This window comes from Mesorhizobium sp. WSM4816, from assembly GCF_055811535.1.
The window spans coordinates 1-115,343 of record NZ_JBVVQR010000007.1 but is presented as its reverse complement, the minus strand read 5'-3'; the positions used below and the strand labels follow the sequence as shown (position 1 = coordinate 115,343).

Sequence of the window (115,343 nt, the reverse complement as noted above, 5' to 3'; positions counted from 1 at the left end):
GAAGCCGGGGCGCGGATCGCGGCCGGGCTTTTCCAGTTCCGCCAGGATATCGCGCACCGTCGGCAGGCCGAACCGCTCATCGACGAAGACACGCGGATCGAGCGCCTTGAGAGCGGCACTGTCGCCCATCAGCGAGCGGAGGTCGCGTCCACAGGCCGCAACGATTTTTTTCGCCACGCCATAGGCTTCCGGATGCACGGCCGAGGCATCGAGCGGTTCGGTGCCGTTGGCAATGCGCAGGAAGCCGGCGCATTGCTCGAAGGCCCGGGGTCCAAGGCGCGAGACCTTCAACAGGTCACGTCGGCTGGCGAAGGGACCCGCCGCGTCACGGTGCGCAATGATCGCCTCGGCCAGCGATGCGCCAAGACCCGAAACCCGCGCCAAAAGCGGCGCCGAGGCGGTGTTGAGGTCGACGCCGACGGCATTGACCGCGTCCTCGACCACCGCTTCCAGCGAGCGGCCGAGCCGGTACTGGTCGACGTCGTGCTGATATTGGCCGACGCCAATCGACTTCGGCTCGATCTTGACCAGTTCGGCCAGCGGATCCTGCAGCCGCCGCGCGATCGACACCGCGCCGCGCAGCGACACGTCGAGGCCGGGGAATTCCGCCGCTGCCGTTGCCGAGGCGGAATAGACCGAGGCGCCCGCCTCGCTGACGATCACCTTGAGCGGCTTCGGCCCGGACTCGGCAGGCATGTCGGCCAGCATGTCGGCGACCAGCCTTTCCGTCTCGCGGCTGCCGGTGCCGTTGCCGATGGAAATCAACTCGACCTTGTGCAGGCGGATGAGCTTTGCCAGTTCGGCCTGCGTGCCGCGCACGTCATTCCTTGGCGGAAACGGATAGACCGTCGTCGTCGCCAGCAGCTTGCCGGTGCCGTCCACCACCGCCACCTTGACGCCGGTGCGGATGCCGGGGTCGAGCCCCATCGTGGCGCGCGAGCCGGCCGGGGCAGCGAGCAGCAAGTCGTTCAGATTGCGGGCGAAGACATGGATCGCCTCCTCCTCGGCCCGCTCGCGCAGATCCCGCATCAAATCGAGCGTCAGATGCAGCGACAGCTTTACGCGCCAGGTCCAGCCCGCCACCTCCATCAGCCAGCGGTCGCCCGGCAACTGGCGGCCGATGGCGTAGGCATCGGCGATCATCCGCTCGACCGGCTTCACCGGCGACGCGTCGTCGGCATCGACTTCGATATCAAGCGACAGCACCTCTTCATTGCGGCCGCGCAGCATCGCCAGGGCGCGATGGCTCGGCACATTGGCCCAGCGCTCGACATGGTCGAAATAGTCGGAGAATTTCGCGCCGGCTTCCTGCTTGCCGTCGACGACGCGCGACCGCATGAAGGCGCGTTCCTTCATGTAGCTCCGCAGCCTGCCGACCAGATCGGCATTCTCCGCGAACTGCTCGGACAGAATGTCGCGCGCGCCCTCGAGCGCCGCCTTGGCGTCGGCCACCTCTTCAGTGATGTAGGCCAGCGCCAGTTCGCTGGGCGCCGCGGCGCGATCGGCAAGGATGGCCTCGGCCAGCGGTCCCAGCCCGCGCTCGCGCGCGATCTCGGCCTTGGTCCGGCGCTTCGGCTTGTAGGGCAGATAGATGTCTTCGAGTTCCGCCTTGGTGGCGGCCGCCGCGATCTTGGTTTCAAGCTCTTCGGTCAGCTTGCCCTGCTCGCGGATCGAACCGAGAATGGTGTCGCGGCGCGCATCTAGCTCGCGCAGATAGGCTAGGCGCTCGGCCAGCAGGCGCAGCTGCGTGTCGTCCAGACCGCCGGTGACCTCCTTGCGGTAGCGCGCCACGAACGGCACCGTCGCGCCTTCGTCCAGCAGTCCGATCGCCGCCGCGGCCTGTTCGGGCCGGGCCGTGATCTCGGCTGCGATGATTGCTGCGATGCGCTCGGATGCCATGTCGTTCCTGCTGTCCTGTCGAAAAGAGCGGCGACCATAGGCGCAGAGCGTCGCCCCGCCAACCTCGCTCTTTTCGACCGATCAAGAGTTCCACAGGAAAGCACGTTGGAAATTCGCATGGCAGAATGCGCCCACGCCTGGATTTGCCCGTGCCCTTCAAGACGTGCGCGCTGCCCCTCATTGCCCTGCCGGGCATTTCTCCCCGTATAGTGACGGGGAGAAAGACGCCTTCGCAAAGGGTTTCGCCAACGACCAGCGTTGCAAAAAATAGCGCCGCGGTGCGGCCAGCCCCCTTCTCCCCGTCACTATACGGGGAGAAGGTGCCGGCAGGCGGATGAGGGGCAGCGCTGACATTGCCAGTCGGATACGATTGCCCTGCTAGACCATCCGGCTCAGCGCATCGAAGAAGGTGACCATATCGACATCGAGCGGCTCGTCGACCGGCTCAGGCTGCGACGACATCTTGGCGATAACCACCTCCGCCTTGGGATCGACGTAGAGCCACTGGCCGTGGATGCCGATACCGTAAAAAGCGCCGCTGGCCGCGCCGGTCTGGTACCATTTGTTGCGGTAGCGGCCTTGCGGGAAGAGGAACGCCATCGCGCCACGCTGCCAGGCGTCCGTGTCTCCGCCTGTGCTGACAGTGTCGCGCACCCAGGCTTCCGGCACGATGCGGCGGCCATGGGCGATGCCGCCCTGCCGCATCATCTCGCCGACCCGGGCCAGATCGCGCGGCGTCACCGAAATGCCGCCGGCCGTGCGCGCAGTGCCGGCCATATCGACTGTCACCGAGGCTTCGCTCATTGCACCAAGCGGCAGCCACAATTTCTTGTGCATCAACTCGGCGAAGCGCTGGCCGGACGCGCGCTCGAGCAGGATGCCGAGCAGGTCGGAATTGGGCGAGCGGTAGCGGAACGTCCGGCCATGCGGCTCGGCAAGGCGCTGCAGCGTCAGGATGAAGTCGGCCAGGCTTTCCATGCCGCCGCCCGGATTCCACAGCGTCGCGCGGCGATAGCGGGCAAAGGCGCTTTCCGGATCGAGATAGGCTTCTTCGAAGTCGAGGCTGACGCTCATGTCGAGCACATGCCGCACGCTGGCATCGCCATAGGCCGAGCCGGCAGCTTCCGGCAGATAGCGGGTCACCGGCGCCTGCGGATCGAAAACCCCCTCGCCCTCCAATATGCCGGCCAGAATGGCGGTCAGCGACTTGCTGATCGAGAAGATGATGTGGCGCGCGCCGAACTCCATATGCGGTGCGAACCAGTCGCCGACGAATTTGCCGGCTTTCGTGATCGTCAGCGCGTCGGTGTCGGAGCGCGCGAGAAAGGCCGCAACGGTCTCGGCGCCGCCGGTCAGCGCGATTTTTTCGTCAAGCAGCCCATCAAGGTCCTGTGCCGGCGCCTCACTGCCGCTTGACGCTGCAGCGACACGTGCGCTCGGCACCAACTCGCCGACATTCTGGAACGACCACCGGCTGAACGGGCTTTCGCGCCAGTTGCCGAGCAGCACCTTGTTGCGGGCAAAGCCATGTCTGGTCCCGAACGCGGTCTTGCCGGTCATGGCGTGTTCCTCAACGCGGCGGCGATCGCGTGGACGGCTTTCATCGTCGCCACCGAAAAGGCGATGCTGGTGAAATCCGCGTAGCTCGAAAGCTTCACCACGACCATTCTCGTGTTCCAGTCGATATGGATCAGCTGCCCGAACACGCCCCGGCACATCAGCGCGCGCGAACGCGGGTCCTCGATCCAGAACTGGTTGCGGTAGCTGCCTTGCGGCAGGCTGGGATTGAAGTCCGGTCCATGCCTGCCGGTGCGCGTCGCCTCGATCCAGTCGGCCGGCACGACGCCGCCGCCATTGTCGAGGATCAGCTGGCCGAAACGGCCATAGTCGCGCAGCGTGGCGTTGAAGCCGCCATCGGCGATGGCGTAGCCGGCACTGTCGACGGTGAAGCAGGCGCTTTCATCCGCGCCGAGCTTCTGCCAGAGTTCTTCCGAAACCAGTTGCGCCAGCCGCTTGCCGGTCACCCGTTCCATGATGAAGGCGAGCACGTCGGTCTCTATCGAACGATATTCGAACGCAGCGCCATGCGGCCGGCTTGTCTTCTTGAGCCGCAGCATCAATTCGAACATATGCGATGGCCACTCGAAGGCCGGGTCGCTGTCCGGCGGCAGCGGTTTCCAGCCGCTGGCGACATCGACCTGACCGATACCGGAATAGCGGTCGGTGTATTCCTCGGAAAAACGCACGCCGGACGTCATGTCGAGCACATGCTGCACGCTGGCGCCGGCCCAGCCGGTAGCTTCCAGCTCCGGCAGATAGGTCGTCACCGGCATGGCGGGATCGATCAGGCCGCGCCCGGCGAGTATGCCGAACACCGAGCCCGTGACCGACTTGGCCATCGACTGCGACAAATGCAGCGTGCGCTCGGTCATGCCGTTGCAATAGCGCTCATAGGCGATCTTGCCATCCTTGAGCACGAGGAACCCATCCGTATAGGTCTCGTCCAGCAGCCCGGCCAGCGTCGAAGGCTGCCCCGTGCTGCCGCCCACCGGCAGCGCGTCGAGATCGACGTCGGCGCGCTCGAGCCGGCGGCGATGGCCATTGCCGCGCCAGACTTCGACGGTCGGCAGGATTTCGCGGATGTGCTGGAACGCCCACCGGTTCCAGGGTCCCCTATCCCAGACGAGCTTCGGCGGCACCATCTTGGGCGGTGAGCCCTGCATGATCGGCGGCCGCGGATCGGAGTTGCGGTAAGACTGCATGAGAATTTCCCTGCCGCCGCATGCCGCTCTTCGGTTCACTTGGATGAGGAGCGGTCTGCACAGCGGACGAAAAAGCCCCCGAATGGGCCTTTCGAGTGACGAACGCCCGACGCCATGGCGAAGGGCAGTGCCGGCAGGCCAGGTGAGGGGCGGCGCGAACGCTGCGAATTCAGCGCTACCCCTCATCGGCCCTTGACCCGCCTTCTTCCCGCTCGCGCGGAAAAAGGCGGAGTGCCGCTATTTCTGAACGTCCGTCCAGATGCGCGTGTAGAGTTGCTGCACATCGGGCGAGCAAGGGGTGAGGAACTCGCCCGCTTTCTCCAGTTCTGGCGGTACCACCAGTTCGGGCGCATCCTTCATGTCGGCTGGCATGAATGTCTTCGAGCCCTTGACGCCATTGGCATATTTGGCGAAGGCGGAGATCATGGCGGCGTTCTCGGGATCCATAATGAAGTTCATGAACAGCTTGGCGTTGTCAACATTCTTGGCATCCTTGAGGATGGCAACACTGTCCATGAAAAAGGGGAAGCCCTCCTTCGGGTAGCCGAACTTGATGTCGGGGTTCTTGATGCGCGAGCGCATGATGGCGCCGTTCCAGTAGTAGACGGCCGAATAGTCGCCGGCCGGTAGCTTCTCGGTCACGCTATAATCCATGGCCAGCCACTTCGGCTTGGCCTCCACCAGCTTGTCGCGCACTTTCTTGAGCAGTTCCTTGTCGTCCGTGCACCAGTCGCCGCCCAGATACTTGATGGTGGCGAACAGCACGTCGTTCATTTCCGGCGCGACATTGATCTTGCCAACCAGTTCCTTCGGCGGATCGAGAAAGATGGCCGAGGTGTTGAGGTCGCCGTCATAGATCTTTGTGTTGACGCCGATACCGGTCAGGCCCCACTGCCACGGAACCGTATAATGACGGCCCGGATCCCAGGGAACGTTCACCCAGCGCTCGTCGACATTCTTGAAGTTCTCCATCTGGTCGGGCCGGGCCTCAAGCAGAAGCCCTTCCTTCACCCAGATCGGCACGTAGTTGGCCGACGGCACCACAATGTCGAAGCCATGACCACCGGCGCGTACCTTTGCTAGCGCGGTGTCGTTGGAGTCGTAGTCGGTGATCGTCACCTTGACCTTATAGGTATCCTCGAACTTCTTGATCATCTCGGGGCTGGTGTAGTCGCCCCAGTTAAAGATGTTGAGTTCGCCTTCCGCATAAGCGCTGCCCGCAAAGGCAAACATTGCGAATACCGCCGTGGCAGCCGTGGTCTTCCATTTCATTGCTATTCTCCCGTTTTGGCAATCGTTGGTCATGGCTTGCGCCGGTTGACGAAGTAGAACACGGTTACGAGCACCACCGACAGCGCCAGGAATACCGTGGCGATCGCATTGATTTCCGGGCTCGTTTCGCGCCGCAACTGGCCGAGCATGTAGGTGGGCAGCGTATCCTGGCCGCCGGACTTGACGAATTCGGTGATGACCACATCGTCGAGCGAAATGACGAAGGCGAGCATGAAGCCCGCGATGATGGCCGGCCTCAAGAGCGGCAGCGTCACGAAACGGAAGGCTTTCCAGGGCGTGGCGTATAGGTCAGCGGCTGCGCGCTCCAGCGTCAGGTCCATGCTGTCCAGCCGCGCCCGGATCGGCAGGTAAGCGAACGGGATGCAGAAGGCGGTGTGCGCGGCGATCAGGTAACCGAGTCCTGAGTAACCGGTCCAGACCTTGATGCGCGAGAACACGATCAGGAGCGCGACGCCGGTGACTATCTCCGGCACCATCAGCGGCTGGTTGATGAAGGCGTATTTGAAGGTAAGGCCGGGATAGGGCCGCGTGCGGGTCGTGGCCAGCGCAGCCATGGTGGCGGCGATCGTCGACAGCGCGGCGGCCGAGACCGCCAGCACGAGCGAGCGGACGGAGGCGTCCTGCACGGCCGAATTGTGCCAGGCCGAAATAAACCAGCGCAGTGAGACGCCGTCCCAGCGCGAAAGCGAATCCGCCGTGTTGAACGAATAGGTGACGAGCGCCGCGATCGGCAGATAGAGCGCGAAGAAGGTCAGAAGCGCCATGAACCCGAAGCCGGGTTGCGCCTGGATGTCGAACGGACGCTTAGCCATGGGCGCCCTGCGACCCGGATGCGTTGCGCACGTAGAACAGGAGCGCGATCATCACCAGCACCATGAGCGTAATTGAGATGGCCGCGCCAAGCGGCCAGTTACGGCCCGCGCCGAACTGCAGTTCGATCAGGTTGCCGAGCATCATGTTCTTGCCGCCGCCCAGCACCCGCGGAATGACATAGGCGCCAAGCGAGGGAATGAAGACCAGTATCGAGCCGGCTATGACGCCGGGCTTGATCAATGGGAAGATGATGCGGCGCAGAACCTGCCAGCGACCGGCGTAGAGGTCATATCCGGCCTCGACCAGCCGGAAGTCGAGCTTCTCCATCGAGGCGTAGATCGGCAGCACCATCAGAGGCAGGTAGATATAGATCATGCCGAACAAGATGGCGGCGTCGGTATTCATGATCTGCAGCGGTTGCTTGATGATGCCGAGCGCCATCAGCGCCGTGTTGACCAGCCCTTCGTTGCGGATCACCTGCTGCATAGCGAAGGTGCGGATCAGGAGATTCGTCCAGAACGGAATGGTGACGAGGAAAACCCAGACCTCGCGCGTCTTCGGCGGTCGCGTGGCGATGAAATAGGCTGTGGGGAAGCCGAAGAACAACGTCAGCACGGTGGTGTAGAACGACAGGCTTATCGAACGCCAGAAGATCGACAAATGCGCATCGGCGAAGGCCAGAGTGTCGTCGAAGATGTCACGCTGCATCAACACCGACAGCCAGCCGTCGGTAGAAAATTTCCACACCACGTCGCCATAGGGCCCCGGCGTCAGGAAGGAATAGATCACGACGATCAGCAGTGGTCCGCTCGCGGCGAGAAAGATGATGATCAGCGCCGGCGCCGACAGCAGCCAGCGATCGCGGATCTCTCGGCGCTCGGCCTCCTCAGCGACTTGTTCCGCGCTCGCCATCAGTCCCTCAGCACTTGCGCGGCGTCGTTGCCGATCGAGATGCCGACCTTGTCGCCCCGCTCGAAACCGCAGCCGGCGCTGCGCGTGTTCTGCTGGCGCACGGTGAAGCTCTCGCTGCTGTCCAGGCGAACATGGATGTGGGTGTCGGTGCCGAAATAGACGATGTTTTCGACCGTGCCCGATACGTCGCCCTTGCCGCTGGTCAGCTTGGCATGTTCGGGCCTGACCACCACGGTTGCATTGTCCTTCGGCTGGAAGCCTTCAGCCACGGTGGCGTCGATGGTCGCGCCGGATTTGAGCGTTGCGCGTGCCTTGCCGTTGCCCATTCCTGATATGGCCGCCGTCAGGAAATTGGTTTCGCCGATAAAGTCGGCGACGAAACGCTCCGCCGGCTTGTCATAGATATCCCAGGGCGTGCCGACCTGCAGGATCTTGCCCGCCGACATCACCGCGATGCGGTCCGACATGGTCAGCGCTTCTTCCTGGTCGTGAGTGACGAAGATGAAGGTGATGCCGGTCTCGTGCTGCAGCCGCTTCAGCTCGATCTGCATCTCCTTGCGCAGCTTGAAGTCGAGCGCCGACAGCGGCTCGTCGAGCAGCAGCACTTTCGGCTGCGGCGCCAGTGCCCGCGCCAGCGCCACGCGCTGCTGCTGGCCGCCGGAAATCTGGCTGGTGCGGCGGTTGCTCAGCGCCTCCATCTTGACCAGCTTCAGCATCTCGGCGACCCGCGCCTTCACTTCGGCCTTGGGCTTGCCGAGCATTTCGAGGCCGAAGCCGATATTCTCGGCCACCGTCATATGCGGGAACAGCGCATAGTTCTGGAACACGGTATTGACCGGCCGCTTGAACGGCGGCAGCGGCGCGATGTCCTGGCCATGCAGCAGGATCTCGCCGGCACTGGGGAAATCGAAGCCGGCGATCAGCCGCAAAAGCGTCGTCTTCCCGCAGCCGGACGGACCAAGCAGCGTGAAGAATTCATTTTCGCGGATCGACACCGAAACCGTGTCGAGGGCGGCGACCTGTGACTCCCCGCTACCGAAGACCTTGCGGACGCCACGAACTTCAATTGCACTTTTACCCGGTTGTTCCGGCACGATTACCCCATTCTTGTGTCCGCTCTTCTGGCGGATCCAGTTCCCACTCGATTGTCAGCACACGGCGCATGGCTTGGCAAGCACACATCTGAATGTCGATCATACATCTGAACGTCGATTTAGGACGCAATTCCCGTGCCACCGTCAGGCCTGGTAGGTGATCTTGCCGCCGCAGATCGTCGTCACCGGCCGCACCGTATGCAGCGCTTCCGGCGCGGTCGCCTCGATGTCGCCTGAGAGCACCACCAGATCGGCCATAAAGCCTGGCTTCAGGCGGCCCTTGCGGTGCTCCATGAACTCGGCATAGGCGCCTTCCACCGTGTAGCCCGCTAGTGATTCATGCAGCGAAAAGCTCTGGTCGGGATCGCCCTCTGCCCAAGGTTTGCGCAGCACCGCCGCCTGAATGCCCAGGATCGGATCGATCGGCGACACCGGCCAGTCGGAAGCGAAGACGACATGCGTGCCCGCCTGCTTCAGCGTCCGCCAGGCATAGCTCAGCGGCCATCTTTCGCGGCCGATGCGCGAAAGCGTCGGCTCCAGCGGGAAGTCCATGGCGCCGGGCGGGTGCGGCGGCTGCATCGAGGCGATGACGCCAAGCTCTGCGAAGCGCGGTATGTCGGCGGCAGTGACCACCTCGATATGCTCGACCCGGTGCCGGCTGTCGCGCCTGCCGTTCTTCCGCCGCGCCGCCTCATAACCATCGAGGACCGCGCGCACCGCGCAATCGCCGATCGAATGCACGGCGACCTGCAGCCCGCGCCGGTCGGCCTCCCCCGCCACCTCGGCGAGATGCTCCGGCGTAAACAGCGGCTCACCGCGCCAGCCCGGCCGGTCGGCATAGTCGTCGACCATCACCGCGGTCCAGCCTTCCAGCACGCCGTCGTAAAACATCTTGACCATGCCGGACGACAGCCATTCCGATTGGTAGGAGTTGGCCATGCTCGATGCCTTTTCCAGCCTGTCGAGCGTCATGAAGTTCTTGAAATGAAAAGGTATCTTGGTGCGGCAGAGCAGTCGCCCTTCCTGTTCCAGCCCGGCTAGCAGCTCTAGCTGGTAAAGATTGCCGTCCATGTTCTGGATCGAGGTGATGCCGTGGCGGGCGCACCATTCCAACCCGCGATGCATCAGGTCACGATCGGCCGCGACTTCGGCGGCGGAAGGGTACGGCTCGGGCTCTCCGCCTGTCGCAATGCCGAGCCGCACTCGGTTCTGCCCCGAAAGCTCGAGGATTGGCCCGAACGCCTCCCCCTCGCGCAATTCGCCCGCCGCCAGGCCATCCGCTCCCATGACGATCTCGTTGCCGGGACCGAGTTGCTTGCCGTGCAGGACGCCAGCCAGCTCCAGCGCCTTGGTGTTGGCCCACATCGTGTGATGATCGGAAGCCGACATGGCGAACGGCCGGTCGGCGATGATGCGGTCGAGATGATGGCGGGTGACCGGCTCTTCCTTGGAAAGGATGGTGTAGTCGACGCCGGCCCCAAGCAGCAATTTGGCGTTCGGCCGTGCCGCCGCATAGGCGCGGATCGCGTCGCTCAGTGCATCGAAGCCATGCACGCCCTGAAGGTGCAGATTGTCGAGTTCGGCCGCGCCGCCGAAAAGATGCATATGCGCTTCGATAAAGCCCGGCACCATCGACCGGCCTTGCGCATCGATAATCTTCGTGGCCGGCCCTTTCAGCACCTCAATCGTCCGGCGATCCCCAACCGCGAGGATGTTGCCGTCCTTTATCGCCACCGCCTCGGCCGTCGGATTGCCTTCGTCCATGGTCAGCACACGGGCATTCATGACGATCAGGTCGGCATTTGAACTCATGATTACCCGCGGTTCGGTTGCGCTACCGACAGGCTAGACGAGTAGCTGCCGTGCCAGCAAGCCATGGCTGGTTGGCCCAGCGCCTTGTGAAAGGCAGTGCAAGACGGCTAGGGTCGCCGCATCTCACCACGGAACAATTTCATGAAGACTGTTTTTTCGCCCCTCCATGCCGGCCATTCCGGCAATGTCGAATTGATCGCCGGCGCCATCGTGCCGGCCTTCGAGAAGCCCTCGCGCGCCGAGTTCATCAAGGCGAGGGTGGAGAGCGAAAAACTCGGCCCCGTGTTGCCGCCCCAGAGTCATGACCTCGCAGCCGCCAAGCAGGTGCATACCAGCGACTACATCGATTTCCTGCCGACCGTATGGCCGCTCTGGGAAGCGTCGGGACGGACTGGCACGGCCCTCCCCTTCACCTGGCCGACGCGCGGCCTGCGCGGCGATGTGCGCCCCCAGATCATCGATGCGCTGCTTGGCTTTTACTCCTTCGACGGCGGCGCCGGCTTCGTCAAAGGCACCTGGGAGGCGATCAAGTCGTCCTACGATGTGGCGCTGACCGCAGCCGCCCTGGTCGAGGGCGGCGAGAGATCAGCCTTCGCGCTCTGCCGCCCGCCCGGCCATCACGCCGGCGCTGCCTTCATGGGCGGCTATTGCTACATCAACAACGCCGCGGTTGCCGCGCAATGGTTCCGCGACCAGGGCGCCAGGCGTGTCTCGATCCTCGATGTCGATTACCATCACGGCAACGGCACGCAGGAGATCTTCTACAGCCGCGGCGACGTGCAGGTGCTGAACCTGCATGGCGACCCGATGACCGAATATCCGTTCTTCCTTGGCCATGCCGACGAGCGCGGCACTGGGCCCGGCGAAGGCTTCAATGTCAACTACCCCATGCCGTTCGGCACCACATGGGATGCCTGGAATGCTTCGCTGGAGGACGCCTGCGCAAAACTTGCAGCTTACGCCCCCGAGATCGTTGTCGTCTCGCTCGGCGTCGACACGTTCGAGAAGGACCCGATCAGCAGGTTCAAGCTGAAAAGCGCCGACTATCCCAGGATTGGCCGTCGCATCGCCAAGCTCGGCCTGCCGACGCTGTTCGTCATGGAAGGCGGCTACGCCGTCGAGGAAATCGGCATCAATGCGGTCGGCGTGCTGACCGGATTCGAAGATCGGTAATGCATGTCGCCCAAAGGGCTGCCCAGGCGTTAGACCCGAGAGAGCGCAGCGGTGATGGCAGCTACGCCACTTGGCCGCCGATCCTCTGGAACGCGTCGCTTCCCGGGCCCTCCCAATTCGACAAGTGGTTGACGGGAAACAGCGGATCGATCGTCATTGTCTGCTCTCCGGCGCGTAATGGAGGATGACAACACCTGACTTGAGCGTCCTCGTCTCGAGATGCTTCAGGGGTATCCGATTCGGGCCGCCCTTGAAGAGCGGCGTGCCTCTCCCGAGAATGACGGGGTTGATCCCGAGGTGATACTCGTCGATCAGGCCATGCTCCATCAGGGTCGCCGTGAGGTTGGCGCTGCCGAACACGAAGATGTCTCCGCCGTCCCTGGTCTTCAGCCTGGAGATTTCTTCCGCGACATTGCCGTTGAAGAGCTTCGTGTTGTTCCAGTCGGCGCTTTTCAGCGTGCGCGAGAAGACCACCTTCTCGATCTTGTTCATGAAATCTGCGATCCAGCCTTGCTCGGACGGCCAATAGGCCGCCATGAGCTCGTAGGTCACGCGGCCGAAGATCAGCGTGTCGGCCTTTTCCTGGGTCTTATGAATGTAGTCCTCGAGTTCTTCTTCGAAGACGAACCAGCTGATGTCCCTGTCCGGACCTTCGAAGAAGCCGTCGACGCTCACCATGTCCCATATGATCAGTTTTCTCATAGAACCCTCCTCTTCGTGTATCCCTTTGTGAATTCTCGGCCTATCCCGTGAAGCGGAAGCGCATGTTGGTGATCTGCCCCGCTTCCGAGAGCTCGGTCTTCTCCAGCCTGACCGCTCCAGCCCGACCGGCTATGCCGTCTGACTGAAGCGGCGGATGCCGTCGCCATTGAGGACGGGCGACATGGAGGAGGACCTCGTCCACAAGCCCTGATTCGGGCCGACGGGAAATCGCAGCATTTCAGCGGGATGCGACGAAGCGTTCCAGTTTGCCGAGAGTTTGCAGTCCCAGTTCCACGGCACCGAAGCCCTTCGCCTCCTGGAACTCGGCAGCCGTGCTGAATACCATGCCCAGCGTCACCTTCGTTGCCCCGTCCTGATCCTCGAACGAGGCCCAGGCGTCGGCATGTTTCGGCCCGTTCTCGCCCCAATGCAGCGTATAGCCGATCCTCTCCTCGGGCCGGACCTCGTTATAGAGATGGTGGTTCGGGAAAACCGTGCCGTCAGACGCGATCATGTCGAATACCCACTCGCCGCCCGCTCGCAAGTCGATCCTCTTCGTTCGACAGGAGAAGCCTTCCGGCCCCCACCATTGCGGCAGCGTTTCAGGGTTCATCCACGCGCCCCAGACGGTGGACCGCGGCGCCTGAATCACCCGCTGCAGCACCATGGTTCGTTCGGCCGCGCCCGCGAGGTTGTCCAGGCCGGCACCGAAGCCCGCCCGGTAGCCTGCTTCCATGTCCTGCGCCAGCGAGGAAAGTTGCACCGTCACGACTAGCCGGCTGCGCTCGTGCGTGCCTGAGAGATCTGCCGTCACCAGCGCTGCTGATTGCGTCACGCCTTCGCACGAGACCACCTCGTAGTTCACACTGCACAGCGCTGGCTGCAACACCAGCCAGCCGCACTCGCAGCGGATGTCCGGCTGGCCCTCTGCCTTGCAGAGCGAGATCTCGCGACCACCCACCCTGGTGTCGGCCTCCAAAAACTCCACGGTGACCGAGGGCGATGGCGCAGCCCAGATCGCCCGCGCGGCTGGGGCCGTCCAAGCCTCCCACAGCACGGCCAATGGCGCGGCCACGTTCCGTTCGAAGGTCAGCGTCGCAAAACGGCCCTTCCTATCATCGGGCACCGCACGGGTCGCACTGTTTGTAGCGAGGTTCTGTGTCATTCTGCGCGCTCCTTCTTCATCACATTCATCACAAATGCGTCCAACCGGTCGAGCCGAGCTTCCCAGATGGCCCGCTGTTCATCGAGCCATGTTCGCGCTGGATCCAGAGCCTCGGGTACGATGGCGCAGGTGCGTATGCGCCCGTCCTTGGACGTGGTGATCAACCCTGCCTCCTCCAGCACGGAAAGGTGCCGCATCACCGTGGGCAGCCGCAGTCCCGTGGGCCCAGCCAGATCCGTTACCCGCGCAGGTGTTTCGGCGAGCCGGGTCAGGATCGACCGGCGGGTCGGATCAGCGAGCGCGTGGAAGAGCAGCGAGAGATCAAGATCATGCTTAGCCATATCGCTAACTATCGCCCAATTTGCCGGTGGCGCAAGCGAAAACTTCGTCAAGTCGCTAAGTATTTTTTGCCCAATGCGCCGATTTCTGGAAGCAGGCGGCCGAAGCGCCTCACGCCGCCTGCAAGAATGGCCGCTGACCTGTCGCAGCCACGGCTATCTTGTTGTTGGACCATGATCTTCTTTGAAAAGGCGTTCGCCCTTTGCGAGGTCTTGCTCTACTTCTAGGGACGGCATGAGGGCACCGATTCTGGAAGAACGCAGCATTTGAAGTCGGGGAAGCATCCATGATCGACGACGAGCCGGACAGCGAACGCGTCTCGGCGCTGGCGCCGTTCCGACACGGCATTTTCCGCGCCGTATGGTCCGCCAGTCTGGTTTCGAATTTCGGTGGCTTGATCCAGGGCGTCGGCGCCGCCTGGATGATGACCACGATCGCCACCTCGTCCTATCAGGTTGCGCTGGTCCAGGCTTCGACCACCTTGCCGATCATGCTGTTTGCGCTCGTTGCCGGGGCCATCGCCGACAGCTTCAACCGGCGCAAGGTCATGCTGATTGCCCAGATCTTCATGTTGGTCGTCTCGGTTCTGCTGACCGTGTTCACCTATCTTGGCTTGATGACGCCGTGGACGCTGCTCGCCTTCGCCTTCCTGATCAACAGCGGCACGGCGCTTTACAACCCGTCATGGCAAGCTTCTGTCGGCGACATGGTGCCGCGCGCCAAGCTGCCGGCTGCCGTCGCGCTCAATTCGTTGGGCTTCAACCTAACGCGCAGCGTCGGCCCGGCGATCGGCGGCATCATCGTCGCCGCCGCAGGTACCGCAGCGGCCTTTGCCGCCAACGCATTGAGCTATGTCGGGCTGATCATCGTGCTGGCTCGCTGGAAGCCGGAATTGCCGGCCTCGACACTGCCGCGCGAGACGCTGGGCGCGGCGATGGGTGCTGGCCTGCGCTACGTCGCCATGTCGCCCAATATCGGCAAGGTGCTGGTAAGGGGTGCGGCTTTCGGCTTCAGCGCCGGCGCGGTCCTGGCGCTGCTGCCGCTGGTGGCGCGCAATGTCGTCAAGGGCGATGCCTTGACCTACGGCATCATGCTCGGTGCTTTCGGCATCGGCGCCGTCGGCGGCGCGCTGATCAGCGTCAGGCTGAGGCAGATTCTGTCAAGCGAGACGATGGTGCGCATGGCATTCGCCGGCTTCGCGCTCTGCGCCTTCAATGCCGCCGTCAGCGACCAGGCCTGGCAAACGTCGCTCGGGCTGCTCATCGGCGGCGCCTGCTGGGTGGTCGCGCTGGCGCATTTCAACGTCACGGTGCAGATGTCGACGCCGCGCTGGGTGGTCGGCCGGGTGCTCTCGGTCTATCAGACGGCGACTTTCGGCGGCATCGCCCTCGGCAGCTGGATTTGGGGCGTCGTCGCTGATTCGCATGGCGCCGAGTTCGCGCTGATCGCGGCCGCCGTCGCGATGCTGGCGGGCGGCGCGATCGGCCTCTTGCTGCCTTTGCCGCAGCAGGCGGTGCTCAACCTCGATCCGCTGAACCGTTTCAAGGAGCCGCATCTTGCACTCGACCTGAAACTGCGCAGCGGGCCGATCGCCATCATGATCGAGTACATCATCCGCGAGGAGGACGTGCCGGAATTCCTGGCCACCATGGCCGAACGCGGCCGCATCCGCCGCCGTGACGGCGCCCGCAACTGGACGCTGGCGCGCGATCTCGAAAATCCCGCAATATGGATCGAGCACTATCACACGCCGACATGGCTCGAATACATCCGCCACAACAAGCGGGCCACCCATGCCGACGCCGTTGTCGGCGAGCGCGTGCGGGCGCTGCACAGCGGCGACGAGCCGCCGCGCGTGCGCCGCATGATCGAGCGTCCGACAACCGCCGGCACGACAATCGTCATGCCGAAAGGACCAATCGAGCATTAATGCATGTCGCGCAAACGACCACAACCTTAAGTTGCGCGCAGAGGCGGACGTGGTTGCCTGAAGCATTGCGAAGCTATTTGACCTTGATGACAACCTTGCCCTTGGTCCGGCCCTGCTCGATGTAGGCCAAGGCGTCATTGGTCTGCTCAAACGGAAAGACCCGATCTACGACCGGGCGGATGACGCCCGTTTCGATGAGCGACGTTATCTTTGTCAACTGCCCGCCATTGGCCGCCATGAACAGGAACGAGTATCGGACACCTGCGCGTTTCGCCCGCCGCCTGATGCCTGCGCTCAGAACGCGCATGACCAGGTTCAACACCCAACTCAGCCCCTTCTCCCTGGCAAACCCGGGATCGGGCGGACCGGAGATCGAAACGGCGACGCCACCTAGCTTCAACACACGCAGGGACTTTTCGAGGGTCTTGTTGTCCTGGCTATTCAGGACGACATCGTAGCCCGAAAGGACTTTCTCGAAGTCATCCTTCTTGTAGTTCACGATGACATCGGCGCCCAGCTTCCTGACCATATCCGTGTTCGAGGAGCTTGTTGTCGTGGCGACCGTCGCGCCGAGGTGCTTTGCCAATTGGATGGCGAATGTTCCCACTCCGCCGGAGCCGGCCTGAATAAAAACCTTCTGTCCTTTCTTCAGGCTCGCTCTTTCGACCAGCGCCTGCCAGGCAGTCAGCCCCACCAGGGGAATCGACGCAGCCTCTTCCATGCTGAGGTTTTTTGGCTTCAGGGCCACGTCCGCATCATTAATGGCGATGTACTCGGCGAAAGCCCCGATCCGACCGTCGCGCGCTCGCGCATAGACCTCGTCGCCCGGTTTGAACTGTCGGACCTTCGAGCCGACGCGAATGACCGTTCCGGCCACGTCATGGCCTGCGACGAAAGGCCGGCGGTAGGGCAGGATGAGCTTGAATTCTCCGTCCCTGATCTTGGAGTCCAGCAGATTGACGCTGGCGGCATGGATCTGCACCAGCACGTCATTCTGCCCTGCTTCCGGCTCTGGAACCTCTCCAAGCCGGAGGCGAGCTTTCTTTGCATATCGATCGACGAAGAAGGCCTTCATGGCAGCTTTCCTAAATTGAGGAGACCAGGAGCGCCCGATCGACATCTCCGGTGCCTCGCCCTATTGCATTATGGTCACCTAATGATAATATGGTCATAATGCAATAGCTGATCGAAGGAGAAAAACATGCGCTACGAGAAAGGCAGGAGGGAAGCATCGCGGCAGCGGATCATGGATGTGGCGACCGAACGGTTTCGCTCCGACGGCATCGCTGCATCAGGTATCGCCGGCATCATGGGCGAGGCGGGACTGACCAATGGAGCGTTCTATCCGCATTTTCCATCCAAGGCGGCGCTCGTGCGTGAGAGCGTGGCGGCGGCCCTGGAGGTTCAGGCGACCCAGATTCAGGAGGCGGTGGCTGCCGGTGGTCTGCCAATGGCCATCGACGCGTATCTGTCGGCGGAACACCGAGACAATCCAGGCCACGGTTGCGCTTCAGCCGCGCTGTTGCCCGAAATTGCGCGTGAGCCGGTCGAGACGCGCCAGGTTTACGCCGAGCACCTGCTCAAGCTCGTACGCCCGGTGGCGGCCGAACTGACACCCGACGCCCGCGACCCCGAAGATGTCGCGTTCGGCGTCTTCGCGACCCTGATCGGCACGCTTGAGCTGTCGCGCGCGGTGAACGGGACCGAACTGTCCGATCGCATCCTTGCGGCTGGCGCGGCAGCGGCGAAGGCGCTGCTCCAGCCCCGCGACAACGACAAGCCGGAAGAAAGGAAACCATCATGAACGTGCATCAGCTGTCGCGACCTGCCGCGATCATCAAGCACGAGGACGTGCCGACAAAAACGGTCGACGTCGGCGGCACGAAATTCGCCTACCGCGAGCTCGGCCCCAAGTCAGGGGTACCGGTAATCTTCCTTACCCATCTGAGTGCAGTTCTCGACAATTGGGATCCTCGGGTCGTCGATGGCATTGCCGCAAAACGGCGAGTTGTCACCTTCGATAACCGTGGCGTTGGCGCATCAGGCGGGTCCACTCCCAACACGGTAGAGGCGATGGCCCGCGACGCGATCGCCTTCATCCAGGCCCTCGGCTTCGAGCAGGTCGACCTGCTCGGCCTGTCTCTTGGCGGCTTCATCGCCCAGGCGATTGTTCAGCTCGAGCCTGATCTGGTTCGCAAGATCATCCTCGCGGGAACCGGCCCAGCCGGTGGTACCGGCATCGACAGGGTGACATCAGTCACCATCTTCGACATGATCCGCGCCGCGCTGACCATCAAGGACCCAAAGAACTATCTCTTCTTCACCCAAAGCCCGAACGGCAAGAAGGCGGCGCGCGCGTTTCTGCAGCGCCTGAAGGAACGGACCAATGACCGCGACAAGCCCATCGCCCTCGGCGCTTTCAGCCAGCAGCTCAAGGCGGTCCGTGCCTTTGGCCTTGAGCGCCCTGCCGACCTGTCGCGTATCCGGCACCCGGTCCTCGTGGTGAACGGCGATCACGACAGAATGGTGCCCACCAGCAATTCCGTCGACCTGGCACGGCGCTTTCCCAATGCCGAGCTGGTCCTGTACGAGGACGGCGGGCATACGGCCATTTTCCAGTATCACGGCGCCTTCGCGGAAAAGGCCCTGGACTTCCTCGAGGCCTGATCCGGCCGTGCCGGTGTGGCCAGTTTGTGGGCAAATGACGCTTCGATCCATGCGCTAACCTGACGGGCAACACCGTACACTAGATCGGGGAAGCCCTGAGGAAGGAAGCGCACGCAAGCTAATTCGCCGAATCTGCGTTGCTTCGACAACGGACCTTCAGTCTGTTCCCGTAAAGCCAAGTGACACCCGTGCGTCAGGATGCGGCGCGCAGGCTCGTACGGACGCGCCGCCTGCTTGTGGCGCGGGACTTCTCCGCCACGACACCGGTGATCTCGACCACGCCGTTCTCATGCGGTTTGGCGTTTGTGACCTTGTGGAGACGCTCATAGGGCAACAGTTCCTTGACCCGGGCGTCGAGCACCGCGACTTCGGCTCGCAGGTCCTCGCATTCCTGCCTCTGGACATCGAGCTGTATCTGTTCGGATGCCTGCTGCAGGGAAAGCTGCGAAAAATTCGCGCTCACGGTCGAGAGGTGCATCTTGTCGTTTTCGTTCTCCTTTCTGAGAACCGACAACCTTTCCTCCGCAATTTGCTTTTCGGCGACAGCGTCGCTCCATTGAGCCTTGAGATTGGCGATCTCGCTCGCGGCTTGATTGTTCTCGTTCGAGACGACTTCAAATCGTGATTGGAGGTTGCGAATTTCAGAACGCAGGCCGCCGATCTCAGCGAAACTACGCGCACGCTCGGCTTCCCTGTCACCTTCCATGATACGGGCCGCTTCCGTCATTTCCGACAGCTTCGCTTGCGCGATATCGAGCGATTTCTGCAGCCGCATCTCCTCTTGTTCGCTCTTGCCGAGCGCAGACAGCAGTTCCGAAAGTCGCGCCGCGTCACTGGCATGAATCGTCGAGAGCTCGTCCAGCCGGTGCCGCGCCTCAGCTTCCCGCTTCAGCGCCTTGTCGAAGTCGATCGACAGGCTGACATGCTTTTCCCGCAATATCTCGTTCTCGCGCGCACATCGGCTGGCCTCGGCCGTTCTGGCCGAAAGCGTTTTGACGAGGTCGCCGAACTCCGCTTCGCGTTCTGCGCTCGCATTGCCTGCCACGACGAGTTCCAGCTTTGCTGCAGCAAGCGCACTGCGAAGTGCCTCCTTGTCCTCGGCCAGGCTTATCTCGCGCTGCTGCAGGGCCTCGACGGCGCTTTCGCGCTCGCGCTGCTTTCTGGTCGCATCGTGGAACTGCTCCGATAGCACTCTTTGCTGCGTGGTCAAGCTGCCATTTGCCAGTTCCAGTTCGTTGGCGCGAAGAATGTCCCCGTGAAGCAGCTTCAGGAATTCGCCTGTCAGGTGATGCGAGGTCGCGATCTCCGACAGTTTCGTGTTGATCTCCTGCAGATACTCGCGCGCATCGTCAAACAGCCCCTCAACGGCATCTAGCGCAGCCAGGCGGGTTTGTGTGTGGGAGGTCAGCCGCCGTGCGATCTCGGGAGCGTCGGCATCGTCCTCGGGCTGAGAGTTGTCATTCCTTGCCGCGAGATTCTCATCCGGAACGCTGTCCAACGGCGATTGGTCGTCCAGGTTGAGACACTCATCGAACGCATCCGCCAAATCGGCTTCGAGTTCCTTGAATGCCTTGTCCACCGTCTCGGCACGCTTGATCAGACTTCTGATTTTCATGACTGAACATCCCCTACTGTAACGCCATCTGGGGTCTCGATCCTCGCCTCCCGGACACGGGTTACCCCTCCCCCTGATCGCGCGGTGGCGCATGAGGCGAGCCCACGCTAGGGACAGGCTTGGCCACTGTCCTCGTCTGTTTGCATGATGCAGACCTTGTAACTGCCCTGATTGCCGCCGGCTTTCGGGCAAACAACCACCGTCGGAACGTCCGCCGGAGGCCTTGCACCGACAGCAACTGACCGTACGTCAGCGATCATCGTCGTGCCGCTATCGGGAGAGGACGCGAATGCGGCTCTGAAACTCACCCCGATCGACATAGCATCCCCGCAGATGTCTCAGCCCCGTATTTGGGTTGAACGATTGGCGGCCGTGAAGCACCCGGCGATTATCGAAGACCGCCATTTCGCCGGCCTTGAGGCGGTAGGCTATTTGAAAACGCGAGCTGCGGATCATCATCATCAGCTTGCGATAAGCCGCATAGAAGGGGGTGCATATCTCGGAGGGAAGGTCGATGACATCGACAAGATGGGCGTTGAACCGCAACTCTGTCACGTCTCCATTGCGTCGAGTTACGATCACAGGAAACCGACCGCGCAGATCGTAGTTTTCGTCGTGAAAACGATAGGGGATATCGACCTCGCACAAGAGACGGTATGCTTCCGGATCTTCCGCCTGTAATGCGGCCACAACCGCAAACCCGTCGGCAAAGACCGATCCACCGCCCTCAGCTTCATTCGCGATACAATGCAGGAATTGATAGCCGGGCGGCACCTCCTGGTTCGCGAGATCGGTGTGTAACGGCAAGGCGACAGGGGTGTAGGCCAAGTTGTTCGGGTTCGGCATCGACACGACTTCGAACATAGTGCCGAAATTTGTCTGGCGCAGGAAACCTACCCGCTCGGCCGCACGCCGCCCGGCGTCGGGATCATCGCCAAGCCCCTCGACGATGGAGAGCCCGTATGCAGCCGTCGCCCTCAGCCAGGCAAGCAGATCGGCATCGCTTTGAAAAAGGCCCCCGGCAGAGTAGCGCGGTATGGTTTCAAGATCGATCGAGCCGTCCCAGAGTTTCGGAGCGATCTCGGCCGGATCGTCCCGCTTTCTGCCTGGGAGGTAGGATTCAAAGAAATGGCCCGGGATTTCCTCCTCAGCCAGGCCGTTCGGCCAGACAATGCTCACAGCGCCGCGTCTGTCCTGGACGTTGAGGGGTCTGAGCGAGGCGTCAACGCTGGTCAGGTCGAATATTCGTTCTTGGGTCTGTGGGTGAAACGCCGATGGCGCATTATCCTTTAGCCAAAGCCAGGGATAGCAGACTGTTTCGCCTGACGAGAACGTCACGGCAAGCTCGGTCTCCCGGGCTTCCACGAAAAGCATGGTATTCATGATTGTGTCTCTCTGAACACGAAATTAAATCTTCAGATTGGATCGGGCCCGCAAGCCATCAACCCAGAGGTGGTGGCCACCACAAGCTCGGCTTCCCATAACGATGGGATCCGGGATTTCTGTTCGGTTCTTCGAGCACTCGATCTCCAGGTGAAACCTGGCTCCAGCTGAAATCTGGTGCACACAGCGATGGTAGCGGTCATTTGCCGGCGGTGTCCAGCTAAATGCAATGGGACCGCCATCCCCCTCTGGGCTGCCCTCGCCGACAACCTAGCTTCACTGCGGCGATAAAACCATCATCATGTCGGGAACCGCGTTGACGTATACGTCAACCCGAAGCTATATGCGCCGGCGACCTTGATCGCGAAATGCGCAAGATGGCGACTTCGGCCGGACCGAAGTGCCCCAGACCGAAGTGCCCCAGACCGAAGTGCAATGGGGTGCGACAAACGCAACGAGACGAGGAGAACGGCCATGGGCGTTCAGGAAATTGCCGACAAGATCAGCGCGCGCGTGGCGAGTGCCGGGTTCGATCGTTCCGTGAAATTCGACACCGGAGGCGACGGCGTCATCGTCATCGACGGCGCTGCTGTATCGACCACCGACGCGCCGGCCGACTGCACGATAAAGCTTTCGCTCGACGATCTGGAATCGCTGATATCAGGCGATCTCAACCCGACCATGGCGTTCATGTCCGGCAAGATAAAGGTCGAAGGCGACATGAGCGTCGCCATGGCGCTGAGCCAGTTGATCGGCTGACCCATTCCAATCCTGGATCGGAAACAAGCCGCCGCCCGATGGCAGCGGCTTGTTTCCGATCCGTCAGGCAGCGAGCGACAGCCGCTGTGCCTTCAGCTTGCGCCCGGCCGCCTTCAGCGTGCCCTGCGCGCCGGCGAGCACGCCTTCCACCAGCTCCAGCGCCAGCAGGCGGTGCCGCTCATAAGGTCCCGGCATGGCCAGCGAGCCGGTTTTATCGGCCGAGAACCCGAAGCGCTCGTAATAGGGCGCATCGCCGACCAGCAGGATCGCCGCATGGCCGAAGCGCGCCGCTTCAGTGATTGCAAGGCGCATCAGCGCCGAGCCGATGCCGGCATTCTTGATTGTCGGATCGACGGCGAGCGGGCCAAGCAGAAGGGCGGACCTACCGCCCTCGCCCAGCACGACATCCCACAGCCGCACGGTGCCGGTGACAGCGCCCGACGCGTCGCGTGCGACAAAAGCAAGGCCTTCCGAAGGCCGGCGGCCGCGCCGCAGCTTTTCCGACGATTTTCTCCGGCGCTTCGGCCCCATGGCGCGATCGAGCAAGGCCTCGCGCGCCGGGACGTCGGCAGCGGTTTCGGCGGTGATGACGAAAGCGCCGGCAATCTCCCCCCTAGAGGGGGAGATGTCGCCGAAGCCGACAGAGGGGGGCGCCGCGCGTGCAGCGTCGGCGCCACGCAGTCCAAGAGAGGTCGCGACAGCTGAGGCGACCCCCTCTGGCCGCTTTGCGGCCATCTCCACCTCAAGGGGGGAGATTTGCCGGCTCACAGCGCCATCAACAATGAAATCCACAATTTCCATTTCCGCGATCCTTCACGAGCGGATTGTTCCACAGGCGAGCCCGGGCGGGCGACAGGCGCCCACCTCGGGATGATCTGACCGGCTCTTGCGAGCCGTCAGATCACGTAGGATCGGAGAGGCTCGAAGCCGTTGAAGGCGACCGAGGCGTAGGTCGTCGTGTAGGCGCCGGTGCCCTCGATCAGCACCTCGTCGCCGATGGTCAGCGACAGGGGCAGCGGATACGGCGTCTTCTCGTACATCACGTCGGCCGAATCGCAGGTCGGGCCGGCGAGCACGCACGGCGCGGTCTCGGTGCCGTCATGCGCGGTGACGATCGGGTAGCGGATCGCCTCGTCCATCGTCTCGGCGAGACCGCCGAACTTGCCGATGTCGAGGAAGACCCAGCGGACATTGTCGTTGTCGGCCTTCTTCGAGATCAGCACGACTTCCGACTTGATGACGCCGGCATTGCCGACCATGCCGCGGCCCGGTTCGATGATGGTCTCGGGAATCGCGTTGCCGAAATGCTTGCGCAGCGCCGAGAAGATCGCCTGGCCATAGGCCTGTGCCACCGGCACGTCCCTGAGGTAACGGGTCGGGAAACCGCCGCCCATATTGACCATCTTGAGCACAATGCCTTCGTCAGCGAGCGTAGCGAACACCTTTTTGGCGTCGCCGAGCGCGCGGTCCCAGGCGGTCAGGTCGGTCTGCTGCGAGCCGACATGGAACGACACGCCATAGGCGTCCAGCCCGAGCGCCCTCGCATGGCGCAGCACGTTGACCGCCATCGCCGGCACGCAGCCGAACTTGCGCGACAGCGGCCATTCGGCGCCTTCGCCGTCGGTCAGCACGCGGCAGAACACACGGGCGCCGGGTGCAACGCGGGCGATCTTCTCGACCTCCTCGACGCAGTCCACCGCGAACAGCCGGATGCCGAGTTGATAGGCGCGCTGGATGTCGCGCTCCTTCTTGATGGTGTTGCCGAAGGAGATGCGGTCCGCCGGCGCGCCGGCGTCCATCGCCATCTCGACTTCGGCAACGGAAGCAGTGTCGAAGGACGAGCCCATCGCAGCAAGCAGGCGCAGGATTTCCGGCGCCGGATTTGCTTTCACCGCATAGTAGATTTTCGAATCGGGAAGCGCCTTCTCGAAGGCGCGGAAATTGTCGCGCACGACATCGAGATCGACGACGAGGCAAGGGCCGTTCGGACGTCGGGTGGCGAGGAAGTCAAGGATGCGCTGGGTAGCCATCGGGGTCTCTCCATAGCGCCTTTCGGCGCGCACAAAGGCTGCGGACGCGGGTCATCGACCTCGCGAACACGCGGTGGACAAAGGCGGGACGTCAGTCCATGGAACCAGCCGGTGGAGACCCCGGAACCATGAAGCGCCGTCTCGCGGCGGTGAACCTTGGCCTTGCCCGGCCTCGGTTCGCTTTGTCTGCCTTGGCTTGGATTGGGAGAACCCGTTCCGCACTGCCGGCAATGAAGGTGTGCCTCTTCAGTAACCCCGGTCTTTGGACGACCGGCAGAACACCAGAAAGGCCCGCACCGTCGTTGCTTCAAGGTGTCCTCGGTCTGGCGGTTGGCCGCTAAACCGACTGGAGGGGTTAGCTCCAGTTACCTTACCGATATCCCTCACCATTTTGAGGATCGGCGGACACCCACAGGCACGTGCGACTTTGGGCAAGCGCGATATAAGGTCGATGGATTTCACAATCAATAAAAATCGTACGCCAGGTTGTAAAATTCCTGGCGTCGAACAATGTTGCAACAACTGTATCCGGGTATCGAACGCATGGCAGGCACTCGCGGCCCTCTGAACGCTTTTCTCGACCTCGATGGTATACCTGTATCCAATGCGCAGTCCGGCCCGCTTGCCGGCCTGCGACTGGCCGTCAAGGATATTTACGACGTCGCCGGCTACCGCACCGGCTGCGGCAATCCGCAAAAATACCAGCAGGCTTCACCCGCCTCGGCGACGGCGCCGGCCGTCCAGGCGCTGCTTGATTCGGGCGCGCGCTTCGTCGGCAAGACGCAGACCGACGAACTGGCCTTCTCGCTGATGGGGCTGAACGCGCATTTCCCGTCGCCGGTCAATCCGGCAGCACCTGATCGCGTCACCGGCGGCTCGTCCTCCGGTTCCGCCGCCGGGGTCGCCGGCGGGCTGGCCGACATCGCCGCCGGATCCGATACCGGCGGCTCGATTCGCGCCCCGGCAAGCTTTTGTGGGCTGATCGGCCTGAGGACCACGCATGGCCGCATCTCGCTAGAAGGCGCCATGCCGCTGGCCCCTTCACTTGATACGTTCGGCTGGTTCGCCAGGGACACGGCCACCTATGACAAGGTCGGCGCGGTGCTGCTCGGCGACGATCCGCACAACCAAGAATTGCAGTGCCCCCTGGCGCTGGATGCGCTGGACGGGCTCGTGCTCGGCCCGCGGGAAGCTAACGAGTATCGCGCCATGGTCCGCGCTGTCGCATCGGTGCTGGGCGCACCGCGTACCGTTGCCCCGCTGTCGCATTCCACCGACGATATCTATTGGTGCTTCCGCAAGCTGCAGGGGTACGAGGCGTGGCAAAATCATGGTGCCTGGATCGCCGGCGGCGATCGGATGCTCGGCCCCGGCGTTAAGGAGCGCTTCGAGCATGGCGCAGCCATCGACGCGGCAACCGCGCAATTCGAAACGGAACGTCGCGTTTCGTTTCGTCTTGAGCTTGCCGACCTGCTTGGCGAGGACGGCGTCCTTGTGCTGCCGACCGCTCCGGGTGCCGCGCCGCTCAAGGCCGCCTCATTCGACGATTTGCAGACCTATCGCGAACGCGCGCTGAGACTGTTGTGTCTTTCCGGTCTGTCCGGCTTTCCGCAGATCACCCTGCCGCTGGGCCTGGTCGACGGCGCCCCCTTCGGCCTCTCGCTGCTCGGACCCAAAAACAGCGACCGGCAGCTGATGGCGCTTGTCGCGCGCATCCTTTCAGCCCAGCAAAGGAGCGCATGACATGGATACGCTGACCCGCATGCGCGCCTTCATCGACGTCGTCGAGGCCGAAGGATTTTCGGCAGCGGCGCGCAAGATCGGCCGCTCCAAGGCGCTGCTGTCGAAATATGTGCGCGAGCTGGAGGACGAGCTCGGCGCGCTGCTGCTCAACCGCACCACCCGGCAGTTCTCGCTGACCGAGGCCGGCCACACCTATTACCGCCGCGCCTCGGAAATCGTCCGCGAGGTCGACAGCCTCGCCGATGCGGTGCGCGAATCCTCCGGCGACGTGCGCGGCAGGATCAAGCTGTCGGCGCCGCGCACCTTTGCCGATGCGCCGATCGGCCAATCGCTGATCGACTTCGCCAAGCAGCATCCCGACATCGTGCTCGACATTCATCTCGACGACCGCTTCGTCGATCTGGTCGAGGAAGGTTTCGATCTCGCCGTGCGCATTTCGCGGCTGGAAAGCTCCTCGCTGATCGCCAGGCGGCTGGCGCCGTTCTCGGTGCGGCTGTGCGCATCTCCCGAGCTGATCGCCAGGCACGGCATGCCGACGCGGCCGCAGGACCTTGGCCGCATGCCCTGCATCATCGACACCAATGGCCGCTGGCTGACCAACTGGCCGTTCAAGGGCGACAGCGGCGACACGGTGACCGTTTCGGTCTCCGGTCCGATCGAGGTCAACAGTCCGATGGCGGCAAGAGCCGCCGCCGTGGCGGGATTGGGATTTTCCATCCTGCCGGATTTCATCGCCGCGCCCGACATCGAAAGTGGCCGGCTGGTGAGCACACTGGATGACCGCATCCTGCCGGGTGGCGGCATTTTCGCCGTCTATCCGCACCGGCGCTATTTGCCTGCGAAAGTTCGCGTCTTTGTCGATTTCCTGGTGCAGTGGTTCAAGACGATTGACAATGCATGAGCTTTTGGCCGCCCGGGGTCCCATTTTCGCCCGCTTTCTGGTAACTCTCGACAGTCACCGAAGTCGATGGAATCACCACCCAGAATGAACCTGAAGCGGCAAGCAATCATGATGGCTTCGGCCATGGCGGCGACTTTTGCCACGGTCGGGCCAGCCGACGTGCATCCCCACGTCTTCGCCGAGGCTCGCCTCGAAGTGATCCTCAGCCCGGATCACCAAAGCGTGAAGGCCTTGCGTCATGTCTGGCGCTTCGACGATTTGTTTTCGAGCACGGTGATGATGGAGTTCGACAAGAATTCCGACCTGAAGCTTGACGACAAGGAGTTGAAGGAAGTCGCTGACACCGTCCACGCTTCGCTGGCGGAATTCAATTACTTCCAGCTCGTCACCGTCGACGGCAAGGATGAGGCGATGAGCCCGCCGCCGCAGCTGATGGCGAATTTCGACAACGACCAGCTCATTATCCTGTTTGAATCCGAACCCAAGGCGCCAACCAGGCTGGCCGGCAAGATCGATATCGGCGTCTATGACCCGACCTTCTACACGGCGATCGATTTCACCGAGGATGCCAATATGCAGGTCGCCGACTTGCCGTCGACATGCACGAGCAAGGTCGTTCGTCCGAACCCCGACGAGGCGATCGCCGCGAACCAGAAGAACCTGACGGACGCCTTCTTCAATGATCCGACAGGCACCGATATGAGCAAGATATTTGCGACCAAGCTTGAACTGAACTGTCAGCCAAAAGGATAATCCGGTGACGAAATCGTCCCTGCGTTTGGCTTTCGGCCTTTTGGCCGCCGCCCTTGTCATGACGCACATCCTCGGCTCAGCCCACGCCCAGAGCTCGCTCGGCATCGGCACCAATGACGGGATGGCTCCCACCACCGGCCCGTTCGCCCAGATCCTAATGTGGATCAATCTGCGTCAGCAGGAATTCTACCGCGCGCTTGCCGGTGCGATGAAGGCGATGCGTGAGGACGGCAGCAAACTGTGGCTGCTTATCGGCCTGTCCTTCGCCTACGGTATTTTCCATGCCGCCGGCCCCGGTCACGGTAAGGCGGTGATCTCATCCTACATGGTCGCGAACGAAGTCGCGCTCAGGCGCGGCATCATGCTGTCCTTCGTCTCGGCCCTGTTGCAGGCGGTGACGGCGATCCTGGTGATGATGCTCGCCTACTTCGTCCTGCGCGGCACCACCATATCGATGACCGACGCGGCATGGTTCCTCGAAGTCACGAGTTTTGTCTTTGTCACCCTGTTCGGCGCCTGGCTTTTGTGGCGCAAGGCCGGCCCTGCCATCCTTCGCCTGTTCGGTGCGAACCCTGCCTATAGTCTTTCGGCGGCCCACGCCGGCCATTCGCAAACGGGCCATCCTGCACATGCGCATTCGGTGCATGCGCTTCACGCACATGGCCATGACGGCCACGATAACCAGGATCATGGCGCACACGACCATCACCATGACCATGGCGGACACGATGACCATGGCGGGCACCATCACCATGCGGCGGGCGAAGTCTGCGAGACGTGCGGACATTCACACGCGCCCGACCCGGCGCTGCTTTCCGGCGACCGCTTCGACTGGCGCACTGCCTGGTCTGCGGTGGCCGCGGTCGGTATCCGGCCGTGTTCGGGCGCGCTGATCGTGCTGAGCTTTGCCATGCTCAACGGGCTGTGGTTCGGCGGCATCCTGTCGGTGCTGGCGATGGCACTCGGCACCGCGATCACCGTCTCGATCCTGGCGACGCTGGCGGTGACGGCCAAGAACTGGGCGGTGTATTTCGCTGGCGACGGCCGCATGGGCAACCGCATCCATTCAATCGTCGAGATCGGCGGCGCAGCCTTCGTCTTTTTGTTTGGGTTACTGTTGTTGTCGGCGAGCCTGACGGCTGGCGGATGAAGCAGTCCCTTCACCCTTACCGGGCGTCGGCGCTGCCCCTCACCCTTACCCTCTCCCCGTAAAAAACGGGGAGAGGATGCCGGCAGGCAGGCGAGGGGCAGCGCCGAGGTCGACAATTGGCGTAGTGCCGGAAGGCGGCAGCCCACCATGACCTGAATATCAACGCAAGTTAGAACTTCCCGCCCAACTCGTCCTCTATATGGGCGCGGATGATGTCGTCGAAGCTGGTTTCGGCGGCAAAGCCAAGCTCCCTCGACCGCCGCGCCTCGAACCGTGTCGGCCAGCCCTTGACGATCGCCCAGATCGTATCGTCGGGCTCCTCGCGGATCAGTTTCACCGCCTTGGCGCCGGCAATGCGTTCCAGGGCCTCGATCTGCTCGCCGACCGTGACGGCGACGCCGGGCATCGTCAGATTGCGGCGCGGCCCGACGGCGTCGCCATCGATCGCTGCTGCGTGGATCAGAAAATTCACCGCCGAGCGCGGGCTGGCGTGGGTGTGCACGACGGAGCGCGGCACCGGCAATATTGCTTCCTGGCCGCTCAACGGCTCGCGGATGATGCCGGAGAAAAAGCCTGAAGCCGCCTTGTTGGGCTTGCCCGGCCTGACGCAGATGGTCGGCAGCCTGATGCCGATGCCATCGAAAAAGCCGCGCCGCGTATAATCGGCGAGCAATGCTTCGCCCATCAGCTTCTGCGTGCCGTAGGAGGTCAACGGCGTCGGGTGGAATTCGTCTGATATAATGTCCGGAAACGGTGCGCCGAACACGGCGATCGACGACGTGAAGACGACGCGCGGCGCAAACCCCGCCAGTCTTACGGCATCGAACAGCGCCCTTGTGCCGTCGAGATTGACGCGATAGCCGAGATCGAAATTGGCCTCCGCCTCGCCCGACACGACGCCGGCGAGATGAAAGATCACGTCTGGGCGCGACGCGACCAGCCGTTCCATCGCGCTCGCCGCGGCGAGATCGCCTGTATGGATGGTGACGTCGACGCCATCCAGTGTCGGCGCCTGCGGCGGCACGATGTCGTGAAGGTCGAGCGCGGCGACCTTCCGGCCGCTGAGCGTTCCATCCTTCGCCAGCCGGGCGACGAGCTTGCGGCCGACCATGCCTGCCGCGCCGGTAATCAAAACACGCATATCAATGATCCTTTTTGCGCTGGCTGCGGCCACGCAACCAAAACACGACGAAAATGGCCACCATGAAGACAGCGGCAATAATAGCGGCAAGAATGGTCGACACGCGGCCGACCGCCAGCATCACGGTTGGCAAATAGTAGGCGGCGATGCCGAACAGCAGCAGCACCCAGAGTGCGCCGATCGCCGCATTGCGCGTGTCACGATCCATCACGCGGCCCTGACACGGCGGGGATTCATCAACTTCGTTACCAATGCCTTGGAACTCCTGGGATCAGTGATAGTGGCGATGATGCGGAGGCGCATCATGCGCGTGGTCGTGCTCGCCATCGTGCTTATCATCGGCGCAATGGCCGAATTCCGGTTCTACGGTGGCGTGGGCAATGCCATGCGCGGCGAGCCGCGTCTTGATGGCGCTGACCGCTTTGTGGGCATCGACGCCATCGTTGAGGCAAGCATGCAAGGTCGCCATGTTGCTTGACCCGTCAAGCGACCAGACATGCATGTGATGCACCTCGCGCACGCCGTTCACCGTCCCTTCTATGTCCCTGGCGATCAGGTCGCGATCGAGGCTCGCCGGCACGCCTTCGAGCAGGACATGGGCCGCTTCACGCATCAGCGACCAGGCGGTGGACAGGATCAGCAGCGAGACAAGGACGGACAGGATCGGATCGATAGGCGTCCAGCCGGTCGCCAGGATTATCAGCGCAGCGATGATCGCCGCCGCCGAGCCAAGCAGATCGCCGAGCACATGCAGGATAGCGCCGCGCATGTTCAGGCTGTCGCGGTCGCCGCCATGCAGCACGAAGAAGCAGCCGATATTGACCAGCAGGCCGGCGATCGCAACGACCAGCATCGGCCCGCCGAGCACGGGCGCAGGCGTCAGCAGGCGTTCCCAGGCCTCATAGATGATCCAGAGCGCAATGGCGAAGATGGCGATGCCGTTGGTATAGGCGACCAGCGTCTTGACCCGGCCGAAACCGTAGGTGAGGCGAACGGTGGCCGGCCGGCCAGCCAGATGAAAAGCATACCAGGCAAGGCCGAGCGCGATACTGTCGGCAAGCATGTGGCCGGCATCCGCCAGCAGCGCCAGCGATCCCGTCAAGAGACCACCAAGCGCCTCTACGATCATGAAGCCGGCGGTCAGGCAGGCGGCGATCAGCACGCGTTTCTTGTCGGTCGAGCCGTGCACATGACCGGCGCCGTGGCTGTGACCATGCCCTTGCGAACCATGCGCCATCTGCGAACTCCTGTCAGAGCTGATCCATCCCAGCAGAATCGGGAGGGAGGCTCTGTGTTCTTGTTTGACCATGATCTTTGCCCGAAAACTCGGCCTTCACTTTTCGGGATCGTGGTCCTGGATCATGGTCAGGCGCCGAACTCGGCGCGGAAATCCTCGAGCCGTCGCTTCTGCTGGCGGTCGCCGTCGAAATTGCCCGGATCGAGCCATGCCTCATAGGCTCTGCGCAGTGCCGGCCACTCCTTGTCAATGATCGAGTACCACGCGGTATCGCGGTTTTCGCCCTTGACCACAAGATGCTGGCGGAAAATGCCCTCGAACTTGAAGCCGAAACGCTCCGCCGCGCGCTTCGACGGCTCGTTGCGGTTGTTGCATTTCCATTCGTAGCGGCGATAGCCAAGCTCGTCGAAGATGTATTTCATGAACAGGAATTGCGCTTCCGTCGCCGCCGGCTTGCGCGAGATCAGCGGACCCCAATAGATGTTGCCGATCTCGATCACGCCATAGGCAGGGTCGATGCGCATCAGCGTCTGGCGTCCGGCGACCTTGCCGCTGGCCTTGTCGATGACGGTGAAGAACAGTGGGTCCTCGCTGGCTTCGGCCTTGTCCAGCCACGGCTGGAAGGCGGCGCGGGTCTGCGGCGGATAATCGGGCAGCCAAGCGAAGCGGCCGTCGACATCAGGCACCGACGACGCCTCGAACAGGCCGTCGCCATGGTTTTCGGAACTCAGCGGCTCAAGCCTGACAGTGCGCCCCTCCAGCACCTTGCGCTCCGGCCGCGGGCGCGGTTGCCAATTCTTGAGATTTTCCGACACCCAAAGCTCCAATCTGTTTGACTTTTGCGAAAGGACGCTCACAAAAACGCTCGCTCGGTGAAAGAACCACAGGGACGGGAAAAATGCTCCACACGATTTCGGCCTTCAATCGTCTCGGCGAGGAAAACGCCTTTGCGGTGCTGGCTCGTGCCACCGCGCTCGCCCATCAGGGCCGCGATATCGTCAATCTCGGCATCGGCCAGCCCGACTTCAAGACGCCGCAGCACATCGTCGAGGCCGCGATCAAGGCGCTGCGTGACGGCCACCACGGCTATACCCCGGCCAACGGCCTGCTGGCGACACGCGAAGCGGTGGTGCGCCGCACGCTGACCACAACCGGCGTCGAGGTGTCGCCCGAGGCGGTGATGATCCTGCCCGGCGGCAAGCCGACCATGTTCGCCACTATCCTGATGTTCGGCGAACCGGGCGCCGAGATCCTCTATCCCGATCCCGGCTTTCCCATCTATCGCTCGATGATCGAGTTCACCGGTGCTGCTCCGATACCGGTGCCGATGCGCGAGGAGAACGGCTTTGCCTTCTCGGCGCAGGAGACGCTGGCGCTGATCACGCCGAAGACCAGGCTGCTCATCCTCAACTCGCCGGCCAACCCGACCGGCGGGGTCACCCCGCGCGCCGAGATCGAGAAGCTGGTCAAGGGGCTGGAAGCGCACCCGAACGTCGCCATCCTCTCCGACGAGATCTACGACGTGATGACCTATGACGGCGAGACGCACTTCTCGCTGCTCAATTTCCCCGAAATCCGCGACCGACTGATCGTGCTCAACGGCTGGTCGAAGACCTGGGCGATGACCGGCTGGCGCATGGGCTGGTCGATCTGGCCGAACGGCGACAAGGGCGCCCACCTCTACGACAAGGTGCGCAAGCTGGCGGTCAATTGCTGGTCCTGCGTCAATGCGCCGAGCCAGTATGCCGGCATTGCGGCCATCGACGGTCCGCAGGACGACGTCGACAAGATGATGCGCGCCTTCGACCGCCGCAGGAACGTCGTGGTCGAAGGCTTGAACGCCTTACCAGGCGTTTCCTGCATCACGCCGAAAGGCGCTTTCTATGCCTTCCCTAATGTCTCAAAAACTGGTTGGAAGGCCAAGAAACTCGCCTCGGCTTTGCTTGAGGATGCCGGCGTGGCGCTGATCGGCGGACCTGATTTCGGCGTTCTCGGTGAAGGCTATATCAGGCTGTCCTACGCCAATTCCGAAGAGAACATCCTGCGCGCGCTGGAACGGATCAAGGCGTTTCTGGGCAAGTGAGGGCGGGTACGCGACCGACGAAAGGAGATGTCAGATGTTCTATGCCATCCTTGCCTATCACGTGGAAGAAGTGATCACGGCGCTGACGCCGGAGGAGGACGCGGCGCTGATGGCCGACCTGCTCAATATCCACGAACGGCTTTACCGGGATGGCAGCCTCGGCCCGGCGGCGCGGCTCGGGGCGACCCAAGACGCGTGCACCTTGCGCGGGCCGGGCGCCGGAATGGTCATTGACGGACCCTTCGCCGAGACCAAGGAGCAATTGTTGGGACTATACGTCGTCGACTGCGCCACGCGCGACGCCGCGATCGCGATCGCGCGCGACTTTCGCCGTGTCAATCCGACGGCCGTCTACGAAATCCGCCCTATTTCGTTGTATCTTCCGGGCGTGCCGCTTTCGGTGACGCAGTCCTAAAGCGCATCGCGTTTGAAGGATGCGACGCGCTTTAGTTCTTGTTTTATGCATGTCGTTATCGCAAAACCGCTGCGCACTTTTGCGCGACATGCATTAGCCAAAATTGAACGCCGTCCGCCCGGCGTTCGCCGGCCTTTCATCGTGCCACTGGCACGATGAATTCGCTGACGCGAACCGGCCGCTCACCCTCGCCCGACATACGGCATCTTCGTCGCCATCACGGTCATGAACAGCACGTTGGCGTCGAGCGGCAGGCTGGCCATATGGAGGACGGCATTGGCAACCTGCTGGACATCCATCACCGCTTCGGCGGCGATGGAGCCATTGGCTTGCGGTACTCCGACCGTCATCGCCTGCGCCATGTCGGTCAAGGCGTTGCCGATGTCGATCTGGCCGCAGGCGATGTCATAAGGCCGGCCGTCCAGGGCCAGCGTCTTGGTCAGCCCGGTAATGGCGTGCTTGGTCGCGGTGTAGGGCACTGAACCCGGACGCGGTGCGTAGGCAGACACCGAGCCGTTGTTGATGATGCGGCCGCCCATCGGCTGTTGCCTGCGCATGGCGCCGAAGGCGGCGCGGGCGCACAGGAACGAGCCGGTGAGATTGACCCCGACAATTTCGTCCCACACCTCGACGGGGATCTCGTCGATCAATGTCGACTTGTAGCCCGTGCCGGCATTGTTGAAGAGCAGGTCGACACGACCGAAAGCCGCCGCCACCGTCTCGAACAGATCGTCGACCTGGTCGGCCTTGCTGATGTCGCAGGCGACCGCCAGCGCCTTGGCTTGTGTCGATCCGGCATCAGCGATTGCCTTGTTCAGCACCGGCTTGCGGCGTCCGCAGAACACCGTATTCCAGCCGGCCCTGAGCAGCGCCGTGGCGACGGCTTTGCCGATGCCGGTGCCGGCGCCAGTGACGATGGCTGTTTTGTAGTCTGTCATAACTGTCCTCCTATAGCGCCGCATGCCCGCAAGGACGCTATAGCACCATGATTTTGAGCAATTTTGAATTTGCGCGTGATCGCTTCCAAAAATCGATTCCGATTTCGGCTCATGCGCTAACCGGCTGCGACAAAAAGGGCGGCCATTGGCGGCCGCCCTGATCTGAACCGGCTGGGAGGAGGAAAGCCGATCCGACTGCTTAAAATCATGCGCTTCCTGGGTAAACGAGACATTAACGCGAAAGCACGCCGGATTGCCGCTCTCCGCGGCCCTGAAGCCTACCAGCGCGAATTGGCGGTTGCCTTGCCCGATCCCGACACCTCTGGCGCCGGCACTTTTGCCGCCGACACCGTCGCCTCGACATGGTCGAGCAGTGCATCGGGCAAGCTGAGGCGGCCGGCGAGCAGATCGAGATAGCCGCGTTCGGCACGTGTATTCGGATCGATGGCGAGGCGCGAGGCGGTGTAGAGCTCGAGCTTCTGGGCGTCGGTTTGGGCGCCGGCGACCAGCGTATCCAGGTCGAGCGGCCTTTCCAATTCCGACAACAGGAATTTCTCCGCGTCGGAGTCGATGCCCGCGAGACTGAGCTTGCCGGCGATCTTTTGCCGTTCGTCATCATCGATATGGCCGTCGGCCTTCGCCGCCGAAATCATCGCGCGCACCAGCGTCAGCGTGAATTCGTCCTCGCCTTGCGGCGCTTGCGAGGGATGAAAGCTGGTGTCGGCGGGCGGCGGCAGCAATTCCGGTTCACCGGCAACTTGCGTTTCAGCCGGCGCCTTGCCGTTCTTGTAGTTCTGGTAGGCCTTGTAGGCGAGGCCGCCGACCACGGCCAGGCCGCCGAGCTTCACCGCCGTGCCGGCGACCTGACGGCCAGCGCCGGTTCCGAGCAGCACCGCGGCCAGCGCGCCAGCGGCCAGCGGATTGTCCTTGGCCATCTGCACCGCCTGACCCCCTTTGTCGCGCACGGTCGACCCGGTTCCGGGAATTTGCGAGCCGAGCAGATCGTTGAGGAGCTTCTTGGGATCGAACATCAGTGCCTCCAGAATTGGCCGGCCGAAAGCGCCGGGCAGGTTTTCGGACGTTGAACAGGTAGGCCCCGCATATGGACATTACAATGACGGATGGGCGCTTTGCCGGTGATGGCACACAAGAGATGATCTCAGGATCTGCCTTGTCCAACGCGTTGGGCCGAAGATCGGAATCGATTTTCGGAAGGCACGATTTATGGATTCAAAATGTTAGAGCGTACTTTGTGCGTCCAAGCGGACGCACGTCGCTTTAACGTCCGATGTGCGGAGCCCTGCCTTGCGCTTGCGCCAGCTCGACCTGGCGTTGACGCTCGGCGTAGCGGGCGCGATCCTCGTCGGAACGGGCATCGTAGCAATGCGGGCATGAGATGCCGGCGGCGTATTTCGACGACAGCAGGTCCCGCCCGGTCAGCGGATGCCGGCAGGCGCGGCAAAGTTCGGCCTCACCCTCGACCAGGCCGTGCGACACCGAGACGCGTTCGTCGAAGACGAAGCACTCGCCCTGCCAGAGGCTTTGCTCGGCGGGCACCTCTTCGAGATATTTCAGGATACCGCCCTTGAGATGGAACACATCCTCGAAGCCGAGCGACTTCACATAGGCCGTTGCCTTCTCGCAGCGTATGCCGCCGGTGCAGAACATGGCCACCTTGCGGCCGACGAGTTCGGCCCGATGCTGCTCGACCCAGGTCGGGAATTCGCGAAAGCTCGTTGTCGCGGGGTCGACCGCTCCCTTGAACGTGCCGATCGATACCTCGTATGCGTTGCGCGTGTCGATGACGATCGTGTCCACATCCGATATCAGCGCGTTCCAGTCGGCCGGTGCGACGTAGGTGCCGGCGCTTGCCGCCGGATCGAGATCCCCAACACCCATGGTGACGATCTCGCGCTTCAGCCGCACCTTCATGCGGTGAAACGGCATCTGCGCGGCGCTGCTGTACTTGACCTCGAGACCGGCGAGACCTTCGATGGATTCGAGATGATCGATGAGCGCGGCAATGTCAGCTTCGCTGCCGGCGACCGTGCCGTTGATGCCCTCATGCGCCAGCAGCAGCGTGCCCTTGATACCGCGTCCGCAGCAAAAGGCGGCGAGCGGCGTGCGCAACGCCTCAAAGTCGTCGAGCCGGGCAAACCTGTAGAGCGCGGCAACGCGCAGGGGTTGATTGGGCAGTGTCATCGCCGAAGCCACTAAACGCTCATGAAAGCCGATTCAAGGCCGGCGCGCGGAGCAGCCTCTCCTTGGTGGCCTTGACGGCCGGTCTGACGGACTTGCCGGCAGCGCGTGACATAGCGACACGCTTCGCTCCGTGGACAGAAAACCGGCCTTCTGCTACCCGATTGTACGGATCAATACCGGAGAGACGACAAATGCCCAGCAAGACCGAAAAGCTCCTGTCGCTCCTCAACGGCCAACCGGTTATCCCGGTGCTCAAGATCGCCAATCTCGCTGATGCCGTGCCGCTGGCGCGCGCGCTGGCGCGCGGCGGCCTGCCGGCGATCGAGATCACGCTGCGGACCGCTGATGCGCTCAAGGCGATCCGGCTCGTGGCAAGCGAGGTCGAGGACGCCATCGTCGGCGCCGGCACCATTCTGGACGCCCGCCAGTTCGACGAGGCGGCGGCAGCCGGATCGAAGTTCATCGTCAGCCCCGGCATCACCCGCGAGCTTCTGGCGGTGGCGAAGGACAGCGACGTTCCGTTGCTGCCCGGCGCCATCACGCCCGGTGAGATCATGGCCGCCCGCGAGGCAGGCCTGCGCTTCCTGAAATTCTTCCCGGCAGAACAGTCGGGCGGCATCGCCTCGCTCAAGGCATTCGCCTCGCCGCTCGCCGATGTCCAATTCTGCCCGACCGGCGGCATCACCGACAAGAACGCCAGCGACTATCTGAGCCTGCCCAACGTCATCTGCGTCGGCGGCTCCTGGGTGGCGCCGGACGATTTGGTCAAGGCCGGCAAATGGGACGAAATCGAAGCCCTGGCGCGCGCCGCGAGCAAGCTCGGGCGATAGTTCGTCTGCACAGAGGATTTGGTTCTTTGACTAAGCCTGAAGGAGGCGTGATGGTTCCCGCCGACCGATCTCCTCCTGCCAATCTCGAGGCTTTGCGATTAGCCATAAGCCACCACGTCTTCGTCATCCCAGGGCAAGCAAGGAGCGAAGCGACGCGGCGCAGACCCTGGGATCCATTCCCTGACATCAGCCGAAGAATGCAACGGCCCAGAACGGCGCCTGCATCCGCAACGGTGGCAGTTACCCTTCCAGGCACGATCTACATCGGCGTCACCAACGATCTCGGCCGCCGCATGCCGGAGCACAAATCCGGCGAAGGCTCGCGCTTCACCAGCCGCTACGGCGTGCGGCGCCTGGTCGTGACGCCATCCAGCGCGAAAAATCGCTGAAGCGTTGGGCGCGCCACTGGAAGATCGAGCTGATCGAGAAGACCAATCCAGAATGGTTTGAGCTTTCGCGGAACGGAGTGGCAGCGTTCGGTTCTGAACCGTTGCATTCTTCGGCTGGCGTAACGGCATGGATCCCAGGGTCTGCGCCGCGTCGCTTCGCTCCTTGCTTCGCCCTGGGATGACGAAGTGGAAGGATGGTTCGGCCAATCCTAGACATGCATAAAAAAAGCCGCGCGGGTTACCGGCGCGGCTTTTTTATTGGTTGGTCGATCCGCTACTCGGTCCTGAAGCGGGCGACCGACAGGAACTTGACGGCATTGCCGGTGAACCGGTTGGCATCGGCCAACTGATCGTCCGCCTGGAAGCCCACGGTATAGACTTCGGTTGGGGGCGTGTGCACGATATTGTAGGCGTAGCGCTGCGCCGTCGTCGCGCTGGAGACGGTGGCGACATTCTCGCCGCTGTTCAACGCCCAGCGCGCCGCCGTCGGCTCTGCGGCGACTACCACGGACTTGGGACCAGGCTTCAGGTCACGGGCGGTTGCCCTGGCTGCCTTGCGGGTGGTCTTCACACCCGTGCCGATCGCCGCGGCCGGATCGGAGCCAGCCGGGCGAGCAAAGACAGCCTCACGCGGCGATGCGGCATTGCCCTTCGCCAGCTCACCGAGGACCGCGCTTGGCTGGGAGAGCGAAGCGACCTGGTATTCGTCGGTTGCGCTGACCCGTTCGAGGACGGCTTTGACCGCGTCAGACTGGACTGCGGCAGACTGGACCTGGTCAGGTTGGGCCAATTCGGGCTGGGCCAGATCGGGCCGAGCCGACGGCAGCACCGAGAACACATCGGTAGCGGTCTTGCCGTGCCCGGCGGTATCCGCCAGCGCCAGAAGCACAGCCTTGTCCTGCGGTGCAAGGTCGGCCGCTGCAAGGTCGGCCGGCAACGAGTGATTGGGGCGCCAGGTCGGCAACGGAATGTTGTTGGCGGCAACCTGCGCAGCATCGGCGACAACGGACGGTTGGTCCATGCCGAAGGGAGCGCTCGCCGGCGCTTGCGCGGTCGTCACCGCCTGTTCGGTGGTGGCGGTGGCATCCGCCACGCCGAACGGAACGTTTTCGGGCGGCTGAGCGACATCGGCCTTCGGACGCGGGGCGAAATCGGGCAGCGGCACGCTGCGCGCCGGCAGCGCCGCGATGATCGTTTCCGGCGTGTCCTCCTCCGGTTCCGGAGCAGGCGCATCGGCGATTTGCGGAATCTCGGCGCGCTTCGCATCCTCAGGCGACACGATGGCAATGCCCGGAAGCTTGCTGTTCCTGGCGGCCGGCGCCGGCTTGGCGTTCGCCAGCTTCACGCTCGCCGCCTTCACATTGGTTGACTTCGGCGTTGGCGCGGCCACCACATCGGCGCTGTCATCGGCCTCGTCTTCACCGCCGCCGAAGAAAGCCGCCAGCAGACCGCCGGATCTTTTGGCACCGCCACCTGCGCTGGCCAGTTCGATGGCGGGAGCGCCGGCGCCCTTGCGCGCCTTGTACGAGGCGAGCGCCTGTGAATAGCCGGGCAACGGCTTGCCGTCGCTCGGCACATGCAGCGTCTTGCCGTTGGGGAACACGCGCGCCAGTTCCTGGCGGCTGATGCCAGGCCAGTGCCGCACATTGCCGACATCCATGTGGACAAAGGGCGAGCCGGACCTCGGATAATACCCGACGCCGCCACCCTGCATCCGCAGACCGATGTCGCGCAGTTTCTTCAGCGGCACCCCGGGAATGTAGAAGTCCATGGCCTTGCCGAGCGTATGCTGGCTTTTCTTGGCAACGCCCCTGCTGCGGCTGCGCAGCATCGAGTTCGTCGACGACGAGCGATAACCGCACACGACCTGGATATAGTCGCGGGCGCCGCTCTGCCTATAAGCCTCCCAGACCAAGTCGAGCAGGCGCGGATCCATCTTGGTCGGCTCGTTGCGGCGCCAGTCGCGCAGGATGACGTTGATCTTTTTCAGACCCGCCTGATCGTAGCGGCCGCCGCGCTTGAAGACGATCTCCGCCTTCTCTTTGGTGTGCAGGTTGTAGAGTTTCAGCGAACGTGTCTGGGCGCTGGCGCCGGTCGCAGCCGCTGTAAGGAAGCCAAAGGCGAGAATCACCGCTGCCAGCCATCTCGGCCAGGCGCTCATGTGATAGTGCCGCCCGTTTGTGTGTCGTTCGACTTTGTTCAAATCAAAAGGCCTTGCAGGCTGCCGTTTGTCCCCGGATTTGACCAACGGATGCGGTGGTGTTCACATCCGAATATCGATCCTAATGGTTAATCATCGCTTATTGAAGCCGAAATGCGGTAACACCGTGGCGATATCCCGTCAAAAATATTGCACGGGGTTTCTTGGTAAACTGCTGGTTTAGATCATGTTTCTGGCTTTGCCTGAACACGATCTGTTACCAGACGCCTCAATGCGTGAATACTGCCGCAAGCGCGTCGCCCGACCGCGTCACGCCCGATTCGCGACTGTCGATTGTCCTGATGCCAGGTTGGCAAGCTGGTCCGGGTTGCCTGTCAGGAAGCAAGCCGGTCGATACGGCCCGTTTCCGGATCGATGCCATATTCCTTGAGCTTCCTGTAAAGCGTCGAGCGGCCGATGCCGAGACGGCGGGCAACTTCGCTCATCTGGCCGTTATAATGGTCGATGGCGAGCTTGATCATTTCGAGTTCGACATCGGCCAGCTCCCGCACATTGCCGCGTTCGTCCAGCGCCCGCAGCGTGCCGAAGCGGGGCTGCTGCCTGGCAGGCGGATCGAGCTCTGTCACAGCGATGCCATTATTGGCGCCCTCGCCCAGCGGCTCGGTGACCAAAGGCAACGCGGGCAACCAGTCATGCGCATCGAGGTTGACGGTGCCCTCGACCTGCGCCCGGATCTGCGGAAACTCCTCCTCGGTCAGCACATCGCCTTCACAAAGCACTGAGGCCCGGAAGACGGCGTTTTCCAGCTGGCGGATGTTTCCCGGCCAGTCGTAGGCCTGCAGCATGGCGAGCGCCGCAGCTGAAATGCCGTGCAGGCGATGACGTGGACCGCTGGGCGCGACCTTGTCCAGAAAATGCTCGACCAAATACGGAATGTCGTCGCGACGGTCGCGCAGCGGCGGCACGAAGATCGGATACACGTTCAGGCGGTAGAACAGATCCTCGCGGAACTTGCCGTCCTTGACCTGCTGCAGAAGATTGCGGTGTGTCGCCGAGATCAGCCTGATGTCGACCCTGACGGTCGAACGCCCGCCGACCGGATCGACCTCACCGTCCTGCACGGCGCGCAGCAGCTTGACCTGCACGTCGAGCGGCAGGTCGCCGATCTCGTCGAGGAAGAGCGTGCCCGAATGCGCCTCGACGAACTTGCCGGTGTGTTTTTCGGTGGCGCCGGTGAACGAGCCCTTCTCGTGGCCGAACAGGATCGATTCGACCAGATTGTCGGGGATGGCGCCGCAATTGACGGTGACGAACGGTTTTGAACGGCGATCGCCGCTGCCCTGGATGGCGCGCGCCACCAGCTCCTTGCCGACCCCGGATTCGCCTTCGATAAGAATCGGGATGTTGGACGCGGCCGCCTTCTGGCCGAGACGGATCACCCGGTCCATCGCCGGGCTGTGCGTGATCATGTCCTTGAAGGTCAGATGGCCGCCGCGCCGCCGCGACGTGCGCTTCACTTCCCCCTCGACCGCCTCGACTTTGAGCGCGTTGCCGATCGATGCCTGCAGCCTGTCGGGAGATGCCGGCTTGACGACGAAATCGAAAGCACCGTGACGCATGGCCGAAACGACGGTTTCGATGCCACCCTGGGCGGTTTGCACGATGACCGGAACCTGGATGCCGCGCTCACGCATCGCCTTCAGCACGCCGATGCCGTCGAGGCCCGGCATGACGAGGTCGAGGATAACCACCGACACGTCGCGCGCTTTGGGCCCGTCGAGCGCATCGAGACCGGCCTCGCCGCCATCCGTGATGATCGCGCTGTGGCCGAATTTCGTCACCGCCGCCTCAAGCAGCCTGCGCTGCACGGGATCGTCATCGACTATGAGTATGGAACCTGTCATGACTGGTTCAACGATGCTCGCCCAATATGCCCACCCCACTGTGCCCACCCAATGGGGAACCCTATGGATCATCCTGGCACAGGGTTCTAAATAAGATTTCAAAAAACCCGGTGAACGAATTGCTTAGGATTTGACCGGCTTTCTCATCCCCTTGATTCTTTGGCCCTTTGACAAACTGGAAAGTGTCGGCAATGAGCATGGTTTTTAGTCGGCAGCTTGCGGCGGCGGCGTCCGGTCAGGGCGCGGCGGAGCTTGGTGATCTGCCGGAATGGGATCTCGCCGATCTCTATTCGGGCATGGACGCCCCCGAGCTGAAACGCGACATCGCCAAGGCGCTCGCTGATGCCATCAGCTTCGAGAGACGCTGGAAAGGCACGCTCGCCGCCGAGGCGGAGCGTGCCGACAGCGGCAGGCTGGGCGAGGCGCTTGCCGCCTATGAGGCGCTGGAGGAACTGATTGGCCGGATCGTCTCCTATGCCGGACTGATCTACGCCGGCAACACCGCGGATCCGCAGCGCGCCAAGCTCTATGGCGACATTCAGGAGAAGATGACCGACGCCAGCGCGCATCTTCTGTTTTTCGCGCTCGAACTGAATCTTGTCGACGATGCCGCGATCGAAACCGCGCTTGCTGCCGATCCTGCCTTCGCTCACTACCGGCCGTGGGTGCTTGATCTGCGCATGGACAAACCCTACCAGCTCGAAGACCGGGTCGAGCAGCTTCTCCACGAGAAGTCGATTACCGGACGCGGCGCCTGGAACCGCTTGTTCGACGAGACGATGACCGATCTGCGCTTCGACATCGATGGCGAAGAGCTGACCCTGGAGCCGGCGCTGAACCGCCTCCAGCACGCCGATGGCGAGGTGCGCCGCCGGGCTTCTGAAGCGCTGGCCGCAACCTTCCGCAAGAATCTGCGCACGTTCACGCTGATCACCAACACGCTGGCCAAGGACAAGGAGATTTCCGACCGCTGGCGCGGCTTCGCCGACATCGCCGATTCGCGTCATCTCGCCAACCGCGTCGAGCGCAGCGTGGTGGATGCGCTGGCCTCAGCCGTTCGTGACGCTTACCCGCGCCTATCACACCGCTACTACGCGATGAAGGCGCGCTGGCTCGGCATGGAAGTGATGAGCCACTGGGACCGCAACGCGCCGTTGCCGGAAACCCCGCAAGCGATCATCGGCTGGGACGAGGCCAAGAACACGGTGCTTTCCGCCTATCAGCGCTTTTCACCTGACATGGCGGAGATTGCCCGGGTTTTCTTCGACCGCAACTGGATCGACGCGCCGGTAAGGCCTGGCAAGTCGCCGGGCGCCTTCGCGCATCCGACCGTGCCGTCGGCGCATCCCTATGTCCTGCTCAACTACATGGGCAAGCCGCGCGACGTGATGACGCTGGCGCATGAGCTTGGCCACGGCGTGCATCAGGTGCTCGCCGCAAGCCAGGGCGCGCTGATGGCCTCGACGCCGCTGACACTGGCCGAGACGGCGTCCGTCTTCGGCGAGATGCTGACGTTCCGCTCGCTGCTGGACCAGACCACCGACAAGCGCGAGCGCAAGGCCATGCTTGCCCAGAAAGTCGAGGACATGATCAACACGGTCGTGCGCCAGATCGCTTTCTACGAGTTCGAGCGCAAGGTGCATGCCGAGCGCAAAAACGGCGAGTTGACATCGGACAGACTCGGCCAGTTCTGGCTGGAGGTGCAGGCGGAAAGCCTCGGGCCGGCGATCAAGCTGCGCGAGGGTTACGAGGTCTTCTGGAGCTATATTCCACACTTCATCCATTCGCCTTTCTACGTCTACGCCTATGCGTTCGGCGACTGCCTGGTGAATTCGCTCTATGCGGTCTATCAGAATGCAGAGCGTGGCTTTCAGGACAAATATTTTGCCATGCTGCGCGCCGGCGGCACCAAGCATCATTCCGAGCTCCTGGCTCCCTTCGGTCTTGATGCCACCGATCCTGCTTTCTGGCAGATCGGACTTGGCGTGATCGGCGGGCTGATCGACGAGCTCGAAGCTTTGGACAATTGACGCACAGCGCTGAACAGCCAGGTTCGACAGAACAGTTTAGCCGCAGTGCATATTGAGGCCATTCTATTCTTGCGCTAAATACCTGTTCTTAAATAACTCTCCGTGGAATTTTTCCGTTAGCTTTCCGGAAGCTGTATGATAGCGTCCCGCCTCAAGCTCAGTCGGCGCGGCCAAATCTTCGGCCGGTCACGGCGCTTCGACGATTGCGACAGCGCCGTTGGCCATGGCAGGAAAGCCGGTCGCCGACAGCGCGATTTAAGCCGGCTGTTCCACGAGCAGCGGAGCCACCATTGAATGGTCCTTGTGCCAAGGTCCCAGGCCACGGCAGATGGATCGGACTGGAGAGAGACAATGGGCACTTTTTTCTACATGCTCCTGGCGTTCCTGGTAGGTGTGTTGGCTGGCTGGTTCATCTGGGGACGCCCGCGTGGCGATCTCGACAGCCTGCGCGGTGACATGGGCCGCACCCGCAGCGAGCGCGACAGGCTGCGCGCCGACGCCGACCGCCTGACCCGTGAGCTGGAAGTATGCCGCGGCGCCCGCGCCGACCTGGAGCACCAGTTGGGCGAGGCGCAAGGCACCAAGACCGGTGCGACAAAGGCAGCAATCCCGGCACCGCCGGCATTGATGGCGACATCCGCGCCGGCCAACACGACGCCCGCCAAGACGACGCCCGCTAAGGCGACGCCGGCCAAGACCGGGCCGGCAAGGTCCGGGCCGGCAAAGACCACGTCCAAGAAACCGGCGGCCGTGAAGGCGGCAGCCGCGCCGAAGGGCAGTGCATCGAAAACGAGTGCGTCGAAAGCGAGCGCGTCGCAGGCAAGTGAGTCGCAGGCAAGTGCGCCAAAACCTCCCGCATCGAAAACCAGTGATGCACCAAAGAGCGCTGCGCCAGCGGCAAAGAAAGCCGCGACAACAAAGGCGGCGGTGGGCAAAGCCAGCAATCTGCGCCGCCTGATCGGCATCGGTCCGGCCAACGAGCGATTGCTCCACGGGCTCGGAGTGACGACCTATGCGCAAATCGCCGCCTGGACGGCCGCCGACGTCAAGCGGATCGAGGAGACGTTGAACTTCGACGGCCGCATCGAGCGTGAGCGCTGGATCGAGCAGGCGAAACTGCTTGCCGCCGGCGATGAGGAGGAATTCGCGCGCCGCTTCCCGAACGCGGGGACCGGGAGCAACACCTGAATTGCCTGCCGGCATCGAGCACATAAGGGACCGGCGACGCCCGCGAGGTGCCGCCGGTTTGCTTTTGCACTAGCTGCGTTTGCGTCTTGAGACGCCGGTCTCTCGATTGCGCGCGATCGAGCCGCCATATAGAGCGATAGCTGGCGTCATCGATCGCAGCATCCGAGTCCCATGCCCCTGCCCTCTGCAATTTTTCGAAATGACGAGCGCGCTCATCAGCTCGTCTTCGACCAGCCGGCCGACATCATCGTGGCGCATGAGGCAGAGGATTTCCTGCCGGCGCTGGACATTGCGCAGGCCGCGCATGACGCCGGCAAATGGCTGGCCGGCTATTTCTCCTACGAGGCCGGCTACCTGCTCGAACCGAAGCTCGTTCCGCTGCTGCCGGGCGGACGCCGCGCCCCGCTTGTCTGCCTGGGGATCTTCGACGCGCCTGTCGAACTGCCGGTTGTGCCCGGCAACGCGCCGTTGACCAACGGCCCGATCTTCAACGCCAGGGCCGCCTGGACTTCGGAAGACTACGCAAAACGCTTTGCCCGACTCCACAATCACATTCGCAAGGGTGATTGCTATCAGGGCAATCTGACCTTTCCGGTTCATGCGCAATGGTCGGGCGATCCGCTGGCCGCCTTCGACGCGCTGACGGAGCGCCAGCCGGTGAAATACGGCGCGCTGATCGCGCTCGGCGATCCGGTCGTCTTGTCGCGTTCGCCGGAACTGTTCTTCGAGATCGACGCCGCAGGCATGATCGAAACGCATCCGATGAAGGGCACCGCCCCGCGCGGCGCGACCAAGGCGGAGGATAAGCGGCTGAAGACGTTCTTGCTCAATGACGAGAAGAACCAGGCTGAAAACCGGATGATCGTCGATCTCCTGCGCAACGACATTTCGCTGATCAGCGAAGTCGGCACGCTGGAGGTGCCGGAGCTTTTCCGCATCGAGAGCTACCCGACCGTCCACCAGATGGTGAGCCGCGTGCGGGCCAAGTTGTTGCCCGACCTCACCATCCGCCGGATATTCGCTGCGCTGTTTCCATGCGGATCGATCACCGGCGCCCCGAAAATCCGCGCCATGGAAATCCTGCACGATCTGGAAGCCACGCCGCGCGACGTCTATTGCGGCGCGATCGGCTGGATCGCGCCCGGCGGCACGATGCGCTTTTCGGTGGCCATCCGCACCATATCGCTCTTTTCCAGCGGCGAGGCCGTCTACAATGTCGGCGGCGGCGTCGTCTTCGATTCGACGGCCGAGGAGGAGTATCAGGAGTGCCTGCTGAAAGCGCGCTACGCGACGGGAACACCGCCGATTTCGAGCTGATCGAAACCATGCGCTGGCAGCCGGGCCAGGGCTTCCTCCGTTTCGACCGCCATTTGGCACGCCTTTATGGCTCGGCGGCCGAACTGGGTTTTGCCTGCGATCCGCAGAAGGTCGGCGAGATGCTCAGGAACGCCGTCGACCGGCCGGACATAGCCTTGCGTACACGCCTGGTCCTGTCGCGCAGCGGCAAGGTGACGGTCTCGGCGCTGCCTTATGAGCCGCACGCGGCCGACAAGGTCTGGAGGCTGCAACTGGCGCGGGTGCGGCTTCAATCAAGCGACACGCTGCTGCGCCACAAGACGAGCCGCCGGGACATCTATCAGCGGGCGCGCGCCGAATATCTGATCAGCCGGGCCGACGAGGTTCTCTTGGCCAACGAGCGCGGCGAACTCTGTGAGGGCACGATCACCAATCTGTTTGCCGATTTCGGCGACGGCGTGCTGGCAACGCCGCGGCTCGATTGCGGCTTGCTGCCTGGCGTGTTGCGCGGCGAATTGCTGGACGAAGGCCGCGCCCGCGAAGCAATCTACAGCCTGGACGATCTGAAGTCGGCCAAAGCGCTGTTCGTCGGCAATTCACTGCGCGGACTGATCCCGGCGCGGCTGGGCTGAAACGCAATCGAAGCGATACAACCTGTGATTGCGAATCGCTTGTCTCCCCTTGAGTTGTAAAAGATGCGTCCGGCCCGAGAAGAATGGGCCGGACGCGTGGCAGCCGCTTGGGAGGAGCGACTATTCGCCTTCGTGGGTCTGACCGGAGCCGCCGACGGAAACGATGTTGAAGGGCTTGCCTCCGACTGCAATGTCGCCGGTTTTCTCGAACGACGTCGCGTCAACGACATGCAGCACGCCTTGCAGGGGATCAGTGACCACGACCTTGTCGCCGGCGACCGCGACACGCGGCCTCGGATCGCTCCAGTGACCGTCCATCGAATAGGGGTCGGTCAGCTTGAGCGAGTTTGCGATCTCCCCCTTCACCACGTCGAGTTGGTGAAGCTGGCCGTCCTCGGTGAAGACGTAGGCGAATTTTGCACGAACGGGGTCGATCGCGAAATGCACGCGGCGCGTCGGAAGGTCGATCAGCCGGAATGCGTCGCTCTCGATGGTCGGATCGATCAGCACCACCTTGTCGTCGCCGTAGTTGCCGAGGAGATATTGCAGGCCTCTGCCGCCGATCAGCGTCGTCGTTTTGCCATCCGGCAGGCTGTCGGCATAGGGCAGATGACGGATCGCCGGGCTGCTGTCGCCATGGCTGACGACAAGCAGGCCGGTCGCGCAGGCGAAAGCCAGGATATTGCCGGAAGACGCCTCACCGTGGAGGTCTGGGCAGGCGTGGATGCCGCCGATCGGCGCGCCGGCTTTGTCAGCGACCCTGATCCCGACCGGGAGTTCGTCCGGCTTCTCCCGGTTCGGCTCCGAAAGGAGGACATGGGAGCCATAGGCGACTGCGACGCCATGCTGCGGCGCGTCGGTCTTCACTTCCCTGAAATCCGGCTTGCCTTCCAGGACGGATTTTTCGGAGATGATGCGGGCGACACCTTCGCCGTCGAAGAAAACGGCGAAGTCTCCGTCATGCTCGACGAAATGCGACGGCTTCTTGCCTGTGATCTCGACGCCGGCAAGTTTTGGCGCTTCGACGTCGATGTCGCCGTGCTCGCCGTGGTCCTCGAAGGAAATGCCGCTCGCGATCCCGGCAACGACGCCGGCCGAGCCCTGCACGGCAAACACGGTCCTGCCGCTTTCGCTGCGATGGAGCGACGCCGGCCCTTTGATCTCGAACGTGTCGAGCTTTTCGCCATCGACCGCATCGATTACGGCCACCATCGGGTCCGCGTGGTCCGAGATGAAGAGGCGCCATGCGGTCACCTCCTCGGCATGGCCAGCACTTGTTGATAGGGACACAAGCAGCGCGATGGCCGTGGCTGACGCCCAATTTGTCTTCACGGTATCCTCCTTGAATGTTATTACATAACTCGTTGTGATCGATGAAGAGGCGGATTGCTCCGCCTTTCCATCACAGGGCTGGCGGTCAGCTCCCGAGGATCGCGCCTTTGATCGTCGTGATGTTGTGCCGCATCATCTCGAGATAGGTCGCAGCCGGACCGTTCTTGTCCGACAGGGCGTCGGAGTAGAGCTCACCGCCGACTTTCAGGCCCGTCTCGCTGGCGATCTGCTCGATCAGGCGCGGATTGGTGACGTTCTCCACGAAGATTGCCGAAGCCCTGTCTTGCCTGATCTGTTTGATCAGGGCCGCGACGTCGGAGGCTGAAGCCTCGGATTCGGTGGAGACGCCCTCCGGTGCCAGGAATTTTATGCCGTATTCGTGTTCGAAATAGCCATAGGCGTCGTGGGAGGTGATGATCGTGCGCTTGTCCTCGGGTATCTCAGCTACGGCAGCCTTGATCTCCGCTTCCAGTGCCTCGAGCTGCTGGCCGTATGATTCGGCATTGGCCCGATAAGTGTCGCAGCCGGCTGCATCGGCGGCACAGAAGGCGTCGGCGATGTTCTTCACATAGAGTTCGGCATTGTGCACGGACTGCCATGCATGGGGATCGGACTCGCCGTGGTGATGGTGCCCTTCCTCATGGCCCTCTTCCGCCGCGGCGTGTTTTTCCCCGCCCTCGGCGGCTTGATCCTGATCGTGGTGACCTTCTTCCTCGGTCTTGCGCAACACCTCGCCACCTTTGGTCAATTCCACGATCGGCGCCTTGGTGGCGCTCGCCTCGACGAGACGCTGGAGGAAACCCTCGAACTGGAGGCCGTTGACCAGCACCACGTCGGCCGAACCGACGGTTGCCGCGTCGGCCGGCTTTGGTTCGTAGACATGGGCGTCGCCATTCGGGCCGACCAGCGTGACGATGTCGACACGATCGCCGCCGACATTCTTGGCGAAATCGGCGATGATCGAGAAACTGGCGACAACCCTGAGGTTCTCGGCAGCGGCCACCGACGGAGCGATTGGCATCGTTGTTATAGCGCCTATCACGGCGGCGAGTTTTAGCGTCGTGGACATTCGACCGACTCCTTTGTTCAAGCGGTTCGGGGGGGAGATGCGCCGGACGCGTCGCGAGCAGCCGCGCGCCCCGGCAGAGATAAAAGGGAATGTGGATCGTGCCCGCCGACAAATGATCGTCGTCCTGCACGATCCCATCGAGGCGCGCTGTTGTGGCCCAGCGTCAGGATTTGAAGCGTCAGGTCTTGAAAGATCACACACGCAGCCATTCGATCCATCTCCGCGGGAGCCATCGAAGTCAGCCCCGCTCTTGACGATCCGTTATGTTATGTTATCACGCTCGTCAATCCAAAATGTTATACTATAACTGACGCCCGCCATTGTGCTCGAAACTGCCTGGAATACGAGGGAACAGCGGATGCCTGGACGCAACCAGCAGCTGGTACTCGACGCGCTGACGCGCTCCGAGAGGCCGATGGGGGCCTATGAACTGCTTGGACTTCTTCGCCAGGAAGGGCTCCGCTCACCGCTACAGATCTATCGCGCTCTGGATGGGCTCGTCGAGCAGGGCCTGGTTCACCGGATCGAGAGCCTGAGCGCGTTTGCGCTCTGCGTCCACGGCGAATGCGGCAGCTATGGGCGCGCCGCCTTTGCAATCTGCGCGAATTGCGGTCGGGCAAGTGAGGTTCATGACCCGGCATTGGAGCGGGTGCTGCGCCGGATTGCCCGACGGCAGGGCTTCCAAACCAACTCGGCCACGGTGGAGCTTTCGGGTCTATGCGAGGCTTGCGCGCATTGAACAGACGCCGGCCTTCCGTCTACGGGCGATCCAATCGGCTCGCGCCTGACCCAGCTGAAATCCGCAATCCAACATCCGGAGACGACCATGCCGCTTGAAGCCTCCCAGAAAATACCCGTCACGGTTCTTACCGGCTACCTCGGCGCCGGCAAGACGACGCTGCTCAACCGCATCCTGTCCGAACAGCACGGCAAGCGTTACGCCGTGATCGTCAACGAGTTCGGCGAGATTGGCATCGACAACGACCTCATCGTCGATACCGACGAAGAAGTCTTCGAGATGAACAACGGCTGCATCTGCTGCACGGTGCGCGGCGACCTGATCCGGATCATTGAGAGTTTGATGCAGCGCAGGGACCGTTTCGACGCCATCCTGATCGAGACGACCGGCCTTGCCGATCCCGCCCCCGTCGCCCAGACCTTCTTCGTCGACGACGATGTGAGGCAGAAGACGACACTCGACGCGATCATCACCGTCGCCGATGCCAAGCATCTCCTCGGCGAACTGGATCATGCGCATGAGGCGCAGGAGCAACTCGCCTTCGCCGATATCGTCATACTGAACAAGACCGACCTGGTGGCGCCGACCGAACTCAAGGCAGTGGAGGCGCGCATTCGCAGGATCAACCCGACGGCTGCGATCAAGCATTCCATACGTTGCAACGTTCCACTCGACGAGGTTCTGGATCGCGGCGCGTTCGATCTGAACCGTGTCCTTGAAGTCGAGCCGGACTTTCTCGACGCGGGCCACGACCATGTGCATGACGATCACGTCACCAGCTTCTCTCTCGCCACCGAAGCTTCGATCGATCCGCGCAAGTTCTTGCCGTGGATCCAGATGATCACACAGAAATTCGGCATCGACATGCTGCGCATGAAGGGCATCCTGGAGTTCAAGGGCGATGAACACCGCTTTGTCGTTCAGGCCGTCCACATGCTGCTCGAAGGCGACCATCAGCACCCCTGGAAAGAGGGGGAGAAGCGCGTCAGCCGCCTGGTATTTATCGGCCGCAACCTGCCCAAAGACCTGATCGAAGACGGCTTCCTCAAATGCCGCGCCGAAATGGACTCCCTGGTGGCGCTGAATGCATAGGGGCAAGGCCGACGACAGCGCGCGTCCTTTATCCCGTTGCCGAGCGCCTTCGTCTTCGGGACGGGATTGGATATGAACCGTCTCGCGAACCCACTCGCCCCGCGCGGCCTTGCCCTTCCGGAGAAGACCAGACAGATCAAGCTCTGGGTTCGCAGGGCTTGCGGGCTCGATGACGATGTCGTCGTGTCCGTCACGGAGCTGGCATGCCGCAAAAATGGCTGTCCCGACATCGAAACGGTGATCGGCATAATGCGTCCCGGCGAGAAAATCGAGACGATCCGGGTCAAAAAAGCAATCGCCGACGTGACCTCGCACGATCTGCCGCGAGGGTGAATGGATCGGGATATGCGCAGGGTGTCGGCCTCTTGGCCAAAGCTCTGGCGCGTACCGAATGTCACCGGCATGGGACCGAGATCGGGAACCGTCGACGAGAGCTGGTGCTCGCCACATCTTTCGCCGCGCCATTGCTGCGGCCGACTTCGCCCAACTCGACTACAAGGGCCAACTCGGGGAATGACGGCCGGCCGTCAGCGGCTGGTCGTCCCCCTTAACCACATGACGAATGCGGCGTAGCTCGCGGCTTTTCGCTGGTTTATGACAATGATCTGTGGTTGTAGCGCGTGGCGGTCGGGCAAAAAAGTGCTCCGCTTTGCGTCTGTTTGCCCGGCTTTTCAGCCTGTCTGAGGGAGTAATCGATAAAATGGCGAATGAAAACTGGCCCGTTTACGGTGAGATCACCGGCCCTGTCGTGATGATCGGCTTCGGCTCGATCGGACGGGGAACGCTGCCGCTGATCGAGCGCCATTTCAAGTTCGACAAGTCGCGCATGACGGTCATCGACCCACGCGATACCGATCGCAAGCTGCTCGACGAGCGCGACATCACCTTCATGCAGGATGCGGTGACCAGCAAGAACTACAAGAAGCTTTTGACGCCGCTGCTGACCAAAGGCGGTGGCCAGGGCTTTTGCGTCAACCTGTCTGTCGACACCGGCTCCGTGGACTTGATGCGGCTCTGTCGCAAGCTGGGTGTGCTTTACATCGACACCGTCGTCGAGCCATGGCTCGGCTTCTATTTCGACACCAAGGCCGACACTGGCAGCCGCACCAATTATGCGCTGCGCGAATCCATGATCGAAGAAAAGCGCGCGCACCCCGGCGGGGCGACCGCAATCTCCACCTGCGGCGCCAACCCAGGCATGGTCTCGTGGTTCGTCAAGCAGGCGCTGGTCAACCTCGCCACCGATCTTGGCCTCGAATTCTCGGAGCCCGCGCAGCACGATCGCGAAGCTTGGGCCAGGCTGATGAAGAAGGCCGGCGTCAAGGGTATCCACATCGCCGAGCGCGACACACAGCGCACCAAGAAGCCGAAGCCGATGAACGTGTTCTGGAATACCTGGTCGGTCGAAGGCTTCATCTCGGAAGGGCTTCAACCTGCCGAGCTCGGCTGGGGCACGCATGAGACGTGGATGCCGAAGAACGGCAAGAAGCACAAGCATGGCTCGAAGGCCGCAATCTATCTGGAGCAGCCGGGCGCCAACACGCGTGTGCGCAGTTGGTGCCCGACGCCGGGCCCGCAATATGGCTTCCTGGTGACCCACAACGAGTCGATCTCGATCGCCGACTTTTTCACCCTGCGCGGCAAGAAGGGCAAGGTTCAATATCGCCCGACCTGCCACTACGCCTACCATCCCTGCAACGACGCCGTGCTGTCGCTGCACGAGATGTTCGGTGCCGCCGGCAAGGCACAACCGGTGCATCACGTGCTCGATGAAAACGAACTGGTCGACGGTGTCGACGAACTCGGCGTGCTGCTCTACGGCCACGACAAGAACGCCTATTGGTACGGCTCGCAGCTGTCGCTGGCGGAAGCGCGCAAGCTGGCGCCTTATCAGAACGCCACGGGCATGCAGGTCACGTCGGCAGTGCTGGCGGGCATGGTCTGGGCGCTGGAAAATCCCGAGGCCGGCATCGTCGAGGCGGACGAGATGGACTACAGGCGCTGCCTGGAAGTGCAGTCGCCCTATCTCGGGCCGATCAAGGGCTACTACACCGACTGGACGCCGCTCGACAACCGCCCTGGGCTGTTCCCGGAAGACCTCGACAAAAACGACCCATGGCAATTCCGCAACATCCTCGTTCGATAGTTCAGCATCCCTGTTCGATAGCAATGTCTCACTGCCTTGCAATCGTCTGGAAATCGGGCGATTGAAGGATGGCGGCCTGGAGCGACGTGCATCCATTTGGACGCACAAAGTACGCTCTGGCGGTTTGAGTGTACGCATCGTGCTTTCCGAAAAATCGCATCGATTTTCGGGCCAATGCGAGAGGAGAGGATCTTGATGATGACGATTGCGCGCAAATTGCTTTCGGCCGGCATTGTCGCGGCCGCTGCCGCCTTGGCGGCGTGCACCACCGCCGGCCCGGGCGGGCCGCCATCGGCCTCGCGGAGTCCGGTCGAAGGCTCATGGATCGACGCGCAGGGCACGGGCCTGTCGACCTTCGCCGGCGGCAGCTTCAAGACCGTCGCCACCGACACCGGCCAGAAGCTTGCCGACGGCAGCTACGCCATGACCGGCGGCACTTCGGTCCAAATCCAGGGCACTTCGCTGATTCGCCAGACGCCGATCAGCTTCAACTGCTTGTTGATCTCCACCTCGCAGCTTAATTGCACCAGCGTGAGCGGGCAGAACTTTGTGCTGACGCGACGCACCTGAGCCCATACTGAACTGCATTTGCAAAGGACGGCGGCTTGAGGCCGCCGTCTTTTTGTGCCGGCAAAGCTGGGCCCGATTCCACTTGCATCGACCAAAACGCGATGTGAACATGGGCGAGAAGCCGGCTGTTTCGTTCCAGTCGAGCGAGGGCGTTAAACAGGTCATCCGGGAGACGAAGATGAAGAAGATCGCCGCCATTGCCGCCCTTTCGGCGTCTACGCTTGGCCTGTCGACCGGCATGTCCTTTGCCGACTACACTCTGAACATCCTGCACATCAACGACTGGCACAGCCGCATCGAAAGCAACAACAAATATGAATCGACCTGCTCGGCCGAAGAGGAGACCAAGGGCGAGTGCACCGGCGGCGCGGCGCGGCTGATCACCGCGATCGCCCACCAGCGCAAGAAGCTGGAAGGCCAGAACGTGCTACTGCTCAGCGCCGGCGACAATTTCCAGGGTTCGCTGTTCTACACGACCTACAAGGGCAAGACCGAAGGCGAATTCCTCAACCAGATGAAATTCGACGCCATGGCAGTCGGCAATCACGAGTTCGACGATGGCGAGGCGGCGCTGGCGCCGTTCCTGGATATGATCAAGTTTCCGGTGCTCGGCGCCAATGTGAAGGCCAACGCGCAATCCAAGCTCGGTGACCGCGTGAAACCGTCTGTTGTGATCGAGGTCGGCGGCCAGAAGATCGGCGTCGTCGGCGCGGTCACCAACGACACGCCGGAGCTCGCTTCGCCAGGCCCCAACGTCACGATCGAGGACGACGTCAAGTTGATCACGTCAGAGATCGAGAGGCTGAAGGGAGAAGGCGTCAACAAGATCATCGCGGTCACCCATATTGGTTACAAGCGCGAGCGTGACGTCATCGCCAAGATCCCGGGTGTCGACGTGGTGGTTGGCGGCCACAGCCATTCGCTGCTGTCCAACACCGACCCCAAGGCTGAAGGCCCCTACCCGACGATGGTCGACAATCCGGACGGCTACAAGGTGCCGGTCGTCCAGGCGGCGTCCTATTCGAAATATCTCGGCGAGTTCAAGGTCGTGTTCGACGACAACGGTGTCGTCAAGCAGGCCAGCGGCGACCCGATCTCCCTCGACAAATCGATCACGCCAGACCCCGCCGTGCTTGCCCGCATCAAGGAGCTCGGCGCGCCGATCGAGGCGTTGAAGAACCAGGAGGTCGCCGAAACCACCAAGGCGATCGACGGCAGCCGTGAGAACTGCCGGACCCGCGAGTGCGAGATGGGCAATCTTGTCTCCGATGCCGTCCTCGACCGCGTCAAGGACCAGGGTGTCGAGATCGTCATCACGAATGGCGGCGGTCTGCGCGCTTCGATCGACCAGGGCACCGTCACCATGGGCGAGGTGCTGAACGTGCTGCCGTTCCAGAACACAGTGGCGACCTTCCAGATTTCCGGCAAGGATCTGATTGCCGGGCTGGAGAACGGTCTCAGCCAGATCGAGGACGGCGCCGGCCGCTTCCCGCAGGTTGCCGGCCTGAAGTATTCATTCGACAAATCGGCCGCCGCGAATCCCGGGCGCGTCAAGTCGGTCGAGGTCATGCAAGGCGGCGGGTGGACGCCGATCAATCCGGACAAGGATTACCTGGTCGCCACCAACAACTATGTGCGCCAGGGTGGCGACGGCTACAAGGTGTTCGCCGACAAGGCCAAGAACGCCTACGATTACGGTCCGGGCCTCGAACAGGTGGTCGCCGATTATCTCGGCGCGCATCGGCCCTATACGCCGAAGCTCGAGGGCCGCATCACCGAGGTCACGGCCGCCGCCGCGGCGGAACCGGCCCAGCAACCGGCGCAGGATTCAGCCCAGGAATCGGCGAAGCCGGCCGAGGCTCCCGCTCCGGCCGAGCCCGCAAAACCGGCAGAAACGGCTCCAGCCGCGACTGCGGAGCCGGCGATGCCCGAACCGCCGGCCGGTTCGGACGATATTGCCACGACACCGCCAGCCGTGCCGACGGAACCCGCCCGGGCAGCGCCGGCACCAGCGGAGGCTGCGCCTGCCGAGCCGGCGAAGCCGGCCGAAAGCAGCCATGTGATCGTTGCCGGCGACACCTATTGGGATTTGGCGGAAGAGGCCTATGGCGATGGCGCCAGGTGGAAAACGATCTCCGACGCCAACCAGGACTACGAGCCGCGCCGCCTTCCCGTGGGCGCAACCTTGACCATCCCGGCCGCAAACTGAATTCTTCTGTCATTGTTGGAAAACCCGTCCGGCAAACCGGGCGGGTTTTTCTGCTTTCGCCTCCCAAACTTAGATAAGGTGCGGCCAGACGCTGCATTGAAAACCGGCGCGGCATCGCTAGTTTCGCGCGGTGTCCGGAGATCCTTTATGACGCCTTCCAACCCTGCCGATCCCAAGGCCGCGACGGTCCTCGACCCGCTGCCGGCAGGACAGCCGCCGGTCGGGGCGGGCAGGATCGGCGTCATGCTGGTTAATCTCGGCACTCCCGACGGCACGGAATTCAAGCCGATGTGGCGCTATCTCAGGGAGTTCCTGTCCGATCCGCGCGTCATCGAACTCAACAAGGCGATCTGGTACCCGATCCTCTACGGGCTGGTTCTCACCACACGGCCGAAGAAGTCGGGCGCCAACTATGCCAGGATCTGGAACCGGCAGCGTGACGAGTCGCCGCTGCGCACCTACACCCGCGCTCAGAGCGAAAAGCTGACCGAGGCGCTGCGCGACCTGCCCGGCGTCAGCGTCGACTGGGCAATGCGTTACGGCAATCCTTCGACCGAGAGCGTCGCCAAAGGGCTGGTCGCGCAAGGCTGCGACCGCATTCTGACATTTCCGCTTTATCCGCAATATTCCGCGACCACGACCGCGACCGCCAACGACCAGTTGTTTCGCGCGCTGATGAAGATGCGCCGCGCCCCGGCGATCCGCAGCGTGCCGCCCTACTATGCCGAACCGGTCTATATCGAAGCGCTCGCCCGTTCGATCGAGCGCCATCTGGCGAGCCTCGATTTCGAGCCGGAAATGGTCATCGCCTCTTATCACGGCATTCCGAAACCCTATTCCGACAAGGGTGACCCCTATCAGGCCCATTGCCTTGAGACGACCCGGCTGCTGCGGGAAAAGCTCGGCTGGGATAAGAAGAAGCTGATCACCACGTTCCAGTCGCGCTTCGGCGCGCAGGAGTGGCTGCAGCCTTACACCGACAAGACGGTCGAGAAATTGCCCGGAGAAGGCGTGAGATCGATCGCCATCGTCAATCCGGGCTTTTCTGTCGACTGCATCGAGACGCTGGACGAGATCGGCAGGGAGGCGGCCGAGACCTTCCATCATGCCGGCGGCGAAAAGTTCGCGCATATTCCCTGCCTCAACGACAGTGCCGAGGGCATGGCGGTGATCGAGGCGATGGTGCGGCGCGAACTGTCGGGTTGGGTGTGAAGCCGATACAATCGAGCGCCGCTAACCGGCTTTCTATGCACCGGTTATCCACTATCACCTGATTGTAACGTTCCTGAAACACACTTAAGTGTTTGGTGAAGTCGGTCGCGTTGAAAACATTTCCGTGGCCGGCATCTGAGGGAGAGCCAAATGGATTTCAGTGGTTTCGATATCGCGCTTCTTGTTCTTGTCGCTCTTGTCGTGCTCGTGCTTTTCAAAGGCATCCGGACAATCCCGCAAGGCTACAACTATACCGTCGAACGCTTTGGCCGCTATACCAGGACATTGAGTCCCGGCCTCAACCTCATCGTGCCGTTCGTCGACCGCATCGGCTCCAAATTGAACATGATGGAGCAGGTGCTCGACGTCCCGACGCAGGAGATCATCACCCGCGACAACGCCACCGTCGCCGTCGACGGTGTCGCCTTCTACCAGGTGCTCAACGCGGCGCAGGCCGCCTACCAGGTCGCCGGGCTGGAGAACGCCATCCTCAACCTGACGATGACCAACATCCGTACCGTGATGGGCTCGATGGACCTCGATGAGCTTTTGTCGAACCGCGACGCCATCAACGAACGCCTGCTGCGCGTCGTCGATGAGGCGGCACATCCCTGGGGCATCAAGATCACCCGCGTCGAGATCAAGGACATCAATCCACCGGCCAATCTCGTCGAATCGATGGGTCGCCAGATGATGGCCGAGCGCAACAAGCGCGCGCAGATCCTCGACGCCGAAGGCCTCAAGCAGTCGCAGATCCTGGAAGCCGAGGGCCGCAAGGAAGCCGCCTTCCGCGACGCCGAGGCGCGCGAACGCTCGGCCGAGGCCGAGGCCCGCGCCACGCAGGTGGTGTCGGAAGCGATCGCCAAGGGCGACGTGCAGGCGCTCAACTACTTCGTTGCGCTGAAATACACCGAAGCACTGACCAGGATCGGCTCCGCCACAAACAGCAAGGTCGTGCTGATGCCTATGGAAGCTTCGTCATTGATCGGCACGCTCGGCGGCATCGGCGCGATCGCCAAGGAAGTTTTCGGCGCAGAGGGCACTGCCGGCACCACGCGGCAGGCTGCACGCCCGCCCGTGGTTCGTCCCAGCGAGACCTGAGGCCATGTTCGAACGCGTCATTTCCGAACTCGGCCCCTGGGTTTGGATGGTTCTCGGCTTCGTCCTCCTGGTGATGGAGGTCATCGCACCGGGCATATTCATGCTGTGGATCGGCATCGCCGCTCTGCTGATCGGCGTGGTGTCCCTGCTCATCTGGGACGCGGATTTCTGGACCTGGCAGATCCAGGTTCTCGCCTTCCTGGCGATGTCGCTGGTTTCAACCTATGTCGGCAAGAGACTGGTGGGTGGGCGCGATGATGGCACCGATCAGCCACTGCTCAATCGCCGCGGCGCACAGATGATCGGCAGGATGGCCACCCTGGACGAGCCGATCAAGGACGGCCGCGGCCGCATAAAGCTGGGCGACACGCTATGGCGCATCTCCGGCCCCGACCTGCCGGCCGGCACGCAGGTGCGCGTGACGGGCGCGGCCGACACCGATCTGGAACTGACGGTCGAGGCGGTCCTGGACTGATCCGACCATCTCGGCAGGCGACTTTTCAAACAGGCCTGATGTCTCTCAGTTTCGAAATTCGCTCAGGCGAGCTCAGGCTGCGCCGATGCGCAGCAGATCGTGCAGATGGACAAGTCCGACCGGCCGTCTGCCTTCGACAACCATCAGGCTGGAGATGGTCGAACTGTTGATCGTCTGCAGCGCGGTCGCCACCAGCGTATCCGATCCGGCCGTCTTCGGCTCCTTGGTCATGACCTGATCGACGCTCATCGCCAAAAGATTGCTGCCGATGTGGCGCCTGATGTCGCCGTCGGTGATGATGCCGATCAGCGCACCATCCGCAGCGGTTATCGCCACACAGCCAAACCCCTTGCGCGACAATTCGAGGATCGCTTCGCGCATTCCAGTGCCGGAAGGCACCAGCGGCAGCCTGTCGCCGACATGCATGATTTCGCGGATCTGCGTCAGATTGGCGCCAAGTTGCCCACCGGGATGGAAGGTGCGGAAATGATCCGGCGTGAAGCCGCGCGCTTCGAGCAGCGCGATGGCCAGTGCATCGCCGATCACCAGTTGCAGCAGCGTCGATGTCGTCGGCGCCAGGCCGTGCGGGCAGGCTTCCGGCGCACGCGGCAGCAAAAGCACCACATCGGCCGCCCGCGCCAGCGCCGATCGCTCTCCGGCGGTGACTGCGATCAGCGGAATCGAGAAGCGCCTGGAATAGGCGATGATGCCCTTGAGCTCGCGGCTCTCGCCCGACCACGAGATGGCGATGATGGCGTCGTCCCTGGCGATCATGCCGAGGTCGCCATGATTGGCTTCGGCAGAATGGACGAAGAAAGCCGGCGTGCCGGTCGAGGCGAGCGTTGCCGCGATCTTCGAGCCGATATGGCCGCTCTTGCCGACGCCGGTGACGATGACGCGGCCGGCGATATGCGACACCATATCGACGGCGCGCGCGAACGGTTCGGTCAACCCGTTCTCGAGCGCGGCCGCCAGCGCCGCGACACCGGCCTGCTCGGTCGCTACCGTTCTAAGCGCCGAGGCGATCGAAGCCTGCCCATCGAGCCGCTTCTTGTCTGGGGATCCCGCATGCATGGCTCATGCGATTAGCGCTTTGCTGCGCGCCTGTCCAACAGAATTGCCATCCGTTAGCCGTCAAGTGGGCTTTGATCGACCGCCGCCTCAACCCAACGTTAACCATCCCCGTTTACGGTTCGGTAAGTATGGCGCGCGTGCGCCGCGCAAGCAGTGGTAGCGATGTCCGGGGCCCCGCCTGAAAAGAAAAGAAGACGAAACGGCAAGGCGGTCTGCGCCTTGCTGCTGGCGACCAGCGTCTTCGCCTTGCTGCGGCCTGCGCAGCCCTATGCCCAGGTAACCGAGCTGCGCGGCGAGGTTTCGGAATCGGCGATTCTGGACGACCAGCAGCGCAAAGCCAGGCAATTGAGCATTGCCCAGGATCAGACGGCGCAGGCCGGTGCAATCACCCAGAGCACGGCGCCGACGCCCACCTATCAGCCGGCCAGCCCGGGCGCCGTGCAGGACGACGACGCGGCACCCGCGACCGGCAGCATTTTTGATCCGCCGGAAGCAACCGACGATCCGTTTGCGGACGCCCCCGTTCCCGTCCCGCCGCGCCGGCCATCGAGCGCAACCCAGGGCGCAGCCGATCAGGACGAAGCCGCCGAGACACAGGCCGCCACCGCGACGACGGCCCCGACGGATGACGAGGACACCGCCGAGACGGACCCAATCAATTCCCGTGCCGTGACCATCGATTCCGCCGACAGGCAGCAACTCGATCCGGGCGCCGAGCGCGCCGAAGCCATCGAAGGCCGGGACAGGAGGGCCGAGGACGACCCGTTCGCCGCCAACGGCATCAAACTCGGCTCGTTCGTGATCAGACCGACGCTCGAGCAAGGCCTGAAGGCCTCATCGAATGCCGATTCAAGCAGCGAAGGCAAGCCGGCCCTGCTGTCGGAAACGACGCTGCGCTTCAACGCCATCTCCGACTGGCGGGAGAATTCGGCTACCGTCGACGGCTACGGCACCTTTCTCAAGACCCTATCGGGCGACGAGGTTGAGGAGGCGCGCGGCCGTGTCGAAGGCACGCTCAATGTCGACTTCGACAACGATCTGCGCGCCATCGCCAGGCTCGGTTACGAGGCGGCACCGGAATCGGCTTCCTCGCCGGTCGTCATCGAAGGCACCGCCGAGCAGCCGGTGCGCCAGACCATCGACGGCAGCCTTGCGGTCGAGAAGGATGCCGGCAAGATGCGCTTCGCCCTGACCGGCGCAGTCGAACACGACATCTACGGCGACGCCAGGCTTTCGACGGGCGGAACGCTGTCGCAGAAAGACCGCGATTCGACGCTCTATACCGCCACCTTGCGCACCGGCTATGAGATTTCGCCCGCCATCACCCCTTTCACCGAGGTCGAAATTGGCCGCCGGGTCTATGATTTGCGGGTCGACAGCAATGGTTTCGAACGATCCTCGACGCGGCTTGGGGTTCGGGCCGGCGCCGAGCTCGACCTCGGCGAGAAGCTTGCCGGCGAGTTCTCGGCCGGCTGGCTGCGCGAGGCGATCGACGATGACCGCCTGCCGGCAATTTCGGGCGCCACGGTGAACGCCGACCTCAGATGGTCGCCGCAACGCGGCACCACGATCGGCCTCACCGGGCAGACGATCGTCGAGGGCACGACAACCGCCGACGAAAGTGGCACCATCCTTTACTCCGGCCGCCTCACCGCCGAGCGGGAAATCCGTGCCAACCTGATCGGCAACGCAGCTCTCGGGGTAGACTGGCGCGACTACATCGGGTCGGACGGCCATGATCTGACGCTGAGCGCCGAGGCCGGACTGACATGGTGGCTGAACCGATATGCCGGACTGACCACCCGCGCCAGAACTGAAAAACAGACCAGCAACATCGAGGGCCGCGACTACACCGCCCACAGCATCTTTGTCGGGGTGACGCTGCAGCCGTAAACCAAGCCGCCGCGCACCCTCGGTTCAGGCCCGAGGGCATGCTTTTGCGCGCATGCATTAGCCCGGGGGTTAGAACGCCGCGCCCCGCTGCTCTGACGGTTTCATCTCGTCGAGAAGCTTGCTGATAACGCCCGCCATGCGTCCGTTCATGTCGCTGCGCCACAGCGCGAAGGCGACGTTGGCCTCGACAAAGCCTTCCGGCGATCCGCAATCAAAGGTGCGTCCTCGGTAGTGGCAGCCATAGAAGGGCTGCTGCTTCTCCAGCTTCAGCATCGCATCGGTGAGTTGTATCTCGTTGCCGGCGCCCTTCTCCTGGCCTTCGAGTATCCCAAATATCTCCGGCTGCAGGATGTAGCGCCCGTTGATGTATAGGTTGGAGGGTGCCGTGCCGGTCTTCGGCTTCTCCACCATGCCGGTAATGCGAAAACCGTGATGCGTTTCCTCGCCGCGGCCGACGATGCCGTATTTATGGGCCTCGGCGGGCTCGCATTCCTGAACCGCGACGATGTTGTTGCCGGTCTCGGCATAAAGCTCGACCATCTCCTTCATGCAGCTTTTTTCGGACTGCATGATCATATCGGGCAAAAGCAGCGCGAAGGGCTCGTCGCCGACCAGCTCGCGGGCACACCAGACGGCATGGCCAAGGCCAAGCGGCACCTGCTGGCGGGTGAAGCTGGTCTGCCCTGGCGAAGGTTGCAGCCGCTGCAGGCGGGCGAGCTCGTCGTCCTTGCCGCGTTGGGCGAGCGTGTCATAGAGTTCGAACTGAACGTCGAAATGGTCCTCGATGACCGCCTTGTTGCGTCCGGTCACGAAGATGAAATGCTCGATGCCGGCTTCGCGTGCCTCGTCGACCACATACTGGATGACTGGCCTGTCGACGACGGTCAGCATTTCCTTGGGTATGGCCTTGGTGGCCGGGAGAAAACGCGTGCCGAGGCCAGCGACCGGGAAAACTGCCTTGCGAACTCTCTTCATGCTGTCAAATATCCGCTTCTAAGGCTGTTCGGCAATCCCGCTTCAAGACATTTTCGTGCCGGAATCTGGGATTATGGAACGGCTGGTCAGAAAAAATCTGTAGTCCGTAAAGCGCCAACCCGCCTTTTCGTTCCCAACGGCACCTATGGTAAACTAAATGCTAACCGGGTTCGGCGATGAATGATCTTCCTGTGATGAAGAAGGAGGAAAAGATGTCCGTTCGCGACGCCGCAAAGCGCTTCACCAGCATCGTTGCGGCCGCCAGTCTGTCGCTTGCCTTGCTGATGCCCACCGGATCGGCTTTTGCCGACGCCGGTTTCCGGCAATGGGTGGCGAGCTTCCGCGCCACCGCGGTGCGGAGCGGCGTTTCCGGCGCCGTTTACGACCGCGCATTCGAGGGCATCAGCGATGCCGACCCGGTCGTGCTGGAAAAAGCGCGTTATCAACCCGAATTCACCGCGCCCGCCTGGGACTATTTCGACAACCGCGTCCATGACCAGTCGGTCGCTGTTGGCAAGCAGATGGCCAGGAAGTGGAAGCCGTGGCTGGACAGGATCGAGGCAAGATACGGCGTCGACCGTCACATCCTGCTGGCGATCTGGTCGATGGAATCGAACTACGGCGAAATCCTCAAGCGCGACGATGTCATGCGCAATGTCGTGCGTTCGCTGGCCACGCTTGGCTATGCCGATTCGAGACGATCGAAATTCGCACGCACGCAGTTGATCGCGGCGCTGAAGATCCTGCAAAGGGGCGACATCGATAAAAGCCACCTCAGTGGCTCATGGGCCGGCGCCATGGGCCATACCCAGTTCATTCCCACCAGCTACCAGGCCTATGCGGTCGACATGGACGGCGACGGCAAGCGTGACATCTGGAATTCGATTCCCGATGCATTGGCAACGGCCGCCAATCTGCTCAGGAAGAACGGCTGGCAGGCCGGCAAGACCTGGGGCTATGAAGTCAGCCTTCCCGACGGAAAGAAGTTCCCGGCCGGATCGAAGTCGTTGTCGCAATGGCAAGCGCTGGGTGTCACGCGTGCCAACGGCAAGCCGTTCAAGAGTGGGGAGAAGGCCACGCTGAAGGTGCCAGGCGGCCGTGGCGGCCCGGCTTTCCTGATGGTCAAGAATTTTTCGGTCATCAAGCGTTACAACAATGCCGACAAATATGCGGTTGCCGTTGGCCTTCTTGCCGACGAAATCGCCGGTTATGGTGGGCTTGTGCAGGACTGGAAGCGGCCTTTCACGAAGCTCTCCTTCGAGGAGAGGCAGGAGCTTCAGCAACGGCTTTCCCAGTACGGCTACTATGACGGCAAGTTCGACGGCAAGATCGGCGAGGGATCGAAAGCCGCCATCATGGCCTTCCAGGCGAAGGCTGGCTTGACCCAGGACGGACATCCGAGCATGGAAGTGCTCAAATGGCTCAGGCAGAACTAGCTTCGCATAGGGCAGACCTGGAGCATCGGACCCAAACCGGTTTTGAGGAAATCCGATGCTTAACTTAAGGTAGAGCGGCGGCACGGTTGTATCAGAGTCCGGCGCTCTTAGGGATGGAGACGGTAATTGGTTTCGGCTGCGCGTATCCGTGTGATCCTTCGTCGCGTGCCGATCCTGATTCTGGCTATTGCCGTCCTGGCCGTCGGCACTGCCGCCGTCTTTCACACGCCGGCCGTGGCGCAGGAAGAACAAAGGCGTGGCTGGTCGCTGCGCGACTTGTTGTTTCTGCGCCGAAGCGAGCGGGTGGAACCGCCGCGACTGATTGAGCCGCGACGGATTCAGAGGATCGGGCCACGGAAGCCAAAAGTCAGAAAGTCGCGAGCCGCGCCGCGCCGGCCGGCTGAGCCGGCAGCCCCCATTGTCGAGAAGGCGCCGGATGCCCGCACCGTTCTGGTGGTCGGCGATTTCATGGCGACCGGCCTCGCCGAGGGTCTCGACACCGCCTTTGCCGAAAACAACAAGGTCAGGATCGTCGTTCGCAGCAATGGTTCGTCCGGTTTCGTGCGTGACGATTTCTACAACTGGCCCGAACAGATCAAGTCGCTGATCGAGACCGAAAAGCCCGCGGCCGTGATCGTCATGCTGGGTTCCAACGATCGGCAGCAGATGCGCGTGAACGGTGAACGCGAACAGCCACGGACCGAAGCGTGGACCAAGGAATACGAACGCCGTACCGAAGCGTTCGGCAAGGTCATCGCATCGGCCAAGGTGCCGTATCTGTGGGTCGGCATGCCGGCCTTCAAGGCGCCGAAGATGACCTCCGACATGCTGGCTTTCAACGACATCTACCGCTCGACGGCCGAAAGCCATGGCGGCGAATTCGTCGACATCTGGGACGGTTTCGTTGACGAGGAAGGCGCCTTTGTCACCAGCGGGCCTGATATCAACGGCCAGCCGGTGCGCCTGCGCACCGACGACGGCATCCGTGTGTCGAAAGCCGGCAAACGCAAGCTCGCCTTCTATGCCGAAAAACCCTTGCTGAAGATCCTTGGAATGACCTCGCCTCCGGGCACACTGGCAGCTTATGCGCCAGCCGGCGCTCCGGTCGGGGCGCCGACACCGACACCCATGCCCGTCGATCGCACGGTGCCGATGCTGCTCAGCGATCCGGCACTCGACGGCGGTTCGGAACTTCTCGGCGCAGCAGCGCCGGCAAAGGCGGACGGGCCCGGCGAAAAACTCTTCGTCGAGGGCAAGGTATCAGCTGCTTCGCCCGGACGCGCCGACGATTTTTCCTGGCCGCCAAGGAAGCAGCCTGCGGCGCCGGCCGTGCCCGAAACGACCACCGCGATCACTCCGTAAACCTGCCGGGCGGCCGCGCAAGTAGGAGACGGTCTCAGCGCGGCAGCACGCTCGATCCCATCAGCGCCTCGTCGATCGAACGCGCTGCCTGACGGCCCTCGCGGATCGCCCAGACGACCAGCGATTGACCGCGGCGCACATCGCCTGCCGCGTAGAGCTTTTCGACGCTGGTCTTGTAATCGCGATCATTGGCCTCGACGTTGTTCGAGCGGCGGCTGTCGACGGCGATCTTCATCTGGCCAGCCAGTTCCGACACCGGCCCGACGGCGGCCGGCCCGGCAAAGCCGATAGCGATGAAGGCGAGATCCGCACGGATGACGAATTCCGTGCCGGCGATCGGCTTGCGCCTTTCATCGACCTCGCAGCATTTGACGCCGGTCAACGCGCCGTCCTCGCCGATGAATTCGAGCGTCGCCACCTGGAACTCGCGCTCGGCGCCTTCCGCCTGCGAGGACGAGGTGCGCATCTTCGTCGCCCAGTAGGGCCAGACCGAAAGCTTGTCCTCCTTTTCCGGCGGCTGCGGCCGGATGTCGAGCTGGGTGACACGCACGGCGCCCTGGCGGAAGGCAGTGCCGACGCAGTCGGACGCGGTGTCGCCGCCGCCGACGACGACGACATGCTGGCCGCCGGCGACGATCGGCGGCGAGGGCCACGCCACCGACTGGATCGGCTCGCCGCCGATGCGCTTGTTCTGCTGCACCAGGTAAGGCATCGCGTCGTGCACGCCGTCGAGATCGTCGCCGGGAATGTTGGCCGGGCGCGGCGTTTCCGAACCGCCGCAATAGAGCACCGCATCATATTCGGCGAGCAGCTCCGCCACCGGCTTGTCGACGCCGACATTGATCCCGCAATGGAAGCTCACCCCCTCGCCTTGCATCTGCTCGATGCGCCGGTCGATGTAGTGCTTCTCGATCTTGAAGTCGGGGATGCCGTAGCGCATCAGCCCGCCCGGCCGGCTCTCGCGCTCATAGACGTGAACGTCGTGACCGGCGCGGCCAAGCTGCTGGGCGGCCGCCATGCCGGCCGGCCCCGAGCCAATGATTGCGACGCGCCTGCCGGTTTTCCTTTCCGGCGGATAGGGCCGGATATGACCGGTTTCATAGGCCTTGTCGGCGATTGCCTGCTCGATCGTCTTGATGGCGACCGGAATGTCCTCGAGGTTCAGCGTGCAGGCTTCCTCGCAAGGTGCCGGACAGATGCGGCCGGTGAATTCCGGGAAATTATTGGTCGAATGCAGGTTGCGGATCGCATTGTCCCAGTCGCCATTGTAGACGAGGTCGTTCCAGTCCGGGATCTGGTTGTGGACCGGGCAGCCGGTCGGCCCGTGACAGTACGGAATGCCGCAATCCATGCAGCGCGCGGCCTGTTTCTCGACCTCCTTGTCCGACATCGGCAGCGTGAACTCGCGAAAATGCCGGATGCGGTCGGAAGCCGGCTGGTACTTGTGCACCTGCCGGTCGATCTCGAGAAACCCTGTTACCTTGCCCATAGTCCAGTCCCTGCTGTCCAGATGGCGCGCTCGACGACGCACCCGTTAACCTCATAAGGCAGCCATGGCAACCTTCAGTCCGAGGCCAGGATTGTTGATGAAGGCGTCGCCCGGGAAGCTTTGCTTCCCGGCAACTCCCAAAGCCTATTCCGCCGCAACGCCCATGCGCATGCGTTCCATTTCGATCAGCGCGCGGCGGTATTCGACCGGCATGATCTTCCGGAATTTCGGCCGGAAAGTCGCCCAGTTGTCGAGGATCTCGCGGCCGCGCACCGAACCCGTGTAATGGACGTGGTTCGAGATCAGCTGATAGAGCCGCTCCTCATCATGGCTGGTCATGTCGCCGGACACGTCGACGCGGCCTTTGTGGTCGAGATCGCCGCCATGATGGAGCAGTTTCTCCATCAGGTCGTCTTCTTCGGGAACGGGTTCCAGTTCGACCATCGCCATGTTGCAGCGCTCGGCGAAATCACCCACCTCATCGAGCACATAGGCGACGCCGCCCGACATGCCGGCGGCAAAGTTGCGGCCGGTCTGCCCGATGACGACGACAATGCCGCCGGTCATGTATTCGCAGCCATGGTCGCCAACACCTTCGACGACGGCGGCCACGCCCGAATTGCGAACCGCAAAACGCTCGCCGGCGACGCCGCAGAAATAGGCCTCGCCCTCGGTCGCGCCGTAAAGCACGGTGTTGCCAATGATGATCGACTCGGCTGCGACGATCTTCGTGTTCTCAGGCGGGCGGATGACGATGCGTCCGCCCGACAGGCCCTTGCCGACGTAGTCGTTGGCGGCACCGACCAGCTCGAACGAAACCCCACGCGCCAGGAAGGCGCCGAAGGACTGGCCGGCGGTGCCGGTGAGCTTCACCGAGATCGTGTCCTCGCGCAGGCCCTTGTGCCTGAAGCGCTTTGCCACTTCGCCCGACAGCATGGCGCCGGTCGAACGGTCGACATTGCGGATCGGCAGCTCGATGCTGACCGGCTGCCTGGCTTCGAGCGCCGGCTTGGCCAAGTCGATCAGCTTGCGGTCGAGCACGTCGTCGATCGGATGCTTCTGCCGCTCGGTCCAGTGCACCGCCTCATGCGGGGCATCCGGCTTGAAGAACATCTTGCTGAAGTCGAGCCCGCGCGCCTTCCAGTGCTGGATCAGCGCCCGCTTCTCCAGGAGTTCGGTGTCGCCGATGATCTGGTCGAGATGGGTATAGCCCATCTCGGCGAGCAGCGCCCGGACCTCTTCCGCCACATAGAAGAAGAAGTTGATGACATGTTCCGGCGTGCCCTTGAAGCGCTTGCGCAACACCGGATCCTGCGTCGCGACGCCGACCGGGCAGGTGTTGAGATGGCACTTGCGCATCATGATGCAGCCGGCCGCGATCAGCGGCGCGGTCGAGAAGCCGAATTCGTCGGCGCCAAGCAGCGCGCCGATGACGACGTCGCGCCCGGTGCGCAGGCCGCCATCGACCTGCAGCGCGACGCGCGACCTGAGGCCGTTGAGCACCAGCGTCTGGTGCGTCTCGGCAAGGCCCATTTCCCACGGGCTGCCGGCGTGCTTGAGCGAGGTCAGCGGCGATGCGCCGGTACCGCCGTCATAGCCGGAAATGGTGATGTGATCGGCGCGCGCCTTGGCGACGCCGGCCGCAACCGTGCCGACACCGACTTCCGAAACCAGCTTGACCGAGACATCAGCCGCCGGATTGACGTTCTTGAGGTCGTAGATGAGCTGCGCCAGATCCTCGATCGAGTAGATGTCGTGATGCGGCGGCGGCGAGATCAGGCCGACGCCGGGCGTCGAATGCCTGACCTTGGCAATGGTGGCATCGACCTTGTGACCGGGCAGCTGACCGCCCTCGCCAGGCTTCGCGCCTTGCGCCACCTTGATCTGCATCACATCGGAGTTCACCAGATACTCCGCCGTCACGCCGAAACGCCCGGAAGCGACCTGCTTGATCGCCGAACGCTCGGGGTTCTTGCCGCCGTCCGGCAGCGGCAGGTAACGGTCGGCTTCTTCGCCGCCCTCGCCGGTGTTCGACTTGCCGCCGATCGTGTTCATGGCGCGCGCCAGCGTGGTGTGCGCTTCCCTGGAGATCGAGCCGAAGGACATCGCCCCGGTCGAGAACCGCTTGACGATATCGGCAGCCGACATGACCTCGTCGAGCGCGACCTTCTTGCGCCCGGTTTCTTCGGCCAGCCTGATCTTGAACAGGCCGCGAATGCTCTGCGCCCGCGCCGTCTCGCTGTCGATCTGAGCGGAATAGTCCTTGAACGTCTGCGACGACCCCTGGCGCACGGCGTGCTGCAGGGTGGCCACCGCATCGGGCGACCAGATATGCGCTTCGCCGCGCATGCGGAACATGTATTCGCCGCCGACCTCGAGGCTGTTGCGCAACACCGGGTCGTTGCCGAAGCCGTCGGCGTGGCGGCTGACCGTCTCGGCCGCGATCTCTTCCAGCCCGACGCCTTCGATCAGCGTCGCGGTGCCGGTGAAATATTTTTGCACGAGATCGGTCTCCAGCCCGATGGCGTCGAAGATCTGCGCGCCGCAATAGGACTGGTAGGTCGAGATGCCCATCTTCGACATCACCTTGAGAATGCCCTTGCCAATCGACTTGATGTAGCGGGAGACGACCTCATTGGCGTCGACTTCGGCCGGCAGCTCGCCGCGCTTGTGCATGTCGAGCAGCGTGTCGAAGGCGAGATAGGGATTGATCGCCTCGGCGCCATAGCCCGCAAGGCAGCAGAAATGATGCACCTCGCGCGGTTCGCCGGACTCGACCACCAGCCCCACCGACGTGCGCAATCCCTTGCGGATCAAATGATGGTGGACCGCCGCCGTCGCCAGCAATGCCGGGATGGCGATGCGGTCCGGCCCGAGCTGACGGTCGGACAGGATGATGATGTTGTAGCCGCCGGCGACCGCCGCCTCGGCGCGCTCGCACAGCCGGTCGATGGCGCCCTGCATGCCGGCCGCGCCTTCGTTCGAAGCATAGGTGATGTCGATCGTCTTGGTGTCGAAACGGTCCTCGGTATGACCGATGGAGCGGATCTTCTCAAGATCGCCATTGGTCAGGATCGGCTGGCGCACTTCGAGCCGCTTGCGACGCGAATTGCCGACGAGGTCGAAGATGTTCGGCCTCGGCCCGATGAACGACACCAGGCTCATCACCAGTTCCTCGCGGATCGGGTCGATCGGCGGGTTGGTGACCTGGGCGAAGTTCTGCTTGAAATAGGTGTAGAGCAGCTTCGATCTGTCCGACATCGCCGAAATCGGCGTGTCGGTGCCCATCGAGCCGACCGCTTCCTGGCCGGTGGTCGCCATCGGCGACATCAGCAGCTTGGTGTCTTCCTGGGTAAAGCCGAACGCCTGCTGGCGATCGAGCAGGCTGACGTCCCTGCGCAGCGCCCGCGGCTCGACCGGCTTCAGGTCTTCGAGGATGAGCTGGGTGTTGGCGAGCCAGCTCTTGTAGGGATGCCTGGTCGCGATCTCCGACTTGATCTCCTCGTCGGAAACGATGCGGCCCTTCTCCAGGTCGATCAAAAGCATGCGGCCGGGCTGCAGCCGCCACTTCTTGACGATCCTTTCCTCCGGCACCGGCAGCACGCCGGCTTCCGAGGCCATGATGACGCGATCGTCGTCGGTGACGATATAGCGCGCCGGGCGCAGCCCGTTGCGGTCGAGCGTGGCGCCGATCTGGCGGCCGTCGGTGAAGGCCACCGCCGCCGGCCCGTCCCACGGCTCCATCAGGGCGGCGTGGTATTCATAAAAGGCCTTGCGATCTCGATCCATCAGCTTGTTGCCGGCCCAGGCCTCAGGGATCAGCATCATCATCGCGTGGGCGAGCGAGTAGCCGCCCTGCGTCAGGAATTCGAGCGCATTGTCGAAACAGGCGGTGTCCGACTGCCCCTCATAGGAGATCGGCCACAGCTTGGAGATGTCGTTGCCGAACAGTTCGGAATCGACCGAAGCCTGCCGCGCCGCCATCCAGTTGACGTTGCCGCGCAGCGTGTTGATCTCGCCATTGTGGGCGACCATGCGATAGGGATGCGCCAGCTTCCACGAGGGGAAGGTGTTGGTCGAGAAGCGCTGGTGGACGAGGATCAGCGCCGTCTCGAAACGCGGATCGGTCAGATCCTTGTAATAGGCGCCGACCTGATAGGCCAGGAACATGCCCTTGTAGACGATGGTCCGCGATGACATCGACACGACGTAGAACCCATTGTCGACGCCCTTGGTCTCTTCGTGGATACGACCGGAAATGACCTTGCGCAGGATGTAGAGCCGCCGTTCGTAATCGTCGTCGCTCTCGATCTCGGCGCCACGACCCAAAAACACCTGCCGCTGGACCGGTTCTGAAGCAGCGATATCAGGCGCCTTCGACAGCGATGAATTGTCGACCGGCACGTCACGAAAGCCGAGCAGCGGCTGGCCTTCGAGCTGCGCGACCTCGGCGATGATGCCTTCGATATGCGCCTGAAGCTCAGGATCGCGCGGCATGAACACATGGCCGACGGCGTAATGGCCGGGCTTGGGCAGTTCGACGCCCTGGCTGGCCATCTCCTCGCGGAAGAAGCGGTCGGGAAGCTGCACCAGCACGCCGGCGCCGTCGCCCATCAGTGGGTCGGCGCCGACGGCGCCGCGATGCGTCAGATTTTCGAGCACCGCCAGGCCGTCCGTGACGATCTGATGCGACTTGACGCCCTTCATATTGACGATGAAGCCGACGCCGCAGGCATCGTGCTCGTTGCGCGGATCGTAAAGGCCGTGGGCGGCGAACCCGGTAGGGGTCCGCCCGATCTTGGTCAGGCCAGTGGCGATGGACGGATTTTTGACGGCTAGCGCTTTCGTCTGCGCGGCCGGGCCGTTCGTCGCAGATGGCGTCACTTCCGTCATCGTCCTGTCCTCCATGCCAGCCCTTCGGGCGCTGGTTTCCGTTGGGAAGCGCATGAGCTTCCCTCTCATCCTTGCGGCACGTCTTGCGAAATCCTTGCAGAACCAGGCGGCCTGGTTCGCATCCGGCAATCGTACAGGCCAGAGCCGGGCTGTTTACCTGTCGCTCGCGGCAATGGCCGGAGCGGCCCAATGATACGCCAATCCAGCCTGTTTTGTGCGACAAAATAAGACAGCACTACTGTCCTAAATTTTTATGACAGAAATTGCGGATGCGCACAAGACCGATTCACAACAATCATGGGCATCTAGAGACAGAAAATTACGCGCCACTCCGCCAAAACGCAACCTTCGGTCGTCCGCCTTAATGCATGTCGCGCAAAAGTGTGCAGCGGTTTTGCGATAACGACATGCATGAAAACAACAACCTAAAGCGCGTCGCATGAGGCCGGCCGAACGCGACGCGCTTTAGGTCCCGGCCTCTCGCTGGCTTTACCGCTTTTCCGGCACTTGGCACTTGCGAGCGGCATGCGAAAGCGGCCAAGGTCGCCCTGATTTTCCCAGCACAGGCAAACGCATGAATTTCGCTTCCGACAATTGGGCAGGCGCCCATCCCAGCATCGCCGCGGGCCTGTCGGCCCATGCCGGCGGCTTTTCCACCGCCTATGGCGACGGCGCCCTCGACGAGGCCGCATACCAGCGCTTCAACAAAATCTTCGAGCGCGAGGTCGCGGTGTTTTTCGTGGCCACCGGCACCGCCGCCAATTCCCTGTCGCTGACCGCGTACAACAAATCGGGCGGCATTTCCTTCTGCCATCGAGAGTCGCATGTCATCGAGGATGAATGCGGCGCCCCGGAATACTTTACCGGCGGCTCACGGCTCCATCCCGTCGACGGCGCGCTGGGCAAGATCGATCCGAATAGGCTGGACAGGGCGGTCGACCGGTTCGCGGCTGAAATCGTCCATTCCGGGCGCCCGATGGCGGTGTCGATCACCCAGTCGACCGAGGTCGGCACCATCTACACACTGAACGAAATTGCCAGGATTTCTGCGATCGCCAAGCATCACAAACTGCCGCTGCACATGGATGGCGCCCGCTTCGCCAATGCGCTGGTCGCGCTCGAGACAACACCGGCGGAGATGACCTGGAAGGGCGGCGTCGACATCCTCTCTTTCGGCGGTACCAAGAACGGCTGCTGGTGCGCCGAGGCTATCGTGCTGTTCGACCTCGACCGCGCCAGGGAACTGGCCTTCCTGCGCAAGCGCGCGGCGCAATTGTTCTCGAAATCGCGCTTCATCGCAGCGCAGTTCGAAGCCTATTTCAAGGACGACCTGTGGCTCGACACGGCCCGGCATGCCAACGCCATGGCAGCACGCCTCGCAGCACTGATCGAGGATTCCGCGTCGGCGCGTCTGGCCTGGCTGCCGCAAGCCAACGAAGTGTTCGCGGTGACGAAAAAGGCCAAGGCTGAACGGGTGCATTTGGCCGGTGCCGCCTTCTACGACTGGCACAAGCCGCACGACTTTGATGGCCATATCGGCGAGGACGAAGCGCTCTATCGTTTCGTCACCAGCTTTGCGACCACGGCCGAAGAGGTCGACCGCTTTGGCGAGCTAATTGCTGGATAGCGGCACCTAATTCAAAAAGGGCGGCGCCAGGCGCCGCCCTTCGTCCCTTAGGTCGTCTTTGTGACGCAGCTTACGCGGTGGTCTTGGCCTCGATCTGCTTGGCCTTCGCCGAAGACGCGGTGATCGCGATCTTGCGCGGCTTCAGCTCCTCGGGAATATTGCGCTTGAGGTCGACGAAGAGCAGGCCGTTCTTCAGCGAGGCGCCGACGACATCAACATGGTCGGCAAGCTGGAAGCGGCGCTCAAAGGCCCGGCTGGCGATACCGCGATAGAGCAGTTCAGAGCCTTCGCCATTGCCCTCCTTGCGCTCACCCTTGACTGTCAGAACGTTGCGGTGAGCCTCGATCGAGAGCTCATCGTCCGAGAAGCCGGCGACCGCCATCGAGATGCGATAGGAATCCTCACCGGTGCGCTCGATGTTGTAGGGCGGATAGGTCTGTGCACCTTCCGGCTGCGCAAGCGAATCGAGCATGGTGAACAGCCGGTCGAAACCGACGGTCGAACGATAAAGCGGGGAAAAATCAACGTGACGCATAGTGTGTTCTCCTGTTGAGCAACAAACGTGTGGCCGGTGCGAAACCCGTGACGGCGTTCCGGATGGGCCAGCGGCCCCGACATTGGCGGCCGCAACAGACATTTGGGGAGCACGAGAAGGCATTTCAAGATTCTGCCGCCTCGATGAACGGCAGATGAACCGCGGCTTCGGCGGACGTTCAGCTAAGTCGCGCTAAACTGCTTCCAGGATCAAGGAACAGGCGGCGGTTACGGCGTCGCGCGTCCTCTCGGACACGCAAAAGGAAGCTGTAACACTTTGATTGCGCATGATTCACGGCGAAATCGGCTGCGGTTTTCGCGGTTATGCGCGAGATGCCGCAACGAGGCCGACCGGGTGTAACGTCCCTTCCTCCCGGATCGACGGGGGGCCGGAAGCATGCCGCAAGCTGCTTTCGGCCTCACTCGCCGGCTGGCTCGTTCAGCCTTTCCAACGCGTCCGGAATTCCTTTGCTTTTGCTGCCCTTTGCTTTTGCTGCATGGGGCGTCTATGCCTACCAAAGCTTGCGCCATGCAGGCAGCGACACTTAAAACGCAGCGCCGAATGACGGACCTCCTCGACAAAATTCCCCTCTTCCACGAAATTCCGGGCAATCCGCTGCCGGAAAATGCGGCCCATGGTTTCTTCACCGCGCGCGACGGCAAGAAAATCCGTTATGGCCTCTTTCCCGCCGTTGCCCGCCCGATGAAGGGCACCGTGGTCCTCTTGACCGGCCGCAACGAGTGCATCGAAAAGTATTTCGAGACCATCCGCAACCTCGCCGACCGCGGTTTTGGCGTCGCCACCTTTGACTGGCGCGGCCAGGGCGGTTCCGACCGGCTGATCAGCGATCGCGAGCGCGGCTATGTCCGCAGTTTCTTCGACTACACCGGCGACCTGGAACAGTTCTTCGAGGAGATCGTGCTGCCCGACTGCCGGGGGCCGTATTACATATTGGCCCATTCGGCCGGGGCGGTGATCACGCTGCTTGCCGGGCCGTCGATGGTGAACCGCGTACGGCGCATGGTGCTGATCGCGCCCTTCCTGGCGGTGCCCGACCTGCCGGTCTCGACAACCACTGTTCGTCGCCTCTGCTCGCTGTTCTGTCTGCTGGGTCTTGGCAAGCTTTACGCCGCCTGGGGTCCGCGGCCCAGAAAAACCATACCCTTTGCCGTCAACAAGGTGACATCGGATCCCGAGCGGTATCGGCGCAACACGCTGCTCTACGAAACCTACCCGCAGCTGGCGCTCGGCGGCCCGACGATCCGCTGGCTGAAAGCGGCGGCGCAGGCCTCAGAGGTCATCAGCGATCCCGACTTCATGGCCAGGATCCGGGTTCCCTTGCTGGTGGTCGCCGCCGGCGCCGACCAGGTCGTCTCGACGAAGGCGGTGGAAACCTACACCAGACGCCTGCGTCTCGGTTCGCTGCTGGTGATCGATGGCGCACGCCATGAAATATTGCAGGAAGCCGACTTTTATCGCGAGCAGTTCTTTGCCGCCTTCGATGCCTTCATCCCGGGAAGCGACGACAACGCCTGATTGAGTGCTCCCTCGTGACGCGCAAAAGACCGCTCCAAATCATTGAAATCCATGACTTGGCTTGAAAGAATGACTTGGCTTGAAAAAATGCCTGCCAGGTCGATCGTCGGCCTACACTTGCCGGGCGAAATCCATGATCCAGTTGGTCTCCCAGGTCTTGCCGCCATCCGCTGAAAAAGCCTGCTCCCAGCGCGCCGATTTTTCAGTCATCCGCGACCACAGGAAGCGAACCTGGATAACGCGTCCATCAAAAACGTCTTCACACAGGAACGTGCCGACGCCTGCTTGGAAGGCGCCGCGCATCGGAATATCGATGGTCGCCGGGCTGCGGCCGTCGATCCACCAGATCGACCATTGTCTCGTCGCCGGATCGAAGGTCCGCAGCGTGACGGCGCGATAGGCGCCGACCGGCAATTCAATCACATTGTCGTCGACATTGCCGAGTCCGCCAAGGATCGGGCGCACCTCGCATGTCCCGCCAAACACGTCCCAGTTCGTGTCGCCTTGCAGGCGCTCCTGCAACCTTCGATGGTTGACGTTCCAGCGTCCGAAGAAGAAATCGAAATCGGCCCGCCCATCTCCCAGGGCATTTTCTGCCAACGCATTTTCTACTGGAGCATCTTCGGAATGGCTGGTTGTTGACCGCGTCGGCATCAGACTCCCTCCCGTGGCATTGTCTCCATAGCCGAGAGCTGCTGACACCCTGCCGTCAGGAGCATTGGGTTATCGTCGCCGTGGGCACTTCAGTCCATAGTGGCCAGCTGCCCAGCCGGTTCAGCCACGCAACGCCGCCATCGCGGCGGCATGAAGCTCCGGCGTTGCCGCAGCCAGGATGTCGCCGCCCCTTTCCGCCGGTCCGCCTTCGAAGGTGGTGACGACGCCGCCGGCCTTCTCGATGATCGGGATCAGCGCGACGATATCGTAGGGTTTCAAACCGGGGTCGGCGACGATGTCGACGCTTCCCGCCGCGACCATGGCGAAGGCATAGCAGTCGGTACCGTAGCGGGCGAGCTGGACCTGCCGCTCGAACAGGTCGTAGCGCAGGCGCGCGTCTCCCTTGAACAGTGCTGGCGTGGTGGTGAACAGCGTCGCTTCGGCGAGGCTTGTCGTCTTGCGTGTGGTCAGCCTTCGCGGTCCGCCCGGGCCTTCATAATGGGCGCCGGACGCGTTGGCGTAGAAAAGCTCGCCGGTAAAGGGCTGCGACATCATGCCGGCGACGGCATCGCCGTCGACCGTCAGCCCGACCAAGGTTCCCCACACCGGCAGGCCGGAAATGAAGGCACGGGTGCCGTCGATCGGATCGATCACCCAGACATGCCTGCTGGAAATGTTCTCGCTGCCATGCTCCTCGCCGAGAATGCCGTGATCGGGATATTCCGCTGATATAAGCGCGCGGATGACCCGCTCGGCCTCGCGGTCGGCCTCGGTGACCGGGTCGAAGCTGCCTTGCTCCTTGTTGGCGACCGCGCCCTGGCTGCGGAAGCGCGGCAAGGTTTCGGCTGCGGCGGCATCCGCAATGCGCCGCATGAAATCGATGCTGATGTCCAACTGATTCTCCCGCGTAATGCATGTCGCGCAAAAGTGTGCAGCGGTTTTGCGATAACGACATGCATAAAACAACAACCTAAAGCGCGTCGTCCGGTCAGACGCGAGGCGCTTTAGCGTGCTGGAACCATCGTCTGCCTGTGGATTTCCGCCAAAACAAGGGCGTGCGAGACTTTTGCGCATCGACGACTGTTGCACGAATGCAACGCTGGCGCCCTCGAAACGCAGTTTCCACATCATGGTGAATTAAAAACGCCGCACGGCGGCTTGACATTTGTGCATCGCACAATAGATTTGTTCTCGGACAGGTTCTCCTGTCCATGCCCTCCTTGGGCGTTTCCTCCCTAGACTTCGACCGTGTCGTGCAAACGATGCGGTCTTTTTTTCGGCGCGGCACTCAGCCGATTGCGCGTCCCGACCCGCACGCCGATGCCTTTATCCGGCGCAAGATCTCGTTTCGTTTTTCGGCGATCATTCGGCGGCAAGCGGCAGGTCGATAAAATTATGGTCGGGCATTGCCATCAGGTCGGCCGAGAATTGCGCCAGATCGTCGGCGAGCGCATCGAAGCCGGCGGATTTCTGGAACGTCCGCTCGTTCATGTAGAGCCCGCGATTGACCTCGATCTGCAGCGCATGGAGATGGCGCACGGGGCGGCCATAGTGCTCGGTGATGAAGCCTCCGGCGTAGGGCTTGTTATGGGCGACGGTATAGCCCATGCCGATGAGCAGGCCGATCGCCGTCTCGGTCAACGCTGCCGCGGCGGAGATGCCGAAGCGGTCGCCGACGATGAAGTCGGGCCTGACGCCGCTGTCGCCGACCCTGATGCTCGCCGGCATCGAATGGCAATCGATCAGCACGGCAAAGCCGAACCGCGCATGGGTCCTGGTCAAAAGCCGTTTCAGCGTCTCGTGATAAGGCTTGTAGACGGCCTCGATACGCGCGACGGCTTCCGCCAGCGGCAAGCGGCCGGCATAGATTTCGAGCCCCTCTCCCACCAGCTTGGGCACGGTGCCAAGCCCACCGGCGACGCGCGCCGAACGGATGTTGCAAAACGACGGCACCGGTTCGGCGAACATGCGCGGATCGAGTTCCCAAGGCTCCCGGTTGACGTCGAGATAGGCGCGCGGGAAGTTTGCCGCCAGCATCGGCGCGCCGAGCGCGACCGCGCCGCCGAACAATTCGTCGACATAGCAATCTTCGGAGCGGCGGATGGCGTTTCGGTCCAGCCTTGCCATGGCCAGGAACCGGTCCGGATAGTGACGGCCGCTATGCGGCGAGTTGAAGAGGAAGGGGACACGCTGTTCGGCGCCCGACCGGATTTCGAAGGGGGGAACGACCAAAAAATCCTCGGCTGCTGTTTTCAATTTGAACGAACCCGGAAACACCAATGCATCATGGTTGGAAAGGTGCCACCTCCCCGGCCGCATGTCCAGCGTTTCGGCGTCCGGACCGCTTTGTTAAAGCCGGATCGGGCCTTTATCGTTCACTTGATGTTTACCCTCACCTCCTCATATACAGGATGGTTAACGGGCTGCCCCACGGCAGTCCCGGGCGGGTGATTCGGACGGGACAAGATGGCACGCATTCTACTGGCGGAAGACGACGATGACATGCGCCGGTTCCTCGTCAAGGCGCTGGAGCGTGCCGGCTACCAGGTCAGCGATTTCGACAATGGCGCCAGCGCCTATGAGCGGCTGCGAGAAGAGCCCTTCTCGCTGCTCTTGACCGATATCGTCATGCCGGAGATGGACGGCATCGAACTCGCCCGCCGCGCCACCGAGATCGATCCCGACCTCAAGGTCATGTTCATCACCGGCTTCGCCGCCGTTGCGCTCAATCCGGATTCCAAGGCGCCGAAAGACGCCAAGGTGCTGTCGAAGCCGTTCCATCTGCGCGACCTCGTCAACGAGGTCGAAAAGATGCTGCAGGCAGCCTGACACGTTTCCGCCGCCGGCTTCCGGCGCGCCTTCGACGGTGCGGCAAGACGAACCTTTCTTTCCCTTTTCCTGCTATTGACGCGCCGTGGCAAAAATGGTGTATGCGCGGCTTCGGATGGGCGTGTAGCTCAGCGGGAGAGCACTGCATTGACATTGCAGGGGTCACAGGTTCAATCCCTGTCACGCCCACCATCCAGACAATCCGCCGTCACTCGCACCCCGTGGATTTCCTCGTCTTACGGGCGCGCTTCTGGTTGGACCGCGTGAATGCCGTATTCTCGAGAACGCCAAATCGGGCCGCTTGATTTTTGGCCCCAGCCAATGCTTCTCATTGAAGTCGGCAGAGCTTTTTTTCGGCCTTACCGACGAGACGATATGAATTTTGATGTCCCGGGGGATCGCTCTTCCAAGTGAATCCGAAACGGTATCCAACATATCGGTGAGCGAGTTTGCATTGGCCATCGCCAAGAGACGGCCGCCGCCCAGGCCGTCATGTCTGGTGGCAGCGATCAGCGTCGATTGAGATCACGCCGCGCCGAGGCGGAGATCGCCCGTCTCGATATGCTGGAGAAACCAGGCATAGGTCTGCTCCAATCCGCTCTGAAGCGAGTACCGCGGCCGCCAGCCCGTGGCAAACAGGCGCGACACGTCCATCAGCTTGCGCGGCGTGCCGTCCGGCTTCGTCGCATCGAATGTGAGCGCCGCCTCGGCGCCGACGACGGCGAGCATGGTGCGGGCCAGTTCGGCAATGGTGATGTCTTCGCCCGAGCCGACATTGACGTGGCTGTCGCCGGCATAGTTTTTCAGCAGCCAGACCAGAGCGTCGGCGGCGTCGTCGACATGCAGGAACTCGCGCATCGGCGTGCCCGATCCCCAGACCTCCAGGGTTTTGTCGCCGGCGCGCTTGGCCTTGTGCGCCTTGCGCATCAGGGCTGGCACGACATGGCTGGTGGAGAGGTCGAAATTGTCGCCGGGGCCATAGAGGTTGGTCGGCATCGCCGAGATGTACTCGACACCGTATTGGCGCCGATAGGCCTGGCACAGTTTCAGCCCAGCGATCTTGGCGATCGCATACCATTCGTTGGTCGGTTCGAGCGGACCGGTCAGCAAGGCATCCTCGGAGATCGGCTGCGCCGCAAACTTCGGATAGATGCAGGACGAACCGAGAAACAGCAATTTCTGCACCTCGTTGCGGAAGGCGCTCTCGATGACATTGGTCTGCATGATGAGATTGTCCTGCAGAAAATCGACCGGCAAATTGTTGTTTGCCAGGATACCGCCGACCTTGGCCGCCGCCATAACCACCGCGTCCGGCCTGTGGCCAGCCATCCAGCGCCGCACACCGGCCTGGTCCATCAGGTCGAGTTCATCGCGGGATGCGGTCAGGACCTCGCAGTCCTCCTCCGCCAGCCTGCGCACTAAGGCCGAGCCGACCATGCCGCGATGCCCGGCCACGAAAATGCGCTTGCCCCTTAGGTCGTAATCCATTGGCGTATCCCTATGCAGAACGGCCGCTATGACCATCTGGCGTCGGGGCCGGATGGACCTTGCGTCGGACGCATAGCGCATACAGATTTGCCGAGACAAGCCAAATCGGAGATTCGGGCGAGCTCTTCTTGTGGTATGGCGGTCAGACACCCGCCACGGCGCACAGGCTCTTCATTCTGGCGACGGCAAGCTCCGGGTCGGCCAGCAATCCGGCCTGGTCGGCGAGGCGGAACACATCGGCATAGTGGCAAATGCCGCGTGCCGACTGCATGCCGCCGACCATCGAAAAATGGTCCTGGTGGCCGTTCAGCCACGCCAGGAGGACGATACCGGCCTTGTAGTACTCGGTTGGCGCCTCGAAGATTTTCCGTGACAGGGGTACCGTCGGCGCCATCAGCGCGTCATAGCCGGCGCGATCGTCGTCGGCCAGCCTCGCCAGCGCGGCATTGGCGACCGGCGCGATAGCGTCGAAAATCCCGAGCAGCGCATGCGAGTGTCTTTCGCCGTCGCCGGCGATCAGCTCGGGATAGTTGAAATCGTCGCCGGTGAACATGACCACCCCTTCCGGCAGCCGGTTGCGCAGGGCAACCTCTTTGCCGGCATCGAGCAGCGATATCTTGATCCCCTCGACCTTGCCGGCGTGGCGTTCGATGATGGCGACGACCGTATCGAGCGCGGTGTCGAAATCATGGCTGCCCCAATAATTCTTCAGCGTCGGATCGAACATGTCGCCCAGCCAGTGCAGGATGACCTTGCCGGATGCCTGGGACAGGATGCGGTCATAGACGCTGGCATAGTCGTCGGGACCCTTGGCGACAGGCGCCAGCGCGCGGCTGGCCATCATGATCGCCTTGCCGCCGAGGCCTTCGATGAAACCGAACTGCTCCTCATAGGCCGCGATGACATCGTCGAGCGTCCTGGCGGCGCCTGGCGCCAGATGGTCTGTTCCGGCGCCTGAGGCGAGGTCGGCGCCCTCGATGGTTCGCGCCTCGGCGATCGAGCGGCGGATCAATTCCCTGGCGTTGGTCCAGTCGAAACCCATGCCGCGCTGCGCGGTATCCATCGCCTCGGCGATGCGGAAGCCGAGCCGCCACAGATGATGGCGGAACGCCATTGTGCGCTCCCAGTCGACCGCTGGATGAGCCCACGGATCGGTCATCGCGAGGGGATCGGCAACGACATGGGCGGCGGCATAGGCGATACGCGAAAACCGCGCGCCGATCACCGGCTGTGCCGGATGGCCGACAAGGCGGTAGCGAGTGCTGCGACCGCCCTCCCCGGGCAAGGCAATGTCCATCGATCTCTCCCTTGGTCGCGCTATTAAATGGAACGTTCCAACAAATCAAGGACCTTTGTGGATTCTCGCTCCATACCCCAGAATGCTGCATCGCAGCGAGGGAAGCCGTTCAATAGCGGCATTTAAGCGCCGATTGCCAGATTTTTCGAATCGGGAAAAATCCTGATTGACTCAAATCCAGCTCAGAATTAGAACGTTCCAATAAATTCGGCCAGAAAACAGCGGAGGACGTATCTGAATGGCCAGCAGGCCCAAGGCGACGATACTCGACATTGCCCGTGAGGCGGGCGTGTCCAAGTCGACGGTGTCGCTGGTGCTGCAGGGCAGCGACCTGATCCGGCCTGAGACCGCTCTGAAGGTTCGCAAGGCGATCGAGGATGTCGGCTATGTCTACAACCGCGGCGCCGCCAATCTGCGCAAGGCCCATTCCAACGTCATCGGCATGGTCATCAACGACCTTACCAACCCGTTCTTCGCCGAAATGGCGGTCGGCATGGAGCGTGTGTTCCAGTCGGCTGATATCGTGCCGTTCATCGCCAACACGGCGGAAAACCCGGTGCGCCAGGAAGAGGTGCTGAAATCGCTGATGGAGCAAGGTGTCGCCGGGCTGATCGTGTCGCCGGCGCGTGGCACGACCCCTGGTGCTTTCCGTCGCATCGAGATGGCGGGCCTTCCGATCGTCTTCACCATGCGCCGCCTTCCTGAAAGCCGCATCCCGGTGATCGCGCCCGACAATCATCGCGGCGCCTGGCTCGCCACCGCCCATCTGATCGGCAAAGGGCATCGCCGGCTGGCGTTCTTCGGCGGCTCATCGGATCTGGTAGTCTATCACGAGCGGCTGGGCGGTTTTCGCGAGGCCTGCGAGGGGCTCGGCATCGCCAAGCGCGATACACTGGTCGTCGAAGGCGAAACCAGCCGCAAGGGCGGCATTGCCTGCCTGGAGACGGCCCTCGCCATGGCCGAGCCGCCGACCGCGGCGCTGTGCTTCAACGATGCGGTTGCCTTCGGCGTCATGCTGGCGTTGCGCAAGCGCGGCCTCGAGCCCGGCGCGGATTTCGCCGTTGTCGGCTTCGACGACGTGATCGAAGCCCAGCACTACATGCCGGCGCTGACCAGTGTCGCGGTGGATTCGGCAGGCCTCGGCGAGCGCGCCGCCCATGTCATGCTGAAGATGATCCAGTCGCGCACCACGCGCGCCGAGGATCATATCGGTGCCGTCAACCTCGTCGTCAGGGACAGTTGCGGTCCTGATCGCCGTGCCGGAATGGGAGACGCGGCATGACCGTAAGATGGGGACTGATCGGCGCAAGCACGATCGCCAGGCAATTCGTGATCAACGCCATTCGCGCGCAACCGAACAGCGAGATCACGGCAGTGATGAGTCCCAGCCCGGAGCGCGCTACGGCCTATGCCAAGGAGAACGGCATTGCGCTCGCCGTCTCGACGCTCGATGCATTGCTCGGCTCCGACATCGACGCCGTCTACATCTCGACCACCAACGAATTGCATCTCGAACAGGCACTAGCCGCCATCAGAGCGGGAAAACATGTGCTGTGCGAAAAGCCGCTGGCGCTGACCAGCGCCGATGCGCGGAAGATGGTCGCCGCCGCCAAGGCGGCCGGTCTCGTGCTCGGCACCAACCATCATCTGCGCAATGCCGGCTCGCACCGGGCGATGCGCGAAGCCATTGCCGCCGGCCGCATCGGCAAGCCGATTGCCGCGCGCGTCTTCCACTCGGTCTATCTGCCTGAAAATCTGCAGGGCTGGCGCATCACCAGGCCGGAAGCCGGTGGCGGCGTGGTGCTCGATATCACCGTGCACGATGCCGACACGCTGCGCTTCGTGCTCGGCGACGATCCGCTCGAGGTTTCGGCGTTCACCCAGGCCGCAGGCCTGGCCAGCGGCGGGCTGGAAGACGGCGCCATGTGCATCTGGCGCTTCAGATCGGGCATCATCGCCCAGTCGCATGAAGGCTTCACCACCAAATTCGCCGGCACCGGCTTCGAGGCGCATGGCAGCGAAGGCTCCCTGATCGCGAAAGATGTGATGACGCAGAAGCCGATCGGTTCTGTGCTGCTGCGCACGGCAAAGGGCGAGGAGGAATTGAGCTTCGACCGCGAAGATCTCTATGTCCGTTCCCTGCGCCAGTTCCACGCGGCGATCGGTGGCGAAGGCCAGCCGTCGGCCACCGGCGAGGACGGCGTCTGGTCGCTGACATCAGCCGAAGCCGCGTTGCAATCCGCGAAGTCCGGAAAATCGGTCGCGATCGATCCGAATCTCGGGGGCGCAGCGTGAGCAAACTCGTCTCCGCAGCGCAAGCCGCCAGCCTGATCATGGACGGCATGGTCGTTTCGGTGTCGTCGTCGAGCGGTCTCGGCTGCCCGGATGCGGTGCTCGCCGCGATCGGCGAGCGCTTCGACGCGGAAGGCCATCCGAAGAACATCACAACGCTGCACCCGATCGCCGCCGGCGACATGTACGGCATCCGGGGTATCGACCATCTGGCCAAGCCCGGCCTGTTGAAGCGCACGCTGTGCGGCTCCTATCCGTCCGGCCCTTCATCCTCTGAACCGCCGCAGATCTGGAAGATGATCGGTGACAATTCGGTCGCCGCCTACAACGTGCCCTCAGGCATCCTGTTCGACATGCATCGCGAGGCCGCTGCCAAGCGCCCCGGCGTGCTGACCAAGGTCGGCCTCGACACCTTCGCCGACCCGCGTCATCAGGGCTGCGCCATGAATGCGGCGGCCAGCGAGCCGATCGTTTCGGTGCAGCAGTTCGACGGCGAGGAATGGCTCTATTTCCGCTCGATCGTGCCTGATGTCTCGATCATCCGCGCCACCACCGCCGACGAGCGCGGCAACCTCACCTATGAGCACGAGGGCGCCTATCTCGGCGGGCTGGAGCAGGCGCTCGCCGCCCGCAACAATGGCGGCATCGTCATCGCGCAGGTCAAGCGCGTCGTCGAGAACGGCACGCTGAAACCGCATGATGTGCGCGTGCCCGGTGTGCTGGTCGACCATATCGTGGTGGCGCCCGACCAGTTGCAGACGACGCTGACACCCTACGACCCGGCCATCTCCGGCGAGATCTTCCGGCCGCTGTCGACTTTCCGCAACGCCGAGATGAGTGTCCAGAAGGTCATCGCGCGACGCGTCGCCATGGAGCTTGCCGACGGCATGGCCGTCAACATTGGCTTCGGCATCTCGGCCAACGTGCCGCGCATCCTTATCGAGGAAGGCCAGCACGGCAAGGTCACCTGGGTGATCGAACAGGGCGCGGTCGGCGGCGTGCCGCTGCTCGATTTCAAGTTCGGCTGCTCGTCGAACGCCGACGCCTTCATGCCTTCGCCACACCAGTTCACCTACTTCCAGGGCGGCGGTTTCGACGCGTCGCTGCTGTCCTTCCTGCAGATCGACCGCCACGGCTCGGTCAATGTGTCGAAGCTTTCGGCCAGACCGCATGTCACCGCCGGCGCCGGCGGTTTTGTCGACATCACCGCGCGGGCGAAGAAGATCGTCTTTTCCGGTTTCTTCAATGCCGGCGCCAAACTGTCGCTGGCCGATGGCGGCATCCGTATCGACGGGGAAGGCAAGGTCAAGAAGGTGGTCGCCGAGGTCGAGCACATCTCCTTCTCGGGCAAGCGCGCTGTCGCGCAAGGACAGGACATCACCTATGTCACCGAGCGCTGCGTCATGAAGCTGACGCCGGATGGGCTGATGGTGACTGAGTTGGCACCGGGCATCGACCTCGAGCGCGACGTGCTGGCGCAGGCCGAGATCCCGCTCGCCGTCGCCAACGACCTGAAGGTCACGCCGGACGCGCTCTACCGTGACCGGCCGGTCGGACTGTCGCTCAATGGCGGCGCCTCGCTTGGAGGCGCGCATGGCTGAGCGTCTCGTCAGCTTTGAAACAGACGGTGCCATCGGCATCGTCACGCTGCGCCGACCGGAGAAATTCAACGCGCTCGACATCGCGATGCTGCGCGCGCTGGAAGCCGCGCTCGATACGGCCGAAGCTGCGGACAGCGTCCGCGTCGTGCTGCTGTGCGGCGAAGGCAAGGGCTTTTGCGCCGGCGGCGACGTCGAAGCCTGGTCACAAATGAGTGCCGCCGATTTCCAGGTGCAATGGGTTCGCTACGGCCACCGCGTCTTCGATCGGCTGGCGCGGTTGCGGCAGCCGACGATCGCCGTTCTGTCCGGCCATGCGCTGGGCGGCGGGCTGGAACTGGCGGTCGCCTGCGACTTCCGCGTCGCCGAGGCGCAGGTCAAATTGGGTTTTCCGGAAACCTCGATCGGCGTGGTGCCCGGCTGGTCCGGCACGCAGCGCGCGGTGCGCCGTTTCGGCGCCCAGACGGTGCGGCGCATGGCGCTTGGCGGAGAACTGTTCGTGGCTGCCGAAGCACTCGTTCTGGGCATCGTCGACCGGGTGGTCGAAACGGGCAACGCATTCACCGAGGCCAGGGCCTGGGCCGGCAAGATCGCCGAGCGCGGCCCGCTGGCAACCGAAACAGCCAAGCTGATGATCGCGGTCGCCGAGGGCGAGGAAAGTGCTGCCGCGACAGAGGCGCTGGCCAGCGGCTTCATCGCGCTGACCGGAGACCTCAAGGTCGGTGTCGACGCTTTCAAGGCCAAGCGGAAACCAGCGTTTTCAAGATCCTAGAATGCAAGCGGAACCCAGAACGCACATGAACTTGCCCCTCACCATCGCCATGCCCGCCGAGGCATCCGCAGCACCGAAGACCTATCGGCTGCTGATCAACGGCAAGTTCGTCGATGCCCGCGATGGCCGCACGCTGGAGCGCAACAGCCCCGGCCACGGCTTCACCGTTTCGCGCTATGCGCAAGCCGGCGCGGCGGAAGTCGAGGCGGCGGTACAGGCCGCGCACAAGGCTTTCGAGACCGGCCCCTGGCCGCGTATGAAGGCCGGCGAGCGCGCCGCAATCCTGCTCAAGGCGGCGGACCTGATCGAGGCGCGGCTCGAGGAGATTGCCCGGCTCGACGCGCTGGAATCCGGCAAGCCGATCGCCCAGGCGCGCGGCGAGATCGGCGGTGCCGTCGACATCTGGCGCTATGCCGCGGCGCTTGCCCGCACGCTGCATGGCGAAACCTACGCCAACCTTGGCGATGCCATGCTGGGCGTCGTGCTGCGTGAACCGATCGGCGTCGTCTCGATCATCACGCCGTGGAATTTTCCGTTCCTCATCGTCAGTCAGAAACTGCCGTTCGCGCTCGCCGCCGGCTGCACGGCGGTGGTCAAGCCGAGCGAGATGACCTCGGCCTCGACCTTCGTGCTCGGCGACATCCTGATGCAGGCCGGCTTGCCGGATGGCGTCGTCAACATCCTCGCTGGACTGGGCGCCGATGTCGGCGCGCCGATGGTCAGCCATCCGCTGGTCGAGATGGTGTCGTTCACCGGCTCCACCCGGGTCGGCAAGGTGACCATGGCATCGGCGGCAAACGCGCTGAAGAAGGTCTCGATGGAGCTCGGCGGCAAGAACGGCCAGATCGTCTTTCCAGATGCCGACCTCGAAGCTGCCGCCGACGCGGCGGTGTTCGGCGGCTTCTTCAACGCCGGCGAATGCTGCAACGCCGGCAGCCGGCTGATCGTCCATGAGGCGATCGCCGACGACTTCCTCGGCGCAGTGAAGGCGCTCACCGCCAGGGTCACCGTCGGCGATCCGCTCGACGACAGCACCAAGGTCGGCGCGATGATCTCTTCCGAGCACCTCTCCAAGGTCACCGGCTACGTGGCGGCGGCGGCAAACGACGGCAGCAGCGTCTATAGCGGCGGCAAGCAGATCGCCTCCAATGCCGGTCAGTATCTCGATCCGACCATCCTTCGCGGCGTGACCGAAGACATGGCCATTGCACGTGAGGAAGTGTTCGGCCCGGTGCTGTCGGTGCTGACGTTTGGATCGATTGAAGAGGCGTTGCGCATCGCCAACAACACGCCCTATGGTCTATCGGCGGGTGTGTGGAGCGCCAGCATCGACACCTGCATGTCGGTGGCGCGGAGTGTGCGTTCGGGAACCGTTTGGGTGAACACGTTCATGGAAGGTTATCCCGAGCTGCCTTTCGGAGGCTACAAGCAATCCGGTCTCGGACGCGAACTCGGCAAGCGCGCCGTCGAGGATTATACCGAGGAAAAGACAATCCAGTTTCATCGCGGCCAGCGCACCGGATGGTGGGTCGGCTGAGCTGTGAAGAACCCGGCGGATATCAGCCGGTCGTGTAGCTGCAACAAGGGAGGAAGTACATGTTGCGCAAACTGCTTATCGGAACGGCTCTCGGCTCGGGTCTTGCGTTCGCGGCCCATGCCCAGGACGTCAAGGAAGTCGAGATGCTGCATTGGTGGACGTCTGGCGGCGAAGCGGCTGCCTTGAACGTGCTCAAGGAGGATCTCGCCAAGCAAGGCTTTGCCTGGAAGGACGTGCCCGTGGCCGGCGGCGGCGGCGACGCCGCCATGACCGCGCTGAAGGCGATGGTCGCGGCCGGCAACTACCCGACCGCCTCGCAGATGCTCGGCTATACCGTGCTCGATTACGCCGCGGCCGGCGTGATGGGCGACCTGACCGAGACGGCGGTAAAGGAAGGCTGGGACAAATCCGTGCCGGCCGCCCTGCAGAAATTCTCGGTCTATGACGGCAAGTGGGTCGCGGCTCCGGTCAACGTCCACTCGGTCAACTGGCTGTGGATCAACAAGGCGGTGATGGACAAGATCGGCGGCACCGAGCCCAAGACCTTCGACGAGTTCGTCGCTCTGCTCGACAAGGCGAAGGCGGCGGGCGTCATCCCGCTCGCGCTTGGCGGCCAGAACTGGCAGGAAGCCACCATGTTCGATTCGGTCGTGCTGTCGACCGGCGGACCTGAGTTCTACAAGAAGGCCTTCAACGACCTCGACGAGGAGCAGCTGAAGTCCGACACGATGAAAAAGTCGTTCGACAACCTTGCCAAGCTCGTCACCTATGTCGACCCGAACTTCTCCGGCCGCGACTGGAACCTCGCCACCGCCATGGTCATCAAGGGTGATGCGCTGGTGCAGGTGATGGGCGACTGGGCCAAGGGCGAATTCAACGCCGCCAAGAAGACCCCGGGCACCGACTTCCTGTGCTATCGCTTCCCGGGCACCGACGGCAGCGTGGTCTACAACTCCGACATGTTCGGTATGTTCGACGTTCCGGAGGACCGCAAGGCCGCCCAGGCCGCCTTGGCCACCGCCACTTTGTCGAAGAGCTTCCAGTCGGCTTTCAACGTCGTCAAGGGCTCGGTCCCGGCCCGCACCGACGTGCCCGACACCGACTTCGACGCTTGCGGCAAGAAGGGCATGGCCGACCTGAAGGCCGCCAACGAAGGCGGCACGCTGTTCGGTTCGCTGGCGCAAGGCTATGGCGCGCCGCCCGCCGTCGCCAATGCCTACAAGGACGTCGTCTCGAAATTCGTCCACGGCCAGATCAAGACCTCGGACGAGGCCGTGACCCAGTTGGTCAACGCAATCGAAGACGCCAAGTAGGAACCGGCATGAAAGGACCTTCCCCGCTCCGGTGGGGAAGGTTCCACCAAGCCAGGATGGTCGGCCTCTGGTCGGAATGGCGCCGGCGATCAACCAACACGCCCCGTCTCGGCGGGGCTATCCTTCCCGCCTGGCGGTGAAGGGACCCGCGAGGGAGGAGCCCATGACAACGGTCGCGACCCAGATCAAGCTGACGCCGGAGCATAATGCGCGCCCGGGCGCGTCGGTGCGTTCGCGCCTGCAGGACGCGCTGCCGAAGTTCGTGCTGGCGCCAAGCTTTGCGATCACCATCGTCTTCGTCTACGGCTTCATCCTGTGGACGGTCTATCTGTCCTTCACCAACTCCAAGACCTTCCCGTCCTATGCGCTGACCGGGCCGCGTGCCTATCAGCGGCTGTGGCGCTGGACGTTCGAGAGCGACCCGCCGTCGAGCTGGTATACGTCGATCACCAATATGGGCATTTTCGGCTTTCTCTATATCTTCATCTGCCTGGCGCTCGGCCTCTTCCTGGCCATCCTGCTCGACCAGAAGATCCGCGGCGAAGGCATGTTGCGGCCGATCTATCTTTATCCGATGGCGCTGTCCTTCATCGTCACCGGCGTCGCCTGGAAATGGTTCCTCGATCCCGGCCTCGGCCTCGAGCAGACGCTGCACCAATGGGGCTGGACGAGCTTCCATTTCGACTGGATCAAGAACAAGGATTTCGTCATCTACACCGTGGTGATCGCCGGCGTCTGGCAGGCCTCGGGCTTCATCATGGCGATGTTCCTGGCCGGCCTGCGCGGCATCGACGGCGAGATCATGAAGGCGGCGCAGATCGACGGCGCCACCACGTTCCAGCTTTATCGCCGCATCGTCATCCCGCTGCTGCGGCCGGTGTTCCTCTCGGCCTTCATCGTGCTCGCCCACCTCGCCATCAAGTCCTACGATCTGGTCGTAGCACTGACCAGCGGCGGGCCGGGCGGCTCGGCCTGGCTGCCGTCGAACTTCATGTATGAGTACACTTTCAAGCGCAACGAGATGGCCGTCGGCTCGGCCAGCGCCGTGATCATGCTGATGACCATCACCGCGATCATCGTGCCCTATCTCTATTCCGAGCTCAGGGAACGACCGCGATGAGCGTCATTGCCACGCCCACTCGCCAGAGCACTGGCGGCATCAGCGCCAGGACCGTCAACCGCATCGTCGTCTACGGCCTGCTGGCGCTGTTCGCGCTGTTCTACCTGATGCCGCTGTTCGTCATGCTGGTGACCTCGTTCAAGACCATGGACGAGATCCAGAACGGCAACATGCTGGCGCTGCCGCAGGCGCCGACCTTCGAGCCGTGGCTGAAGGCGTGGGGCGAGACCTGCGTCGGCCTGACCTGCGCCGGCATCAAGGGCTATTTCTGGAATTCCATCAAGATGGTGGTTCCGGCGGTGCTGATCTCGACGCTGCTCGGCGCGCTCAACGGCTATGTGCTGACCAAATGGCGCTTCCGCGGCCACACGCTGGTTTTCGGGCTGATGCTGTTTGCCTGCTTCATCCCTTTCCAGTCGGTGCTATTGCCGATGGCGACGATCCTCGGCAGCCTCGGCCGCTTCGGCGTGACGCTGCGAAACGCAACGGGATTTTCATTCGGCCTGGGCAATCCGACGGTCAACCTGGTCTTTGTCCACGTCGTCTACGGGCTCGGCTTCACCACCTTGTTTTTCCGCAATTATTACGAGGCGTTCCCGACCGAACTGGTCAAGGCGGCACAGGTCGACGGAGCCAGCTTCTTCCAGATTTTCCGGCGCATCATGCTGCCGAATTCGATGCCGATCTTCGTCGTCACCGTCATCTACCAGTTCACCAACATCTGGAACGACTTCCTGTTCGCCTCGGCCTATGCGGGCACCGGCGACGCGATGCCGATGACCGTGGCGCTGAACAACGTCGTCAACACCTCGACCGGTGTCGTCGAATACAACGTCAACATGGCGGCGGCGATGATCGCCGCACTGCCGACCCTTCTCGTCTATGTGGTCGCCGGCCGCTATTTCGTGCGCGGCCTGATGGCCGGCGCCGTCAAAGGATAATCGAATGGCTTTTCTCGAAATCAATGGGCTGAGGAAGCGGTTCGGATCGGTCGAGATCCTGAAGGGAATCGACCTCGATCTCGAAAAGGGCGGCTTCCTCGTGCTGGTCGGCCCGTCCGGCTGCGGCAAGTCGACCTTGCTCAACACCATCGCCGGCCTGGAAACCATCACCGAAGGCGAAATCCGTGTCGACGGACGCACGATCAACGATCTCCACCCCTCGAAGCGCGACATCGCCATGGTGTTCCAGAGCTACGCGCTCTATCCGAACATGACCGTCGCGGGGAACATTGCCTTCGGCATGGAGATGCGCGGCGTGCCGGCCCAGGAGCGCCAGAAGGCGATCGACAAGGTGGCGAAGGTGCTGCAGATCGGCCACCTTCTGCAGCGCAAGCCGAGCCAGCTTTCCGGCGGCCAGCGCCAGCGCGTCGCCATGGGCCGGGCGCTGGTGCGCGACCCCAAGCTCTTTCTCTTCGACGAGCCGCTCTCCAATCTCGACGCCAAGCTGCGCGTCGACATGCGCATCGAGATCAAGCGGCTGCACGCAACCACCGGCACCACGATCGTCTACGTCACCCACGACCAGATCGAGGCGATGACCCTGGCCACCAAGATTGCGGTGATGCGCGACGGCGAGGTGCAGCAGTTCGGCACGCCTGCCGAAATCTACAACAACCCGACCAACCTGTTCGTCGCCGACTTCATGGGCTCGCCGGCGATGAACCTGATCCCGGCGACGATCGGCGGCAATGGCAATGCGCTTTCCGTGGTGCTGCAGCGCGAGGCGCGCGAGCCGATCTCGCTGCCGCTGGCCGCTGCGCCGACGGGTCTGTCGGCATTCCACGACAAGCCGATCATTTTTGGCGTCCGTCCCGAGGCCCTGACCGATCCTGAAGGAGCCGAACGCAACGCATCGAACATCGCCACCGCCGACTGTCACATCGAAGTCGTGGAACCGGCCGGCTCCGACACCTTCGCCGTCACCAATCTCGGCGGCAAGCCGGTGGTGGCGCGTCTGCGCGCCGACGCCAACATCCAGCCGGGCACCAGCACGCCGCTCGCCTTCAACCTGACCAAGGCGGTGTTCTTCGATCCGGCGACCGAGAACCGCATCCTCTGACAGCCATGACAAACCCGGACATCGTCATTATCGGCTCCGGCATCGGCGGCGCCACGATCGCTTCCGGCCTTGCCGGCAGTGGCGCCTCGATCCTGATGCTGGAGCGCGGCGAACCGCTGCCGGCGACGCCGCATACGCGCGACACGCGCGCCATCTTCGTCGACGGCCACTACCGGCCGAAGGAGATGTGGCGCGAGGCCGGGGGTGCTGCGTTCAACCCTGGCAACTATTACTACGTCGGCGGCAATTCGAAATTTTATGGCGCGGTGCTGATCCGCTACCGCAGGCAAGACTTTTCCGTAATGGAACACTATGGCGGCGTCTCGCCGGCCTGGCCGTTCTCCTATGAGGAATTCGAGCCCTGGTATTCCAGGGCCGAGCAGCTTTTTCGCGTGCGCGGCGCACTCGGCGAAGACCCGACCGAACCGTTCCACTCGATCCCCTACCCCTTCGGGCCGGTGCCGGACGAGCCGCCGATCGCCCGCGCCCGCGCCGAACTCATGGGCCTCGGCTTGCATCCGGCATCGCTGCCGCTCGGCGTCGACATCGATGCCTGGCTAAAGGACGGCAAGACAGGCTGGGACGCGTTTCCCAACACCGGGACCGGTAAGGTCGACGCCCAATCGGGGCCGCTGACAGCGGCACTTGCCGACCGGAACATCAGGCTCGAGACCGGTGCCCATGTCGAATATCTCGAAGCGTCATCGGATGCCAAGACGATCGCCGCCGTTCACTATCGCCAGAATGGCAGGCTGAAGAAGGTGACGCCGAAGCTGGTCATCCTCTCGGCCGGCGCGGTCAATTCCGCCGCCATCCTGCTGCGTTCGCCGTCCCCGAACGGAAACGGGGTTGCCAACCGCTCCGACCAGGTCGGCCGCAACTTCATGAACCACAATTCGAGCGCCATGCTGGCGATCGATCCGCGCCGCAGGAACACCTCCGTCTACCAAAAGACGCTGATGCTCAACGACTACTATCTATCCGACGGCGAGGGCGGCAAGCCGCTCGGCAACGTCCAGCTTCTCGGCAAGATCGACGGTCATATGCTGAGGGCCAACGTCAAGCTTGCGCCCAAATTCGCGCTGGACTTCATGGCCGGCCACGCCGTCGACTGGTATCTGATGTGCGAGGACCTGCCGGACCCCGAAAGCCGCATCATGGTCGACGGCAAGGACATCGTCATGCAGTGGCGGCGCTCCAACATGCAGTCGCTCGACGGGCTGACCAAGGTGATGCGCGAGAACTTCCGCGCCTGCGGCTATCCGATCGTCCTGTCGCGGCCTTTCGACAAGCGCACGCCGTCGCACCAGTGCGGCACGGTCAAGATGGGCGACGATCCGGCGACCTCGCCGCTCGACCCGTTCTGCCGCTCGTTCGACCACAAGAACCTGTTTGTCGTCGACGCTGGCTTCCTGCCGAACTCGGCCGCAGTCAATCCGGCGCTGTCGATCGCCGCACAAGCGTTGCGCGTCGCCGACCACATCCGCAAGAGCGAGCTTGTCCTATGATCGGTCTGCGCCGCCCCTCATCCGCCTGCCGGCACCTTCTCCCCGTTCACGGGGAGAAGCCCGCTGGCCGCAACCTCGGCGCTTTTTTTGCAACGCTGGCGATTGGCGAAGCAGGCGATGAAGGCGTCCTTCTCCCCGTCACTTTACGGGGAGAAGTGCCCGGCAGGGCGATGAGGGGCGGCGCCAGCCTGCGGGAGCTTGTTCTCACATGAGCCGTCCAGCAGCCATCATCACCGGCGGCGCGCGCGGCATCGGCCTTGCCTGCGCCGAGGCGCTGGCCGATGCCGGCTTCAATATCCTTGTCGTGGACCTTGCCGAAAAAGCCGGCGACGGGGTTGCCGCTGACATTACCGCCCGCGGCGCGAAATTCGCCTACCATTGCGGCGACATTGCCGACCTCGACGACCATGCCGCATTGGTCGATGCCGCGAAGAGCGCCTTCGGCCGCATCGACTGCCTGGTCAACAATGCCGGCATCGGCGCCGTAGTACGTGGCGACCTGCTGGAATTGAAACCGGAAAACTTCGACCGGATCCTCGCCATCAACCTGCGCGGCACCGTCTTCCTCAGCCAGGCCGTTGCCAGGGCGATGCTTGCGGCGCCGGGTGACCACCCGAAATCGATCATCACCATCACCTCGGTCAGCGCCGAAATGGCCTCGCCGGAACGTGCCGACTACTGCATCTCCAAGGCCGGACTTTCGATGTGGGTGAAAACCTTGGCGCTGCGCCTCGCCGCCGAAAACATTGGTGTGTTCGAGCTGCGGCCGGGCATCATCCGCACCGACATGACCGCGGGGGTAACCGCCAAATACGATGCGCTGATCGACGGCGGGCTGGTGCCGGCAAAGCGCTGGGGCGAAGCCGCCGATGTCGGCGCCGCCGTAGTGGCACTCGCCGGCGGCAAGCTCGGCTTTTCGACCGGCTCGATCATCAATGTCGACGGCGCGCTGTCGGTGCCGAGGCTGTGAACAGGTGACGCCATGACCGACTACATCATCGTCGGCGCCGGCCCGGCCGGCTGCGTGCTGGCCAACCGGCTGAGCGAAGAGCCATCGAATTCAGTGCTGCTGCTCGAAGCGGGCGGCAAGGACTGGCACCCGCTGATCCACATGCCGGCCGGTTTCGCCAAGATGACCAAGGGCATCGCCGCCTGGGGCTGGTCGACCGTGCCGCAAAAGCACATGAAGGACCGCGTCTTCCGGTACACACAGGCCAAGGTGATCGGCGGCGGCTCCTCCATCAACGCCCAGATCTACACACGCGGCAACGCCCGCGATTACGACGCCTGGGAGAAGGAAGAGGCCCTTGCCGGCTGGGGCTATCGCGACGTGCTGCCCTATTTCAAGCGGGCCGAGAACAACCAGCGCTACGCCAACGATTTTCACGGCGACCAGGGTCCGCTCGGCGTCTCGAACCCGATTGCGCCGCTGCCGATCTGCGAGGCCTATTTCCGCGCCGGGCAGGAGATGGGCATTCCCTTTAATCCGGACTTCAACGGGGTAGCCCAGGAAGGCGTCGGCTATTACCAATTGACGCAGAAGGACGCGAGACGCTCCTCTGCCTCGGTCGCCTATCTCAGGCCGATCCGCGCGCGAAAAAACCTGACCGTCAGGACGGATGTGCTGGTGACGCGCATCGTCATCGACAAGGGCCGCGCCGTCGGTGTCGAGATCGTCGACAGGCCGGGCGGCCAGCCGACGACCTTGCGTGCCGAACGCGAAGTCATCGTCTCGTCCGGCGCCATCGGCTCGCCGAAGCTGCTGATGCAGTCGGGCATCGGCCCGGCCGACCATCTGAAGTCGGTCGGCGTGACGCCGGTACACGATCTGCCCGGCGTCGGTTCCAACCTGCAGGATCATCTCGACCTGTTCGTCATTGCCGAATGCACCGGCGACCACACCTACGACAACTACGCCAAGCTGCACCGGACGGTATGGGCCGGCCTGCAGTACCTGCTGTTGAAAAAAGGCCCGGTTGCCTCCAGCCTGTTCGAGACCGGCGGCTTCTGGTACGCCGACCCGACCGCCGCCTCGCCCGACATCCAGCTCCATCTCGGCCTCGGCTCCGGCATCGAGGCCGGCGTCGAAAAACTGAAAAATCCGGGCGTGACGCTGAACTCGGCCTTCCTGCGGCCGCGTTCACGCGGCACGGTGCGGCTGAACAGCGCCGACCCCGCCGACCACCCGCTGATCGACCCGAATTATTGGTCCGACCCCTACGATCGCGACATGTCGATCAAGGGCCTCAGGCTGGCACGCGAGATCATGCGGCAGAAAGCGCTGGCCCCCTACGTGCTGCGCGAGGTGCTGCCGGGACCGACACTCACCAGCGACGACGAACTGTTCGACTATGCCTGCCGCAGTTCCAAGACCGACCACCACCCTGTCGGCACCTGCCGCATGGGCCATGACACGATGAGCGTGGTGACGCCGGATCTCAGGCTGCGTGGTATCGAGGGCTTGCGCGTCTGCGACGCTTCGGTGATGCCGCGCATCCCCTCCTCCAACACCAATGCGCCAACCATCATGGTCGGCGAAAAGGGCGCCGATCTGATCCTTGGCCGCGACCCGCTGCCGCCGGCGGTGTTTTCCACCAACCAAGCGGCATGAGATTCCAAGAATGATCAGGCACTGTGTTTTCGCTCGATTCCGCAATGACGTCACCGACGACGAGCGCGCGGCAATCCATGCCGATCTTGAGGCGCTGCGGTCGGTGATCGACGGCATGGCCAAGGTCGAATTCAGCGCCAACACCAGCCCAGAGCCGTTCGCGCGCGGCTTCACGCACGGCTTCACCATCGACTTCAGCGATGCCGCCGCACGCGACGCCTACCTGGTGCATGAGGCCCACAGCCGAGCCGGCGCTCGGCTGGTCGCGGCGCTTGAAGGCGGAACCGACGGGCTGATGGTGTTCGACCTCGAGATAGGCGCTTAATGCATGTCGCGCAAAAGCATGCCCTCGGGCACTGACCCGAGGGTGTGCAGCGGTTTTGCGTTAACGACATGCATAAAACAACAATCCAAAGCGCGTCGCGTGAGGTCGGTCGAACGCGACGCGCTTTAGCCTATCCAAGCCTCAGCGCGACGACGCCGGCAACGATGCTGAGCACGGCGGCACCGCGCCAGGCGGTCATCTTCTCGCCGAGCGCAAACACCGAGATCATCATGGCGAACAGGATCGAGGTTTCGCGCAGCGCCGCGACCGAGGCGATCGGCGCCTTGGTCATCGCCCACATCACGATCCAGTAGGCGGCGCCGCTGAGCACGCCGGTGTACACGCCCGCCTTCCAGTCTCGCGCCAGGACCGGCAGCGCCTTTGGTCCGCGGAAGATCAGGCACAGCACCAGCGCCCACAGCGCATCGCAGACGAACAGCCATGCGGCATAGCTCGACGCCGTCGCGGCCAGCCGCGCGCCGCTGCCGTCGGACAGCGTATAGCCGGCGATGAAGATCGAGGTGCCCAGCGCAAAGCCGACGGCGCGCAGGTTCAGCCTTTCCAGATGCGCGCCGCCGCGAAACGACAGCACCAGCGTCCCGGCCGACAAGAGAACAATGCCGAGGATGGCGAGCGGCGCCGGGACTTCGGCGACGACCACGATGCCGCCAAGTGCAGCCAGCAGCGGCGCCGTGCCGCGCGCCAGCGGATAGGTCTGGGCGAAATCGCCGGCCCTGTAGGCGCCGATCAGGAACGTCCTGTAGCCCATGTGGAAGATTACCGAGGCGATGATATAAGGCCACACGTCCGCTTTCGGCACCTCGACGAAAGGCAGCGCCAGAAGCGCCACGGCGCCCATGCCGAGCGTCATCAGCGTGATCGACAAAAAGCGGTCGAGATGGACCTTGACCAGCGCGTTCCAGATCGCGTGCATGGCGGCGGCAGCAAGCACCGCGAAGAAGACGAACAAGGTCATCGGCGGCTCATGCGCCTTCGGCCCCCGTCCCGAACGGTGTTTCCAGGTCGATCTCGACCCGCAGCGGAAAATGGTCCGAGGCGATTTCGTCGATATCGGCGCTGGCCGAGCGGACCCGTCCCGCCAACATGCCGCCGACGAAGCAATGGTCGAGCCGTCGCTTTGCCAGCCTGCCGTCGATGGTCTTCACATGGGTATGGAAATCCGCCGTCGGGTCGCTGGCGACGGCGGCGGCATCGACAAAACCGTTGAGATAGGCAGCACCGCGATGGTACGGCGTGCTGCCAACGATGCGCCGGTACTCGGCGCTGCCCGGCTCCATGTTGAAATCGCCCAACCAGATCGCCGCCAGCGGGTTTTCCGGCTCCGGCTCGCCATTGCTCCAGTTGCGCACGGGCTCATCGTCGGCACCGCTCCACGGGCCGCCGTCGGACGGCGCGCGGCGATGCTCGGCGAGCAGATAGTCGATCTGCTCTAGCCGCTCTTCGGCGGCGATATGCGCCAGATGCAGCGACAGCACCCGCACCGGACCGGCAGGGGTGTGGATCATGCATTCCAGCGCTGCGTTGCGGGTGTTGAGCGGACGCACGGTGCGGCGCAGCGGCAGCGTGTGCAGGCGCGACCAGACGATCGGCAGCTTGGACAGGACCATGGTGCCGAATTGCCGCCGCCGGTTGACGATGCGGCCGTCACGCTGCTCGCAGGCGTCCATGTCGAAGGCCGGCGCATAAACCCAATAGTATTCGGGCAGCAGTCGCGAAAGGATTTCCGGCTGGTCATCCTCGTTGCTGCGCAGCCAGTGCCGTTCCACTTCCTGCAAGGCGATGATGTCTGCGCCAGCGACAACCTCGGCGGAACGCGCGAGATCGTAGCGGCCGTCGCTGCCGAAACCGTACTGGATGTTGTAGCTGACCAGCTTCATTGCTTAACCGGCTCAATTTCGTGATGGCAGTAGCGGTTTGGCGGATTGGTTGCAATGTGCAGCCGGATGCAGAGAGCTTGGGCCAGATAGCGCAGCTAGGTCGTCAGCGGCTGGAATCGTCCCGGCGGAGAGGCGGCCAGTTCCGACCAGTCGATTTCCTCCTCCAGGCGATGATACGCTTCGTCGCCGATCGTCCCGTCGATACGCAATTGCTCCAGCGCGTCACGCTGGCTCTTGATGGCATAGAGGCGCAACCTGTCGTACTCGGTCGCTGCCTGGGCGTCCTCCGGGTTTTCAGCGATCGCGCGCTGCGCCGTAAATTGCTCGCGGACCACGGCCGCGGCATTCGATGTCTTGCCGCTCAACACGTCCAGCGCGGCCTGCATGATGGCGACGCGCGCCTGCGCGACTTCGCGGTCGACAATTTCATCCGGATCGAGACGAAGCAAGCGCAGCAGCGGCTTCAGGCTGATGCCTTGCAGCACCAATGTGCCGAGGACGACCGAGAAAGCGGCGAGCACGATCGGGTCGCGGCCCGGAAAGTCGGCCGGCAAGGCAAAAGCTGCCGCAAGGGTGACCAGACCGCGCATGCCGCACCAGCCGATCAGCACGCCGCCGCGAAACGACGGGGCTTCGGCCTGCCGATCCGCGTCACCGAAGCTGGCAAGCCACCTCATGATCGCGCCGCATCCCAGCACCCAGACGAGACGCGAGACGATGACGACAGCCAGCACGGCTGCGGCGAAGACGAACGCTTCGACCTGCCCCTGCTCGGCAAGCCGGCCGACGATCAACCGTGCCTGAAGTCCCATCAGGACGAATGCCAGCACGTTGAGCACGAAGACCGCTGTCTCCCAGACCGAGTAGGAACTGACGCGATTTCTGGCCGGCATGCGGCGCGGCGCGGTGCGCGCGATGGTCATGGCATAGACCACGATTGTTATAATGGCGGACAGCCCGATCCTGTCGGCCAGGATCCAGACGCCGAATGTTCCGGCAAATTGCACCACCGTGCCGCTTGCCGGATCTCTGATCCGACTGAGGGTGACGAGAGACAACTGGCCGAGCACATAACCAGCGGCAAGGCTGCCGACCGTCGACAGCAAGATCATTGGAACAGCGCTGCTCAGCAGGATGGAGCCGGCAGCGGCCGAAACCGCCATGCGGTAGATCAGGAGTGCCGTGGCGTCGTTGAGCAGGCTTTCGCCTTGCAGGATCGCGGTGACGCGGTGCGGCACCTTGAACTGTCCAAGCACGGCAGACGCCGCGACGGCATCGGGCGGCGCCACGATCGCGCCAAGGGCAATAGCCGCAGCGATCGGCAAGCCTGCCATTGTCCATCCGACGAGCGCCACGGTCGCAGTGGTGAAAACGACGGCGCCAAGCGCCAGCAGGATGAGCGGCAGTCTGTAGCGATTGAGATCGCGCAGCGACGTGTCGTAGGCCGCGTCGAGAAGCACCGGCGCGATGAACAAGGCAAGCGCCAGTTCGGGATCGATCTCGATGGTCGGCGCAAACGGCAGGAAGGCGATGCCTGCGCCTGCCAGCGCCAGCAACGACGGATAAGGAAGCTGGAGACGCCGCGACAACGCCGTCAGCGCGACAGCGATCAGCAGAAGAACAAGGGTCAGCTCGAAAAGCGCCATGCCTTATCGTAGCGGCGAAGCCGGGCGATTGGCAGGCAAAAAACGGCGACGGCTTTGGCTGGTGAATGGTGAATGGTGAATGGTGAATGGTGAATGGTGAATGGTGAATGGTGAATGGTGAATGGTCGCTTGCAGAGAAATCTCGGCGCGTAAAGCGCCTTCTTGCTATTCACTATTCACTATTCACCATTCACTCCGCCCCTAATGCAGCACAAGCATGTCGCCCGACGAAAACGAAATCTCGGCCTTCTCGCCGACAGCGGGCGGCGGCGAGGCCGGGCTGTTGAACGTGTCGAGCGACACCGTGCTGCCGCCGATGCCGACGCGAACCCGGATGACCGAGCCAAGGAAGTGCACTTCGGTGATCTCGCCCGAAAGACTGGAGTCGCGGCCGGGATGGCGGCCGAGCGAAATCGCCTCGGGCCGCAGCGCCAACGACAGCGTGTCGCCGGACTTGGAGCCGTTGAGCTTTCCCTGCAGCAAGACCTCTTGCGAATTGACGCGCACCTTGCCCGAGGCTGCATCGGTGACGGTGCCTTCGAGCACGTTCAGCGTGCCGACGAAATTGGCGACGAACTTGGTTGCCGGCCGGTTGTAGATCTCGAATGGCGTGCCGACCTGCTCGGCCTTGCCGCCATACATGACGGCGATGCGGTCGGAGATCGACAGCGCCTCTTCCTGGTCGTGGGTGACGAAGACGGTGGTGATGCCGAGCTTCTTCTGGATCGAGCGGATTTCCTCGCGCAGCGACACGCGCACCTTGGCGTCGAGCGCCGACAGCGGTTCGTCGAGCAGCAGTAGCTTCGGCTTTGGCGCAATCGCCCGCGCCAGCGCGATGCGCTGCTGCTGGCCGCCGGAGAGCTGATAAGGATAGCGGTCGCCCATCTGAGGCAGCTTGATGAGGTCGAGCATCTCGGCAACGCGCCTGTCGGCATCGGCCTTTGGCATGCCCGCGACCTTCAGCCCAAAACCGATGTTCTGCGCCACCGTCAGGTTCGGAAACAGCGCATAGGCCTGGAACACCATGCCGACATTGCGCTGGTTGGGTTTGAGCCGGGTAATGTCCTTGCCGGCGACAACGATCTTGCCGGCGCTCGGCTCCTCGAAGCCGGCGACCATGCGCAGCACCGTCGTCTTGCCGCAGCCCGACGGCCCGAGGAAGGAGACGAATTCGCCCGGCTCGACGTCGAGGTTGAAATCCTGGACGACGGTGGTAGCGCCGAAGGCTTTTCGAACCTGCTGGATGGAGAGGAATGGCTCGGCCATGGCTTTTCTTTCGGTCAGTACTTTTTCGATCAGTTTGGCCGGTTCGCCGATCGCGGCGCAAAACGCGACAGGATCTGGATCAGCGACATGCAGCCCCAGGTGATGGCGAACGAAATGAGCGCCAGTGCCGATGGCTCATAGGCGCTGTTGGCGCCGATGTTCTGCAGATAGGGGCCGAACGCCGGGCGATTCAGCAGCGACGCCATAGTGAACTCGCCGATGACGATGGCAAAACTCAGGAACGCGCCGGACAACACGGCGATCAGCACGTTCGGCAGGATGATGCGGGCGATGATGGTGGTCCAGCCGGCGCCGAGGATTTGTGCGGCTTCGGTGAGCGTTCTGACGTCGATGGTCCTGAGACCGGTATCCACCGCCCGGTACATATAAGGCAGCGCCAGCACTGCATAGCCGATGACCAGCAGAGCATCGGCGCCGCGTGCTGTCGCCAGAAAAGGCAACGTCGAATTCGAACCGAACATCCTGATGTAGCCGAAGACGATGACGATGGCGGGGATAACCAGCGGCAGCAGGGTGATGAACTCTACGACCGGCCGCAGATGCGGTAGCCGCAGCCGTATCCAGTAAGCCGTCGGTACGACGAGGAGCACGCCCAAAAGGATGGTGAAGATCGCCACCACGACGGAATAGGTAAATGTCGCCTGGAAATTTGGATCTCCGAACACCGAGCGGTAGGCGTCAAACGAGTATTCGCCTCGCCGCTTACGCAAGGAGAATTCAAAGGTCGCCAACAGCGGCAGGATAAAATAGGTGGTTCCCACGCCAAAAACCAGCCAGGCCCAAAAACGGCTGCCTTGCTTCATTTCAGCCACCGTTCGGCTCGCCGTTGGAACAAAATGTAGAAGAGATTGGCCAGGCCGGTGATGACGATCATGCCGAATGCAAGGGCATAGCCTAGATTCGGATTGTAAAGCACGTCGCCGCGAATCTGCGCGAACAGCTGGATGGGCACGATGTTGAGTGACGGCCCCGTCAGTGCATAGGCCGTTGCGACCGCGCCGAACGCGTTGGCAAAAAGCAGGACCGTGGTGCCGAGAAAACTCGGCCATAACACCGGGATCACCACCATGCGCCAATATTGCCAATTGGTTGCGCCGAGCGTGGCGGCAGCTTCGCCCCATTCCTTCTTCAGCCCATCGACCGCCGGCGTGATGATGACGATCATCAATGGAATCTGGAAATAGAGGTAGGTGAGGATCAGGCCCCAAAACGAAAAGATACTGAAGCCGAGCGCATAGATGTTGATGCCGAAAATGTCTCGCAACAGGATCGTCGCCACGCCGAGCCGACCCAGCGTCGCGATGAACGAGAATGCCAGCGGCACGCCGGCGAAATTCGAGGCGACGCCCGAGAAGGTCAAGGTCGCCGAGCGCAGCCACGACGGCAGGCCGCCGCGAATCACTGCCACGGCCATCGCCAGGCCAATCAGGGCGCCAAGCACCGCAGAAACAAAGCTGATCTGAATGGAGACCCAATAGGCGGCTGCGAGCTTGGGTTGCGACAACGCTATGATGTTGTCGAGCGTATAGTCGCCGGCTGCATTTTTGAACGCGCCGGCGATCAGCCCTACCGTGGGCAAGATCAGAAAGAGCAGCGCGAAAACGAAGAACGGCGCTACGCCCAACCAATGCAGTGGCAGCCGAAGGCGGCTGATCTCCGGCGCGCCAGGGCTGACGCGGGCTGTCTGGGATAGTGTGGAGTCTGCCATGGACTTCCCGAACTTGGCATAGGGCGCCGGCCGGCGAACCGGCCCGGCGCCCTATGGAACTATTTCACGACGGCGCCAACGATGGCATCCCAGTTCGTGCTGATTTCCTTCTTGGCGGCGTTCTGCTCCTCCAGGGTTGGGAAGATCGCCTTTTCGTAGTTCTCGGCGGCCGGCAGCTTGTCCAGCATCTCCTTCGGGATCACGCCCTTCTTGGCAAGGTCGTTGAAGCGGATCGGGTGGCAGTAGCCCTTCAGCCAGCCGAGCTGGCCTTCGTCCGAGTAGAGATACTCCATCCACAGCTTGGCGGCGTTCGGATGCGGCGCATAGGCGCTGATCGCCTGCACGTAGACGCCAGCCACCACCGCGCTCTTTGGCACGACGATTTCGATTTCCGGATTGCCGGCCATCTTGTCGCGCATGGCGAGCAGGTTGTAGTCCCAGTTCATCACGATCGGTGTCGTGCCCTGGGCGACAGCTGCCGCTTCACCGTCGACCGGCACGAAGTTGCCGGCATCGTTGAGCTGCTTGAAGAACTGCAGACCCTTGGCGGCGGCATCCTGGCCGCCGGTACCGCCAGCCGCGAGGCCCGAAGCGTAAACCGACATGACCGCGTTGTTGGACGAGCGCGGGTCACCGGCGAGCGCCACCGAATTGGCATACTCCGGCTTCATCAGGTCAGCCCAGTCCTGTGGCGCGTTCTGCACGACGGCCTTGTTCACGCCGAAGGCGAGCACGCCGTAGTAGTCGCCATACCAATAGCCATCGGCATCCTTGGCGCTGTCAGGGATCGTATCCCAGGTCGACACCTTGTAGGGTTGGACCAGGCCGTCTGCTTTGGCCGACGGGCCAAAAGACAGGCCGACGTCGATGACATCAGGCGCCTGTGGGCCCTTATTGTCCTTGTTGGCCTTGATCGCCTCGATCTCGTCGCCGGAGCCGGCATCGGGATTGAGCTCGTTGACGGTGATTTCCGGATATTTCGCCTTGAAGCCGGCGATGACGTCGCCATAGCCGCACCAGCTGTGCGGCAGTGCGATGGTGGTGAGCTGGCCTTCCGCCTTGGCGGCGGCGATCAGTTCATCCATGGACTGCGCCGACGAGATGGCAGAGGTCGCCATCAGGGCGACGGCCGTAAGGGAAAGTACTTTTCCCGTGAATTTGAACATGTGTTCTCTCCGTTGAACTGACGCCGTTGGACGCCTGCGATGCGGTATCGTTTTCGTGTGACAGCCCGATGAATGCTTTGTGAAAGCGATGCCCTGCAGTACGAAAAAGTAAACTCTTTTTAACCGGCTGTAGCAATCGCTTCGCGACTATTTTTCCGGCTAACGAATTTCGGTCTTACCTTTCATCTTTCCCCCTTTCTTTGCCCTTAATTTCCCGGATCAGTTTCCGGCGCGAATACTGTGTCAGGCGGTGCCGGCAATGGCGTTTTCGAGCAGCGTCAGCGCCGCCTTCCTGGTCAGCTTGACCGGGTTGCCGCCGGCGGTCGGATCGACCACCGCCATATCGGCGATCAGGCCCTTGCGCTTCTTGTCCATGTCGAGCCCCTGGATCAGGCCCGGCAGCGCGTGCGGCACCTTCAACTCCTTGCGCAGCTTGATGACGGCCTTGGCGAAGCCGTCGAAGCCGCCCTTGATGCCGCAATAAGCCGCGAGCCGGGCGATGCGCGCCTCGATGGCGTCGCGGTTGAAGGCCAGCACATAAGGCATGAACACGGCGTTGGTCATGCCGTGATGGGTGTCGTAGAGCGCGCCGATCGGATGCGACAGCGAGTGAATGGCGCCCAGCCCTTTCTGGAAGGCGGCGGCGCCCATCGCGGCCGCGCTCATCATGTGGGCGCGGGCGACGAGATCCTTGCCGTTGGTATAGGCCTTCGGCAGGTTCTCGAAGACGAGCCGCACGCCTTCGACGGCGATGCCGTCGGCCATCGGATGATAGCCCGGCGCGCAATAAGCCTCGAGGCAATGGGCGAGCGCATCCATGCCGGTGCCGGCGGTGATGAAGCCGGGCATGCCGACCGACAGTTCCGGATCGGCGATGACGATGGCCGGCAAAAGTTTCGGATGGAAGATCACCTTCTTGGTGTGGGTCGCTTCATTGGTGATGACGCCGGCGCGGCCGACTTCCGAGCCGGTGCCGGCCGTGGTCGGCACGGCGATGATCGGTGCGATCGCGTCGGCGTTGGCGCGCGTCCACCAGTCGCCGATATCCTCGAAGTCCCAGACCGGCCGCGTCTGGCCGGCCTGGAAGGCGATCAGCTTGCCGAGGTCGAGCGCCGAGCCGCCGCCGAAGGCGATGACGCCGTCATGCTTGCCCTTCTTGAACACCGCAATGCCGGCGGTCAGGTTGGAGTCCACCGGGTTCGGCTTGACCTCGGAAAATACGCCATAGGGTACCTTGGCATCGTCGAGGATCTTCAACGTCGAAGCGACGACCGGAAGTTTGGCCAGCCCCGGATCGGTGACGAACAGCGGCCGCTTGATGCCGGTGGCTTCAAGCACATCAGGCAATTCCTTGATGCGCCCCGCGCCGAAGCGCACGGTTGTCGGATAGTTCCATTTGGAAATCAATTTTGTCATTTCTGTCTTTCAAAAATATCAGATGGCTTCACGCAGATGATATGACTTCGGCCTCGTCAGATTGTCGTAGCCGATGGCCGACAGCGCCGCGCCCTTGCCGGTGTCCTTGACGCCGGTCCAGACCAGCGCCGGATCGAGATAGTCGCAGCGGTTCATGAACACGGTGCCGGTCTCGACGCGATCACCGATCGCCGCCGCATGGTCGGTGTCGCGCGTCCAGATCGAGGCCGTCAGCCCGTAGGGGCTGTCGTTCATCAGCGCGATCGCCTCCTCGTCGTTGCGCACCTTCATGATGCCGACGATCGGCCCAAAGCTCTCCTCGCGCATGACACTCATCTGGTGATCGACCCCGGTCAGCACTTCAGGCGCCAGATAGGGCGAGCCTTGCTCGTCATTGGCCAGCTTCATGTTGATGTGCGCCCTGGCACCCTTGCGCAGCGCCTCGGCCTTCTGCTCGCGGATCAGGTCGGCAAAGCGCGCCTGTGCCATCGGCCCCATCGTCGTCGCCTGGTCGAGCGGGTTGCCGACGACGTAGTTCCTGGTTTCGGCGATGAAGCCTTCGACGAACTCGTCATAGACCTTCTCGTGGATATAGACGCGCTCGATGCCACAGCAGCACTGGCCGGAATTGTAGAAGGCGCCGTCGACCAGGTTGGCGACGGCGTGGTCCATCTTGGCATCGGCCAGGACGTAGGCCGGATCCTTGCCGCCGAGTTCAAGGCCGAGCGTCATGAAGGTGCCCGCTGCGGCCTTTTCGATGGCGCGGCCGCCGGCGACCGAGCCGGTGAAATTGACATGGTCGATCTTGCCCGAGCCGAGCAGTTTTGCGGTCTGCGCATGGTTCATGACGAGGTTCTGGAACAGACCCTTGGGCAGGCCTGCCTTGTCGAACGCCTGTTGAAAACGTTCGCCGACCAACAGCGTCTGCGCCGCATGCTTGAGGATGACGGCGCTGCCGGCCATCAGCGCCGGCACGATGGTGTTGACGGCGGTGAGATAGGGATAGTTCCACGGCGCGATCACCAGGACCACGCCGAGCGGCACCTTCTTCACATAGCGGCGAAACCCATCCTTGGGCTTGGAGGCCATCACCGGCTTGAGTGCCGCTTCCGCAATCTCGACCATGTAGCTGGTGCGTTCCCTGACGCCGCCGAACTCGCCGCCATAGCGCACCGGGCGGCCCATCTGCCAGGCGATCTCCGGCACGATCTCGTCGGTCATGGCGACCAGCGCTTCCAGCATGGCGAGCATGTACTTGCCGCGCTCGACGATCGGCGTCTCAGCCCATTTCTCCTGCGCCGCCTTGGCACGCTCGACCGCCGCATTGATCGCCTGGTCCGTGGCGATGGGCCGTTCGGCATAGATCGAATCGTCGACGGGAGATTTTATCTTGACCGTTTCGGTCATTCCTTGGGTCCTCGCAATTTACGACAATCTCGGTTTTGAGCCGCCCGCCCGTCCGGCAGCAAAGCTGAACGGCGACGCTGGCGTAGTTTAGTACCGCTCAAACCCCCTGTGCAGCTCCCAGTCGGTAATGCGGCGGTCGTATTCGAACTGCTCCCAGTGCGCCGTATGGACATAATGCTCGAGCACGCCGTCGCCGAGCGCCTGCTTCAACATCTCCGATTTTGCCAGCGTCTCGGTGGCATCACGCAGGGTCTTCGGAATTTCCGGCAGCTGCGAGGCTTGATAGGCATCGCCGACGAAGGGTTTTTGCAGTTCAAGCTTTTCGTCGATGCCGGCAAGGCCGGCCGCGATCAGCGCGGCGAAGGCGAGATAGGGGTTGAGGTCGGCGCCGCCGATGCGGCATTCCATGCGGATGCCCTTGGTGCCCTCGCCGCACAGGCGGAAACCGGCGGTGCGGTTGTCCTCGCTCCACATGATCTTGGTCGGCGCGAAGGTGCCGGCCTGGAAGCGCTTGTAGGAGTTGACGTAGGGCGCCAAGAACCAGGTGAATTCCCTGGCATATTTGAGCTGGCCCGCCGCCCATTGCTGGCCGAGCGTCGACAGCGTCCATTCGGCCTTTCTGTCGTAAAAAAGCGGCGTCTCGCCGTCGGCGCTCCACAGCGAATTGTGGATATGGCTGGAATTGCCGGCCAGCCCGTAATTGTACTTGGCCATGAACGAGACCGCCTTGCCTTCAGACTCGGCGATTTCCTTGGCGCCGTTCTTCAGGATGACGTGGCGGTCGGCCATCTCGAGCGCCTCGGCATAGCGGACATTGATTTCTTCCTGGCCCGGACCCCACTCGCCCTTGGAGTTCTCGATCGGAATGCCGGCTGCCTGCATCTCGTTGCGCAGCCGGCGCATGACGCCTTCTTCCTTGGTGGTGATGCCGATCTGGTAGTCGCCGATATAGGGCGAGGCTGTGTCGAGGCCCTGCCAGTGCTTCTTGCGGGCGGAATCGTAGGTTTCGCTGAACAGATAGAATTCGAGCTCGGAGGCGAAATAGCCGAGATAGCCGCGTTCGCTCAGCCGCTTGACCTGCTTCTTCAGGATGGCGCGCGGCGAATGCGGCAAGTCGTCATGGGTGTGATGGTCGAGCACGTCGCAGATCACCAGCGCCGTCTTTTCCAGCCATGGAATGCGCCGCAGCGTCGACAGATCCGGCTTCATGACGAAGTCGCCATAGCCTTTCGACCAGCTCGCCGCCTTGTAGCCGGGCACCGGTTCCATATCGATGTCGGCGGCCAGGAGATAGTTGCAGCCATGCGTCTCGTCATGGGCGGAATCGACGAAATACTGTGCCAGGAACCGCTTTCCCGCCAGCCGCCCCTGCATGTCGACAATGCACGCCAGCACCGTATCGACCTCACCGCTGGAGACCGCCTTTTTCAACTGATCGAACGAGAAATTTCCGGCCATTCTTGCAAGCTCCGCCGCCTTTGTGGCGCTTCGAGAGTTCAACTCTGGACCCGGCCGCAGGAAGCGGCCGGGTGTTTCTTGAGGTCCGAGGCAGGGTTAGGCTTTCTGCGCGTGCTCCAGCGCGAACTCTTCTTCCGGCGACAGGATCAGCTTGTGACGGCCGACCAGCCCGAAATAGACGATCGCGATGGCGAACCACAGCGCCACCCAGACCACGCCCTTGGTGAAGTTCGCGTCCTGAATCTGGTAGAGCAGGGTGACCACGCCGATGATGATCGTCAGCACGGCGCCCGGGACGCCGAGCGGGCTGCGATAGGGACGTTCCATGTTCGGCTGGTTCTGGCGCAGCAGGATGAAGGACACCGCCTGCAGGATGTAGGAGAACATCGCGCCGAACACCGCCATATTCAGCAACACCGAGCCGATGAGCGAACCGGCCGTAGCGCCGCCAAGCGCGAACCACATGATCAGCATGATGCCGAAGCCGACGATGGCGCCCGCAAACATCGCCACATACGGCGTCTTATACGATTTGTGGGTGACCGACAGCGCCGACGGGAAATAGCCGGCGCGGCTCAGCGAATAGACCTGGCGGCCCATGGCGAAGATGATGGTGTGGAAGCTTGCGATCAATCCAATCAGCGCGATGACGCCAAGCAGCACTGCGCCCGAGTCGCCATAAATCGCCCGGAACCCGTCAAGCAGAGGCTCGCCGGAAGTCGCGAGCTTGAACGAACCAACGCCGACGACCGACGGGTTGAGCAGCACGATCATGAAGGCCGAGACCATCAGCGTCAGCATGCCGGCGATAATACCGCGCGGCATGTCGCGCTTGGGATCGACCGATTCTTCCGCCGCCAGCGGAAGCTGCTCGATCGCCAGGAACAGCCAAACCGCAAAGGGCAACGTTGCCAGCACGCCCGAGAAACCGAACGGGAACATCGAGCCATTGCCTTCGGGAAGCTCCATCGCCGCTCCGTCCGGACCGACGCCGATGTTCAACGCCCAGCGCGAAAAGTCCATGCTCGGGATAGCGCTGATCCAGAAGACAATCAGCACGGCCAGCGACAGCAGCGTGACGATCAGCGTGACGCGGAAGGACAGCGCGACGCCGAAAATATTCAACGCCAGGAACAGCCCATAGGTCACCAGCCACCAGAGTGGTGGCCAGACGCTGGAGTCGGGAAAGGCGACCGACCAGATGCCTCCCATATAGGAGCCGATGAAGAAGGCGATGACGGCGGGCGTCACCACATACTCGACGTTTTCGCAAAGCCCGGTGATGAAGCCGCCCCACGGCCCCATCGCCGTCCGGGCGAAGGAGTAGGCAGCGCCGGTGTGCGGCAAAGCCGGGCTCATCTCGGCGATCGAGAAGACGAGGCCGACATACATGATGGCGATGATGATGCCGGCCACCAGCATGCCGCCCCAGCCGCCTGTCCCGAATCCGAAATTCCAGCCCGAAAAATGCCCTGATATGACGGCGCCGACGCCGAGCGCCCACAGATGCCAGACATTGGCGTGACGCACCAGTTGCCGGTCCTCGAAATAAGATTTGTCGCGCTTCGCGTATGCGACGCTGCCAACTTGCTTCGTATTACCGCCTGCCATTTGAAAGTCCCCTTCTTCTTGTCAGTTGACCGGTTCCACCGGATGGCCGAGCCCGCGCCGGCCAGATCCCTGGGATCCGGATGACGGCTCGAGATCGGAAAAAATCCCCGTGAGCAGATCCGCCCATTTTCGCTGCCCGGCTTCGTCGGATATTTCGTCGTTGCGGATTTCGATCATCGCGCAGGGTAGCTCCCGCGGGCGCGCGTGCCGTTCCAGCGTGAAATAGACACGGTCGGCCGGCGAATAGGGTTCGTTGATGCCGACCGTGACGCCGGCGAGCCGCTGCAGCGCGGCGACGAGCGGCGCTGCCAGCCGACGATCCTCGTCATGGATGACGCCGATGTGCCAGGGCCGGCTCTTGCCGTTGTAGACCGGGTTGAAGGAATGGATTGAAACCAGCCGCGTCTCGAGCCCGCGCGCCAGCCTTGTGTCGACGATGTCAGCGACCGCATCGTGAAAAGGTTGCCAGGACAGGGCGATGCGCGCGGCGCGCTGCTTTTGCGACAGGCCGGCATTGCCCGGAATGGTTGTGGTCTCGCTGACCGGCGGCACCAGATCGGGTGCGTCGAGCGGGCGGTTGCAGTCGATGACAAGCCGCGAAATGCGGGTCTCGACCAGCGTCGCGTCAAGCGCCGCGGCCATGCGGCGGGCCACCGGCAGCGCGCCGGGATCCCAGGCGATGTGGCGGGAAAGCTCTTCGGCAGCAAGGCCGAGCGTTCCGAATTCCGGCGGCAGGAAATTGGAGGCGTGGTCGCAGGTCAGCACGAAAGGGCTCGATCCGCCGGGGTTCGTCACCCCTACGGTTTCAGGCGATGCAAGGCTGGCGGGCCGTGCTGTCTCCATTATCCTGTCGTCCCCGGGGAGCGCTGTATCGTATGTTACGTATTTTGCCTCATTGCGTCCCTGTGGATGATTTCATACAGTTTGTCCGGCTTTGTCAAACGCGATTTCGGGTCAAATGCGATTCGGCAAAACGGCCGGGCATGGGGAAAAGATGATTTCGAGCATTGCCGAACTGATCTCGGACCGCATCGGCACGATGCCGGCGGGCGAGCGCCGCGCAGCGCAGACGCTGATCGCCAGCTATCCGCTGATCGGCCTGAAGACGGTCGCCGAATTCTCAGCTGCCGCTGGCGTCTCCTCGCCGACGATCCTGCGTTTCGTCGCCCGCCTCGGCTTCCAGAACTACCCGGAATTCCAGTCGGCGCTGCAGGACGAACTGGCGGCGCAACTGCAGTCGCCGGCATCGCGCACTCTCAACCCGCCATCGCCGAACGGCGGCGCGGTGTCGCCGATGCTGGAGGCGACGCTCGACAACATGCGCGAAACGTTCAGGCACCTGTCCGACAAGCAGCTTGCCGACATCGTCGCAAAGCTTGCCGACCGACGCGGCAAAACCTTCCTGATCGGCGGCCGCTTCACCGATCCGCTGGCGCGCTACATGGCCGCCCACCTCGCCATCATCCAGCCCAACGTCTTTCACCTCGCCGGACAGGAAAGCGTCTGGCGCGATCGGCTGATCGACATGGGCAAGCGCGACGTGCTGGTGATCTTCGACATCAGGCGCTACCAGGACAGCCTGGTCCGCTTCGCCGAGACGGCACACCAGCGCGGCGTGCAGATCGTGCTGTTCACCGACCAGTGGCTGTCGCCAATCGCCCGCTTTGCCCGCCATGTCATCGCCGGGCGCACCGCCGTGCCCTCGGCCTGGGATTCTTCGGCGGCCCTTTTCGTCGTGGCCGAAACCCTGATCGGCGCCGTCACCCGGCAGCTCGAGGCCGACGGCGCCAAACGAATCCGCGAGTTGGAAAGCCTGCGGTAGAGGCGCGGGCTGAACAGACGAACCCGACCAGCAGCAAAAAGTATTTTCAAGCAGTTTTTCAGCTACCCTCAGAATCACTTTTCGCGAGATACGCATTTCACGCATCATTTTTCATAAGTTAGAATCATTTTTCAGGGATTTTGGCGGATCGTACCAAAATCCGAACCCGAGGTACGGTTTTCATGGCTGCTCCGCAGGAGCATCAATTTTCAGGGCCGGTGAACGTTTTTCAGGAACTGCGCCTTCCTGAAACCGCGACTCTTGCCGGCTACAGCGCGCTGATCGGGGCCTATGGGCTTGCCGTGCCTCTGCCGCGGACCCTCTCCGCCACCGGCGAGCATAACCGCATCACCGAGCGGGACGGCTGGCGCATCATGGCGCCCCGGCATGCGCCGCATTCAACCCTTGAAGGCCACCTGACCTTCGCTCTCCAATACGAAGGACTGGACCTGGCAATCCTCAAGCGGCTGTTTCTGGCGACCGGAACCGCACCGATTGAAGCGCTTGTTCGCAAAAGCCCGACCGGCAGCTACGCCCGCCGGATCTGGTTTTTCTATGAGTGGCTGACGGACACGCGCCTCGATCTCCCCGACGCGACCGCCGGACGCTATGTTCCTGTTGTCGACCCCGAACTGCAATGGGCGGCGCAGGGCAAGACCGCTCCGCGCTACCGCGTGAAGGACAACCTGCCCGGCACGCCGTATTTCTGCCCGCTCGTGTTCCGCACCAAAGCCCTTGAAGAATTCATCGGCCTCGACCTGCCTCGGCGTGCTCAGGCGATCGTCGCGAACGTGCCGCGCGACCTGCTTGCTCGGACGGCCGCTTTCCTTCTGCTCAAGGACTCGCGATCAAGCTATGCGATAGAGGGCGAGCGTCCGCCGCAGGACCGCATCCAGCGCTGGGGCCGCGCCATCGGCGAGGCCGGTCGTCAGCCGCTTGACCGCGATGAACTGCTGCGCCTGCAAAGGATCGTGCTCGGCGATGCCCGCTTCGTGAAGCTCGGCTTCCGGCAGGAGGGCGGCTTCGTCGGCGGGCATGACCGCGACAACCGCATGCCGCTGCCCGATCACATCAGCGCCCGGCCCGAGGACCTGGAATCGTTGATCGACGGCATGGTCGCGTTCGACCGCGGCCCCGCCCAAAGCCTCGATGCGGTCATCGTCGCGGCGATCCTCGCATTCGGATTCGTCTACATCCACCCGTTCGCAGATGGAAACGGCCGCATTCACCGCTACCTGATCCATCATGTCCTTGCCGCGCGCGGCTTCAACCCGCGAGGAGTAGTGTCCCCTGTTTCGGCCGCGATACTGGAGAAAATCGACGAGTACCGGGGCGTGCTTGAGAGTTATTCGCAGCGCCTGCTGCCGCTGATCGAATGGCAGCCGACGCCGCAATTCAATGTCCGCGTCCTGAACGACACTGGGGATTTCTACCGCTTCTTCGACGCGACGCCCCACGCCGAATTTCTCTACGCCTGCGTCCGGCGGACGATAGAAAAGGATATTCCCGACGAGACCGCCTTCCTGCGCCGCTACGATCAGTTCCGGCAGCAGGTCGATGCCTTCATCGACATGCCCGAGCGTCTAACCGATCTGCTCCTTCTTCCTTCATCAGGACGGCGGCCGCCTTTCGAACCGCGCCCGTGAAAGGGAATTCGCCGCGCTAACGGATGACGAGGCGGAGCGGATCGAGGCGATCTACCACCAAACCTTCGTACCCGGCCTGCAGGCATGATTGTTCCATTGGTAACATCTATCGCGGCGCTTTCGTCACTTCCGGCAATCGAACCGCTCCGTTGGCGACCTGAACTCGACCGCCTGATCGCTTCCGCGCCGGAGAAGGCGTGCGCGCCAGGCTGCAAACGCAAAACGGCCCGCGTGATGCGGGCCGTTTTTGTTTGGTTGCGGGGACAGGATTTGAACCTGTGACCTTCAGGTTATGAGCCTGACGAGCTACCGGGCTGCTCCACCCCGCGTCAACTTTTCAAGCAAGTCAGCGCTTTACTTAGGTACAAGCTTTCGCCAACTGAAAGGGCCGCTTGCGCGGCCCGGGTTCCCGATTGGCGGGCCTGTTTTGTAAGGAGAAGACTGGATTTTTGCAACGTGCGTTTTGCAGACCTGGCAGCGACCTACTCTCCCGCGTCTTGAGACGAAGTACCATCAGCGCTGGAGCGTTTCACGGCCGAGTTCGGAATGGGATCGGGTGCAGCCGCTCCGCCATAACCACCAGGTCGGCAAAGCGCACGTTGCTCGAGAAGCTGTTTTCTGTGCCAAGACGACGTTTCTGCAGGTTGCTTCGGGCATAAGCCCGCAAGCGCGACTGCGCGTCGCCGGTTTTCCGGCGCCCTCGCGGAGCATAGGCCCGTAAGGGCCGCTCATGCGTGAGCGCTGGTAAGACCATCTGACTTTGTCAG

Annotated in this window: 96 protein-coding genes, 2 tRNA genes and 1 rRNA gene (1 of these 99 running past the window's edge); 48 read left to right on the top strand and 51 right to left on the bottom strand. The window is 62.9% G+C overall.

Annotated features, from left to right (window positions below; genetic code table 11):
* The 8 genes from AC0L3H_RS11180 to AC0L3H_RS11145 all read right to left on the bottom strand — a co-directional run.
* Positions 1–1,899: the 5' portion of a Tex family protein gene (locus tag AC0L3H_RS11180; RefSeq protein WP_473585483.1), read on the bottom strand. The gene continues 408 nt to the left of window position 1, outside the view; the window shows 1,899 of its 2,307 coding nt (coding positions 1–1,899); it begins with the start codon at positions 1,897–1,899; its stop codon lies beyond the left edge, outside the window.
* A gap of 378 nt (positions 1,900–2,277) precedes the next feature.
* Positions 2,278–3,459, bottom strand: a complete 1,182-nt coding sequence (locus AC0L3H_RS11175) for a serine hydrolase domain-containing protein (protein WP_473585482.1) — start codon at positions 3,457–3,459, stop codon at positions 2,278–2,280.
* The gene (locus tag AC0L3H_RS11170) at positions 3,456–4,661 is read right to left on the bottom strand and encodes a serine hydrolase domain-containing protein (RefSeq protein WP_473585481.1); all 1,206 of its coding nucleotides are present in this window, start codon (positions 4,659–4,661) and stop codon (positions 3,456–3,458) included. The genes AC0L3H_RS11175 and AC0L3H_RS11170 overlap by 4 nt, the downstream gene beginning before the upstream one ends.
* 237 nt (positions 4,662–4,898) lie before the next feature.
* Positions 4,899–5,933, bottom strand: a complete 1,035-nt coding sequence (locus tag AC0L3H_RS11165; protein ID WP_473508159.1) for an extracellular solute-binding protein — start codon at positions 5,931–5,933, stop codon at positions 4,899–4,901.
* A 29-nt stretch (positions 5,934–5,962) separates the two neighbouring features.
* Positions 5,963–6,766: an ABC transporter permease gene (locus tag AC0L3H_RS11160; protein ID WP_127268194.1), complete on the bottom strand. Its 804-nt coding sequence runs from the start codon at positions 6,764–6,766 to the stop codon at positions 5,963–5,965.
* A complete protein-coding gene (locus AC0L3H_RS11155; RefSeq protein WP_091594809.1) occupies positions 6,759–7,679 on the bottom strand; it encodes an ABC transporter permease in 921 nt (306 codons plus the stop codon). The genes AC0L3H_RS11160 and AC0L3H_RS11155 overlap by 8 nt, the downstream gene beginning before the upstream one ends.
* A complete protein-coding gene (locus tag AC0L3H_RS11150; protein WP_473585480.1) occupies positions 7,679–8,773 on the bottom strand; it encodes an ABC transporter ATP-binding protein in 1,095 nt (364 codons plus the stop codon). The genes AC0L3H_RS11155 and AC0L3H_RS11150 overlap by 1 nt, the downstream gene beginning before the upstream one ends.
* A gap of 144 nt (positions 8,774–8,917) precedes the next feature.
* A complete protein-coding gene (locus tag AC0L3H_RS11145; protein ID WP_473585479.1) occupies positions 8,918–10,585 on the bottom strand; it encodes an amidohydrolase in 1,668 nt (555 codons plus the stop codon).
* 141 nt (positions 10,586–10,726) lie between these two features.
* Between AC0L3H_RS11145 and AC0L3H_RS11140 the strand changes: the two genes are divergently transcribed.
* On the top strand, positions 10,727–11,758 hold the full coding sequence (locus tag AC0L3H_RS11140) for a histone deacetylase family protein (protein ID WP_473508157.1): 1,032 nt from the start codon (positions 10,727–10,729) through the stop codon (positions 11,756–11,758).
* Between the two features lie 153 nt (positions 11,759–11,911).
* On the opposite strand, the gene AC0L3H_RS11135 is transcribed toward AC0L3H_RS11140, so the two are convergent.
* The 3 genes from AC0L3H_RS11135 to AC0L3H_RS11125 all read right to left on the bottom strand — a co-directional run bounded on the left by AC0L3H_RS11135 (position 11,912) and on the right by AC0L3H_RS11125 (position 13,966).
* Positions 11,912–12,460, bottom strand: coding sequence for a dihydrofolate reductase family protein (locus tag AC0L3H_RS11135; RefSeq protein WP_473585478.1), 549 nt, complete (start codon positions 12,458–12,460; stop codon positions 11,912–11,914).
* Positions 12,461–12,698: 238 nt separating this feature from the next.
* Positions 12,699–13,625, bottom strand: coding sequence for an SRPBCC family protein (locus AC0L3H_RS11130; RefSeq protein WP_473585477.1), 927 nt, complete (start codon positions 13,623–13,625; stop codon positions 12,699–12,701).
* Positions 13,622–13,966 (bottom strand): ArsR/SmtB family transcription factor, encoded by a 345-nt coding sequence (locus AC0L3H_RS11125; RefSeq protein ID WP_023798026.1) that lies wholly within the window; start codon positions 13,964–13,966, stop codon positions 13,622–13,624. The genes AC0L3H_RS11130 and AC0L3H_RS11125 overlap by 4 nt, the downstream gene beginning before the upstream one ends.
* Before the next feature lie 284 nt (positions 13,967–14,250).
* On the opposite strand from AC0L3H_RS11125, the gene AC0L3H_RS11120 reads away from it, so the two are divergent.
* Positions 14,251–15,894: an MFS transporter gene (locus tag AC0L3H_RS11120; protein ID WP_473585476.1), complete on the top strand. Its 1,644-nt coding sequence runs from the start codon at positions 14,251–14,253 to the stop codon at positions 15,892–15,894.
* 73 nt (positions 15,895–15,967) lie between these two features.
* Here AC0L3H_RS11120 and AC0L3H_RS11115 read toward each other — a convergent pair whose 3' ends face one another.
* Positions 15,968–16,969, bottom strand: coding sequence for an NADP-dependent oxidoreductase (locus AC0L3H_RS11115; RefSeq protein ID WP_473585475.1), 1,002 nt, complete (start codon positions 16,967–16,969; stop codon positions 15,968–15,970).
* A 126-nt stretch (positions 16,970–17,095) separates the two neighbouring features.
* Here AC0L3H_RS11115 and AC0L3H_RS11110 point away from each other — a divergent pair, with 126 nt between their 5' ends.
* Both AC0L3H_RS11110 and AC0L3H_RS11105 read left to right on the top strand, forming a co-directional pair.
* The gene (locus AC0L3H_RS11110; protein WP_473585474.1) at positions 17,096–17,698 is read left to right on the top strand and encodes a TetR/AcrR family transcriptional regulator; all 603 of its coding nucleotides are present in this window, start codon (positions 17,096–17,098) and stop codon (positions 17,696–17,698) included.
* Entirely contained in the window at positions 17,695–18,561 is an 867-nt protein-coding gene (locus AC0L3H_RS11105) for an alpha/beta fold hydrolase (protein ID WP_473585473.1), read from the top strand. Before AC0L3H_RS11110 ends, AC0L3H_RS11105 begins: the two co-directional genes overlap by 4 nt.
* Before the next feature lie 193 nt (positions 18,562–18,754).
* Here the strand turns inward: AC0L3H_RS11105 and AC0L3H_RS11100 are convergent, their stop codons facing one another.
* Complete coding sequence (locus AC0L3H_RS11100) at positions 18,755–20,176, bottom strand: coiled-coil domain-containing protein (protein ID WP_473585545.1); 1,422 nt, start codon at positions 20,174–20,176, stop codon at positions 18,755–18,757.
* 270 nt (positions 20,177–20,446) lie between these two features.
* Positions 20,447–21,559 carry a TauD/TfdA family dioxygenase gene (locus AC0L3H_RS11095; RefSeq protein WP_473585472.1) on the bottom strand — a complete coding sequence of 371 codons (1,113 nt, stop codon included), beginning with the start codon at positions 21,557–21,559 and terminating at the stop codon, positions 20,447–20,449.
* A gap of 474 nt (positions 21,560–22,033) precedes the next feature.
* Between AC0L3H_RS11095 and AC0L3H_RS11090 the strand changes: the two genes are divergently transcribed.
* On the top strand, positions 22,034–22,318 hold the full coding sequence (locus tag AC0L3H_RS11090; RefSeq protein ID WP_023798033.1) for an SCP2 sterol-binding domain-containing protein: 285 nt from the start codon (positions 22,034–22,036) through the stop codon (positions 22,316–22,318).
* Positions 22,319–22,381: 63 nt separating this feature from the next.
* On the opposite strand, the gene AC0L3H_RS11085 is transcribed toward AC0L3H_RS11090, so the two are convergent.
* Positions 22,382–23,053: a GNAT family N-acetyltransferase gene (locus tag AC0L3H_RS11085; protein ID WP_473585471.1), complete on the bottom strand. Its 672-nt coding sequence runs from the start codon at positions 23,051–23,053 to the stop codon at positions 22,382–22,384.
* 161 nt (positions 23,054–23,214) lie between these two features.
* On the bottom strand, positions 23,215–24,348 hold the full coding sequence (odc2, locus tag AC0L3H_RS11080; protein WP_473585470.1) for an ornithine/lysine decarboxylase: 1,134 nt from the start codon (positions 24,346–24,348) through the stop codon (positions 23,215–23,217).
* Positions 24,349–24,891: 543 nt separating this feature from the next.
* Between odc2 and AC0L3H_RS11075 the strand changes: the two genes are divergently transcribed.
* The 4 genes from AC0L3H_RS11075 (at position 24,892) to AC0L3H_RS11060 (ending at position 28,895) form a co-directional block, all read left to right on the top strand.
* Entirely contained in the window at positions 24,892–26,091 is a 1,200-nt protein-coding gene (locus AC0L3H_RS11075; protein WP_473585544.1) for an amidase, read from the top strand.
* 1 nt (position 26,092) lies between these two features.
* Entirely contained in the window at positions 26,093–26,992 is a 900-nt protein-coding gene (locus AC0L3H_RS11070) for a LysR family transcriptional regulator (RefSeq protein WP_473585469.1), read from the top strand.
* Between the two features lie 84 nt (positions 26,993–27,076).
* A complete protein-coding gene (locus AC0L3H_RS11065; RefSeq protein WP_023798037.1) occupies positions 27,077–27,745 on the top strand; it encodes a DUF1007 family protein in 669 nt (222 codons plus the stop codon).
* 4 nt (positions 27,746–27,749) lie between these two features.
* Positions 27,750–28,895 carry a nickel/cobalt transporter gene (locus AC0L3H_RS11060; protein ID WP_473585468.1) on the top strand — a complete coding sequence of 382 codons (1,146 nt, stop codon included), beginning with the start codon at positions 27,750–27,752 and terminating at the stop codon, positions 28,893–28,895.
* 169 nt (positions 28,896–29,064) lie between these two features.
* On the opposite strand, the gene denD is transcribed toward AC0L3H_RS11060, so the two are convergent.
* The 4 genes from denD to AC0L3H_RS11040 form a co-directional block, all read right to left on the bottom strand.
* Entirely contained in the window at positions 29,065–30,036 is a 972-nt protein-coding gene (gene denD, locus AC0L3H_RS11055; RefSeq protein WP_473585467.1) for a D-erythronate dehydrogenase, read from the bottom strand.
* A 1-nt stretch (position 30,037) separates the two neighbouring features.
* Positions 30,038–30,244 (bottom strand): hypothetical protein, encoded by a 207-nt coding sequence (locus tag AC0L3H_RS11050; RefSeq protein WP_027153224.1) that lies wholly within the window; start codon positions 30,242–30,244, stop codon positions 30,038–30,040.
* Between the two features lie 63 nt (positions 30,245–30,307).
* Positions 30,308–31,273 carry a cation diffusion facilitator family transporter gene (locus AC0L3H_RS11045; protein ID WP_473585466.1) on the bottom strand — a complete coding sequence of 322 codons (966 nt, stop codon included), beginning with the start codon at positions 31,271–31,273 and terminating at the stop codon, positions 30,308–30,310.
* 128 nt (positions 31,274–31,401) lie between these two features.
* The gene (locus tag AC0L3H_RS11040; RefSeq protein ID WP_473585465.1) at positions 31,402–32,088 is read right to left on the bottom strand and encodes a GNAT family N-acetyltransferase; all 687 of its coding nucleotides are present in this window, start codon (positions 32,086–32,088) and stop codon (positions 31,402–31,404) included.
* Between the two features lie 83 nt (positions 32,089–32,171).
* On the opposite strand from AC0L3H_RS11040, the gene AC0L3H_RS11035 reads away from it, so the two are divergent.
* Positions 32,172–33,356, top strand: coding sequence for a pyridoxal phosphate-dependent aminotransferase (locus AC0L3H_RS11035; RefSeq protein ID WP_473585464.1), 1,185 nt, complete (start codon positions 32,172–32,174; stop codon positions 33,354–33,356).
* 34 nt (positions 33,357–33,390) lie between these two features.
* Positions 33,391–33,771 (top strand): YciI family protein, encoded by a 381-nt coding sequence (locus tag AC0L3H_RS11030; RefSeq protein ID WP_023798044.1) that lies wholly within the window; start codon positions 33,391–33,393, stop codon positions 33,769–33,771.
* Between the two features lie 182 nt (positions 33,772–33,953).
* Here AC0L3H_RS11030 and AC0L3H_RS11025 read toward each other — a convergent pair whose 3' ends face one another.
* The 3 genes from AC0L3H_RS11025 to trhO all read right to left on the bottom strand — a co-directional run bounded on the left by AC0L3H_RS11025 (position 33,954) and on the right by trhO (position 36,911).
* Complete coding sequence (locus tag AC0L3H_RS11025; protein WP_473491083.1) at positions 33,954–34,709, bottom strand: SDR family oxidoreductase; 756 nt, start codon at positions 34,707–34,709, stop codon at positions 33,954–33,956.
* Positions 34,710–34,987: 278 nt separating this feature from the next.
* Complete coding sequence (locus tag AC0L3H_RS11020) at positions 34,988–35,740, bottom strand: tellurite resistance TerB family protein (protein ID WP_473585463.1); 753 nt, start codon at positions 35,738–35,740, stop codon at positions 34,988–34,990.
* 247 nt (positions 35,741–35,987) lie between these two features.
* Entirely contained in the window at positions 35,988–36,911 is a 924-nt protein-coding gene (gene trhO, locus AC0L3H_RS11015) for an oxygen-dependent tRNA uridine(34) hydroxylase TrhO (RefSeq protein WP_473585462.1), read from the bottom strand.
* 191 nt (positions 36,912–37,102) lie between these two features.
* Between trhO and AC0L3H_RS11010 the strand changes: the two genes are divergently transcribed.
* Both AC0L3H_RS11010 and AC0L3H_RS11005 read left to right on the top strand, forming a co-directional pair.
* Positions 37,103–37,741, top strand: a complete 639-nt coding sequence (locus AC0L3H_RS11010) for a 2-dehydro-3-deoxy-phosphogluconate aldolase (RefSeq protein WP_128173755.1) — start codon at positions 37,103–37,105, stop codon at positions 37,739–37,741.
* Positions 37,742–37,974: 233 nt separating this feature from the next.
* Complete coding sequence (locus AC0L3H_RS11005; RefSeq protein ID WP_473519121.1) at positions 37,975–38,130, top strand: GIY-YIG nuclease family protein; 156 nt, start codon at positions 37,975–37,977, stop codon at positions 38,128–38,130.
* A 274-nt stretch (positions 38,131–38,404) separates the two neighbouring features.
* Here AC0L3H_RS11005 and mepK read toward each other — a convergent pair whose 3' ends face one another.
* Together mepK and AC0L3H_RS10995 are read right to left on the bottom strand one after the other, a co-directional pair.
* Positions 38,405–40,291, bottom strand: coding sequence for a peptidoglycan L,D-endopeptidase MepK (gene mepK, locus AC0L3H_RS11000; RefSeq protein ID WP_473585461.1), 1,887 nt, complete (start codon positions 40,289–40,291; stop codon positions 38,405–38,407).
* 374 nt (positions 40,292–40,665) lie between these two features.
* Positions 40,666–42,195: a sigma-54-dependent transcriptional regulator gene (locus tag AC0L3H_RS10995; RefSeq protein WP_473585460.1), complete on the bottom strand. Its 1,530-nt coding sequence runs from the start codon at positions 42,193–42,195 to the stop codon at positions 40,666–40,668.
* A gap of 191 nt (positions 42,196–42,386) precedes the next feature.
* Between AC0L3H_RS10995 and AC0L3H_RS10990 the strand changes: the two genes are divergently transcribed.
* From AC0L3H_RS10990 to AC0L3H_RS10975, 4 genes are all read left to right on the top strand, one after another.
* Positions 42,387–44,225 carry a M3 family oligoendopeptidase gene (locus AC0L3H_RS10990; RefSeq protein ID WP_473585459.1) on the top strand — a complete coding sequence of 613 codons (1,839 nt, stop codon included), beginning with the start codon at positions 42,387–42,389 and terminating at the stop codon, positions 44,223–44,225.
* A gap of 351 nt (positions 44,226–44,576) precedes the next feature.
* The gene (locus tag AC0L3H_RS10985; RefSeq protein WP_473585458.1) at positions 44,577–45,413 is read left to right on the top strand and encodes a proton-conducting membrane transporter; all 837 of its coding nucleotides are present in this window, start codon (positions 44,577–44,579) and stop codon (positions 45,411–45,413) included.
* A 171-nt stretch (positions 45,414–45,584) separates the two neighbouring features.
* Positions 45,585–46,730 (top strand): aminodeoxychorismate synthase component I, encoded by a 1,146-nt coding sequence (locus AC0L3H_RS10980; RefSeq protein ID WP_473585457.1) that lies wholly within the window; start codon positions 45,585–45,587, stop codon positions 46,728–46,730.
* Entirely contained in the window at positions 46,679–47,341 is a 663-nt protein-coding gene (locus AC0L3H_RS10975) for an aminotransferase class IV family protein (protein WP_473585456.1), read from the top strand. The genes AC0L3H_RS10980 and AC0L3H_RS10975 overlap by 52 nt, the downstream gene beginning before the upstream one ends.
* 120 nt (positions 47,342–47,461) lie before the next feature.
* On the opposite strand, the gene aztD is transcribed toward AC0L3H_RS10975, so the two are convergent.
* Together aztD and aztC are read right to left on the bottom strand one after the other, a co-directional pair.
* Positions 47,462–48,673, bottom strand: a complete 1,212-nt coding sequence (gene aztD / locus AC0L3H_RS10970) for a zinc metallochaperone AztD (protein WP_473585455.1) — start codon at positions 48,671–48,673, stop codon at positions 47,462–47,464.
* Positions 48,674–48,758: 85 nt separating this feature from the next.
* Entirely contained in the window at positions 48,759–49,742 is a 984-nt protein-coding gene (aztC, locus tag AC0L3H_RS10965; protein ID WP_473585454.1) for a zinc ABC transporter substrate-binding protein AztC, read from the bottom strand.
* 358 nt (positions 49,743–50,100) lie between these two features.
* Between aztC and AC0L3H_RS10960 the strand changes: the two genes are divergently transcribed.
* From AC0L3H_RS10960 to AC0L3H_RS10920, 9 genes are all read left to right on the top strand, one after another.
* Positions 50,101–50,481: a Fur family transcriptional regulator gene (locus AC0L3H_RS10960; RefSeq protein WP_473585453.1), complete on the top strand. Its 381-nt coding sequence runs from the start codon at positions 50,101–50,103 to the stop codon at positions 50,479–50,481.
* A gap of 87 nt (positions 50,482–50,568) precedes the next feature.
* Positions 50,569–51,573 (top strand): CobW family GTP-binding protein, encoded by a 1,005-nt coding sequence (locus tag AC0L3H_RS10955; RefSeq protein ID WP_473585452.1) that lies wholly within the window; start codon positions 50,569–50,571, stop codon positions 51,571–51,573.
* Positions 51,574–51,645: 72 nt separating this feature from the next.
* Positions 51,646–51,906, top strand: a complete 261-nt coding sequence (locus AC0L3H_RS10950) for a nitrate reductase (RefSeq protein WP_091594877.1) — start codon at positions 51,646–51,648, stop codon at positions 51,904–51,906.
* A 367-nt stretch (positions 51,907–52,273) separates the two neighbouring features.
* On the top strand, positions 52,274–53,719 hold the full coding sequence (locus AC0L3H_RS10945) for a homospermidine synthase (RefSeq protein WP_128183461.1): 1,446 nt from the start codon (positions 52,274–52,276) through the stop codon (positions 53,717–53,719).
* 198 nt (positions 53,720–53,917) lie between these two features.
* A complete protein-coding gene (gene omp10 / locus AC0L3H_RS10940; RefSeq protein ID WP_473585543.1) occupies positions 53,918–54,289 on the top strand; it encodes an outer membrane lipoprotein Omp10 in 372 nt (123 codons plus the stop codon).
* A 178-nt stretch (positions 54,290–54,467) separates the two neighbouring features.
* Positions 54,468–56,498: a 5'-nucleotidase C-terminal domain-containing protein gene (locus AC0L3H_RS10935; protein ID WP_473585451.1), complete on the top strand. Its 2,031-nt coding sequence runs from the start codon at positions 54,468–54,470 to the stop codon at positions 56,496–56,498.
* A gap of 147 nt (positions 56,499–56,645) precedes the next feature.
* The gene (gene hemH, locus AC0L3H_RS10930; RefSeq protein ID WP_473585450.1) at positions 56,646–57,710 is read left to right on the top strand and encodes a ferrochelatase; all 1,065 of its coding nucleotides are present in this window, start codon (positions 56,646–56,648) and stop codon (positions 57,708–57,710) included.
* Positions 57,711–57,860: 150 nt separating this feature from the next.
* Positions 57,861–58,811 (top strand): SPFH domain-containing protein, encoded by a 951-nt coding sequence (locus AC0L3H_RS10925; protein ID WP_473491101.1) that lies wholly within the window; start codon positions 57,861–57,863, stop codon positions 58,809–58,811.
* Between the two features lie 4 nt (positions 58,812–58,815).
* Entirely contained in the window at positions 58,816–59,286 is a 471-nt protein-coding gene (locus AC0L3H_RS10920) for an NfeD family protein (protein WP_128183455.1), read from the top strand.
* 72 nt (positions 59,287–59,358) lie between these two features.
* On the opposite strand, the gene AC0L3H_RS10915 is transcribed toward AC0L3H_RS10920, so the two are convergent.
* Positions 59,359–60,360 carry a KpsF/GutQ family sugar-phosphate isomerase gene (locus tag AC0L3H_RS10915; protein ID WP_473585449.1) on the bottom strand — a complete coding sequence of 334 codons (1,002 nt, stop codon included), beginning with the start codon at positions 60,358–60,360 and terminating at the stop codon, positions 59,359–59,361.
* A 162-nt stretch (positions 60,361–60,522) separates the two neighbouring features.
* Between AC0L3H_RS10915 and AC0L3H_RS10910 the strand changes: the two genes are divergently transcribed.
* Positions 60,523–62,253 (top strand): outer membrane beta-barrel protein, encoded by a 1,731-nt coding sequence (locus AC0L3H_RS10910; protein ID WP_473585448.1) that lies wholly within the window; start codon positions 60,523–60,525, stop codon positions 62,251–62,253.
* Positions 62,254–62,322: 69 nt separating this feature from the next.
* Here the strand turns inward: AC0L3H_RS10910 and galU are convergent, their stop codons facing one another.
* On the bottom strand, positions 62,323–63,228 hold the full coding sequence (galU, locus tag AC0L3H_RS10905; RefSeq protein ID WP_473585447.1) for a UTP--glucose-1-phosphate uridylyltransferase GalU: 906 nt from the start codon (positions 63,226–63,228) through the stop codon (positions 62,323–62,325).
* A 212-nt stretch (positions 63,229–63,440) separates the two neighbouring features.
* On the opposite strand from galU, the gene AC0L3H_RS10900 reads away from it, so the two are divergent.
* Together AC0L3H_RS10900 and AC0L3H_RS10895 are read left to right on the top strand one after the other, a co-directional pair.
* On the top strand, positions 63,441–64,664 hold the full coding sequence (locus tag AC0L3H_RS10900) for a lytic murein transglycosylase (RefSeq protein WP_091594951.1): 1,224 nt from the start codon (positions 63,441–63,443) through the stop codon (positions 64,662–64,664).
* Between the two features lie 126 nt (positions 64,665–64,790).
* Positions 64,791–66,026, top strand: a complete 1,236-nt coding sequence (locus AC0L3H_RS10895) for an SGNH/GDSL hydrolase family protein (protein WP_473585446.1) — start codon at positions 64,791–64,793, stop codon at positions 66,024–66,026.
* 34 nt (positions 66,027–66,060) lie between these two features.
* Here the strand turns inward: AC0L3H_RS10895 and AC0L3H_RS10890 are convergent, their stop codons facing one another.
* Together AC0L3H_RS10890 and gltB are read right to left on the bottom strand one after the other, a co-directional pair.
* The gene (locus tag AC0L3H_RS10890; RefSeq protein WP_473585445.1) at positions 66,061–67,515 is read right to left on the bottom strand and encodes a glutamate synthase subunit beta; all 1,455 of its coding nucleotides are present in this window, start codon (positions 67,513–67,515) and stop codon (positions 66,061–66,063) included.
* Positions 67,516–67,659: 144 nt separating this feature from the next.
* The gene (gltB, locus tag AC0L3H_RS10885) at positions 67,660–72,408 is read right to left on the bottom strand and encodes a glutamate synthase large subunit (RefSeq protein ID WP_473585444.1); all 4,749 of its coding nucleotides are present in this window, start codon (positions 72,406–72,408) and stop codon (positions 67,660–67,662) included.
* Between the two features lie 574 nt (positions 72,409–72,982).
* On the opposite strand from gltB, the gene AC0L3H_RS10880 reads away from it, so the two are divergent.
* Positions 72,983–74,035 (top strand): threonine aldolase family protein, encoded by a 1,053-nt coding sequence (locus AC0L3H_RS10880; RefSeq protein ID WP_473585443.1) that lies wholly within the window; start codon positions 72,983–72,985, stop codon positions 74,033–74,035.
* A 70-nt stretch (positions 74,036–74,105) separates the two neighbouring features.
* On the opposite strand, the gene AC0L3H_RS10875 is transcribed toward AC0L3H_RS10880, so the two are convergent.
* The gene (locus AC0L3H_RS10875) at positions 74,106–74,570 is read right to left on the bottom strand and encodes an Hsp20 family protein (protein ID WP_023798077.1); all 465 of its coding nucleotides are present in this window, start codon (positions 74,568–74,570) and stop codon (positions 74,106–74,108) included.
* A 561-nt stretch (positions 74,571–75,131) separates the two neighbouring features.
* Between AC0L3H_RS10875 and AC0L3H_RS10870 the strand changes: the two genes are divergently transcribed.
* Entirely contained in the window at positions 75,132–76,106 is a 975-nt protein-coding gene (locus AC0L3H_RS10870) for an alpha/beta fold hydrolase (protein WP_473585442.1), read from the top strand.
* A 111-nt stretch (positions 76,107–76,217) separates the two neighbouring features.
* On the opposite strand, the gene AC0L3H_RS10865 is transcribed toward AC0L3H_RS10870, so the two are convergent.
* The 3 genes from AC0L3H_RS10865 to AC0L3H_RS10855 all read right to left on the bottom strand — a co-directional run bounded on the left by AC0L3H_RS10865 (position 76,218) and on the right by AC0L3H_RS10855 (position 79,079).
* Entirely contained in the window at positions 76,218–76,706 is a 489-nt protein-coding gene (locus tag AC0L3H_RS10865; protein ID WP_473585441.1) for a DUF1579 domain-containing protein, read from the bottom strand.
* A 174-nt stretch (positions 76,707–76,880) separates the two neighbouring features.
* On the bottom strand, positions 76,881–77,654 hold the full coding sequence (gene hisN, locus AC0L3H_RS10860) for a histidinol-phosphatase (RefSeq protein ID WP_091600418.1): 774 nt from the start codon (positions 77,652–77,654) through the stop codon (positions 76,881–76,883).
* A gap of 468 nt (positions 77,655–78,122) precedes the next feature.
* Positions 78,123–79,079 (bottom strand): N-formylglutamate amidohydrolase, encoded by a 957-nt coding sequence (locus tag AC0L3H_RS10855; protein WP_473585440.1) that lies wholly within the window; start codon positions 79,077–79,079, stop codon positions 78,123–78,125.
* 147 nt (positions 79,080–79,226) lie between these two features.
* On the opposite strand from AC0L3H_RS10855, the gene cpdR reads away from it, so the two are divergent.
* Positions 79,227–79,589, top strand: coding sequence for a cell cycle two-component system response regulator CpdR (gene cpdR / locus AC0L3H_RS10850; RefSeq protein WP_006199474.1), 363 nt, complete (start codon positions 79,227–79,229; stop codon positions 79,587–79,589).
* Between the two features lie 117 nt (positions 79,590–79,706).
* Positions 79,707–79,781, top strand: a tRNA-Val gene (locus tag AC0L3H_RS10845).
* Between the two features lie 333 nt (positions 79,782–80,114).
* On the opposite strand, the gene fcl is transcribed toward AC0L3H_RS10845, so the two are convergent.
* Together fcl and AC0L3H_RS10835 are read right to left on the bottom strand one after the other, a co-directional pair.
* Complete coding sequence (fcl, locus tag AC0L3H_RS10840) at positions 80,115–81,077, bottom strand: GDP-L-fucose synthase (RefSeq protein ID WP_473585439.1); 963 nt, start codon at positions 81,075–81,077, stop codon at positions 80,115–80,117.
* A 142-nt stretch (positions 81,078–81,219) separates the two neighbouring features.
* Positions 81,220–82,374, bottom strand: a complete 1,155-nt coding sequence (locus tag AC0L3H_RS10835) for a dihydrodipicolinate synthase family protein (protein WP_473585438.1) — start codon at positions 82,372–82,374, stop codon at positions 81,220–81,222.
* 238 nt (positions 82,375–82,612) lie between these two features.
* Here AC0L3H_RS10835 and AC0L3H_RS10830 point away from each other — a divergent pair, with 238 nt between their 5' ends.
* From AC0L3H_RS10830 to AC0L3H_RS10770, 13 genes are all read left to right on the top strand, one after another.
* Entirely contained in the window at positions 82,613–83,656 is a 1,044-nt protein-coding gene (locus AC0L3H_RS10830) for a LacI family DNA-binding transcriptional regulator (RefSeq protein WP_473585437.1), read from the top strand.
* On the top strand, positions 83,653–84,669 hold the full coding sequence (locus tag AC0L3H_RS10825) for a Gfo/Idh/MocA family protein (protein WP_473585436.1): 1,017 nt from the start codon (positions 83,653–83,655) through the stop codon (positions 84,667–84,669). Before AC0L3H_RS10830 ends, AC0L3H_RS10825 begins: the two co-directional genes overlap by 4 nt.
* Entirely contained in the window at positions 84,666–86,267 is a 1,602-nt protein-coding gene (locus AC0L3H_RS10820) for an acyl CoA:acetate/3-ketoacid CoA transferase (RefSeq protein WP_473585435.1), read from the top strand. The genes AC0L3H_RS10825 and AC0L3H_RS10820 overlap by 4 nt, the downstream gene beginning before the upstream one ends.
* Positions 86,260–87,036: an enoyl-CoA hydratase/isomerase family protein gene (locus AC0L3H_RS10815; RefSeq protein ID WP_473585434.1), complete on the top strand. Its 777-nt coding sequence runs from the start codon at positions 86,260–86,262 to the stop codon at positions 87,034–87,036. The genes AC0L3H_RS10820 and AC0L3H_RS10815 overlap by 8 nt, the downstream gene beginning before the upstream one ends.
* Before the next feature lie 25 nt (positions 87,037–87,061).
* Positions 87,062–88,573, top strand: coding sequence for an aldehyde dehydrogenase family protein (locus AC0L3H_RS10810; protein WP_473585433.1), 1,512 nt, complete (start codon positions 87,062–87,064; stop codon positions 88,571–88,573).
* A 59-nt stretch (positions 88,574–88,632) separates the two neighbouring features.
* Positions 88,633–89,886, top strand: a complete 1,254-nt coding sequence (locus AC0L3H_RS10805; RefSeq protein ID WP_473585432.1) for an ABC transporter substrate-binding protein — start codon at positions 88,633–88,635, stop codon at positions 89,884–89,886.
* A 163-nt stretch (positions 89,887–90,049) separates the two neighbouring features.
* Positions 90,050–91,006, top strand: coding sequence for a carbohydrate ABC transporter permease (locus tag AC0L3H_RS10800; RefSeq protein WP_473585431.1), 957 nt, complete (start codon positions 90,050–90,052; stop codon positions 91,004–91,006).
* Positions 91,003–91,947, top strand: coding sequence for a carbohydrate ABC transporter permease (locus AC0L3H_RS10795; protein ID WP_473585430.1), 945 nt, complete (start codon positions 91,003–91,005; stop codon positions 91,945–91,947). The genes AC0L3H_RS10800 and AC0L3H_RS10795 overlap by 4 nt, the downstream gene beginning before the upstream one ends.
* Positions 91,948–91,951: 4 nt before the next feature.
* Positions 91,952–93,067: an ABC transporter ATP-binding protein gene (locus AC0L3H_RS10790; protein WP_473585429.1), complete on the top strand. Its 1,116-nt coding sequence runs from the start codon at positions 91,952–91,954 to the stop codon at positions 93,065–93,067.
* A gap of 5 nt (positions 93,068–93,072) precedes the next feature.
* Positions 93,073–94,575, top strand: a complete 1,503-nt coding sequence (locus AC0L3H_RS10785; protein WP_473585428.1) for a GMC oxidoreductase — start codon at positions 93,073–93,075, stop codon at positions 94,573–94,575.
* 208 nt (positions 94,576–94,783) lie between these two features.
* A complete protein-coding gene (locus tag AC0L3H_RS10780; protein ID WP_473585427.1) occupies positions 94,784–95,545 on the top strand; it encodes a 3-ketoacyl-ACP reductase in 762 nt (253 codons plus the stop codon).
* 12 nt (positions 95,546–95,557) lie between these two features.
* A complete protein-coding gene (locus AC0L3H_RS10775) occupies positions 95,558–97,186 on the top strand; it encodes a GMC family oxidoreductase (protein WP_473585426.1) in 1,629 nt (542 codons plus the stop codon).
* 10 nt (positions 97,187–97,196) lie between these two features.
* Complete coding sequence (locus tag AC0L3H_RS10770) at positions 97,197–97,511, top strand: Dabb family protein (protein WP_128173795.1); 315 nt, start codon at positions 97,197–97,199, stop codon at positions 97,509–97,511.
* Between the two features lie 130 nt (positions 97,512–97,641).
* Here AC0L3H_RS10770 and AC0L3H_RS10765 read toward each other — a convergent pair whose 3' ends face one another.
* The 12 genes from AC0L3H_RS10765 to AC0L3H_RS10710 all read right to left on the bottom strand — a co-directional run bounded on the left by AC0L3H_RS10765 (position 97,642) and on the right by AC0L3H_RS10710 (position 111,951).
* A complete protein-coding gene (locus AC0L3H_RS10765) occupies positions 97,642–98,487 on the bottom strand; it encodes an EamA family transporter (RefSeq protein ID WP_473585425.1) in 846 nt (281 codons plus the stop codon).
* Between the two features lie 7 nt (positions 98,488–98,494).
* Positions 98,495–99,409 carry an endonuclease/exonuclease/phosphatase family protein gene (locus AC0L3H_RS10760; protein WP_473585424.1) on the bottom strand — a complete coding sequence of 305 codons (915 nt, stop codon included), beginning with the start codon at positions 99,407–99,409 and terminating at the stop codon, positions 98,495–98,497.
* Positions 99,410–99,504: 95 nt separating this feature from the next.
* Entirely contained in the window at positions 99,505–101,055 is a 1,551-nt protein-coding gene (locus AC0L3H_RS10755) for a cation:proton antiporter (protein ID WP_473585423.1), read from the bottom strand.
* A 201-nt stretch (positions 101,056–101,256) separates the two neighbouring features.
* Entirely contained in the window at positions 101,257–102,321 is a 1,065-nt protein-coding gene (locus AC0L3H_RS10750; protein ID WP_473585422.1) for an ABC transporter ATP-binding protein, read from the bottom strand.
* A gap of 29 nt (positions 102,322–102,350) precedes the next feature.
* The gene (locus AC0L3H_RS10745; protein WP_473522085.1) at positions 102,351–103,145 is read right to left on the bottom strand and encodes an ABC transporter permease; all 795 of its coding nucleotides are present in this window, start codon (positions 103,143–103,145) and stop codon (positions 102,351–102,353) included.
* The gene (locus tag AC0L3H_RS10740) at positions 103,142–104,050 is read right to left on the bottom strand and encodes an ABC transporter permease (protein ID WP_473585421.1); all 909 of its coding nucleotides are present in this window, start codon (positions 104,048–104,050) and stop codon (positions 103,142–103,144) included. The genes AC0L3H_RS10745 and AC0L3H_RS10740 overlap by 4 nt, the downstream gene beginning before the upstream one ends.
* A 59-nt stretch (positions 104,051–104,109) precedes the next feature.
* Entirely contained in the window at positions 104,110–105,216 is a 1,107-nt protein-coding gene (locus AC0L3H_RS10735; RefSeq protein ID WP_473508092.1) for an ABC transporter substrate-binding protein, read from the bottom strand.
* Positions 105,217–105,459: 243 nt separating this feature from the next.
* Positions 105,460–106,632 (bottom strand): iron-containing alcohol dehydrogenase, encoded by a 1,173-nt coding sequence (locus AC0L3H_RS10730; RefSeq protein ID WP_473585420.1) that lies wholly within the window; start codon positions 106,630–106,632, stop codon positions 105,460–105,462.
* Between the two features lie 18 nt (positions 106,633–106,650).
* Positions 106,651–108,039 (bottom strand): aldehyde dehydrogenase family protein, encoded by a 1,389-nt coding sequence (locus AC0L3H_RS10725; protein WP_473585419.1) that lies wholly within the window; start codon positions 108,037–108,039, stop codon positions 106,651–106,653.
* Between the two features lie 87 nt (positions 108,040–108,126).
* A complete protein-coding gene (locus AC0L3H_RS10720; protein ID WP_473491144.1) occupies positions 108,127–109,497 on the bottom strand; it encodes a glutamine synthetase family protein in 1,371 nt (456 codons plus the stop codon).
* Positions 109,498–109,593: 96 nt separating this feature from the next.
* Positions 109,594–111,108, bottom strand: coding sequence for an amino acid permease (locus AC0L3H_RS10715; RefSeq protein WP_128173805.1), 1,515 nt, complete (start codon positions 111,106–111,108; stop codon positions 109,594–109,596).
* 21 nt (positions 111,109–111,129) lie between these two features.
* Complete coding sequence (locus tag AC0L3H_RS10710) at positions 111,130–111,951, bottom strand: N-formylglutamate amidohydrolase (RefSeq protein ID WP_473585418.1); 822 nt, start codon at positions 111,949–111,951, stop codon at positions 111,130–111,132.
* Positions 111,952–112,102: 151 nt separating this feature from the next.
* On the opposite strand from AC0L3H_RS10710, the gene AC0L3H_RS10705 reads away from it, so the two are divergent.
* Both AC0L3H_RS10705 and AC0L3H_RS10700 read left to right on the top strand, forming a co-directional pair.
* Positions 112,103–112,930, top strand: a complete 828-nt coding sequence (locus tag AC0L3H_RS10705) for a MurR/RpiR family transcriptional regulator (RefSeq protein ID WP_023798113.1) — start codon at positions 112,103–112,105, stop codon at positions 112,928–112,930.
* Between the two features lie 182 nt (positions 112,931–113,112).
* Positions 113,113–114,576: a Fic family protein gene (locus AC0L3H_RS10700; RefSeq protein WP_473585417.1), complete on the top strand. Its 1,464-nt coding sequence runs from the start codon at positions 113,113–113,115 to the stop codon at positions 114,574–114,576.
* 252 nt (positions 114,577–114,828) lie between these two features.
* Here AC0L3H_RS10700 and AC0L3H_RS10695 read toward each other — a convergent pair.
* Positions 114,829–114,905 (bottom strand) — tRNA-Met (locus AC0L3H_RS10695).
* A 140-nt stretch (positions 114,906–115,045) separates the two neighbouring features.
* Positions 115,046–115,160, bottom strand: a 5S ribosomal RNA gene (rrf, locus tag AC0L3H_RS10690).
* Between the last annotated feature and the right edge of the window lie 183 nt (positions 115,161–115,343).

Excerpts from the sequence above, each read along its gene's own strand:
- AC0L3H_RS11175 (WP_473585482.1), bottom strand. The coding sequence starts at position 3,459 with ATGACCGGCAAGACCGCGTTCGGGACCAGACATGGCTTTGCCCGCAAC.
- AC0L3H_RS11170 (WP_473585481.1), bottom strand. The coding sequence starts at position 4,661 with ATGCAGTCTTACCGCAACTCCGATCCGCGGCCGCCGATCATGCAGGGC.
- AC0L3H_RS11165 (WP_473508159.1), bottom strand. The coding sequence starts at position 5,933 with ATGAAATGGAAGACCACGGCTGCCACGGCGGTATTCGCAATGTTTGCC.
- AC0L3H_RS11160 (WP_127268194.1), bottom strand. The coding sequence starts at position 6,766 with ATGGCTAAGCGTCCGTTCGACATCCAGGCGCAACCCGGCTTCGGGTTC.
- AC0L3H_RS11155 (WP_091594809.1), bottom strand. The coding sequence starts at position 7,679 with ATGGCGAGCGCGGAACAAGTCGCTGAGGAGGCCGAGCGCCGAGAGATC.
- AC0L3H_RS11145 (WP_473585479.1), bottom strand. The coding sequence starts at position 10,585 with ATGAGTTCAAATGCCGACCTGATCGTCATGAATGCCCGTGTGCTGACC.
- AC0L3H_RS11140 (WP_473508157.1), top strand. The coding sequence starts at position 10,727 with ATGAAGACTGTTTTTTCGCCCCTCCATGCCGGCCATTCCGGCAATGTC.
- AC0L3H_RS11135 (WP_473585478.1), bottom strand. The coding sequence starts at position 12,460 with ATGAGAAAACTGATCATATGGGACATGGTGAGCGTCGACGGCTTCTTC.
- AC0L3H_RS11130 (WP_473585477.1), bottom strand. The coding sequence starts at position 13,625 with ATGACACAGAACCTCGCTACAAACAGTGCGACCCGTGCGGTGCCCGAT.
- AC0L3H_RS11125 (WP_023798026.1), bottom strand. The coding sequence starts at position 13,966 with ATGGCTAAGCATGATCTTGATCTCTCGCTGCTCTTCCACGCGCTCGCT.
- AC0L3H_RS11120 (WP_473585476.1), top strand. The coding sequence starts at position 14,251 with ATGATCGACGACGAGCCGGACAGCGAACGCGTCTCGGCGCTGGCGCCG.
- AC0L3H_RS11115 (WP_473585475.1), bottom strand. The coding sequence starts at position 16,969 with ATGAAGGCCTTCTTCGTCGATCGATATGCAAAGAAAGCTCGCCTCCGG.
- AC0L3H_RS11110 (WP_473585474.1), top strand. The coding sequence starts at position 17,096 with ATGCGCTACGAGAAAGGCAGGAGGGAAGCATCGCGGCAGCGGATCATG.
- AC0L3H_RS11105 (WP_473585473.1), top strand. The coding sequence starts at position 17,695 with ATGAACGTGCATCAGCTGTCGCGACCTGCCGCGATCATCAAGCACGAG.
- AC0L3H_RS11100 (WP_473585545.1), bottom strand. The coding sequence starts at position 20,176 with ATGAAAATCAGAAGTCTGATCAAGCGTGCCGAGACGGTGGACAAGGCA.
- AC0L3H_RS11095 (WP_473585472.1), bottom strand. The coding sequence starts at position 21,559 with ATGAATACCATGCTTTTCGTGGAAGCCCGGGAGACCGAGCTTGCCGTG.
- AC0L3H_RS11090 (WP_023798033.1), top strand. The coding sequence starts at position 22,034 with ATGGGCGTTCAGGAAATTGCCGACAAGATCAGCGCGCGCGTGGCGAGT.
- AC0L3H_RS11085 (WP_473585471.1), bottom strand. The coding sequence starts at position 23,053 with ATGGCCGCAAAGCGGCCAGAGGGGGTCGCCTCAGCTGTCGCGACCTCT.
- odc2 (WP_473585470.1), bottom strand. The coding sequence starts at position 24,348 with ATGGCTACCCAGCGCATCCTTGACTTCCTCGCCACCCGACGTCCGAAC.
- AC0L3H_RS11075 (WP_473585544.1), top strand. The coding sequence starts at position 24,892 with ATGGCAGGCACTCGCGGCCCTCTGAACGCTTTTCTCGACCTCGATGGT.
- AC0L3H_RS11070 (WP_473585469.1), top strand. The coding sequence starts at position 26,093 with ATGGATACGCTGACCCGCATGCGCGCCTTCATCGACGTCGTCGAGGCC.
- AC0L3H_RS11065 (WP_023798037.1), top strand. The coding sequence starts at position 27,077 with ATGAACCTGAAGCGGCAAGCAATCATGATGGCTTCGGCCATGGCGGCG.
- denD (WP_473585467.1), bottom strand. The coding sequence starts at position 30,036 with ATGCGTGTTTTGATTACCGGCGCGGCAGGCATGGTCGGCCGCAAGCTC.
- AC0L3H_RS11050 (WP_027153224.1), bottom strand. The coding sequence starts at position 30,244 with ATGGATCGTGACACGCGCAATGCGGCGATCGGCGCACTCTGGGTGCTG.
- AC0L3H_RS11045 (WP_473585466.1), bottom strand. The coding sequence starts at position 31,273 with ATGGCGCATGGTTCGCAAGGGCATGGTCACAGCCACGGCGCCGGTCAT.
- AC0L3H_RS11035 (WP_473585464.1), top strand. The coding sequence starts at position 32,172 with ATGCTCCACACGATTTCGGCCTTCAATCGTCTCGGCGAGGAAAACGCC.
- AC0L3H_RS11030 (WP_023798044.1), top strand. The coding sequence starts at position 33,391 with ATGTTCTATGCCATCCTTGCCTATCACGTGGAAGAAGTGATCACGGCG.
- AC0L3H_RS11025 (WP_473491083.1), bottom strand. The coding sequence starts at position 34,709 with ATGACAGACTACAAAACAGCCATCGTCACTGGCGCCGGCACCGGCATC.
- AC0L3H_RS11020 (WP_473585463.1), bottom strand. The coding sequence starts at position 35,740 with ATGTTCGATCCCAAGAAGCTCCTCAACGATCTGCTCGGCTCGCAAATT.
- trhO (WP_473585462.1), bottom strand. The coding sequence starts at position 36,911 with ATGACACTGCCCAATCAACCCCTGCGCGTTGCCGCGCTCTACAGGTTT.
- AC0L3H_RS11010 (WP_128173755.1), top strand. The coding sequence starts at position 37,103 with ATGCCCAGCAAGACCGAAAAGCTCCTGTCGCTCCTCAACGGCCAACCG.
- mepK (WP_473585461.1), bottom strand. The coding sequence starts at position 40,291 with ATGAGCGCCTGGCCGAGATGGCTGGCAGCGGTGATTCTCGCCTTTGGC.
- AC0L3H_RS10995 (WP_473585460.1), bottom strand. The coding sequence starts at position 42,195 with ATGACAGGTTCCATACTCATAGTCGATGACGATCCCGTGCAGCGCAGG.
- AC0L3H_RS10990 (WP_473585459.1), top strand. The coding sequence starts at position 42,387 with ATGAGCATGGTTTTTAGTCGGCAGCTTGCGGCGGCGGCGTCCGGTCAG.
- AC0L3H_RS10985 (WP_473585458.1), top strand. The coding sequence starts at position 44,577 with ATGGGCACTTTTTTCTACATGCTCCTGGCGTTCCTGGTAGGTGTGTTG.
- AC0L3H_RS10980 (WP_473585457.1), top strand. The coding sequence starts at position 45,585 with ATGCCCCTGCCCTCTGCAATTTTTCGAAATGACGAGCGCGCTCATCAG.
- aztC (WP_473585454.1), bottom strand. The coding sequence starts at position 49,742 with ATGTCCACGACGCTAAAACTCGCCGCCGTGATAGGCGCTATAACAACG.
- AC0L3H_RS10960 (WP_473585453.1), top strand. The coding sequence starts at position 50,101 with ATGCCTGGACGCAACCAGCAGCTGGTACTCGACGCGCTGACGCGCTCC.
- AC0L3H_RS10955 (WP_473585452.1), top strand. The coding sequence starts at position 50,569 with ATGCCGCTTGAAGCCTCCCAGAAAATACCCGTCACGGTTCTTACCGGC.
- AC0L3H_RS10950 (WP_091594877.1), top strand. The coding sequence starts at position 51,646 with ATGAACCGTCTCGCGAACCCACTCGCCCCGCGCGGCCTTGCCCTTCCG.
- AC0L3H_RS10945 (WP_128183461.1), top strand. The coding sequence starts at position 52,274 with ATGGCGAATGAAAACTGGCCCGTTTACGGTGAGATCACCGGCCCTGTC.
- omp10 (WP_473585543.1), top strand. The coding sequence starts at position 53,918 with ATGACGATTGCGCGCAAATTGCTTTCGGCCGGCATTGTCGCGGCCGCT.
- AC0L3H_RS10935 (WP_473585451.1), top strand. The coding sequence starts at position 54,468 with ATGAAGAAGATCGCCGCCATTGCCGCCCTTTCGGCGTCTACGCTTGGC.
- hemH (WP_473585450.1), top strand. The coding sequence starts at position 56,646 with ATGACGCCTTCCAACCCTGCCGATCCCAAGGCCGCGACGGTCCTCGAC.
- AC0L3H_RS10925 (WP_473491101.1), top strand. The coding sequence starts at position 57,861 with ATGGATTTCAGTGGTTTCGATATCGCGCTTCTTGTTCTTGTCGCTCTT.
- AC0L3H_RS10920 (WP_128183455.1), top strand. The coding sequence starts at position 58,816 with ATGTTCGAACGCGTCATTTCCGAACTCGGCCCCTGGGTTTGGATGGTT.
- AC0L3H_RS10915 (WP_473585449.1), bottom strand. The coding sequence starts at position 60,360 with ATGCATGCGGGATCCCCAGACAAGAAGCGGCTCGATGGGCAGGCTTCG.
- AC0L3H_RS10910 (WP_473585448.1), top strand. The coding sequence starts at position 60,523 with ATGTCCGGGGCCCCGCCTGAAAAGAAAAGAAGACGAAACGGCAAGGCG.
- galU (WP_473585447.1), bottom strand. The coding sequence starts at position 63,228 with ATGAAGAGAGTTCGCAAGGCAGTTTTCCCGGTCGCTGGCCTCGGCACG.
- AC0L3H_RS10900 (WP_091594951.1), top strand. The coding sequence starts at position 63,441 with ATGTCCGTTCGCGACGCCGCAAAGCGCTTCACCAGCATCGTTGCGGCC.
- AC0L3H_RS10890 (WP_473585445.1), bottom strand. The coding sequence starts at position 67,515 with ATGGGCAAGGTAACAGGGTTTCTCGAGATCGACCGGCAGGTGCACAAG.
- gltB (WP_473585444.1), bottom strand. The coding sequence starts at position 72,408 with ATGACGGAAGTGACGCCATCTGCGACGAACGGCCCGGCCGCGCAGACG.
- AC0L3H_RS10880 (WP_473585443.1), top strand. The coding sequence starts at position 72,983 with ATGAATTTCGCTTCCGACAATTGGGCAGGCGCCCATCCCAGCATCGCC.
- AC0L3H_RS10875 (WP_023798077.1), bottom strand. The coding sequence starts at position 74,570 with ATGCGTCACGTTGATTTTTCCCCGCTTTATCGTTCGACCGTCGGTTTC.
- AC0L3H_RS10870 (WP_473585442.1), top strand. The coding sequence starts at position 75,132 with ATGACGGACCTCCTCGACAAAATTCCCCTCTTCCACGAAATTCCGGGC.
- AC0L3H_RS10855 (WP_473585440.1), bottom strand. The coding sequence starts at position 79,079 with ATGCGGCCGGGGAGGTGGCACCTTTCCAACCATGATGCATTGGTGTTT.
- cpdR (WP_006199474.1), top strand. The coding sequence starts at position 79,227 with ATGGCACGCATTCTACTGGCGGAAGACGACGATGACATGCGCCGGTTC.
- fcl (WP_473585439.1), bottom strand. The coding sequence starts at position 81,077 with ATGGATTACGACCTAAGGGGCAAGCGCATTTTCGTGGCCGGGCATCGC.
- AC0L3H_RS10835 (WP_473585438.1), bottom strand. The coding sequence starts at position 82,374 with ATGGACATTGCCTTGCCCGGGGAGGGCGGTCGCAGCACTCGCTACCGC.
- AC0L3H_RS10830 (WP_473585437.1), top strand. The coding sequence starts at position 82,613 with ATGGCCAGCAGGCCCAAGGCGACGATACTCGACATTGCCCGTGAGGCG.
- AC0L3H_RS10825 (WP_473585436.1), top strand. The coding sequence starts at position 83,653 with ATGACCGTAAGATGGGGACTGATCGGCGCAAGCACGATCGCCAGGCAA.
- AC0L3H_RS10815 (WP_473585434.1), top strand. The coding sequence starts at position 86,260 with ATGGCTGAGCGTCTCGTCAGCTTTGAAACAGACGGTGCCATCGGCATC.
- AC0L3H_RS10810 (WP_473585433.1), top strand. The coding sequence starts at position 87,062 with ATGAACTTGCCCCTCACCATCGCCATGCCCGCCGAGGCATCCGCAGCA.
- AC0L3H_RS10805 (WP_473585432.1), top strand. The coding sequence starts at position 88,633 with ATGTTGCGCAAACTGCTTATCGGAACGGCTCTCGGCTCGGGTCTTGCG.
- AC0L3H_RS10800 (WP_473585431.1), top strand. The coding sequence starts at position 90,050 with ATGACAACGGTCGCGACCCAGATCAAGCTGACGCCGGAGCATAATGCG.
- AC0L3H_RS10795 (WP_473585430.1), top strand. The coding sequence starts at position 91,003 with ATGAGCGTCATTGCCACGCCCACTCGCCAGAGCACTGGCGGCATCAGC.
- AC0L3H_RS10790 (WP_473585429.1), top strand. The coding sequence starts at position 91,952 with ATGGCTTTTCTCGAAATCAATGGGCTGAGGAAGCGGTTCGGATCGGTC.
- AC0L3H_RS10785 (WP_473585428.1), top strand. The coding sequence starts at position 93,073 with ATGACAAACCCGGACATCGTCATTATCGGCTCCGGCATCGGCGGCGCC.
- AC0L3H_RS10780 (WP_473585427.1), top strand. The coding sequence starts at position 94,784 with ATGAGCCGTCCAGCAGCCATCATCACCGGCGGCGCGCGCGGCATCGGC.
- AC0L3H_RS10775 (WP_473585426.1), top strand. The coding sequence starts at position 95,558 with ATGACCGACTACATCATCGTCGGCGCCGGCCCGGCCGGCTGCGTGCTG.
- AC0L3H_RS10770 (WP_128173795.1), top strand. The coding sequence starts at position 97,197 with ATGATCAGGCACTGTGTTTTCGCTCGATTCCGCAATGACGTCACCGAC.
- AC0L3H_RS10765 (WP_473585425.1), bottom strand. The coding sequence starts at position 98,487 with ATGACCTTGTTCGTCTTCTTCGCGGTGCTTGCTGCCGCCGCCATGCAC.
- AC0L3H_RS10760 (WP_473585424.1), bottom strand. The coding sequence starts at position 99,409 with ATGAAGCTGGTCAGCTACAACATCCAGTACGGTTTCGGCAGCGACGGC.
- AC0L3H_RS10755 (WP_473585423.1), bottom strand. The coding sequence starts at position 101,055 with ATGGCGCTTTTCGAGCTGACCCTTGTTCTTCTGCTGATCGCTGTCGCG.
- AC0L3H_RS10750 (WP_473585422.1), bottom strand. The coding sequence starts at position 102,321 with ATGGCCGAGCCATTCCTCTCCATCCAGCAGGTTCGAAAAGCCTTCGGC.
- AC0L3H_RS10745 (WP_473522085.1), bottom strand. The coding sequence starts at position 103,145 with ATGAAGCAAGGCAGCCGTTTTTGGGCCTGGCTGGTTTTTGGCGTGGGA.
- AC0L3H_RS10740 (WP_473585421.1), bottom strand. The coding sequence starts at position 104,050 with ATGGCAGACTCCACACTATCCCAGACAGCCCGCGTCAGCCCTGGCGCG.
- AC0L3H_RS10735 (WP_473508092.1), bottom strand. The coding sequence starts at position 105,216 with ATGTTCAAATTCACGGGAAAAGTACTTTCCCTTACGGCCGTCGCCCTG.
- AC0L3H_RS10730 (WP_473585420.1), bottom strand. The coding sequence starts at position 106,632 with ATGACAAAATTGATTTCCAAATGGAACTATCCGACAACCGTGCGCTTC.
- AC0L3H_RS10725 (WP_473585419.1), bottom strand. The coding sequence starts at position 108,039 with ATGACCGAAACGGTCAAGATAAAATCTCCCGTCGACGATTCGATCTAT.
- AC0L3H_RS10720 (WP_473491144.1), bottom strand. The coding sequence starts at position 109,497 with ATGGCCGGAAATTTCTCGTTCGATCAGTTGAAAAAGGCGGTCTCCAGC.
- AC0L3H_RS10715 (WP_128173805.1), bottom strand. The coding sequence starts at position 111,108 with ATGGCAGGCGGTAATACGAAGCAAGTTGGCAGCGTCGCATACGCGAAG.
- AC0L3H_RS10710 (WP_473585418.1), bottom strand. The coding sequence starts at position 111,951 with ATGGAGACAGCACGGCCCGCCAGCCTTGCATCGCCTGAAACCGTAGGG.
- AC0L3H_RS10705 (WP_023798113.1), top strand. The coding sequence starts at position 112,103 with ATGATTTCGAGCATTGCCGAACTGATCTCGGACCGCATCGGCACGATG.
- AC0L3H_RS10700 (WP_473585417.1), top strand. The coding sequence starts at position 113,113 with ATGGCTGCTCCGCAGGAGCATCAATTTTCAGGGCCGGTGAACGTTTTT.